Genomic DNA, 115,343 nt, shown 5'->3' with positions numbered 1-115,343 from the left:
ACACGATCTGCATCTTTTTGCTGGTTTGTGCCATTATGTCTCCCATGTTGTAATTCGAGAATAGTCGCCTGGCGCTAACCGGGCGACTATTCTACAAGTTACGTGCGATTATGTGGTGCCAATGTTAACGAGCGATGGTGGTATCGGACGTTAACGGAGCCTTGCCCAGCACCAGGATGTTCTCGGGCGTACCGCGAAGCTCGGTGTTGGTGGGAACCACGTTGTTCTTGTCCAGGATGGCGTTCTCAACACGGGCGCCGCTCTTGATGATGCAGCTCTGGTTGATGATCGAGTTGGTCACCGAGGCGCCTTCCTCGATCACAACGCCGCGCGACAGGATCGAGTTGCGCACGGTGCCCTTGATGATGCAGCCGGCCGAGATGATCGAGTTGCAGGCGTGGCTGCCGGTCGCGTAACGCGAAGGCGGCACGTCGTGGGCCTTGGTCAGGATCGGGCGCTCGGGGTCAAAGAGCCGATCGGCCACGGTCTGGTCGAGCAGGTCCATGCTGCGACGATACAGCGACTTCTCGCTAAACACGCCCACGACCTCGCCCTTGTACTTGTAGCTGCACACGTCGATGTTGCCAAAGTCGCCCTGGAGTGCCTCGAGCAGGTCCAGATAGTCGGCGGCCTGGTAGTGGTCGATGATCTCGAGCAGCGTCTCGCGGTTGACGATGCAGCAGTCCATAGAGGCGTTGTCGCCGTACGCGACGCCGGCGCTTACGCCCGTCAGGCGGCCGTTCTCGTTGATATCGAGCTTGGTCTCGTCTTCGACGTTGTGCGTGGCCTTGCAGTACACCACGGTCATCTGGGCACCGGATTTCTCGTGCGCCTCGATGATGGTGTTGAGGTCCATGTTAAAGATGACGTTGGTGCCCATCATCACAACATAGGGCTTGTCCGAGCGCTGGAACAGCGTCTTGTTGGAGATGATGTCGCGGAGCAAGAAGCGCATGCCGCCCTTGGTGGTGCCATACGCGTTGCCGGGCACCATGAACAGGCCGCCGTTCTTGCGGTCCAGGCCCCAGTCCTTGCCCGAGCCCACGTGGTCGATCAGCGAGCGGTAGTTGCCCGGCATGACAACGCCGACGGTCTTAATGCCGGCATTCATCATGTTGGACAGCGGAAAGTCGATCAGGCGGTAGCGGCCCAAAAACGGAACGGACGCGATGGGGCGATCCTTGAGCAGCACGCTGCCGTAGGTCGAAGAGTAGTTAGCGGTGATATAGCCGATGGCCTTGCGATTGATCATCGGATCATTCCCCCTTCCCGACAACGACGTCATTTCCAACGACGGCCGTATCCTTGGTGGTATCGACAGAGCCGAGCTTCACGCCCTCTTCGACCGTGGAGTTCTCGCCCAAAATAGCGCGGCAAATGTGCGCGCCGCTCTTAACGTGCGCACCCGGTAGCAGCACGGAGTCCTCGACCACGGCGCGCTCCTCGATAATGACATCGGTCGAAAGGATCGAGTGGCGAGCGGTGCCGTAGATCTTGCAGCCATTGGAGACCAGGCAGTCGTCCAGGCGACCGTCCGGGCCAATGTAGTGCGGCGGACGCGTGGTGATGTTGGACATGATGGGGAAGCTCTTGTCAAACAGATCGAACTCGGGGTTGTTGCCCAGCAGGTCCATCGAGGTCTCGTGGAAGCTGGCGATGGTGCCGACGTCCTTCCAAAAGCCGTGGAACTCGTAGCTGTACAGGCGCTTGTCCTCGCCGAGCAGCTTGGGGATGATGTCCTTGCCAAAGTCATGGCTCGAGCGCTGGTCCAGAGCGTCCTCCTCGAGCGCCTTGATCAGCACGTCGGCCGAGAAGATGTAGATGCCCATGGACGCGAGGTTCGAATCGGGCTTCTCGGGCTTTTCCGTGAACTTGGTGATGCGGCCGTCCTCGGGGTCGGTGGTCAGGATGCCAAAGCGGCTGGCCTCCTCCCACGGCACGGGCATAACGCTCACCGTGAGGTCGGCGTTGTTCTCAATGTGCGTCTTGAGCATCTTGCGGTAGTCCATGCGATACAGATGATCGCCCGAAAGAATCAGGACGTACTTGGGGTCGTTGGACTTGATGTAGTTGAGGTTCTGCGTGATGGCGTCGGCCGTGCCCGCATACCATGCGCCACCGGTTTGCGTCTCGTACGGCGGCAGGATCGACACGCCACCGTCGCGGCTGTCCAGATCCCACGCCTCGCCAGAGCCCACGTAGGCATGCAGCAGGTAGGGACGATACTGCGTCAGAACGCCCACCGTGTCGATGCCCGAATTGGAGCAGTTGGACAGCGAAAAGTCGATAATGCGGAACTTGCCACCAAAGCTAACCGCCGGTTTAGCGATCTTTTGGGTGAGTGCCCCCAATCGGCTTCCCTGTCCTCCTGCGAGGAGCATCGCGATGCATTCTTTCTTACTCATCGAATTCTCCTTCTGTCATCGATGTTCCTAAACCCATTAGCGACGGGCGCGGCGCTCGGTCGCGCCCGTCGAGTAATGCCGTGCGGCAAAGGGAACTCGCGGCCTTTAAGCGTGCCAGATCTCGTCGCGGTACTCGCGAATGGTGCGGTCGCTCGAGAACCAGCCGCTCGAGGCGGTGTTGAGCAGCGCCTTGCGGTTCCAGGTCTCCTGGTCGCCATAGCTGCCCGTGAGCTTCTCCCATGCATCCACGTAGCTGCGGAAGTCTGCCATGACCAGGTCGGGGTCGTTGTTGTTCATAAGCTCGTTGTAGATGCTCTCAAAGTTGCCCGAAAGGCCGGCAAACGTGTTGTCCTTGAGCTCATCCATCACGCGGCCCAGACGTTCGCGATCATTGTTGAGCGTATCCCACGCAAAGTAGCTGTTCGATGCCCAGAGCTGCTCGACCTCGGGAGCGGTCAGGCCAAAGATCGCCTCGTTCTCGCGGCCGGCCAAATCGGCGATTTCGATGTTGGCGCCGTCGAGGGTGCCCAGCGTAATGGCGCCGTTCATCATGAGCTTCATGTTGGACGTGCCCGAGGCCTCCTTGCCAGCTGTGGAAATCTGCTCCGAAATCTCGGCGGCAGGGTAGATGAGCTGTGCGTTGCTCACGCGGAAGTTGGGGATAAAGCAGACCTTCATGACCTCGTTGACGCGCGGGTCGTTGTTGATGACCTCGGCCACCGAGTTGATCAGGCGGATGGTCTCCTTGGCAAAGGTGTAGCTCGAGGCAGCCTTGCCGCTAAAGATAAAGGTCGTCGGTGTCACGTGGAAGTTGGGATTGGCGATGCGACGGTTGTAGATGTCCATCACCTTCATGATGTTCATGAGCTGGCGCTTGTAGGCATGGAAACGCTTTACCTGAACATCGAAGACGGTGTTGGGGTCAATAACCAGACCGGTCTCTGCCTTAACGTAGGCGGCAAGACGCTCCTTATTGGTGCGCTTGGAGGCACCCACGGCCTTCAGGAACTCGGTGTCGTTCTGAAAACCTTTAAGTTTCTCAAGCTCAAAGGCGTCCTTCAGCCAGCCGTCGCCAATGGCCTCGGTCACGAGCTTGGCGTAGGTGGGGTTGGCCTCGGCAAAGAAGCGACGGTGCGAGATGCCGTTGGTCTTGTTGTTGAACTTCTCGGGCGTTAAGGCATAGAAGTCCTTGAGCACATTGTTCTTGATGATATCGGAGTGAATCTTGGCCACGCCGTTGACGCTGTGGCTGCAGATCACGGACAGGTTGGCCATGCGAACCTCGCCGTCCCATAGGATGGCTGTCTGGCGCAGACGCTCCTGCCAGCCCTCCTGCGTAGTATCGAACGACTCATGCCAACGACGGCTGATCTCGTCGATGATCTGGTACACACGGGGGAGGAGCTTGGAGAACGTGCCGATGGGCCACTTCTCCAGGGCCTCGGGCAGGATGGTGTGGTTGGTGTAGCTCACGACCTGCGTCACGATGTTCCAGGCGTCATCCCACTCGAGCTTCTTTTCGTCGATGAGGATGCGCATGAGCTCGGGGCCGCACATGGCGGGGTGCGTATCGTTGGTGTGGATGGCCACAAACTGCGGCAGCAGCTCCCAGTTCGCGCCGTGTTCCTTCTCAAAGGTGTCGAGCAGGCTATAGATACCGGCCGAGACAAACAGGTATTCCTGCTTCAGACGCAGCAGACGGCCGTGCTCGCCGGCGTCGTTGGGGTAGAGGATGGCGCTGATAGCCTCGGCCTCGGCGCGCTCGGCGTCGGCCAGGGCGTAGTCGCCGCGGTTGAAGGCCTCAAGGTCAAAGTGCTCCTCGACCGGCTCAGCGGCCCAGACGCGCAGCTTGTTGACGGTCTCGCCGGCATAGCCCACCACGGGGATGTCATAAGGGACGGCCAGGATGTCCTGCGTGTCCACGGTTCGATAGAACGTGCGGCCGTTCTCCTCAAAGCCCTCGACGCGGCCACCAAACTTAATGGTCACGGCCTTGTCCTGACGACGGACCTCCCAGGGATAGCCGTTGGTGAGCCACTCGTCGGTGGTTTCGACCTGGCTGCCGTTGACGATCTCCTGTTTAAACAGGCCGTAGCGGTAGCGCATGCCGTTGCCGTAGCCGGCAATGCCCTCGGCTGCCATGGAATCCAGGAAGCATGCGGCCAGACGACCCAGGCCACCGTTGCCCAGCGCCGGATCGGGCTCCTGGCTCTCGATGACGGACAGGTCAAGGCCCATATCGTCGAGCGCCTCGGCGACCATGTCGCGCACGCCAAAGTTGAGCAGGTAGTTGTCAAGCAGGCGGCCGATCAAAAACTCGATCGAGAAGTAGTACACGCGCTTCTTGCCCTCGGCTGCCGCACGGGCGTCGCTCTTGGTGGCAACGGTGCGGGCCTTCTCGGCCACGAGCTTGGCCAGGGCGTTAAAGCGATCCAGGTCGCTGGCGGCCTCGACGTTCTTGCCGCTAATGCTCATGACGGCATCGCGATAGAGCTCGGTAAACTCCTGCTTGTTGTCGAAGATCTTATTCATACGTTCCTTCCCCCCGGGGATGTTTCTCCCGGAACGGCTGTGACTTGTATCCTACGCCCCGCTGGGGCGGGAAATTACAGTGGTAACGCCTTTGTTACGCATCCTTAGGTGACGACTTAACAGAAGCAGACTTGGCTTTGGTGGCGGCCTTTTTGGCAGCCGGCTTCTTGGTCGCGGTAGCCTTGGCAGCGGGCTTTGCGGCGGCCTTAGCCTTGGCCTTGGTCGTCGTAGCCTTTGCCTTAGCCGGAGCCTTCTTAGCGGCCGCTGGCTTGGGCTTTACCGAGGACGCACGCTTGCGGGTCGCCTTCTTGGGCTCCTCGACCACGGGCGGCTTATAGCTGCTGGGGCCGCGACGCTTAAGCACCACGCCTGCCAGGCTGGGCACCTTAATCTCGATGGAGTCCATCTGCCCGTTCCAGGGATAGGGCTCGCTCGAGCAGGTGTAGGGCTCCTCGCCAGCATAGCCGCTGCCGCCAAACTCGGGACGGTCGGAGTCAAAGATGACCTCCCAGTCGCCCTCACGCGGCACGCCCACACGGAAGCTCTCGTAGGCCGCCGGGTCAAAGTTGATCAGGATCACGAGGTCGTCATCGACGTCCTCGCCCTGACGCACAAAGCTCACGATGGACTGCTTGGAGTTGTCCGCGTCGATCCAGGTAAAGCCGTCGTCATTGTAGCCGCGCTCGTACAGGGCGGGCTCGGCGGTATACAGGTGGTTGAGCGCCTTAATGAACGCCTGATGGTGTGCATGGGTCTCATACTGCTCGGTCAAGAACCACTGAATAGATTCGTAGTAGCGCCACTCGATAAACTGGCCGATCTCGTTGCCCATAAAGTTGAGCTTGGCACCGGGGTGCGTCATCTGGTAGAAGGCGAGCGTGCGCAGGCCGGCAAACTGGCGCCACCAGTCACCCGGCATGCGGCCGATGAGCGAGCACTTGCCGTGCACGACCTCGTCGTGGCTCAGCGGGCAGATAAAGTTCTCGGTAAAGGCGTACATGATGGAGAACGTGAGCAAGCCATGGTTGCCGGGGCGCCACGGAAAATCGGTCTGCATGTAGTGCAGGGTGTCGTTCATCCAGCCCATGTCCCACTTGTAGTGGAAGCCCAGGCCGCCGTCCTGCGGCGGATAGGTCACAAGCGGCCACGCGGTGGACTCCTCGGCCATCATCATCACGTCGGGGTAGTGCGCCTCAACAGCGCAGTTGACCTGACGGATAAACGCGCTGGCGTCCAGGTCCTCCTCGGTACCGTACTTGTTGAACTTCTTTTGGCCAGGATCGTCAATGCCAAAGTTGAGGTACAGCATGCTGGACACGCCGTCCATGCGAATGCCGTCCACATGGAAGTTCTCGATCCAGTACAGCACGTTGGAGACCAAGAAGGAGCGGACCTCGCCGCGGGCGAAGTCAAACTTGTGCGTGCCCCAGTTGGGGTGAATCTCGTGCTCAAACAGCATGTGGCCGTTAAAGGTGGCAAGGCCGTGGGAGTCGGCGCAAAAACCGCCGGGTACCCAGTCCATAATCACGCCGATGCCCGCCTCGTGGCATGCATCGATAAAGTGCATGAGCTGCTGCGGGTTGCCGTAGCGTGACGTGGCGGCAAAGTAGCCGGTCGTCTGGTAGCCCCAGGAGCCATCGAAGGGGTGCTCCATAAGCGGCATGACCTCGATATGCGTGTAGCCCATATCGCGCACGTAGTCCACGAGCTCCACCGACAGGTCGTCGTAAGTGTAAAACTCGCCGCGCTGCGCAGGGAAGGGGTCCATGGGACCGGGGTAGTTGCCGTACTCGTCCGGCTCGCCCTGTGGCTCGTCTCCGTGGCGCTTCCACGAGCCAATATGCACCTCGTAGATGTTGAGCGGCTGCGACATGTGGTTGTGGCCGGCGCGGCGCTTGAGCCACGCGGCGTCGTTCCACTGGTAGCCATCGAGGGTCCACAGCACGCTCGCCGTTCCCGGAGGGCACTCGGCCTTAAAGGCGTACGGATCGGCCTTGTAGAGCTTTTCGCCCTCGTTGGTCTCGATGAGGTATTTATAGAGCTGGCCCTGCTCGGCGCCAGGAATAAAGCCTTCCCAGATAGCGCTCGTGTGTACGGGCACCAGCGGGTTGGCTTGTTCGTCCCAATTGTTAAATTCACCGATAACGTGGACGCTCTTAACGTCGGGCGCCCAAACGCAAAAACGCCAGCCGCGCGTGCGCTGCTGCGTGTCGGGATGCGCGCCCATCTTTTCCCAGCTGCGCTCCCACATTCCAATGCCAAACAGATAGACATCGTCCTTGGTGAGCTCCGGTGCGTGCGGGGCGGCTTTACGGGTAGCGGGCTTTTTGGTTGCTGGCTTTAGCTTTGTATCGCTCACGTTTGATCCCATCATGACGCGGCAGCGTGTTGCCTTGGTGACTAGATGCGAAAGGTCCAAGGCTGCACGAATCGAAGGGACGGCGATAGCTCTATGATTCGTCCCACCTCACGTGCTCGGTGGAACTTTCGGCAAAAACCACAATAACACCTGTCCGTTAGTTTTATGGACGAAAGTGGATTTACGGTGGCGTTTAATCGGTGAGCGCCATGTTTATGCCACTGACAGAATTGCGATGGTAAAACTCTTGACAGTTTTACCAATTAGGGTTTCAAAATTTTTAGATTTACGTTTGGTAAAACGTTTTTAGCAGGTTGTTTACCATTTGACATTGAAAGGTTTGCGAATGAACCACACAGCCGCCTCTAATGTTGCTTTTATTTTTGATTGCGACGGCACACTGGTAAATAGCACCCCCGTTTGGGGCTATGCGCAGCCCGAACTATTGCGGCGTTACGGCATTGATGTAACGGTTGACGATTTTGCCCAGTTTGAGCATTTGTCGCTCGAGGACGAGTGCCAGGCCTACCACGACACGTGGGGCATTGGCGAAAATGGCGAGGAGCTGTATCGCGAGCTGAGCGACATCCTGATCGATGGCTACTCCAAGGTGCCGCCGCGCGAGGGGCTCCTGGCATTTTTGGAGCAGGCGAAATTGGCCGGCATTGCTATGTGCGTGGCCACGTCCACGCCGGCCGAGCTGGTGCAGTCCGCACTCGTGGGTGCGGGGCTCGACGCCTACATGGAGCTTATTACCACGACGGGCGAGGCGGGGCGTTCCAAGCAATTCTCCGACGTGTACGAGCTGGCGCTGCGCCGCCTTGAGGAGCGCCACGGGCACCAGTTTGAGCGCGCGTGGGTGTTTGAGGACGCCGTCTTTGGCCTTAAGAGCTCTGGCACTGCAGGCTTTAAGCGCGTGGGCATTTATGACCAGCACGGCCGTATGGAGCGCGACGAGGTTCGCGATAACTGCGATATCTTTATCGATAGCTATGAGGACCTGGATCTGGCCCGTGTGCTTGCGTTTAAGGGCTAGGCGAGGGCCGTGGCTTGCAAAGTATTAGTTGTTTGCGGCTCGCCGGTGCTGGCGAGCGCGGATCTGTTGCGTCGACTGGCGGGGGAGTGCGACCACGTTGTCGCCGTGGACCGCGGGCTCGACGCGCTGCTGGGCTCGGGACTAGGTTGCGACGTGTATGTAGGAGATGCCGACACGGTGAGCGACACCGGTCGCGCGTTGGTCGATGCCGCCGAGGCCTTTGAGGTAGAGCGCCACGACCCCTACAAGGACTATACCGATCTGGCGTTGGCACTCGATTCGGTCCGCCGTCGCTGGCCGGGTGCCGAGGTGGTTGCGACCTGTGCCACCGGCGGTCGCCCGGACATGGCGCTTTCCGTAACTGGGCTGCTTGCAGGCTACGAGGATGCCCCCATTTGGATTGCCGAGGACAAGGTGATTGCCCGCATCCTTCACGCAGGCGAGACCTGGATCATCGAGGATGCCGAGGGCAAAACCTTCTCCATCATCGCCATAGCCCCTGGGACAGTAGTAAGCGAACACGGCCTAGAGTGGGAACTGGATCACAGCCCTCTAGGCCTGTTAGCTGACACGGGCATCTCTAATGTCGTAAGGAAAACGGCCAAGATTCAAGTCCACCAAGGCATCGCAATCGGTTTTTTATACCGTGAGGGTTTTATCGGGACGGTGGGTTAATTGACTGATTTTGCCGAAGTCAAAATCAGTCAATTCAGCCCCGTCCCAGGAAAACCCGTAAGAAAAAGTTTCAACAAAAATCTCTTGCATCAAGCAAAACATTCCCCTATAGTATCTCCTCGTCACGGGGGCGTAGCTCAGCTGGGAGAGCGCTTGACTGGCAGTCAAGAGGTCAGGGGTTCGATCCCCCTCGTCTCCACCATCGTGAATGCAAAGGCCTTCGGAAAACCGGAGGCTTTTTTTCTTATAAAGAGGCTCAATTGGTTGACTGTGTTCGCGGCGGGCGTTTCGGCGCGAGTCTATAAAAAGGTTTAATCATTTCAATAAATGGTGGTGTGGTCCAGCGGGATTTACGAGTACGAGCATCCCAAGATCTTCGACACCTATTACGAGAAGGTCTTGCCGTATGAAAATTGGTTTAGCTGCTGGTTTTGACGACGAGTGTAGGAACAGGTCGTTGTGCTGCAAGTATGCCGTAAACACGGATTGCTCCGGAGCGGTTTGGCATACGATTTTACAATCGAAGCCAAAAAGTTCTTGGTAATCCTCGCGTTGCTATGTTAGTATCTCTTTTGCCGAAAGGCGACGGGCGATTGGCTCAGGGGTAGAGCATATCCTTCACACGGATGGGGTCACAAGTTCGAATCTTGTATCGCCCACCATCAAAAGCACAGGTCAGAGGTGATAAGCCTCTGGCCTTTTTCTTTTTGACACAGAGAGTGTGATCAAAAAAGTTTCTTCAAAATTGTTCTTGCACCCTTGGAGGAGTTCCCGTATAGTACTTCTTTGCACGGGGGCGTAGCTCAGCTGGGAGAGCGCTTGACTGGCAGTCAAGAGGTCAGGGGTTCGATTCCCCTCGTCTCCACCCGAGCATTGAATGAGGCTCCAACGCAAGTTGGGGCCTTTTTTCATATAGGCACACAAGGTCAAAGGCAGGACCATGATCCTTCCGATCGAAAAGATCGTGCGTTGAATGACCATTGCGCGCATGGTAGTATTTCACGTCGTGGTGCAACGACACGCTAAATGGAACTTCTCCATTGCCTTTGCAACCACTAATATAAAGGGCTCTTGGCGCAACGGTTAGCGCAGGGGACTCATAATCCCTGGGTTCTGGGTTCGAATCCCGGAGGGCCCACCAGGTTTTTCAACAGGTCAGGCAATTTGTCTGGCCTGTTTCTTTTTCATGGCAACATTTTCTTGCAAGTAGCTTGTTTGCCCACTTCCAAACGCCTTGGGTCGCGTTCATGGCGGGAGGTCCCCGGGGGCGACCGGGCTGGAGCCGGAAAGGCGGGCTGCGGCAGCACCGCACGCCTTAGGGCGCGCCCCGCGGGCATGGCCAGGCATCGCGGACCCTCGATCCTGTGCGGGTCCGCGCCCCCGCGCCGCGACGGCGAAAGTTTTTCTAAAATTGTCCTTGCATCGCCGTCCGAGTTCCCGTATAGTACTTCTTCGCACGGGGGCGTAGCTCAGCTGGGAGAGCGCTTGACTGGCAGTCAAGAGGTCAGGGGTTCGATCCCCCTCGTCTCCACCCGAGCATTGAATGAGGCTCCAACGCAAGTTGGGGCCTTTTTTCATATAGGCACACAAGGTCAAAGGCGGCACCATGATCCTCCTGGTCGACAAGATCGAAAAAAGCTTCGGCGCGCGCGTCCTCTTTAGCGGCGCGTCCTTTCAGATCAACCCCGGCGAGCGCTTTGCGCTCGTGGGACCCAACGGCGCCGGCAAAACCACCATGCTCAAAATCATCATGGGTATCGACAGCCCCGACGCCGGCCAGGTCCAGTACTCCAAGGACTGTCAGGTGGGCTACCTCGAGCAGGAAACCAACCTGGAGCACAAGGACACGACCATCCTCGCCGAGGTCATGGCCGCCGCCAAGGAAATCCGCCGCATGGGTGAGCGCGCCAACGAGCTGCAAGCCCAGATCACCGAGCTCTCTGAGCAGGGCAAGGACGTCGACGCGCTCCTTAACGAGTACGGCCAGGTCCAGGACCGCTTTGAGCACTTGGGCGGCTACGAGCTCGAAAGCAATGCCCGCAAGATCCTGTCCGGTCTGGGCTTTAAGGTCACCGACTTTGAGCGCCCGTGTTCCGAGTTCTCGGGCGGCTGGCAGATGCGCATCGCGCTGGCTAAGCTCTTCCTGCGCCATCCCGACCTGCTGCTTCTGGACGAGCCCACCAACCACCTGGACCTCGAAAGCGTCCAGTGGTTGCGCGGCTTTATCGCCAACTACGACGGCGCCGTGCTCATCGTCAGCCACGACCGCGCCTTTATGGACGCCTGCGTCGACCACGTCGCCGCGCTCGAGAACCGCCGCGTGACCACCTACACCGGCAATTACAGCAGCTACCTCAAGCAGCGCGAGGACAACCTGGAGCAGATGCGCGCCAAGCGTGCCGCCCAGGAGCGCGACATCGCCCACATGCAGGTTTTCGTCGACAAGTTCCGCTACAAGCCCACCAAGGCCGCCCAGGCGCAGGAGCGCATCCGCAAGATCGAGCAGATCAAAAAGGAGCTCGTCATCCTGCCCGAGGGCCACAAGCACATCGACTTTAAGTTCCCCGATCCGCCGCGCTCCGGCGACATGGTCGTGGGCCTGGAGGGCGTGTCCAAGTCCTACGGCAACAAGCACATCTATAGCGATATCGACCTTAAGCTCTATCGCGGCGAGCATGTGGCGCTCGTCGGCCCTAACGGCGCCGGCAAGTCCACCCTCATGAAGATCATCGCCGGCCTGGAGCCGCCCACTACCGGCACGCGCGAACTAGGTACCAACGTGGGCGTGGCCTATTACGCCCAACACGCGCTCGAAGGCATGACCGAGTCCAACACCGTCCTGCAAGAAATCGACACCGTTACGCCCAAGTGGACCGTGCCGCAGCAGCGCAGCCTACTGGGCGCCTTCCTGTTTAGCGACAACGATTCTATCGAAAAGCAGGTTCGCGTTCTTTCCGGCGGCGAAAAGGCGCGTCTGGCCCTGGCTAAGATGCTCGTGGCCCCTGAGGCGCTTCTGTGCCTGGACGAGCCCACCAACCACTTGGACATCGACTCGGTGGACATGCTCGAGAACGCCCTGCAAAACTTCCCCGGCACCATTGTTCTGATCAGTCACGACGAGCACCTGGTGCGAGCCGTGGCCAACCGCGTGATCGATATCCGCGATGGCAATGTCACGGTCTATGACGGCGACTACGACTACTACCTCTACAAGCGCGAGGACCTCGCAGCCCGCGCCGCCGCCGAGGCTGCAGGGGAGAGCACACCTTCCGCGGCCAAGCCCACCAAAGCCAGCGCCGCCCAGGCCGATACCCCCGCAGCAGCGCCTAAGCCGGCCGAGGGCAAAAAGACCAAGGAGCAAAAGCGCGCCGAGGCCCAGGCCCGCGCTGCGCTCAACAAAAAGCTCAAGGGCGTGCGCAACCAGCTCAAGAAGATCGAGGCCGAGCTCGACAAAAAGCGTGCCCGCTATGACGAGCTTATGGAATTGATGGCGAGCGAAGAGCTTTATGCCGATCAGGATAAGTTCAACGCCGCGCTGGGGGAATATAACGGCCTTAAGCAAGAGCTGCCCAAGCTCGAGGACGAATGGCTCGAGCTTTCCACCCAGATCGAAGAGGAGACTGCGCGTGAACTCTCGTAAGGCCGCTGCCGTGGCGATGAGCATCATCGCCATCGCGTGCCGCATCTGCGGCATCTTTATGAGCGCGATGACTGTGCTGCTGTGCTTTAGCGGCCTCACCGCCAAGCTGCAGATTGTGGGCTTTGTCGTTGAGCTTTCGCGCGCGCTGCCGAGCGCTATCGCGGGCTACGGCGTCATCACATCGCCCTTTGGCGGTGTGTTCCGCCTGGATTACGCCATCGTTGCCGTCATCCTGTTTGTGGCCGACCACCTGCTTACGCGCGCCTCGCGCCGCGTCCGCTAAGGGATCGTTATGTCCAGCAGCTACTTCATGAACCTACTTGCCAGCGCCGTCGCCGTCATCGTGGGCATCGTGATCCACGAGAGCGCACACGCCGCCGCAGCCTGGGCGCTTGGCGACAAGACGGCCCGTTCGCGCGGCCGCGTCTCGCTCAACCCGCTCAACCACATCGATCCGTTTGGCACCGTCCTTCTGCCGCTGCTCATGCTCGCCGCCGGCGGCCCGGTGTTTGCCTTTGCCAAGCCGGTGCCCGTGTACCTCAACAACCTTAAGCATCCCAAGCGCGACGAGTTCTTGGTGAGCGCGGCAGGCCCCGCCTCGAACATCGCGCTGGCGTGCCTTGCCGCGGCCCTCATGCACGCAGCATATGGCAACCTCTACACCAGCATGTCCTTTGCCGTAGCGTCCCAAATCATGAACTTCGGCGCTACGTTTATCGTGGTCAACCTGTCGCTCGCGTTCTTTAACCTCATCCCGATCCCGCCGCTCGACGGCTCGTCGATCATCGTGCCGTTTCTCAAAGGCAAGGCACTCGCCAACTACTACCAACTTCAGCAATACGCCATGCCCATACTCATCATTGTGCTGTATCTGCTGCCCATGTGGACCGGCATCGACGTGATCGGACGATATTTCGACGTTACCGTGTATCCGCTCGCTGGGCAGCTGCTTAACTTCGCAATCGCCGGCATCTAGGGTAAACTTACAGGTCGACCGTGCAAAACGGTCGCAACATGCACCCAAACCGCGCCGCGAAGGCGCCGTCAAAGGAGGTCGAAGATGTCGTATCGCGTGTCGACGCAGGTCTACAGCGGACCGTTCGACCTGCTGCTGCAGTTGGTAACCCGCCAAAAAGTTGATATCGGCGCCATCTCTATCAGCGAGGTGGCCGAGCAGTACCTTGCCGAGGTCGATCGTATTGAGGCGCTGGACCTGGACGTGGCGAGCGACTTTTTACTGGTCGCGGCAACCCTTTTGGACATCAAGGCCGCCTCGCTGGTGCCCCAGGAGGCCCCGCACAAAGCCGACGACGATGACGAGATTGACGAAGACCTCGAGGAACTCAGCGCACTCGACGGCGACGCTCTGCGCGAGGTCCTGATCCAGCGCCTGATCGCCTACAAGCAGTTTAAGGGCGCGGCGGCGGCCCTTGGCGCGCGCATGCAGGCCGAAAGCCGCATGCATCCGCGCGTGGCCGGCCCCGACCCCGAGTTTTTGGGCCTCATGCCCGACTACCTGGCCGGCATTACCCTGCGCGGCCTCGCCGTCATCTGCGCCGACCTGGACGGCAAGCGCCAGACCTTCCTGCTGGAGGCCGAGCACGTGGCGCCGCATCGCGTGCCGCTCGACCTGACGGTGGCCTCGGTCGACCGCTTCACCATGGCGCACCAAACTTGCACCTTCCGCGAGCTGCTGGACGGCGACGCCACCACCGAGCAGCTCGTCGTCACCTTCCTGGCCATGCTGGAGCTCGCCAAGCGAGGCTCGCTCACCCTGAGCCAGGACGAGATCTTTGGAACCATCCGCATCAACCGCGTCGAGGGCGCCGAGGCATACGTGCCCGGCGAGGGCCCCGAGCTCACCGAATAGGAGCGGCTACCATGTCAACCCTTTCCACGCTAGAGGCAAACAGCCTCAAAGGCGCCCTCGAGGCGCTGTTGCTGGTTTCGAGCGATCCGGTGAGCGCGCCCGCGCTGGCAGATGCGCTGGATATCGCCCCGGGCGAGTGTGCGTCGCTTTTGGCCGAGCTCAAAGTTGAGTACGAGGAGGCCAATCGCGGCTTTCAGCTGCGCGAGGTCGCCGGCGGCTGGCGCCTGTTCACGCACCCCGCCTACCACGACGTGGTCGAAGCTTATGTGCTGAGCTGGGATACGCAAAAACTGTCGCAGGCGGCACTCGAAACCCTGGCCGTCATCGCCTACCACCAGCCCGTCACGCGCGAGGTGGTCAAGGGCATCCGCGGCGTCAACTCCGACGGCGTCATCGCGTCGCTCGTTGACAAGGGTCTGGTGCGCGAGCTCGGCCGCGACCCCCAGCGCGGTCAGGCCATTATTTACGGCACGACCAACGCCTTTTTGGAGAAGTTTGGTCTGCGCTCCACCCGCGACCTTCCCGATCTGGAGCAGTTTGCCCCCGACGAGCAGTCGCGTCAATTTATCCGCGAGCGCCTGAGCGGCCGCAGCATTCAGTCTACGCTCGAGGAGCAGGCCGAGGACCTAGACGAAGAGCGCGAGCTGCTGGATACCGATGTTGAGGATGTCGAGGCAGTCGGCGGCGAGGAAACACTTGCCACCGACGACGCTGCGGAGGATACGCATGACGAGGACTAGCGAAGCAGGGGAGACGCGTACCGCTGTTGCCACGGGCGCGCCCGCGATCGACCCCCAGCCCGTCTACCCACACACCATGCGCCTGCAGCGCTTTTTGGCGCGCGCGGGTGTTGCGAGCCGCCGCGGCTCGGAGGACCTGATGACCGCCGGCCGCGTGACCGTCAACGGCCAGGTCGCGACCGAACTGGGCACCAAGGTCGATGTGGACCGCGACCATATCGAGGTCGACGGCATGCCCGTCAAGCTCAACCAGGGCGCCGTGTACCTGATGCTCTACAAGCCGACCGGCTATCTCACCACCATGAGCGATCCGCAGGAGCGCCCCTGCGTGGCCGACCTGGTCCCGCGCGACCGTTTTCCGGGGCTCTTCCCGGTGGGTCGCCTGGACCGCGACACCACGGGCCTTTTGCTCTTTACCACCGACGGCGACCTGTCGCAGGACCTGCTGCACCCCAGCAAGCACGTCTACAAGACCTACCAGGCGCTCGTGGACGGCCACCTGACCGATCGCGACTTGGAACCGCTGCGCCGCGGCATCGAGCTCGACGACGGCCTGTGCCAGCCGGCAATCTGCCGCGTCATTACTGCGCGCGAGGCCGAGGCGGTGGCCCCGCAGGGTGTGAAGCCCGGCACCACCGCCGTGGAGGTCATCATCCGCGAAGGCCGCAAGAACCAGGTCAAGCGCATGCTGAGCAAAATCCACCACCCGGTGATCCGCCTGCACCGCTGCAACTTTGCCGGCCTGGAGCTCAAGGACGTGGCCAAGGGCTCGTGGCGCGAGCTCACCGACCGCGAGGTGCAGATCCTCAAGGCCGGCGGCATCCCGCCCAAGCAGGCCGGCGCCAAGCGCTCCGCCGCGCCGGCGGCCAACCCCGCGACCCGCACGCGCCACCACGGCAGCCACGGCTCCGCGCCCAAGCGCAACACCTACCGCGAGCGCTACACGGGCTAGCCAGTCCGCCAGCAAGCAGCGCCCGCGTCCCATACCAGCACGTCAACCACCGAAAGGAAGCATTGCATGATCGTCGCCATCGACGGCCCCGCCGGATCCGGCAAGTCCACCATCGCCAAGGAGATCGCCCGCCAGCTGGGCTTTAACAAGCTCGACACGGGTGCCATGTATCGCGCCGTCACCTTCGCCGCGCTCGACCGCGGCATCGATCTGGACGACGAGGCAGCCATCGACGCGCTCGCCGAGCAGATCGAGATCCGCTTTACCAACGGCACCGGCGAGGACACGCGCCTGACCATCGACGGCCAGGACGCTTCGGTTGCCATTCGCACCCCGCAGGTGGACGCCAACGTCTCCAAGGTCTCGGCCTACCCGGGCGTACGCGCGGCCATGCTCATCCATCAGCGTCGCGCCGCCGAGGACCGCGACATCGTGGCCGAGGGTCGCGACATCGGCACCGTCGTGTTCCCCAACGCGCAGGTCAAGGTCTTTCTGACCGCCGACCCGCGCGAGCGCGCCCGTCGCCGCGTGCTGCAGCGCCACCAAAACGATGCCCAGCCGCTCACCAAAGAGCAGCTCGAGGCCGAGGTCGACGAGACCCTCGACGCCCTCAAGCAGCGCGACAAGCTCGACAGCAGCCGTGAGGTCGCGCCGCTCGTGCCCGCCGAGGACGCCGTGCATGTCGACTCCACCGCACATACCATCGACGAGGTCGTCTCGATAATCGAGGACCTCATCAACCAAAGGAGGTAGCTCATGCGCCTGTTTAAGCAGACGCCCGAGGATTACTACAACGCGCCTTATGCCGAGTTCCCCGTGCTCATCCGCGGCACCGTCTTCGTGGTCATGGGCATCCTGTGGGTCTTCTCCAAGCTCATGTGGCGCTGGAAGGTAGAGGACGCCGACCTGCTGTTTGAGCGCCAGGAAGGCCGCGGCAGCGTGGTCATCTGCAACCACACCTCGATGGCCGAGCTCCTGGCTGTAGAGACGGCGCTATTCTTTGGCGGCCGCCGCATTCGCCCCATCTTTAAGTCCGAGTTTGCCAAGAGCAAGATCGTGCGCTGGGCCTTTAGCCGCGTGGGCGGCATCCCCGTCGAGCGCGGCACCGCCGACATGAAGTGCCTGCGTGCCGCCCAGCATGCACTGCAGCGCGGCGAGGACGTCCTGATCTTCCCCGAGGGCACGCGCATCCGCTCGCGCGAGATTAAGCCCGAGGTCCATGGTGGTTTTGCGCTCATTGCCCAGATGGGCAAGGCGCCCGTCAACCCGCTCGCCATCTGCGGCTGGTCCGATATCACGCCTGCAGGCAAAAAGCTCATGCGCCCCAAAAAGTGCTGGATCCGTGCCGGCAAGGCCATCTCGCTATCCGATGCACCGGCCGAGCTCAAGCGCAAGGAGCGCCTGGCATGGTTTGAGTCCGAGGCCATGAGCCGCGTCTACGCCATGCGCGACGACCTGTGCGCCGAGCACCCCGGCAGGTTCTAGCCATGGGCGAGAACGTCATGAATACCGCCGCGACCGCCGCTGAGGAGGTCGTCCCCACCATCGAAATCGCAGCGCATGCCGGTACCTGCTACGGCGTACAGCGCGCGCTCGACATGGCACTGGCCGCCGCGCCGCAGGCAGGGGAGAGCGCTCAGGTCCACACGCTGGGTCCGCTCATCCATAACCCCATCGTGGTGCGCGAGCTTGCCGAAGCAGGCGTCGGTCTGGCCGACACCCTGGACGACGCCGCATCGGGCACCGTGGTCATTCGCGCGCACGGCGTGGTGCCGCAGGTCATCGAGGCTGCTCGCGAGCGCGGCCTTACCGTGGTCGATGCCACCTGCCCCTACGTCAAGAAGGTCCATGTGGCGGCCGAGCGCCTGGTGCGCGAGGGCTACCGTGTGATCGTCGTGGGCGAGCCGGGCCACCCCGAGGTCGAGGGCATCCTGGGCCACGCCGGCGATGACGCGCAGGTCGTGAGTTGCGCCGCCGATGCGGACGCGCTGCCGCTCAAGGGCAAGGTGGGCCTGGTTGTGCAGACCACCCAAACCGCGCAGAACCTGGCCGAGGTCGTGGCCTCCATCACTCCGCGTGTGCAGGAACTACGCGTGATCAACACCATCTGTGCTGCCACGAGCGAGCGCCAGCAGGCGGCCGCAACCCTTGCCAACCGCTGTGATTGCATGGTCGTCGTGGGCGGCAAAAATTCGGGCAATACGCGCCGCCTGGCACAGATTTGTGCCGATGTCTGCGAGCATACCCATCACATCGAGGAAGCCTCCGAGCTCGAGGCCGCATGGTTTGCCAACGCGCGCCACATCGGCATCACCGCCGGAGCCTCAACTCCGCAAGAACACATCGAACGCACCGTTGCGCGCATCAAGGAGCTTTGTCGCTAATCATGGACCAGACCGTACCCGCATACGCCGCCGAGGTGGCCGATTACGGGCGCAGCCGCGACCCCGAGCCGGGTGAGGGTGCGCTCGTAAAGAACGTGCGTCCCGAATCGCCCGCATGGGATGTGGGTATCGAGCCGGGCATGCGCGTACTCACGGTCAACGGCGAGCAGCTGACCGACATGATCGTGTGGCTCTGGGAGGCCGACGAGGACACCGTCGACCTAGAGGTTCTCGACCCGCGCGACGGCACCGTCACCCCCGTCGAGCTCGATCGCTTTCCCGGCGAGGACTGGGGCCTTGAGTTCGACGGCCCTATCTTTGACGGCATGCGTACCTGTGTGAACGCCTGCGTGTTCTGCTTTATGACCATGCTGCCCAAGGGCGGCCGCTCCACGCTGTATATTCGCGATGACGACTACCGCCTGAGCTTTTTGCAGGGCAACTTTGTCACGCTCACGAACCTTTCCGACGAGGACGTGCAAAACGTTATCGACCGCAACATGAGTCCCATGAACGTGTCGGTCCATGCCGTAAGCCCCGACGTCCGCCGCCGCATGATGGGCCGCAACGCCCAGCGCGGCATGGACGTGCTCGAGACCATCATGGCCGCCGGCATCGAGATTCATGCGCAGATTGTGCTGTGCCCCGGCATGAACGACGGCGAGGAGCTGCAAAAGACCCTACGCTTTTGCGAGGAACACGAGCAGATCACGAGCCTGGGCATCGTGCCGCTCGGTTTTACCAAGCACCAGAGGCGCTTTACCTGGTCATACAGCGACAAGCCCGAGCTCGCGCGCGAGACCATTGCCATGATCCGTCCCTTCCAGGATCGTGCCTACAAGCGCTTTGGCCGCCACACCTTCCAGATGAGCGACGAGTTCTATCTGGACGCCGGCATCGAGCCACCCCAGGCCGATTTTTACGACGGCTACCCGCAGTATTACGACGGCATCGGTATGATTCGCTCGTATCTGGACGAGACTGACGATGTGCTCACCGCCGATGCCGAGCGTCTGCGCCGCGTTCGCGAGGCAATCGCCGCCCGTGGCCAGCGCCTCCTGTGCCTCTCCGGCACCAGCGCGCGCGACACCGTGGCGCGCTTTGTGGAGTCGCCACGGGGCCTTGCCGGCACCGTCACGGCTATCGAAAACCGTTACTTTGGCGGCAACGTGGACGTCACCGGCCTCATCGTCGCCTGCGACATTCTGGAGCAGCTGCCGCAGGACCTCTCGGGGGTTATGCTCTTTGTGCCTAAGCTCATGTTCAACGCTGACGGCATGACGCTTGACGAGTATCATCGTGACGATTTACTCGCAAGCCTTGAAGCTCGCGGCGCCGAGGTTCATGTGGTATCGACCATGCCGCATGAGCTGCTCGATACCCTGGAGCATATCCTTGGCATTGTGCCCGCAGACTCTACTAATTCCGCTGACCCAACCCATTAAAGGAGTGCAGATGAAACCTATCGTCGCCGTCGTCGGACGCCCCAACGTGGGCAAGTCCACGCTCGTTAACCGCCTGGCCCAGACCTCGGACGCCATCGTCCATGAGTCCCGCGGCGTAACGCGCGACCGCTCCTACCACACGGCCGATTGGAACGGCCGCGAGTTCACCATCGTCGACACGGGTGGCATCGAGCCGCTCAAGAGCGATGACGTCTTTGCCACGTCCATCCGCGACCAGGCCCTCGCCGCCGCCGAGGAAGCCGCCGTCATCCTATTTGTGGTCGACGGCCGCACCGGCGTCACCGAGGAGGACGAGTCGGTCGCCCGCATGCTCAAGCGCTGCGACAAGCCGGTCTTTCTGCTGGTGAACAAGCTCGACAACCCCGATCGCGAAAACGACAGCATCTGGGAGTTTTATTCGCTCGGCATCGGCGAGCCAACGCCGCTATCGGCCCTGCACGGCCACGGCACGGGCGACCTGCTCGACGACATCGTTGCCCTGTTGCCCGAGGAGGAGGACGAGGTCGCCGACGAGTTCCCCGACGCGCTGAACGTCGCCATCATCGGCCGCCCCAATGCCGGTAAGTCCTCGTTGTTCAACCGCATCCTGGGTGCCGACCGCTCTATCGTGTCCAACATTGCTGGCACGACGCGCGACGCCATCGACACCGTCGTGGAGCGCAACGGCAAGCACTACCGCATGGTCGACACCGCGGGCATTCGCAAGAAGAGCACCGTGTACGAGAACATCGAGTACTACTCCATGGTCCGCGGCCTGCGCGCCATCGACCGTGCCGACGTGGCACTGCTCGTCGTCGACGCCTCCGTGGGCGTTACCGAGCAGGACCAGAAGGTCATGGGTCTTGCCATCGAACGCGGCTGCGCCATCGTCGTTCTGCTCAACAAGTGGGATCTGCTCGACGACGACCGCAAGCGCGAGGCCTGCATGGAGACCGTCGACCGCCGTCTGGGCGTCATGGCTCCCTGGGCCCAGTACCTGCGCATCTCGGCCCTGACTGGCCGTAGCGTCGAGAAGATCTGGGCGATGGTCGACGCCGCCGAGAAGACGCGCTCGCAAAAGATCACCACCTCGCGCCTCAACACCTTCCTCACCGACCTGCGCGAGTTTGGCCACACCGTGGTGGACGGCAAGCGTCGCCTGCGCATGCACTACGTGACCCAGACGGGCGTCAACCCGCCGACGTTTACGTTCTTCGTCAACCACAGCGACCTGGTCAACGACACCTACCAGCGCTACGTGGAGAACCGTATGCGCTCGACCTTCGACTTTTCCGGCACGCCCATTCGACTCTTCTTTAGGAAGAAGGAGCAAAAGGATGCATAATCCGATTCTGCTGACCGCCATCTGCGCCGTGGTCTCGTTCTTTATCGGAGCGATTCCGTTTGGCCTGATCCTGGGCCGCGTGTTCAACCACACGGATATTCGCAAGGCGGGCTCCGGCAACATCGGCACCACCAACGCCCTGCGCGTAGCCGGCCCCAAGGTCGCCGCGCTCACGCTGCTGCTCGACTGCTTGAAGGGCGCCATCTGCGTCCTTATCGCGCGTCCGCTCATCGCGAGCGTGGGCTATGGCTTCCCGGCGAGCATCATTGCTCCCGGTGCCGCCGGCGACTGGATGCTCGGCGTCATTTGCCTGGCTGCCGTGTGGGGCCACATCTTCTCGCCCTACCTCAACTTCCACGGCGGCAAGGGCATTGCCGTGGGGCTGGGCGTCATACTCGCCTGGTACTGGCCCATCGGACTTTCGCTGCTGGGCATGTTTATCGTGGCCGTCGCCATCACCAAGTATGTGTCGGTGGGCTCTCTTGCCGCGGCCATCGGTCTTCCCATCGCCGCCTGCGCGGTCTTTCCGTACAGCAGCCTGGGCCTCAAGTTTTGCATGGCGATGATCGGCATCACCGTGGTGTGGGCTCATCGCGCGAACATCAAAAAGCTCATGACGGGCAAGGAGTCCAAGCTCTCGTTTACCAAGCGCGTCACCGAGCCCGACGATAAGTAGGAGAGAGTCATGAATGTTGCGCTGATTGGCTCCGGCTCCTGGGGAACCGCCGTCGCCGGCCTTGCCGCCGCGCGAGCCGAGCGCGTGACCATGTGGGCCCACAGCGAGCAGACGGCCGCCGGCATTAACGGCGAGCACCGCAACCCGCGCTATCTGGTGGACTATGTGCTGCCCGGCAACGTCGTCGCCGCCACGGACCTGTCGCGGGCGCTCGGCGGTGCCGACGCCATCATCTTTGCCGTGCCTTCGACGCACCTGCGCGACGTGTGCCATCGGGCAGCGCCCTTTATCGATACCGAAACTCCGGTCCTGTGCCTTACCAAGGGCATTGAGCCCGAGTCCGGCATGCTCATGAGCGAGGTCATCGCCAGCGAGATCGGCAACGAGGCACGTGTGGCGGCGCTCTCGGGCCCCAACCATGCCGAGGAGATATGCCGCGGCGGACTTTCCGCCGCCGTCATCGCCAGCAAAGACTCGCAGGTAGGGGAGACCTTTAAGGACCTGCTCCTATCCACGGCCTTCCGCATCTACCTGTCGCAGGACATGACCGGCGTCGAGGTTTGCGGCGCCATGAAAAACGTCATCGCCATCGTGTGCGGCATCTCCGCCGGTACCGGTGCGGGCGACAACACGCTCGCCCTTATCATGACGCGCGGCCTGGCAGAGATCAGCCGACTGGTGCACGCCCGCGGCGGCCAGGCCATGACCTGCATGGGTCTTGCCGGCATGGGTGACCTTATTGCCACCTGCACCTCCGAGCATTCGCGCAACCGCACCTTCGGCTACGAGTTTGCCCACGGCGTATCGCTCGATGAGTACCAGGCGCGCACGCATATGGTGGTCGAGGGCGCCGTCGCCGCCCGCAGCGTGAGCGAGCTCGCCCGTTCGCTGGGCGTAGACATTCCGCTCACCTTTGCCGTGGAGCAAACGCTCTACAACGGTGTTACTTTGGATAGGGCGCTCGAGATCCTTACCGACCGCGTCCCCTCTCAAGAGTTCTACGGACTCACCGACTAGCGCAGAAAGGCTACTACCATGGGTTCCATCAAAATCGCTCCGTCCGTCCTTTCGGCTGACATGGCCAACCTCAAGGGCGAGCTCGACAAGATCGCCGGCGCCGACTATGTGCACTTCGACGTCATGGACGGTCACTTTACCGGCAACCTCACCTTTGGCGTCGAAATCCTCAAGGCCGTCAAGCGCTCCACCAAGGTGCCGGTCGACGCGCACCTGATGGTGTCGAACCCCGACGAGACCGTCGATTGGTATGCCGACGCCGGCGCCGATATGATCACCGTGCACTATGAGGCCTCCACGCACCTGCACCGCACGCTCACGCATCTGCAGCAGCGCGGCGTCAAGGCCGGCGTGGTGCTCAACCCCGCCACGCCCGTCTGCGTGCTCGAGAGCATCATCGAGGTCGTCGACATGGTGCTGCTCATGAGCGTGAACCCCGGCTTTGGCGGCCAGAGCTTTATCCCGGGCACGCTGCATAAGCTCCACGAGCTCAAGGCCATGTGCGAGCGCCACGGCGTGTCGCCCATGATCGAGGTCGACGGCGGCATCTCTTCCAAAAACATCGCCGAGGTCGTCAAGGCCGGTGCCGATGTCCTGGTAGCCGGCTCCGCCGTATTTAAGTCCGAAGATCCCGCCGCCGAGGTTGCGCTGCTGCAGAAGCTGGGCAACGAGGCCGCACAGGAGGCATAAACCCTTATGACCGCAGGTCAAAACCGCATACCCGTGAATCTTGACTATGCCGCCTCGACGCCCATGCGCGCCGAGGCGCTCCTTGCGCAGCGCGAGTACGACGAAAGCGAGCTTGCAGGCGTCAACCCCAACTCGCTGCACTCGCTCGGCCGCAAGGCTGCCGCACGTCTGGAGGTTGCACGCCGCGAGATCGCCCGCAGCTTTGGCGCGCGCGTTCGCCCGTCCGAGATTGTCCTAACCAACGGCGGTACCGAGGCCAACCAGCTGGCGCTCCTCGGACTTGCCGAGGGTGCTCGTCAGCGCGATCGTAAGCGCGAGCGCGTGATCGTGTCTGCGATCGAGCACGATTCGATTCTGGACAACCTGCCGCTGCTGCGAGCCGCCGGCTTTACCGTCGACCTGGTGCAGCCCTGCCGTGCGGGCTACATCGAGCCTGCCGAGCTGAGCGACTTGTTGGGCGACGACGTCGCGCTCGTGAGCATCATGGCCGCCAACAACGAGACCGGTGTGGTACAGCCCATCCGCGAGCTTGCCGCGGCTGCGCACGCCGCGGGTGCCCTGTTCCACACCGATGCCATCCAGGGCTATCTGCATATTCCGCTCGATGTGACCGAGCTGGGCGTCGATGCTATGACCGTTGCAGCACACAAGATTGGCGGCCCCGTAGCCTCCGGCGCGTTATACCTAAAAAGCCGCACGCCGCTGCGCCCCCGCATCTTTGGCGGAGGACAGGAAGCCGGACGTCGTGCCGGCACGCAGGACCTGCGCACGCAGCTGGCCTTTGCCGCTGCCGCCTCGTCTCTGGCGCCCCATGTGGCTCAGGAACGCGAGAAGCTGCAAGCCCTTTCCGACACGCTCTACGCCACGCTCACGGCCCATCCGCGCATTCACGCCACCATGGGCGACTACACGCAGGCCGATCGTCTGCCCGGCATGGTATCGATCTATATTGACGGCATGGACTCCGAGGAGCTCATCATCAAGCTTGACGCCGCTGGTTTTGAGGTTTCGGCCGGATCGGCTTGCTCGAGCGGCAGCATGGACCCGAGCCACGTGCTGAGCGCCATGGGCATTGGTCGCGAGCAGGCGCTGGGCGCACTGCGCATCTCCTTCGATGACCGCGTGAATCCGAGCGATCTGGACGACTTTGCCCAGACGCTGCTCTCGATCGTAGGTGCCGCATGATCGTCGCCGAGCTCGAGCGTGCCCTGCTGGCACGCTATCCCAAGACGGACGCCGAGCCCTGGGACCACGTAGGCTTATCCGTTGGCGACCCTGACGGCGAGATCCGCGGCGTTGCCTGCGCGCTTGACGCTACCAGGGACAACGTGCAGCGCGCCTTGGAAGCCGGAGCCAACGTGTTGCTCACGCATCATCCCGTCTACATCAAGGCGCCCGAGTCGTTTTGCCCGCCCAGCGCAACGCGCCCCCAGTGCAGCGCGGCGCTCTACGAGGCGGCCCGCTGCGGGGTGAGCATCATCTCGCTCCACACCAACCTGGACCGCTCGCACGAGGCGCGTGCCTGTCTATGCAAGCTGCTGAACGCCGTACCCGATAGCTCGCTGGAGCACGTGGACGACCCCGAGTCGACCGGCCTGGGCGCACTTGCAACACTCAACGACCCGTGCACGCTGCGCGATCTTGCCGCCTGTGCTGCCACGGCCTTTGGCAGCGACCCACGCGTATGGGGCGATGCCGAGCGCCCGTGCCGCTCCGTCGCCATTCTGGGCGGCTCCCTCGGCGACTTTGGCGAGCTTGCCATCGCCGCCGGTGCGGATGTCATCGTGACGGGCGAGGCAGGCTATCACGTGGCGCAAGATCTTGCCTTACGCGGGCTGAGCGTGATCTTGCTCGGCCACGATCGCTCCGAGGAGCCGTTCGTGGATATCTTGATGAACTCTGCGGTTGACGCCGGGGTCGACCCCCGTCATGCGATTAAAATACTGAACCCTTGCCAATGGTGGACTGTGACAAAAGGAGAGAACTTATGAGCGCCGGCGCTACGCTACTCAAGCTGCAACAGATCGATTTGGAGCTCGCCCGCAACAAGAGCGAACTTGCCAATATGCCGGAGCTCAAGGAGCTCGCCTCAAAGCGCAAAACCTATGTAAAGCTTAAGTCCGAAATGACCAAGCTCTATGCTCAGCGCAAGGACCTCGACATTGAGCTGGACGATCTCAACACCACCGAAATCCAGACCAGCAACGCCATCGAGGCCGCCAAGAAACGCCACGTCGACGGCTCTGACTACCGCGAGGTCCAGGATCTGGAAAACGAGCTCGCCACCCTGGCCAAGCGCCTGGACAAGATTGAGCACACCCGCAAGGACGTCGTTGTCGCCCACAAGGAGGCGCTCGACCGCGAGGCTCGCGCGCAGGCCATCATCGCCAAATTCGAGGAGGGCGTAAAGGCCGACACCAAGGCTGCCCGTGCCAAGGCCGCCGACCTGCAGACTCAGATTGATGCCGCCACCAAGGAGCGCACCGCGCTCGCCGCCACGCTGCCGACCGACGTGCTCACCGACTACGAGCATCTGCTCAAGCAGTTCCGTGGCCTGGCCGTCGAGACCATCAAGGGCAACATCCCCACGGTCTGCCACACCGCGCTGCAGGCCTCGTCCATGAGCGACCTCAACCACGACGGTAGTGAGATTACGCACTGCCCGTACTGCCACCGCCTGCTCGTGCTCCCCAACAAGGAAGCCTAGCAATGACGACGGCACCCGACAATTCAATGCAACTTGAGGGAAAAACGATCCTGCTGGGCATTACCGGCGGGATCGCCGCCTATAAGACGTGCAATATCGTGCGCCTGCTGCAAAAGCGCGGCGCCCGCGTCAAGGTCGTTATGAGCGAGCATGCCACGGAGTTTGTGGGTCCGCTCACCTTTCGCGCGCTCACGGGCGAGCCGGTCGCTGTGGATCTGTTCGACGACCCCTCCGACCCCATCCACCATATCTCGCTGGCGCAGGAGCCCGACTTGGTGGTCGTGGCACCCGCCACGGCCAATATCATCGCCAAGATGGCCAACGGCATCGCCGATGACCTCATCTCCACTACGCTGCTTGCCACGCCGCGTCCTATCGTGGTCGCGCCGGCCATGAACAATGGCATGTGGAAGGCGCCGGCCACGCAGGCCAACATGACCACGCTGCGCGAGCGCGGTGTCCACGTTGTGGGTCCGGGTAGCGGCTACCTTGCCTGCGGCGATGTGGACACGGGACGCATGAGCGAGCCCGAGGACATCGTCGAGGCCGTCTGCAAGCTGCTCGACCCCGCTCCTCAGGACCTTGTGGGCAAGCGCATCGTGATCACCGCCGGCCCCACGTACGAGCCGATCGACCCCGTGCGCTTCATTGGCAACCGTTCATCGGGCAAGATGGGCATCGCCCTGGCGGGGGAGGCCGCGCGCCGCGGTGCCGCCGTCACGCTCGTGCTGGGGCCGACATCGCTCGACGTTCCCCGCGGTGTAGAGTGCGTGCGCGTGCAGACCGCCGCAGAGATGCTGCAGGCTGCGCTGAGCGCCTTCCAGACGGCCGACGCGGCCATTTGTGCCGCCGCCGTCGCCGACTACACGCCTGCTGCCCCGGCGGACCATAAACTCAAAAAGGCCAACGAGCGCCTGGATCGAATTGAGCTCGTCGAGACCGTTGACATCCTGGCCGAGCTCTCACGCCAAAAGGGCGATCGCCGTGTGATCGGCTTTGCGGCCGAGACCGATAACGTCGTGGAGTACGCGCAGCGCAAACTCGTGCGCAAGGGTTGCGATGCCATTATCGCCAACGATGTCTCGCGCGCCGATTCGGGCTTTGGAACCGATACCAACAAGGCCTGGATAGTGAGTACAGCGGGCACGCAAGAACTTCCCGTACTAACAAAACCCCAGCTCGCAGATACAATTTTAGACTTGCTTCAAAATTTGTAAAAAAGTTCTTGCACAAGGACAAAGTTTCGGGTTACTATACTCCCTGTTGCGAGCGAGAGCAGAGCAACAAACATAAGCTTCGGGACGTGGCGCAGCTTGGTAGCGCACTTGACTGGGGGTCAAGGGGTCGCTGGTTCGAATCCAGTCGTCCCGACCAGAAGTTCGCAGGTCAGGCACCTAGTGCCTGGCCTTTTTTTATCAGGAATCATCAGGGAATCACCGGAGAATCACCGGCTGTTTTTTAGCCAATAAAGACACGCCCTTCTACCTGCACTTTTGTAGAATCTCGGTTTTAATGGATCCCCCCTTCACTTTCTTTCCATATTTGTTGAATTCACTGATTCGTTTTGATTCCACATTTGTAGTCTATCTAGCCTAAATTTTTCTACATACGCGAAAATCACCTACCTGTGCCTAGCTACTGCGGCTACGACATCCAAGCCAACTGTCCCGCCCTGCTTCACTAATTCCCCGCACGTTCGCACGGAACCCCGACACCGCCCAAGGGCCGCGATACTTTTTCGATTTCTTTCGGCAGCGAGAGGAAGGCTTCCGTGCCTGCCGAAACAAGGCACTGCGCTCCAAAAAGCTAACGCCGCGGGTATTAAGCCGACACCGCTACGGTGCCACCGGCCATCGCTGCGGGCACCTGCGGCGTAATCGCCCCAGAGTCCGCCATCTGGGCCGCCATGCCGGCGAAGTCCTAGGCGACGGCGTGAGCGTGCGGCTCAGGGCGGCGTTCGCGCCGTCATTCTCGTGCGACCTCAAGAGAGTGCGTCGGCGCGGGCTCGACTAGGGCGAGCTCGCCACCGTCATCGACTTCATCGTCGAGAACGCCCCGAAGCGCTGGAGGAACTTCATAGACGCCGCATGCGCACGCTCAAGGGCGCATTGAGGGGCAGGGCTGAGGGCTTTAGGATTGGGGCTTGGGACTAGAAGGGGGCTCGGAAGTCGCGGGTCAGGATTCGAACATCGACCCACGCGCTTGGCGATTCTTACCAGTTCAGACGGCTTGCAGGCTATTCGCGCTGCGGGAGAGACTCGCACCACTGCAGCAATGCGCTCAACATAGCGGGCTTGTCTTGCACGAACTGTTCACGCCTCACACCGCGGCGCGGCTCAAAGCGAATGACGTAACCCCTGTTGTCCAGGTACACGTCATAGCTTTCGGGGGCGCCGGGCAGGTTCAGCGCTACATGGCGCGTGCTGCGAATGCGTTGCGGCGCCTCCGTAAGAGACTCGTTGGGCAGCTGACCGCCGCATATCTCTTCTAGTGCGCGGAAGCGGCGTCCGAAGCTCAGGTAACCGTGGCAACCGCTGTCTGCATGCCCGGCACAGCAGAACTGCGTTTTATAACCCTTATCGTTCAGTATGCGCACATGGGGCTGCAGCTCGTGGTCGATCGCTACCAGGTGATCAGGGCGCTTGCCGCATTCGCATTCGCTCAAGGGCTTAAAGCACTTCGGGCACACGAACAGCATGCACTTCATGGTTTGCTCGGACGTGAGCTCTGTGATGCCCAGGGCTGCGATTTCTGCCGCAGGGGCTTCGGGCTGCACGCAGGGGCATCCGCTTGCACGCAGAATGGCGTCGATGCACGCCACGGTGGCGCGCTCCATTTCCAGAGCGATGGCTTCGTCGCGCATTGCGCCAAACGCCTCGATGTCTTTCGTAACTGCAGAAAGCGGGGTTCGCTGAGAGATGTACACGAATGCGTCCTCTTCCCTCGCAGTGGGTTCGCCCTCAATCTTCACCGTAACGCCGGCTTTTGCATAGGTGCCGTACTGCACGCCGTTCGCTTTGTCCAGCGCCTGGACCTCACCCCGCGTGAGACCATGCCACAGCACGCCTTCCACAAACGACTCATCCTTGCGCGTGATGGTGGGACGGCCCTTCGCGTCGCACGCCAGCGTGTAGCCATAGAGCTTCGCCTTGACTGCATAAACGTGGTGGCCGCTCTCAAGTTTTTTAGCAATGCGGTCATGGCTGATGTCAAAGCCATATGCGAAGTACGGGGTTTCCGCAAACTCGCGGGTGTCGGCGGAGTGTTCGCGCGCGCTGAACACCGGGACAGAGGGACGATTAAAGTTGTGCACGTCAAACTCAGGCAGGCTGTTGCACCAGCCGAGCAGGGTGCGCAGCAGGGCCTTGCGCTGCTTTTCGAACTCATCCAGCGTAAGGGAGTAACTAAGGTCTGCCTGCAGCGCAGGGTCGCTGCTGCGCACTGCGCGGAACCCTTCGGGGACGTCAATCTTGTAACCGAACTCGCCTGGAATCTTGATTGCCAAGTAGATGCGGTGAGACCCGCAGAAGGTGGCCTCACTCGCTTCCATCACCTGGTAGCGCTTAGAGCGCAGGATGCGTCCATGCTGCTGAAGGCCACGGGGGAAACGGCGTGCGTAGTAACCGGTGTAACGGCATGTGCAATCGGCGATCTGGTGACCTTCACCGCACACGAAGTCGGCGTATTCGCGTGCAGCGGGGAGGTCGATCTTGGCTGCGCCATACGCCGCCGACTCTTCTTGCGCGCGCAAGCGGTCCAGGCTGTCGGCGCGCATGTCGGACATCTGCGCCAAGGTTGCCTCATCAAGCTGCATCACGCGGCCGGCTTCGACCACGCGGTCGATGTAATCGTACTTTTCGGTGTACCTGCGCAGCGGGGTGCGCTCAGAGATGTAGACCATCGCCTCAAGGGTTGCGGGAACCACATCGCCTTCGCGCCCAACGGTCACCGTTTCCTTGCGGTAACAACCAGATGCAATGCCTTCGTAGCGGTCGAGAGACGCCACGTGAGAGCTATCGAGCGCCCACAGCGCGCCTTGCACATGCGACCCCTCGCGCTTGGTGATGGTGAGGTATCCGGCGGTATCGAACGCCAGTTCATAGCCGTTCAGGGTCGCTTTGCCCAGCAGCACCGCGCCGGGGCAGCGGGTTTCAACTTGATGGATATCAAGGTTGCTACCGTACGCGAAGTTGATGATCGAGGGTGCAGTCTCGGGGTGACGGGCTGAGGCGTTGTTGCGCTTCTCGTTGTACTTCATGGTTCACGCCTTTCGGTGTTGTGATGGGCTTCGGTCGCTCGAGCTGATTGCAGCATACAGTCTGAAGCCGAAAAGGCGTGAAAACCTGAGATTGTCATTTTAAGAAATAGAACGAAAAGGACGGCCATGCACGAAATCGCGCAGGCAGAAAGCGCTGTTCGAGGCGCATCCTGCGAAAGGATACCCGTTCAGAAGGGTTGTTGCCAGTTTTTATCGATTCGATTTTTTACGAGCGCACGAAGAGGTTGCGTTTAGAAAAACGCAAGGGCGGCTGTTTCGCCTGTAAGCAAACATGAAATCGGCCGCAGCGGTACCGCCTGGGAGGGCGGACGAGGGACTTGGCCGCAACCTAATCCCCGGGTGCGGCTGCTACGCTAAATACTTGAGAATCGTCGACCGCCCAGTATCTGCCATCCAAAAGTTTAAACACGATATAGCTGCCGTCTTTGCTTATTTCGGCGGCGTTTACGCATTTCTGAAGATCGGCGTGGCGCGCGTAGCGGCCGACGAGCACATCTCCATTTACAAGCCCGACTTCAAGATTGAGACCCATCTTCTCATACATAACGATACGATCCGAATCGTCCACGCCCTTGCTTGAGTCGAAGTCGGGCCTTAGCCCAGCGAGGCGAACCCCTCGCTTATCCAACGCTTTGTCGATTCCGCCCTTGGCGTAGTCGCTCAGCTGGTAATAGATTCTGCGCGCGAGATCATCGGCCAAGACGCGCTCTGGGTCCCCGCCTGACCGTTCCGCTCGAAACTCGCCTAATGCCGACAGCATCAGGTACACCTCATGCAATCGCAGCGGCAGAAAGATCGGGTGGGCCGTCGACTTCAGGCCGCCGCGGCTTGTCGGCTCGGCCTTGATGTAGGAGTCGCCAAAACGCACGCCGTCTGCCAGGGCGCTCAGGCGCTTTTGCACCGCCGTGCGCGAGCAGCCCAGGTACGCGGCGATCGCTTGCTGGGTCATTCCCTTATGCGCCGCTTTGAGCAGCATGAGATTTGCCTCGTCCGTGCCTATGAACGACTTGTCCAGGTTGTAGTGGCGCTTTTTTGGGGCGCCGCCGATCTCGTTGCCCTTTTCGAACAGCTCGTGCACGCTCAGGAACAATTCATGGCGGCCGTTGCTTTGGGGGCCTTCCTCTGAGTTGGCATAATCTGCCAGCGCCTTGCAAAACAAGCGATAGTTTTCGTCAGTGACGAAAGTGGGCCACTGCATGTTGTGAAAGCGTGTGCCTTCACGTGTGTCGGCGAATTTCGAATACGCAGACTCAGGATCGCAACCGACCCTTTCCGCAATTTCCGCAACTCTCATGCCAATCCCTTCCGCAACCCAATCACACGCACGAAAAATCTATCAAGCCAGAAGATTGATGTGGCAAAAAAGAAGAAGAGGCATTACACCCCTCCTTCTGGACAGCCTGCACCCCGGTTCCCTGCCTGCCAGTTCGCCCCCCGAAACCCTCGGGGCGCTGTGGGGTCGAACCCCTCCGCATGGAAAATTCTATCGCGGCCATGCCCGCTATGCGTGTCACGCACACCACGCCAAACGTCAGGTTTACCAGCCGGGACTGAGCCCTCTTTCGAGAGCAGGGTTATATTAGCATCTACAAACTCGAAAAACCCTGCCGCATTTGAGGAGTACCAAGAAAACGGTCTACACCTTGAATATCAACCTCATCCGAACACCTCCCGCATTCACACGAACATGTACGGATGAATGCGGGAATCCGATACCCTGAGGGCCGGATCGGCCGGCCCACTAGGCACGAGCGGGACACGGTCCAGAGGATGCCGGAGCGCAGGGTCCCGTGCAGGGAGATCGCGGGGGAGCCGGGCAGGTCGCCCTAGACGGTGAGCGCCGAGGTGCCGTCGCGCCCACCCATGAAAAGAGGGTTTCTTTGCGGGCGCCGCATCCGCACGCCCCCGCAAAGAAACCCTCGCACTCGCATCTCTACCTGCGAACCCGCACGCGCCCTCGCGCACGCGCCGCGGCAGCTGCTAGTCGCGGTAGAACGAGCCCATGTAGCGGATGTACTCGTCCTCGGTGTGGTTGGCCTTCCAGTCGTGGACGGAGTCCTTGTTGCGCTGGCCGGCGATGACGGAGAGCTCCTTACCCAGCTTCTCAAAGGCCTCGTCGACGCACTCCTCGGGGGTGAGGGCGATCTTCATGACGGCCTCGCCCTGCGGGCCGCCGGGGAGGTTGGACAGCAGGCTGGGGGTTAGGGTGGTGCCGAGGGTGATGACCTCGACGTCGACACCGGTGCCCTCGCACTCGCAGGCCACGGCCTCGGTCATCTTGAGGATGAAGGCCTTGCCCGCGCCGTACTGGCCGTTCCAGGGGCTGGAGCTGATGCCGGTCATCGACGAGACGTTGATCACGGCGCCGCGGTCCTGGGCGGCAAAGATCCGCATGTAGTGGTGGAAGCACTTGAGGAAGGTCACGACGTTGACGTTGATCATGGCCTCGTGCTTCTCCCAGGGAGTGTCCTGGATCTTGCCGAAGCTGTGCAGGCAGGCCACGTAGCTCATGAAGCCCATGTCCAGGCCCTCGGTCGCGGCGAAGACGGTCTCGGCAGCGTCGGTCTGGCTAAAGTCGGCGCGCACGACCTTGGTCTCCACGCCGTAGGTCTCACGGATCTCGCCGGCGAGCACGTTCAGCTTCTCCTCGCGACGGCCGACCATGACGACATTCATGCCGCCGGCGGCGATCTTCTCGCAGAACGCCTTGCCGACGCCCTCGGTCGCGCCCAGGATCAGGCCCCACTCACCGTACTTTTCCCTCAGGTTCATACTGCATCCTCTCTCTCGATGCCCATGCGGGCACCTCTCCTTTAGCGTGCGGCCGCTCAGCCGCATACGGTGCGCCATTATGCGCTGAACAAGAGGGGAGTGCGTTCACGACTTTGCGAACGAGCCCGAAACAACGATGAACGGTGTCGGTCTATCACCACAATGAAACCCTTGCAGTATCAAGAGGGGAGGTGCTGGCGGGTGGAACCAAAAGGTGAACGCCGCCCTGGCGTGAGCGGCGTTCGATGTGGTTTTACCCACCTTGGTAGCTATTCACCAGGAGGGCATTGCGACCTCCGGTCGCCTTTGCTGTATCCCCTTGTGTGCCCATGTACAAAGGGATGCACCGCTATTCTGCGCCGGTGCTCGACGTCACCGCTTCGGTAGGCTCGGCAAATACGTTTCTCGCAATGTTCATGGTCGGCGTGATGCTCGATGTGCACATCGATACCGAAGACCTGGGACCTCATGCGCCTCATCGACTACGTTGCGGCGCGCGGCGCGTGGAGTCTGCGCGAACTCGGCTGCGTCGGCTTTTCCGGCGGTGCCATGCAGACGCTCTGTCTCGCTGCGCTCGACGAGCGCGTGCGCTGGGCGCTCATCAGCGGCTACCTCTACGGCGTGCGCGACGCGCTGCTCACCCTCAACAATAACTGTAGCTGCAACTACCAACATAGCCCTCGCGGCTACTTCCTGTGAGAGTTTTTTGTTAAAGCAACGGCGCGAGAGTCCTCGTGGCACCCAGCAGCGTCCTCCACATGTCTGGACTCTCTATGCTCGCGCTGGATAGACATCGCCAGAACGGGTATAGTATCGAGAGTTTTGTCGTTTACCAGCGGGGGAGTCCTGTGGGCATCAAAAAGAAGATCAAAAAGGAGCTTATCGGCACCTCCGATTACCCGTCGAATAAGATTTTCACGATCTCCAATTTCATTACCTTCACGCGCCTGGTCCTCACGCTGGTCTTCCTGTACCTGTTTGTGACGGACAACAACCGTGTCGTCGCCATTGTCATCTATGCCATCGCGGCCTCCACCGACTGGATGGACGGTCAGATTGCCCGCATGACTAAAACGGTCTCGTGGCTCGGCAAGGTTATGGATCCCATCTGCGACCGTGCGCTGCTATTTACAGGCGTTTTAGGTCTCGTGGTTCGCGGCGAGCTTCCCATCTGGGTCTGCGTGCTCATCATCGGTCGCGATATCTACCTGGGCATCGGCACGCTCATCGTGCGCCACTACCACCGCCGCCCCATCGACGTAGTGTTTCCCGGCAAGATTGCCACGGCGCTGCTCATGACCGGCTTCTCACTCATGCTGCTGGGCTTTCCCACCGTGGACGGCTGGCATCTGCTGCCCGCCACGTTCACGGCCTTCCCAGGCCTCAACGGCAGCTCGGTACCGCTCGGCATCTTTTTTGTGTATGGCGGCGTCATCTTTTCCATGCTCACCGCTGTCATCTACTCCATTAAGGGTGGAGCGGCCATTAAACAGGCTGTTGCGCATCCAGAGGACGAAGACGTCGACTTTCTTAACCCCGAAATCGAAGACTAAGCCATTGGGGTATTATTACGTACAGTTCATTCTTTGCGACATGTCCGCGTTAAGTTAGGGGTTGTCATGGATAACATGGTTAACAATATGCCTCAAAACGATAAGACTGCCGACGCAACCTGCGTCTTCCGTGTGCCTTCGAGCGACGTTACCGTTCCCGATCTTATGGCGAACGTTCGCATCACTGCCCCCGTTCTGTCTATTGTCAAGGGGCCGCAGACCGGTGCTGCCTTTGAACTCGAGGATGATGTGACCACCATTGGCCGCGATCCGGCAAACGGCATTTTCCTCAATGACATGACCGTATCGCGTAGCCACGCACGCATTATTCGCGAGGGTCTGGCTGCTCGCATCGAGGACTTAGGCTCGCTCAACGGCACGTGGGTTGACGGCGCTATCGTCAATGCCGCCCCGCTGCACGACGGATCTTCCGTCCAGATCGGTACGTTTACGCTCATCTACCACGAGAGCACGCCGGAGCGCATCGAAACCGGTGAGTAGGGCATGGCCGAACGCAACTATCTGAGTATCGGCCAGGTCGTCAATTTACTTCGAGGCGCATACCCCGATCTTTCGAACTCAAAAATTAGATTTCTAGAAGATGAGGGGCTCATTACCCCTCATCGTACGCCTAAGGGGTATCGCCAATACTCCAAGGAGGACGTTGACCGTCTAGAGGTCATTCTGCACCTGCAGAAGACGCGCTACATGCCGCTCAACGTGATCAAGCAGCGTCTGGAAAACGCTACAGATCTCTCCACGCTTGCCTACGAGGTGGGTCTGCTGTCCGATGTTCCGCTCAAGACGGAACCAAAGGAAACCAAGCAGAAACTGCACCCCATCGAGACCATTCCGGATATGTTGGGCGTCGAGATCTCGTTTATTCGCTCCTTGGCCGAAAACGACCTTATTCGCATTATCAAGAGTCCGCAGAACCGCGAGCTCGTCGACGGGCGCGATTTTCCGATTATCCGCTACTGTTCTGAACTGTCACGCTTTCATATCGAGCCGCGAAACCTTCGTCAGTACGTATCATCCGCCAACCGCGAGTCTTCGATGTTCGAGCAAGTGCTCGTGAGTATGCTTGGCATGGACACCTCCGATGACGAACGCGATGCCAAGCTCGAACGCGCGTTTAAGAAGTTACATGACCTCACCGAGGGCGTGCATACTGCGCTGCTCAAGAACCGCGTATTTGAGTCACTCAACGCCGTAGTCGAGGACGCCGATATCGATGCCCTCGATGAGGAGATCGCACGCTCCGAATCAACCAAGGCCAAAAGCGAAGAGGCATCTGCCTCCGCGGTCCCCGTGCGCGAGGAATCCCTCGTGCAGCCGCTTAAGGTTGTCGCCCCCTCGCACACCGGCACCGCCAGCCCGGACAAATAAACGCTTCTACAAACCAGCCTCCCATGAAAGGTCACGCCATGTACGACTTCGAATCTCACATCGTCGACATCCCCGACTATCCCGAGCCCGGAGTCGTCTTTAAGGACATCACGCCGCTCTTTAGCAATCCCGAAGCGCTTAAAGCCATGGTCGACGCGCTAGCGGAGCATTTCTCCGGCATGGGCATCACTAAGGTTGTAGGACCCGAGGCTCGCGGCTTTATGGTAGGCGTGCCTGTTGCCGTGGCACTCGGCGCCGGCTTTGTTCCTGCACGTAAACCGGGAAAACTGCCACGTAAGACCGTTAGCCAGGAATACGAGCTCGAATATGGAACCGATTCGATTGAGATTCACGTCGATGCCATCAGCTCTAAAGATACCGTGTTGATTCTGGACGACTTGGTCGCGACGGGCGGAACCGTCGAGGCAACAGGTAAACTGGTGCGAGATATGGGCGCAAAGCTCGTAGGTTATGGTTGTATCCTTGAGCTTGCGTTTCTTAATCCGCGCAAGAAGCTCACGCCTTCTAACGAGGACGTTGAGCTCTTTAGCCTGGTAACGGTGGACTAGCCGCTACCCTTAGATACCGGAAAGGAAGCTACATGCGCACAGCAAACACGCACAAAAACATGGCACGCTGCGCTGCTACGGCAACCCTCGCTTGTGTTTTGGGCTTGGGCCTCGCGGCTCCTGCCTATGCCGATACCGCGTCCGATCTTGCCGCCGCTCGTACCAAACTCGAGCAGATCGGTACGCAAACCCAGCAAATTCATAAAGAACTCTCCGCTCAGACGCAGGAGCTTGATCAGACTGCAGGCGAGATCACGCAAAAGCAGCAAGAGATTGCCGAGGGTCAGGCAAAGCTTTCGAGCTACGTTGCCGGTGAGTACAAGACCGGCGGTCTGAGTCTCCTTCAGGTTCTGACGGGCGTCGACGATCTGGGCGATATACTCAACCGTTTGTTCTACTACGGCAAGGTTTCCGACAAGCAGGCCCAGACCATTCAGGAGGTCAAGGACCTTAAGCAGCAGCTCACCGATAAGCAGGCCGAGCAGGAGAAGAACGTCGCCGCGACGCAGAAGAAGGTCGACGAACTCAACGCCCAGCAGGCTGAGGCCCAGAGTGTCGTGAACTCCCTGGATTCACAGCTGCAGGCCGAGCTTGCTGCCGAGGCCGAGGCGAACGCCGCGCTGCAGGCTGGCATAAATGCCAGCACTGCCGAAAAGGCCACGGTGAGCAACGACACCGCCGGTACGACCGAGAACACCAACAATGGTGGCGGTACGACCAACAACGGCGGCGGCAACACGCCTGCGCCCGCGCCCGCTCCTGCTCCCACGCCGCAACCCTCGACGCCCGCCCCGGCACCGGCCCCTTCCGCGCCGAGCCAGTCCGTTGACGGCGGCAGCGTTGTCTCTCGCGCTTATAGCAAGCTTGGTTGCGCTTATTCCTGGGGCGGCATTGGCCCGAACAGCTTTGACTGCTCCGGCTTTGTAAGCTACTGCCTCACCGGCCGCTACTGCCGCCTGGGCACTACCGGCACCTTCATGGGTTGGCCCCGTGTTTCTGATCCTCAGCCGGGCGACGTCGTGGTTAACTCTTACCACACCGGCATCTACATTGGTAACGGCCAGATGATCCATGCTTCCGACTACAGCACGGGCGTTATCATCAGCTCCGTTGCCGCTGGCATGAACAACAATTATATTTTCGTTCGCTATTAAGTGTTTTTAACTCAGCTAACGAAAGTGGACCTCGTATCCTTTGGGAGCGAGGTCCATTGTTTTATCTCGACCGCCTATTTTGTGTGTAAACTACAATCTAGTTTTGAATACTAGATATGCGCAGCATCTATCCAAAAGATAGCTATAATTGTTGAGAACAACTAGAAAGGACCCTCAATGAGCTGGGCACTCATCTCAGATTCGAGCTGCAATCTTCGCGATTGGCAACCAACCGCACCTCATACCACCTTTGCATTTGCACCCCTTAAGATCCGAGTGGGGGAGCGTGAATTTGTCGACGATCTCTCGCTCGATGTTCACGAGCTTAATGTTGCCATTCAATCGGAATCCAGCGCATCATCGAGCTCCTGCCCAAGCGTAGGGGAGTGGGCTGAGCTCTTTAAGCTCGCCGACAAGACGATCTGCATGCCCATCTCCGAGGGCGTCTCGGGAAGCTACAATGCCGCGGCCACCGCGCGTGACATGGTGCTTGCCGAAGAGCCCAATCGTAAGATTCACCTGGTTAATTCGCGCGCAGCAGGCGGCAAGATGGACCTGATCTTCTTACTGTTTGATCGCTATCTTGCAAGTAAACCGGATGCCTCCTTTGAGGAAGCCTGCGCCTACTTCGATAGCTTGGAGCAGAACAGCAAGATCCTCTTTAGTTTATGCAATTACGAAAACCTTGCGAAGGCCGGACGTATCCCAAAGGCGGCCGGTGTTATTGCCAACAAGCTCAACATCCGCATTTTGGGCACGGCGAGCGATGCGGGCGAAATTGAACTCGTTGGGCATACGCGTGGCGAAAAGAAGATGCTCAACAAGATTGTCGACACCATGGAGGCCGAGGGTTTCATGGGCGGCGAGGTCATCATCGATCACGTTGAGAACGAAGCTGGAGCCCAGGCGCTTGCCGACCGCATTGTGGAGCACTGGCCAGGCTCCAAGACTATCATCATGCCCTGCAACGGCCTAGATTCCTATTACGCCGAGATGCATGGTCTCATCATCGGCTACGGTATGGGCATGGCTTCGGGCCGATAAAGCCCAACCAAGCAAAAACGCGAACGGGACAAAGTGACTGATGGCTCTTTATCCCGCCCGCGTTATACGTCGCCTAGCTATTAAACCCATTGAACTTGAGGTAGCTCATCAGGTACGCCTTCGATACAAAAGACGATACCGCACTGCGTACGAGCAGCGATTCGCGCGTAACCTGATGTGCGGTATCGGGCACGGGAGTCTGCTCAAGGGAAAAAGCCGCACGAATCGATGCCTCAAGTTGATCGACTACATAATCGAAAGCCGTCGGAGCGTCGTAGCTCAAGCGCTGAATATTAAAGAGCGCCTGAACCGCAGCGATGGGCAGCACCTGTTTAAAGATACAAATGGCAATGAGACGCGCAATCTGCTCACGGCCATACTGCTTTTTAACCGGAGCAGGAACGAGGCCGACCTTTACGTAGTTATTGATCATCGAAGGCGTGATAACGGGCTGCCCTACGCAAATCGAAAGCGGCTCCATCCACAGTGCAACATATTCAATAACCTGATCGCGATAGAGCGTTACGTTGGGCAGCTGGTCATAGCGTGGCAGGCTCAACGTATTGAGTTTACCCACCATATCGGACTGAATAAATGCATCCGGCAGCACCGTCGGCTGAATATCCTCCGGCTTAATGCTGACCGATGTATCGGACATCGGGATAACATGTTTGACGTGGTTCATAAGAGACCTCCGTTCGTTTTCTATATTGTATTCTAGATTATCTAGTTTTGCATACCACATAGCCGCTAAATAAAAGTGGTTGGACAGCACATTGACGCACCGTCCAACCACTTTGCAAAAAGATAGCAACCTGACATAAGATATATTATCGTACTTATCCTCGTAAGAAGGCGTATGCGCTGGTTGCCGCTATGGCTCCGTCCGAAACGGCGGTCACAACCTGGCGTAAACGCTTGGAACGGATATCGCCGGCAGCAAACAAGCCCGGCGTGCACGTGGCCATCGAATCGTCGGTAACGATACCGCCGTCAGGCGCCAGATCCACCAGATGCTGTACAAGCTCGGTATGGGGCTGTGTTCCGGCAAAGACAAAGATGCCAAACGAACCTGGATCGAAGGACTCGGAATAGGTATCACCGGTGGCGTTGTCCTTAAACGTGATAGTTGTAGGCATGGCCTCGCCCGATAGCTCCACAATACTAGTTTGGTACCTAACAGAAATATTATCTTTAGCGAGCACCTTTTGAACCACGCCATCGGGAGCACGGAACTGATCGCGGCGCAAGACGATGGTCACGCTGCTGGCAATTTCTGATAAGAACAGGGCTTCCTCGCAGGCAGCATTACCGCCGCCAATGACAAAGACCTGTTTGCCACGAAAGAACATGCCGTCGCACGTCGCACAATACGAAACGCCGCGACCGCGATACGTATCCTCGCCAACAAAACCAGCAGAGAGCGGCGTGGCGCCCATGCAAGCGATAACACTCGAGGCCAGCGTATCGCCCGTATCGTGATGCACCGTAAACAGCGCCGCATCCGCATCGTAATCGATACCCGTCACCATGCTCCATACGACCTGCGCACCCAGGCCCTCTGCATGTTGCTGAAAACGCTCGCCGAGTTCGGCGCCGCTCAAGAGCGGAATGCCCGGATAGTTTTCGACCTCATTGGTTGTGGCGATCTGTCCTCCCGACATACCTTGCTCGATCACGGTCGTCGTTAGGTTGGATCGCGCAGCATAAATGGCTGCAGCATAGCCCGCTGGGCCGCCGCCGATAATCGCAACATCGATCGGCTGATTGGTAGTCATGGAGTGTCCTCTCATCGAAACATTGGCGTTCTTTGCGCTCATACCCAAATTTAGGAGAACATGACAGTCATGCACTACAATGATTCTTTGCGAAACAACGATGAAGGGGAGTTATCGATGGATCAAACGCAGATGGGCAATGACGCTCCCCTGCCCACGCAAAGCGCCCCCCAATCGGAGCAATTGATGCCGTCACCCGCACAAAAGCCCTTAGTGACCATTGTCCACGCATCGGTTGGTTCGGGACACAAAGCGGCAGCCAATGCTATCGCACAAGCATTCGAGCTTATACGCGGCACCAAGGGCATACCGCAGGATGTCGAGATTGAGGTCTTGGATATCCTCGATTTTGGACGCATAAAATTCGACGGCAACAAAACGGCCGCATCGTTTACCGGCGCCACGCGCCCAATTTATGACTTGACCTGGCGATATACCCTTACCGGACACCTGCTTTGGGGCGGCGGCACGGCGTGGTCGCGCATTATGTTTCCCGCATTTAACGAATACGTTCGCACTCGTAGGCCTATTGCCGTGGTCGCCACACATATCACGGCAGCCAACGTTGCGGTTGGTGCGCGCGTCATTACGGGCATCGATTATCCCGTCATTTGCGTGCCGACCGATTACGAAGTCGAGGGCTGGTGGCCCCATAAGGACACTGACTTATTCTGCGTGGCAAACGAGTTTATGGCCGAGACGCTCCGCCCACGTAAGGTTCCCGAGGCAAAGATACGCATTACGGGCATCCCTATTCGCGCTGGATTTGACACGGATTACAATCGTGAGGAAGAACTCGAGAAGTTCAATCTCCCTACCGACAAGACCATTGTGCTGGTAATGGCCGGCGCCAGTTTGCCTCAACCGTACGTTCGCTTTCGCGCGGCGATGGACCACACCCTCCCCTTCCTCCGTAGCTTCGAGGATATGCACTTTGTCTTTTTGCCGGGCAAGGACACGGAATACGCCACGCGCCTGAAAACGCTCTTCGAAGCCATGAAACTCGAAAACGTCACGGTCCTTGACTATGTCGATGACATGGCAGCGCTCATGCACGGCTGCGATCTGGCAATTCTCAAATCGGGCGGACTCACTGTTACCGAATGCCTGTGTGCACACCTGCCGATGATTCTGTTGGGCAAGTCCTATGGCCAGGAAAAGGCCAACACCACCATGCTCACCGACTTGGGCGCCAGCATGCATGTCACCACCGCACGCGAGCTCATTGTGACGCTGCGCCATCTCCACGATCATCCCGAGTCGCTCAAGGCACTGCTCATCAATGGCGAAGTGCTACGTCGTCCACACGCGGCCGAGGACATCGCCATCGCAACCATGGAACTTACAGGCAAGCCCCAAAAGCGCAAACGAGCCTTCTGCCGCTTCTACTGGGGCGGAAAACCCGCGCATATCCGCTAGGGTCTTAATGTCCGCTTACCCGTGGGAGGCCCCTATATATCATCCCGTGCTCAAACATTCTCGCTTCGCTGCGAAACTGCGCGCGGGACGATATATAGGGGCCTCCCACGGGTAAGCTGCGTTTACGTATTAGCAGCTATACCAGATTCCCCACCATTAGAATCTGCAAAGGCAAAACCGGAAAAATCAAATGTAGTAAGCCAATGCGACAAAGGGACTGTTCCTTTGTCGCATTGGCTTACTAGAATGTAAATAATTTTCAAGCGAGTAGCCGCCCGCCCGCCTCTCACACATATCGTTCCACGCGCAGTTTCGCAGCGAGCGAAGCGATGCGAGAATGTTTGAGCATGGAGTGATATGTGTGAGAGGCGGGCGGGAGGGATACGAGCGCCCCCGCGAGAATGTTTGAGCATGGGATGATATATAGGGGCCACCCACGGGTGAGCGGACATTACAATACGCCGCTAGAACCGAAACCGCCGGCTCCTCGGTCGGTTTCGTCTAGTTCGTCTACCTCCACGAGATTGACCGTGGGAACTTCTTGGATGACGAGTTGAGCGATTCGGTCACCCTTGTTAATCTGGATTTCATTGGAAGGATCCAGGTTGATAAGGATGACTTTAAGTTCTCCTCGGTAGTGGGCGTCGATGAGGCCAGGAGTGTTGACTATAGACAGACCCTGCTTAATAGCCAAGCCACTGCGAGGCTGAACGAAGCCAGCGTATCCATCGGGCAGCGCGATCGCAAGGCCAGTAGAGACCAAGCGTCGCTCGAAGGGCTTAAGGGTACAGTCCTCATTGGCACGGAGGTCCAAACCGGCATCTGTGGGATGGGCGTATTTGGGAAGCTCGATCGTAGGGTCGAGACGCTTAATGTTGACTGTAATGTTGGACATAAAATCACCTTAGCTTGTCGAGCTCTTGCAAAAACTCATCGATGTCTTTGAAATCGCGATAGACCGAGGCAAAGCGAATGTAGGCCACCTTGTCGATCTTGGCCAGGCGCTTAAGCACCATGTCGCCCAGGTCGTGGGACGTAACGGCCGTCAGTGTACGGGAACGCAGCTCCACCTCGATGTCATCGATGAGCTCATTGAGCTTTTTCGTGTCGATGTCGCGCTTAATCGTAGCGCGCATTAAGCCGACCAGCAGCTTATTGCGATCGAACCGCTGCCTTGACCCGTCAGATTTGATGACCTCGATGGGGTCTTCGCATCGCTCGAATGTTGTGAAGCGATAGTTGCACGAACAACATTCACGACGGCGTTTAATGGTGTTATTAGACTCCTGCATACGGGAATCGACAACACGGGTATGTGCATTGCCGCATCTGGGACAGCGCATGGTACCTCCTCCAAAACGATAACAAGGGTACCATGTGCCGGAGTTTAAATCTTACGAACGCGCAGGAACTTTAAGAACGTCACCCGCAACGAGTGACCCATGCTCCAGATGATTGACACTGCGAATCATGTCAGAAGTCTCCTGGGTAGAAAGACCGTCGACGGAATGCTCCTGAGCAAGCGACCACAGGGAATCGCCAGACTGAACACGGACGGTCTCATAGGTAACGTTAGATACCGACTCGGCATATGCGGCGTGACGAGCGCTGAAGATCGAGGTAGCAAGTACAAAGAAGAGCGTGAGCGCAACGGCCAGGGCGACAATCGTCGAGGCCTTCAGAGCAACGGGGGCCGAAGTCGTGGCGACGCACTGGCTTCGGACGGACTTGCCAGGCAGTGTTTGAAAACCAGATCGGCCGCCTTTGACAACCGTGAAAGCCGGCGCCGCAGGCGTCTCGAGCTTAAGGGCGAGGTTTCCCTGGACCATATCCGTTGCATTCATCATGTTCTCCTCTCGCGTTTTTGACGAGAACTGTTTTATCAAGCCGCGAGGACAAAAAAGTCTAGCGCGGGAACGAGTGTTCGGTTATTATTATCTTCGAACAGTTGTTCCTGTCAAGCAAACATAGAACATTTGTTTGGGTTAGGTAGAGAGGAATCCCTGATGGCTCGCAAAATTACCAAGCGACAGCAGCAGATTTACGACTTCATCAAGGAGTATCAGCAGGAAAAGGGCTATCCGCCCAGCGTGCGTGAGATGGCTTCGGCTGTGGGTCTTTCCTCCCCTAGCACCGTACATGCACATCTCTCCGCACTGGAAGCACGCGGCCTGCTCAAACGTGACGCCACCAAGCCTCGTGCCCTAGAGCTCTTTGACGAGGACGGAGCCTCCGTCTCCATCTCAAAGTCCGATGAGCCCACGGCACCCCGCGGAACCGTATCGCTACCCCTCGTGGGCCGTGTCGCCGCAGGGATCCCCATCCTTGCCGAGCAGAATATCGAGGACACCTTTACCATCCCGACCGACATCGCAACGGACCAGGGGTCTTTTATCCTCGAGGTCCACGGCAATTCGATGATTAACGTCGGTATCCTTAACGGCGACTATATCATCGTTCGCGAACAGAAGAGCGCCATGAATGGCGAGATCGTTGTGGCCATGATCGATGGCTCCGCAACGGTCAAAACGTTCTACAAGGAGCAGGGACGAGTTCGCTTGCAGCCCGAAAACGACACCATGGAGCCCATCTATGCGACAAATCCGACGATCTTGGGCAAGGTTGTTGGATTGATGCGCCGGTTCTCGTAATGCAAAACCGCATCACGGTCTTTGATACCATTCGCGGATTTACCATGCTGTCGATGGCAGGATTTCATGCTTGCTACGATCTTGCCTATCTTTATGGTTGGGATATGCCCTGGTTTACTCAGACCATCTTCCAAGACATCTGGCGTGCCAGCATCAGTTGGGTATTTTTGTTTATTGCCGGCTGGATGTGCACCCTCTCGCGCAACAACATCAAGCGTGCCGTCAAATATGCCGCTGCCGCTTTTGTCGTATGGGTCGCGACGACGCTCGTCTCAGTCGATGACTCGGTGAACTTCGGCATCATGTTCTGCATGGCGGCCTGCACCGCCATTGTCGCGCTCGCGCGTCCGGTGATCGTTAAAGTGCCGTCGGTATGGGGTATAGCAATTTGCCTCACACTTTTTACCCTTACCTCGAGTATTCCTAAAACGGTTTATCCTATCCCCTATTTAGCTTGGCTGGGTTTCCCAAGCCCAGACTTTGTCTCTGGTGATTACTATCCAGTCATACCATTCTTATTTATGTACCTTGCAGGCTTCTTTGCCGCCCACACGACTCAGGAAGCAAACTATGAGGCGCCGGGATGGGCCTATGCGAATCCCATCCCGGCGCTCGCAAGTCTCGGGCGCCATGCGCTGCCGTTCTACCTGCTTCATCAACCGGTTATCTTGGGTGTACTGGAGCTGATTTACTCTGTTCGATAACGCTCGAGACGCGGTGCGATACGGGCTGGAAGCTTTGCCACAATACGAACGCCGTCCTCGAGGTATTCCTCGTGCAGAAGGGTTCCCTGTTCGTGCACAAGCGTGATTAACGCGCCCTCTCGATACGGGATATCGGCCGAGAGCAACACGTCCGTAGCGGCCGCTTCACGAGCGATGCGGTCGACTAAGTCATCAAGGCCCTCACCCGTCTGAGCCGAGAACAATACCGCCTCGGGATAGCGCCGGCGAAAGCTCAAGCGGTCGACGCTATCGAGCAGATCGATTTTATTGAACACGGTAAGCGTCAGGCGCTCACCGGCACCAATCTCGTCAAGGACACGATCAACCGCCTCAAGCTGGCGCTCGTAATCCTCATCGGAAGCATCCACAACTTTAAGAACCAAATCGGCGCCGAGCACCTCGGAAAGCGTAGATTTAAACGCGTCGACCAGGCCATGGGGCAGCTTTTGAATAAAGCCAACGGTATCAGTGATCGTCATGCCACGGCCACCGGGTAAACGATACGAACGCGTCGTAGGATCGAGCGTGGCAAACAGCTTATCCTGCGAAAGTACCGTGGATCCCGTCAATCGATTAAGCAACGTCGACTTACCGGCATTGGTGTAGCCAGCCAACGCTACGCGAAACGCCGGCGATTCAATACGGCTTTTCGATTGCACATCACGACGTTGTTCAACCTGTTTCAATTCGCGTCGAAGAGCTGCGATCTTATCGCGAATCAGGCGACGGTCGACCTCGAGCTGGCTTTCGCCCTGGCCAAAACGCGATCCAATGCCGCCACGCGTCTGTTCCTTAGCAAGGTGGCTCCACATACCTCGCAGACGGGGCAGCAGATACTGCAACTGAGCCAGCTGCACCTGTAAGCGACCCTCACGCGTCTGAGCATGCAGGCCAAAGATATCCAAAATCAACGCCGTACGGTCAATAATCTTAACCGGTTCGCCCACGGCTTTCTCAAGATAGGACTGCTGTGAAGGAGTCAAGTCGTCGTCGAAGATTACAACATCCGCATCCATACGATGCACCAAACCGCATAGCTCCTCGACCTTACCGGAGCCGATAAACGATTTGGGATAAGGTTTAACCAGACGCTGAGACAAGCGTGCCACGCATTGGGCTCCAGCAGTGTGAGCCAAGCGCTCGAGCTCGTCGAGCGAACGGTCGAGCGGCCAGGCGTTATCGCGCCACTCAACACCAACCAAGACGGCACGCTCAGGTTCAGGCGCCGTGGGAACCAAGGGAAAACGTGCCATTAGGCAGCCTCGATACGACGGTAGATATCATCGACGACCTCATCGATCGTAAACTCATCCATATCGAACCACACGATGCGATCGTCACGCTTAAACCAGGAAAGTTGGCGCTTGGCATAGCGACGTGAGCGCATCTTGATAAGCTCGCGGGCCTCATCCATGGTAATAGCGCCTCGCAAGGCATCAATAATCTCTTTGTAACCGATTGCCTGCATCGACGTGAGTGCATCACCCAGGCCCTGGTCCATAAGGCCACGGACCTCATCAACCAGACCCTGCTCAAACATAAGGTCGACACGCAGGTTAATGCGCTCATAGAGCACTTCACGGCTACGCGTCAGACCAAACCACATGGCATGATAGCGCTCATGCGGAACGCTGAATTTCGACTTCTGCTGGGCATACGACACACCGTCATCGTGCATCTCGAGCGCACGGATCACGCGGCGCACGTTATGAGGATGAATCACGGCAGCAGATTCCGGATCACGCTCGGCAAGCAGGGCATGCAAAGCTTTCTCGCCAATACGCTCGGCAAGCTCCTGATAACCCGTGCGACGTTCGTCCTCGAGCTCTCCCGAAGGAAAGTCCATATCATCGAGTGCAGCCTTAAGATACAAGCCCGTGCCGCCGCAAAAGACCGGAAGCCGTTGCTCACCAAGCAAACGCTCGATATGCGCCCGGGCATCAGACTGATAGAGCGCAGCAGAATACGCGACGCCCGGGTCCACGATATCGACAAGGCGCAGGGGCACCGAGCACTCCTCGGGCATCATCTTGGCCGTACCGATATCCATACCGCGATAGATTTGCATCGCGTCACACGATAACACTTCAGACGACAGACGAGCAGCCAGGCGGTCGGCAACATCACTCTTGCCGACCGCCGTCGGACCGACGATCGCTACGGCAGAAAGGTTTGTGCCGGGGGAAACCATTAGCGAGGCTCACCCACAACGGAGCCAGACAGATACCACGTCTTGGCGACATCCACATCGACGTCGACGATTTTGCCGATAAGCTGATCGATACTATAGCCAGCAGGAATCGGCGCATGCACTGTCTGGTTCTTAGGACTTTTACCAAGAAGAACAGCGTCGTTTTTCTTGCTCGTGCCCTCAATAAGCGCAGGCACCACGGTGTGAAGCTCGCCCTGGTTATACTCGTATGCCGTCGTCTCGATAACCTTGACCAGACGGTTAAAGCGCTCAAGGATAACCTCATGCGGGGTGGGATCATAGATCTCAGCTGCCGGGGTACCGGCGCGCTTGGAGTAAATAAACGTGTAGGCCTGGGCATAGCGAACCGTCTCGGCAAGCGAGAGCGTCTGCTCAAAGTCTTCCTCGGTCTCGCCCGGGAAGCCCACGATGATGTCGGTCGAAAGCGCAATATCGGGCATACGGTTACGAATGCGATCGACCAGGCCCAGATAATCCTCGCGCGTGTACCGACGATTCATCTCTTTAAGGATACGCGTGGAACCCGACTGAACGGCTAGGTGAAGCTGCGGCATAACGGCAGGTGTCTCGGCCATAGCATCGATGGTCTCGGGAAGCAAATCCTTGGGGTGCGAAGAAGTAAAGAAGATACGCTCGACGCCCGTATCACCCACGGCGCGCAGCAGGTCGGCAAAGCGCGGCTTGCCAAAGAGATCGCGACCGTAGGAGTTTACGTTTTGTCCCAGCAGCGTAATCTCGCGCACACCCTGACGCACCAGACCCGTCACCTCGTCGACAATCTCCTCGAAGGGACGGCTCTTCTCGCGACCACGAACGTACGGCACGATGCAATACGTGCAGAAGTTGTTGCAGCCCGTCATGATGGGCACCCATGCATGATACTGCGTCTCGCGATGCCACGGCATACTCATGGCGTCCGTATCTTCATGCTCATTCGTGCGGATATGGCGCTTGCCATCCATAAACGCCTCGGCGATAAGCTCCGCCACGTGCGCAATCGAATGCGTACCAAAAATAACGTTGACGTTATCGACGTTGGTGAGCAGGCCCTCGCCATCGCGCTGAGCGATGCAACCACCCACGGCGACCACACGCTTGCCCGAAGGAGAAGGAGGAAGACTCTTGCAGGAATTGCACTGACCGTACAGGCGCGTATCGGCAGCCTCGCGCACACAGCACGTCATGAATACGACAATATCGGCATGCTCCGGATCGAGCGCCATAAGACAGCCATAGGAATCGAGCAAACCGCTCACGCGCTCGGAGTCGTGCTGATTCATCTGGCAGCCGAACGTGCGGATAAAATAGGTTTTACCGGCAAGAATATCGCGTACGAAACGCTGGTCCATGAGCTTACATCCTAACGATGATATCGACGGGGCACAAAGGTGCTACAAATGTGCGAAAACTCGCTTACGCAACAGGCTTAACGTCGTCCATGACGACATTGTCCATAGCAGCCCGATTAATCTGGTGAACGTAGATAGAGAGACGGATTGCCGTGCGAGACTCCCCGTTAATGAGGATGTCAGAAAACACCGGCGCACAAGAGACATCAAAGCCAGTCGGAATCAAAAAACCTCGCGCAATGGCAACGGCCTTTATGGCCTGGTTGACGGCGCCGGCACCGACGCACTGAATGTTGACGGGAACGCCATCTTTGACCATACCGGCAATGGCGCCGGCAACGGACGCGGGCGATGATTTGCTTGATACCTTCAGGCAATCCATGAAGAAACTCCTGCGTTTAAAAGTACGTTTTAACTGCAATAACTGTATCGTACCGAGCGGACTCGGTAAAGATGCTACTCCTCTTTGGCAAGATCGAACGTCACGGTGATGCGATCACGTGAAACGCGAATCTTAGGGTCGCCGCACAGATTGAGGTAATACCGGGCGGCAAGGTCATTGAAGTCGCGCTCAACAGCACGCGAAAACTGTGCCATGTCATCCTTGGCAATGCGGAGGCCTCGACGGTCTTTGGCAAGATCGACTGGAGCCGGCAATTGCGAGGTGGAATCGCGCTCGCGCAGCAGGCGCGCACACACACCGCGAACGGGCTTAATCTGTCCTGACAGAATACGGTGGGCAGTACGCTCGGACATCTCGAGACCCAGCCCGGAGCAAATCCGGATAAAATCCTCGGCATCCGAAGCGAGACCTAAACGATCGATAACCGGAAGCTCACACTCGTCATCGATAAAGAGCAGGCGTGACGTATCGAGACGACTGGAAGCCTGGGCGTACAGGGTCGCCGCGATCTCGGACGGAGAGCCCAGATACACGTCGCAGTCGCGCAGCTCCTCAAGGGCAAACTCGCAGGCTGCGCGAATGATGTTGTGAGGACCGCGAGCGCATACATAGCGGCCGTCTTCGTCTTTAACCGCCTGAGGCCAGCTCGACTGGTCGGCGCGCTCAGCCAAGCGATCGGTGTCAACGCACACCTTAAACGCTGAGCCCAAATCGACGCCCGATGTAACAACGCGTGCCTCATCGGTGTTCTGCTTGATAGAGAACAGCGCCATACCACGACCGTGAACACCCCAACGGTCCATCTTCATGCTCTCGAGCTTGGAGGTGACACGGGCATCAAAGATACGCTCCTGCATATCCTGCGGCACACCCGAACCGTTATCCAGGAAGAGGAGGGTACGAACACCCTCCTCCTTGGTCGTGGCTAGATAGACCTTATCGGCTCCGGCATCGCGAGCATTACGCAGCATCTCGATGACAATGTCCTCTACATGCTGAATGTCATGCTTGGCCTGACGGCGCTCGGCCTCCGAAACGCGGAGGCGGACATACCCCTCGCCAAGGTTTTCCTCGACGCGAAGGTTGCCCTCCCCCGACATCGACGCGATAAATGAGATGAGCTCGTTCGCGTCGTTCATGTTATTTAGCGATATCGACGGCACGGCTCTCGCGAATCACGACAACGCGCACCTGACCGGGATACTCCATCTCTTCCTCGATCTGATGAGCGATATCGTGCGCAAGCACCGTGGACTGGGCATCGGAAATCTTGTCCGGCTGAACCATGACATGAACCTCGCGACCGGCCTGCATAGCATAGGTACGCTCGACGCCGTCATGAGAGTTGGCGATCTCCTCGAGCTTCTCAAGGCGCTTAATGTAGCTCTCGGCCGACTCGCGACGGGCGCCGGGACGAGAAGCGGAAACAGCATCGGCAGCCTGGACCAGAACGTCGAGCACCGTGTTGGGGTCGACATCGGCATGATGGGCCTCGATTGCGTGGACGATAACGGGCTTCTCGCCATAACGGCGGGCAAGCTCGGCGCCAATCACAGCATGCGGACCCTCAACGTCGTGGTCGATGGCCTTGCCCAGGTCATGCAGAAGACCCGCGCGCTTGGCGGTCACAACATCCAGACCAAGCTCGGAGGCCATGATGCCGCACAGGTCGGAGACCTCAAGCGAGTGCTGTAGCACGTTCTGACCAAACGAGGTGCGGTAGCGCAGAGCGCCCAGGGTTTTGACGATCTCGGGATGCAGGTCGTGGATTCCGGTATCGAAGGCGGCCTGCTCGCCGGCTTCGAGCACACGCTGCTGAACCAAGTCAGCGGCCTTGTGGTACATCTCCTCGATGCGGGCGGGGTGAATACGACCGTCGGCAATGAGGTTCTCGAGCGCCACGCGGGCGGTCTCACGACGGACCGGATCAAAGCTCGAAAGCACGACAGTCTCGGGGGTGTCGTCGATCACAAGGTTGACGCCGGAAACCTGCTCGAAAGTACGGATGTTACGACCCTCGCGACCGATGATGCGTCCCTTAAGGTCATCGGAGGGAATATGAACGGACGTGACGGTGACCTCGGCGGTATGGTCGGCAGCGCAGCGCTGGATCGCCAGGGAGAGAATCTCCTGAGCGGTCTTGTGGCACTCGGCACGGACCTGTTGCTCGGACTCACGGATGATGGTGGCCGCCTCATGGGTAACCTCGCCGCGGACCTTATCGAGCAGCTCCTTGTGAGCATCCTCGCGCGTAAGGTCGGCAATACGCTCGAGCTCGGAGGTCTGCTTGGCGCAAAGCTCCTCAAGTTCGCGAGAGCGCTTCTCGACCTGACCGGCCTGGCTGGACAGCTGATGCTCGCGCTTATCGAGCGCATCGTTGCGTCGGTCGAGCGATTCCTCGCGCTGCATCACGCGATTTTCGAGCGCGCGAATCTCGCTCTTACGCTGCTTGTCCTCGGCCTCGGCGGCCTGTTTGTTCTTGATGATCTCTTCCTTAGCTTCGAGCAGAGCCTCTTTTTTGAGGGTCTCGGCCTGACGCTTAGCATCACCGATCAGGGACTCTGCCTGCGCGTGTGCCGACTGAATCTTTTCTTCGGCCTCGTGAAGACTACCCTGCTTGGCGGTGCGCATGTAGGCAATGGCGACGATGGCACCCAAAACAATGCCAACGAGCGCTGCAATGATAGGCGGCATGCTCACTCCTTTTTATGGAATCGTTACACAACAAAGCGAACCGTCCATACGAACGGCTCGCGACATTTGAGTAATATGGGCGCAGCTTATGCGGGTCGGATACAGATAAACATATAAACAAACTCATCGCAGATGAGCACATATCACAATGCAAATGACAGTAATTATCCTACGTTGAACCGCAACAACTGTCAAATTAACGCACCCAGCACGGCGCCTATCGAGCGGTGAACGGCAGGGGCGTAACGTGCGCATGCTTAAACGTCGCATTTCTCGCTTAAGGCATCAAGGCGCGCCTTAACGGCATCCGCGGCAATGTGATAGGAAAAGCCCTTGCCCATCAAAAATCTGACGAGCTTTTCGAATGCACGTGCCTCGGGAACGCGACGCTTAGCGAGCAAAGCCGATGCGCGAGCCAAGTCGTCATCCTCGGCAAAATAAGCCTCGGGATACCCTGGAATCTCATCAAGTGCAACATGGCGACGCTTGAGTTCAGTCTCGATTTTGCGCTGTCCCCAACCACGACGCTTACGCTCCTCGATAAAGAACGAGCAAAAGCGGTTCTCATCTAAAAAACGATACTCGATGGCACGATTGACGGCAAAGTCGATCGCGGGCTGACGAAAGCCATAGCGCGCCAACTTATCGCGCACCTCGCCCGTAGCATGATCACGACGCGAAAGCATCTCGGTCACCATGGTGAGCGCACATTTGCATTCGATAAGCTGTACCGCCTCGCGAAAGTCATCCCAGTCGCAGGGAAGATCGAGACGGTTCTGAACGTACACACGTGCCACACGCACGGGAATCCAAATGGACCGTTCAAAACCGCCCTCCAGATCGCAATCGATATGTGCACAGGGCTTTTTAGACGCATAACCGCTCGAGAACGAGGAGGCCGTCTTCTTATCCGGAAAAACGACCCTAGCCTCGGTCACCGTATACGACATGTCGGCATCCGTTACTCGTCGTCATCGTCGAGCATCGCGGAGCCATCGATGGCATACAGCTCGTCAAACTCCTCGGGGGCGGGCTGATCGGTCAACTCAACCTCGGAGGGGGCATCATCGTCATACTCAAGACCGCAGGCAAGGCGAACCTTGTGCTCGATCTCGTCGGCGCAATCGGGATGCTCGCGCAGGAACGTCTTAGCGGCCTCGCGACCGTTGCCGAGTTTGTCCTCACCATAGGCAAACCAAGACCCCATCTTTTTGCATATGCCGCACTCGACAGCCATATCCAGAATCGAGCCCTCTTTAGAAATGCCGGTGCCATACATGATGTCAAATTCGGCCGAGCGGAACGGAGCAGCCACCTTGTTTTTAACGACCTTGGCACGTACGCGATTGCCGATAACCTCGTCCTTGAGCTTGATGGTATCGATTTTGCGAATATCGATACGCACGGAAGAGAAGAACTTGAGTGCGCGGCCGCCTGTGGTGGTCTCGGGGTTGCCGAACATGACGCCGATCTTCTCGCGCAATTGGTTAATGAAGATGCAGGTTGTGTTGGACTTGGCAAGCGAGCCGGCGAGCTTGCGGAGCGCCTGACTCATCAAGCGAGCCTGCAGACCCACCGTCGTGTCACCGATCTCGCCCTCGATTTCGGCTCGTGGAGTCAAAGCGGCAACAGAGTCGACGACGATGGCGTCGATGGCACCGGAACGCACAAGCATGTCAACGATCTCGAGCGCCTGTTCGCCCGTATCGGGCTGGGAAATCAGCACCTCGTCGATATCGACGCCGATGCGCGCGGCGTAGGTGGGATCAAGCGCATGCTCAGCGTCGATAAAAGCCACGACACCGCCCATGGCCTGCGCCTCTGCAAGAATCTCGAGCGAAAGCGTTGTCTTACCGGAGGACTCGGGGCCATAAATCTCAACGATACGGCCGCGCGGCACGCCGCCGATACCCAAGGCGGCGTCGAGCGCCAGAGAGCCCGTCGGAATAGCCTCGACCTCGAGCTCGGGACCGCCGTCGCCATACCTCATAATAGAACCCTGGCCGAACTTCTTCTCGATCTCGGCCTTGGTAGTGGCGATCATCTCGTCGCGCTCTTTACCCGTCGTGCGCGTATGAACGGTACGTACGGGACCTGAATTCTTGGCCATGAATAGCCCTCCTCTTAACAACCTGAATCGATGATAAACGAACGGCTGTTCGTGGTCAACCGTTCAGGTTCATCATATGCACCCGTCCATTCCAAAACCCGACCAAACGCCGACCAAACGCCGACCAAACGCTTGACCATGCCAATCGCAAATACGAGTGCTCGTACAAATTAAAGACATGCGCCAGCGCAAGCGCATTCCTTGCCAAAGGTCCCTATCTCCACAATTAAGGGGCCCTAAGGCCCCTTAAAACACGTCTATTCCATGGAATTGAGCACGCGGACAATGCGTTCCAAAGCCTCAGCGACCGCATAGGCACGGACGCACGACCGATCACCCTCGTAGTGACAGCGCGCAGACTCAACGACCGTCGCTCCCCCATCGGCCGCGCGATACGCCCAGCCGATATAGAACGTGCCGGCGGGGTCTTGATCGGTACCGCCGCCGGGCCCAGCGTAGCCCGTTGCGCTCACGGCGACATCGCTCTGATAGAGGTCCAGCGAGCCCGCGGCCATCTCACGCGCCGTCTGATGCGACACGGCGCTAAACCGATCGAGTGTTTCCTGCTCGACGCCGAGCACGCGATGTTTGATCTCATCGCAGTAGGTCACCGCACCGCCACGAAGCACCGCCGAGGCACCCGGGATATCGGCAATCGTCGAGGCGATCATGCCCGCCGTCAGCGACTCCGCCGTCGACACCGTCACGCCACGGGCACTCGCGCGCTCGACAATATCGCGCGCCAGCTCCTCGTTGTTTGCGGCGATCTGCAAATAAGACTCCGTCATACCCACCAGGACCTAGACCGAAAAGACGATCTTACGGCAGTTCCAGAAGTACTGGGCACCCGAGATAATGGTCAAAATGACAGCGATGACGTACAGGAAGCGCGACACCGAATAGACACCGAGCAGCAGCGACGCCGGACACAGCTGAAGACCGGCCATCGCAAAGACGCACAGATAGCCACAGATGGAGACCATCGTGGTCGCCGTCTTGTACTTGCCGAGCTTATCGGCGGCAACGACCACACCGGCAGCACTCGCGACCATGCGAAGTGCGCTCACCAACAGCTCGCGGAACAGGATAATGAACACGGACCACACGGTCACCGCGCCAAAATCCAAGAACAGCAGCAAGGCCGAGAACACCAGCAACTTGTCGGCGATGGGGTCCAAGAACTTGCCGAAATCGGTGATCTCGTTGCGTGAGCGCGCCAGATAGCCGTCGACCTTATCGGTGCACGACAGGATCACATACAGAATGAAGGCAGCGGCGGCGAGCGGGCCGTCGAAGGTGCTCCAGTCCGTACCGGCAACGCTCGCGTGAGACAGGGCCGAGACGATCATGAACACCGGAATGAAGACGATGCGAACGCACGTCACGATGTTGGCGGGCGTCCAAACGCTCGTCAGTTCCTTATTGCTCTCGTTTGCCACGACGCTCTCCTACTCCACAACATGGCCGATAAGCTCATAGCAGAAGCTATCGGTAAACTCGACGGTCAAAATATCGCCCACGGACGCCTCGCTGGCGTCCAGATGCACCGCGCCATCGGAATCGGGCGCCTGGAACCAGGCATGACCGATCAGCTCGGCGCCGTCCTCGGTCTCCTCGATACCGTCGACGATTACTTGGGCGCGCTCGCCCACATGGGCTGCTGTGGCGGCAAAACCCAGCGACTCGGCCAGATCCATGGCCTCCTGGGCGCGCTCGAGCTTGACCTCCTCATCGACCTGGCCCTCCATATTGGCGGCCAGGCTGCCCTCCTCCCGCGAGTAGGCAAAGACGCTCGTATAGTCAAAGCCGACGGTGTCCATAAAGTCGATAAGATCACGGAACTCGTCGTCGGTCTCGGTCGGAAAGCCGACCATGGCCGTGGAGCGAATCACGATGCCGGGGATACGATCACGAAGATCGCGGAACAGTTCCTCGAGCTCCTGACGCGAACCGGAGCGACGCATGGCCTTGAGGATGCGCGCGTCGCAGTGCTGCACGGGGATATCGATATAGGGCAATACCTCGGGCGTATCGCGAATCGTCTCGATAAGCTCGTCGGTCATGCCCTCGGGCTGCAGATAGAGCACACGAACCCAGACGTTGTGCGGGCGTACAGCCTCGGCGACGGCGCGCAGCAGCTGCGCCAGATTGCGCGGTGAGGCCTCAGCGGCGTCCTCATCGGCAAAGTCGGTGCCCCAAATGCCCGTGTCCTGGCCGATCAGCACGATCTCGCGCACACCGCCGGCAACCAGGTCGCGCACCTCGGAGATAATGCTTTCGGCATTGCGCGAATGATAGCGACCGCGAATGTAGGGAATCATGCAGAAGCTGCAAAAACGATTGCAGCCATCGGAGATCTTGACGTAGGCGACAGCGCCCTCGACGGTACGCTTGACCTGCGGGATAAAGGCAGCGATTTCACGCTCCACACCAAGAACGCCATCGATGACAGAGACGATACCGTCTTCCTCATCGGCCTTCACAAACGCCGCGACCTCGGGCAGTTCGTCGGGCAGGTCGTCGCCGTAACGAGACGGCACGCAACCGCACATGACAATGGGGCAGGAGCGAACGCCGTCCTGCACCTCGTTAGCGAGCTCGAGCGTGGTCTCGATGCTCTCAGACGTCGCCGAGGTAAGAAACGAGCACGTATTGACAATGGCGATATCGGCATCCTGAGGATCGAATGCCTCCTCGTAGCCCGCAGCGGCCAGCAGCGAACGCATGCGGTCGGTATCGACCTCGTTCTTGGCGCAGCCAAGCGTGATATAGAGTACGGAACCCAACGGAGTATCCATGTTGGAGAGCGGTCCTTTCGAGTAAATTAGCGGTAGTTGGTAAACTGCAGCGGCTGGCCGTAGTCCTGGTCGCGCAGGAACTGAATCACCGTCTGTAAAGCGTCCTTAGAAGCCGAGGAAACGCGCAGCTTATCGGCCTCGATGGTCACCTTGACCTTAAGCTTTTGATCCTTGATGTCTTTATTGATCTTCTTTGCGGTCGTCTGGTCGATGCCCTCGACGATATGACCGAGCACGCGCACGGTACCGCCCGAAGCCGCCTGCGGGGCGTCCCAAGAGACAGCCTTGAGGTCGATACCGCGCTTGATGAGCTTGGAGCTCAAAACATCGATGATCTGCTTGGAGACAAAATCGGCCGGAGCGTTAATCGTAAAGAGCTTGTCGCCCTTCGAAAGCTCGATGGTGGCGCCGGAGTCTTTAAGGTCATAGCGCTGGGAAATCTCGCGGGCGGTCTGCTGGAAGGCGTTATCGACCTCCTGCATGTTAACCTCGGACACAACGTCAAAGCTGGAATCTTTAGCCATGGTTCTTCCTTTCGGTACGGGGAGCCTTAGTAGCTGTCGTACGAATAGTCATCTGAATCGTTCGCTGTCTGGCCGTCGGATGCCGTGTCGGTGCCGACGGTAGACTGGACATCGGTGCCGTCGGCATTATCGGTACCGCCGGCATTATCGCCGTTCGCGGAGTCAGCGGTCTCCTTCTTGGGAACGGTAATGGTCACGCGCGCCACACCCGATGTCTTGGTGTCATAGCGAACCTTTTCACCATTCTTGGTGACCGTGACATCGGAGGGCTTGGACGTGGTGATCTCAATCGAGGACTCGGGCGTGTACTCCTGCTCAAAAGGACCGGTCGCTTGAGCGCCATAGACCGATTTACCGTCGACCTTGACCTCGATCCAGGCGGTCTTGCCCTTGGCAACAGAGACCTTGACCTTGGTGACCTCGTCCTCTTCCTTTTCCACCGTCGCCTTGGCGGCATCGGAACCGGCCGCATCCGTCGCCTCGTCGGCGTCTTCATCCTGGTCAGTGGATTCGGTCTTCTTGGAAGATTTCTTAGTCGTCGTCTTGGTAGCCACGGGTGTCTCGGGCGTCGACTCGGGTGCAGCAGAGCCGCAACCACGCAGGAGTACCACGATGAGCAAAATCAACAGCAGCACCACGGCACCGATGCCGACGTAAATAATGCGCGGATCGATCGTGTTGTATTGAGAGGCGCGCCCAACGCCGCGTCCGCGATTGGAGCTACCACGACCATTACCCTGCGGTATGCGGCCGCGACCGCTATCGGGACGACCACGATAGCTACTCTGGCGCTGCGAACCCCGCTGGCCCGGACGCGGCGCAAGCTCGCCACGGCCCTGATAGCCGCGCTGACCAGAGCGAGGCGCCGAAGAGCGCTGCCCATAGGGCTGGGATTGCGAACGGAGGCGCGGCGTCACCTGCGTGGTATCGGCGTCAGAATAGCCATCGCGGGAACGCCCGGCGGATACTCCGCGATAGCTACGACCGGAGTATCCGCCGTCGCCGTAACCGGCGCGAGGATCGCGACTCAACCCGCGAGCGGCGGGAAGCGCACGGTCATCTGGCAGGGGCGTACTGCGAAAACGATCTCGCTGAGAACGAATTTCCTCGCTGGAGCCCGTCTCGGTGATATAGCCCGCTTGCGGAGGGCGCTGGCCGTACCGTGTCGTACGACCACCCTGAACCATCAAAAAACGACCGTTATCGACCGAAGAACGCGAGTTAACGTAGCCGGCAGCATCCTGAAAACGACCGCCCTGCTGCGAGGTATCGCGTTCATATGCCATGAGGTCGTCAAAATAAGCGTTGACGACCTCGCGCGGGTTAAGCCCCAAAAAGCGAGCGTAGCTCGATATCATGCCCTGCGCATAGCCACGCGGGGGCATCGATGCAAAGTTACCAGTCTCGAAAAACTCGATGATCTGCGGCCTGATTTTGATGGTGTTGGCGACCTGCTGGATGGAAAGGCCCATCCGGCGACGCTGCTCGAGCAGCATGTCACCAAAGCGTGCAGCCATCAGAATCCTCCAAACTCACGATCTTCACGTACCATCTCGGCGTCGACAGACTCCAGCGCGGCAAGCCCTTCGTCATCCAGCAGGACCTCGCGCGGCTTGGAACCGTCGGGCGGGCCGACAACGCCCTTTTCTTCCAGCATGTCCATAATACGCCCGGCGCGCGCATAGCCAACCTTGAGGCGGCGTTGCAGGCCAGATGTGGAGCCCAGCTGCGATTCCACCACAATATGGGCGGCCTCCCAGATAAGCGGGTCGTCATCCTGCGGCTCGGCAACGCCCGTGCGGACAATACCGCCGCCACCAGCCATGGACATGGAAGCAGGCGCCACGGCAGACAGAATCTCCTCGTGGTAGTCGGGCTCGCTTTGCGACTTAACGAACTCGACGATCTCGTTGATCTCGTCATCGGAGACAAAACAGCCCTGGATACGGCGGGGCTTACCCCAGTCGACCTTGGAGAACAGCATGTCGCCCAAACCGGTGAGCTTTTCGGCGCCCATCTGGTCGATAATGACGCGGGAATCGATGCCTGTGGCCACGTTAAAGGCGATACGATTGGTGATGTTGGCCTTAATGAGGCCCGTCACCACGTTGGAGCTGGGGCGCTGCGTAGCCACGATAAGGTGAATACCGGCGGCACGGCCCAGCTGGGCGATACGAACGATCGAGGCCTCGACATCCTTGCCGGCAACCATCATCAGGTCCGATAGCTCGTCGATGATAATGACCAGATAGGGCATCTTTTGCGGCGGGTTATCGTAGTGTTCGAACTCGCCGGCGGCCTGCTTTTCGTTATACGTCGAGATCTTGCGAACGTTGAGGCGCTCGAACACCTTCAGGCGACGCTCCATCTCGGAAACAGCCCATTGCAAGGCACTCGCAGCCTGCTTGGGTTCGGTCACCACGGGCACATAGAGATGGGGCAGGCCGTTATAGCCGGCAAGCTCAACGCGCTTGGGATCGACCATGATCAAGCGAACGTCCTCGGGAAGCGCGCGCATGAGCAGGGTCGTGATGATGGAGTTGATCATGACCGACTTACCGGAACCGGTGGTACCGGCAATAAGCAGGTGGGGCATCTTGGCGAGGTCGGCGACGACGGGCGTGCCCTCGGCATCGCGGCCGATGGCCAGCTCGAGCGGACCGCCCTTCACATAGGGAAGCACGTCGCCCAGGTTAACGTTCTGGCGCTTGCGATTGGGAATCTCGATACCCACAAGCGAGGTACCGGGGATCGGCGCAAAGATACGCACCGACTGGGCGGCAAGCGAAAGCGCGATATCGTCCTCGAGGCTCGAAATCTTGCTCACGCGCTCGCCCTCGCCGGGCTGCAGCTTAAAGGTCGTCACCGTGGGACCGGCAATCCAGCCGACGACGCGAGCGCTACGGCCAAACTCCAGCAACGTGGACTGCAGCGACTCGGCAGTCTGCTCCAACTCCTTGTCAGAAGACGCGGCGGACGCCGACTGCGGGTTGGCGTGCAGGATTTCGAGCGGCGGGAGTTTGAGGCCATCCTCTTGCTCGCCCTCGACATCGGCAGCAGTGCCGTCAGCTCCCCCATCGCCGGCTGCAACAGGAGCAGCGGAAGCCGTTGGGGTGGAGGCGTCGGCAACCTTGGGATGCTTCAGGAAATCGGGGATCTGCGGGGCAGCAGACACGGGGTTCACGGCAAACGGCGGCTCGGACTCGTCGACCTTGTCCGGGTCGTCTTCCATCGAAAGCTGTCCGGTGACCTGTCCTCGCCTGTCTTGGCGACGCGGCAGCAAAGTTGTCTTGGCGGTCTCGAGCGGACACTCGTCATCCTCGTCATCGCCCGCGGTGAGTTCGATTTCGCTATCGGACCAAGACGGGTCGGGCTCACTCGTGTTGAGCTTGGGCGCGGACTTGCCATGCTTGGCATGGCGGCGTGGCAGCAGCGTAGTCTTGGCGCGCTCGGCCTCCACGGCCTCGGACACGTCGACAAACGGATCATCGTCCTCGTCGTCATCGTCCAAAACAGGGTCCGCATCATTGCCCATCACCGTGGTCACGGCCATATCGGAGCCCTTCTGACGAAGAATGCTCAGGTGCGGACGGGCGATGCCGGGAACCGACAGGGCCTCTTCGTCGCCCCACGGGCTCGCATTGACATCGGCACGACGGCGCTCGGCGAAATCGGCAGCGCGATCGCGCGCAGAACGCAAAACGCCACCCACCGAAAATCCGATGATGACAAAGCCAACGACGGCCAAACCCAACAGGACCACCATCGCGATAGGTTTACCCAGGGCATTCTGCAGCGCACTCGCAATAAACGCACCGATGTAGCCACCCGAGGCGGACAGGTTTTGCGGCACAAACATGAGGTCGCACGAATCGCTCGTGCCCGGCACCATCAACGAAAGAATGGAGACGGCGGCGATAAAGACAACGGCGCCACCCGCGACCGAGCGAATGTTGAGCGGCGAGTCCTCACCCAAAAAGAGCGTGGCGGCAAGCAGTAAAATGACAATCGGCAGCACGTAGGCGCCCAGGCCAAAGCCAAGATGGTAGAAACCGGCAACCACTGCCGTCACGGGTGCCGTTGCCGGAGAAATCACGGCAATGAAAGACGCAATCGCCAAAACGGCAATGACCACGCCGGCGATATCGCGGTTGGCCGAAGGCTCGACCAGGGGCTCAACATCGTCGAACTCGGACTCGTGGCCCTTATTGGCACGAAGATGGGAACCGGCACCCTTAGCAGATGCCGGTTGGTTGTTGGCTTTACTGCCTTTGGCGTTTTGTGCAGATCCGCGCGCCAAACTAAACCTCCATGACGACCGGGATGATCATCGGACGGGTGCGCGTACGGCTCCAAATGAAGTTGGAGAGCGAATCGCGCACGGCCTTGCGAATGGCATCGGAGCCGCTGCTCGTAAAGCTAAACTTGCCCTTCTCGATCGTCTTCATGATGGATGCGGAGGCATCCTCAGAGAACTGGTCGTCGATGGCAAAGGAGACGCCGCGGCCCGAGAACTCGATGGCCTCGATCTTCTTGTGCTTGAGCGAGACGATGGCGACGGCTGTGACCATACCGTCATTGGCGAGCTTCTGACGATCGCGAAGGACGATGGGGTCGGTATCACCGATGCGCAGGCCATCGACATAAACGACGCCGGACTCGACGGGCGTGCCGCGCTTGACAATACCACCGCGCATCTCGAGCGTGTCGCCGTTATCGAGGATAAAGATGTGATCATCCTTAATACCCATCTTACGGGCAAGCTGGGCATGGGCACGCAGGTGCACGGCCTCGCCGTGAACCGGCATAAAATAGGTGGGCTTGGCCATGGCCATCAGGAGCTTGAGCTCCTCCTGGCTGCCGTGACCCGAGACGTGAACGAGGGCGCGATTCTTGTCCCACACGTCGCAGCCAAGCTTGGCCAGGCTGTTGACGACCTGCTGGACGGCCTTCTCGTTGCCGGGAACAGGGGTGGCCGAGAGGATGACGGTATCGCCCTCGTGGATGGAGAGCGTCTTGTGCTCGCCGTTGGCCATGCGGGACAGCGCCGACAGCGGCTCGCCCTGAGAGCCGGTGCACATGACGACGATCTTGTCGTCAGGCAGGTTATCGATATCGAAGGCATCGATGATATCGGCATCGTCGATGTTGAGGTAGCCCAGCTCGCGCGCCACGCGGGTGTTGGTGAGCATGGAACGTCCGGTCACGACGACCTTGCGGCCGCACTTGCGGGCGGCGTCGCAGATCTGCTGCAGGCGATGGATATGGCTCGAGAACGACGCGACGAACACGCGGCCCGGGGCATTCTTAATGGCGTGCAGCAAGTTGGGGCCGACTTCGGCCTCGGACTTGGTAAAGCCCGGAACCGTGGCGTTGGTGGAGTCGGAAAGCAACAGGTCGATGCCCTGTTTGGCAAAGCGACTGATGGCGGCATAATCGGGCGTGACGCCATCGATGGGCGTCTGGTCGAGCTTAAAGTCGCCCGTGTGCATAACGGTGCCCTGGTTGGTGCGAATGAATACGCCCAAAGCGCCCGGAATTGAGTGCGTCATAGAGAAGAAGTCGAGCGAAATGCCACCAAGATTGACATGGCTACCGCCCTTGACCTCGCGGAACTTGGGCGCGCGGATGCGGAACTCGGAAAGTTTGCCCTCGATAAAACCAAGCGTCAGCTTGCTCGAGAAGATGGGCACCTTGTTGTTGAGGTCCTGCAGCAGGTACGGAAGCGAACCGGTATGGTCCTCGTGGCCGTGGGTGACGATGATGCCGCGGAGCTTCTCCTCGTTCTCCAGAACATAGGTGTAGTCGGGAAGCACCAAATCGATACCGGGCTGGGAGTCGTCGGGGAACATAAGGCCGGCGTCGACGAGCACCATGTCGTCGCCGCACTCGAAGACCGTCATATTCTTGCCGATGCCGTCAAGGCCTCCGAGCGGAATGATCTTCAAGGGAGATGATTTTTTAGCTGCCATAGGTTCGTGCGGTTTCCTTTCTTCGAAACGGGTCTGGAACAACCGACGGGGCGCTTCTGGCAAACCGACCGCCGGGAACGTACAAACATGCATCACGGAGTCGATGCAGTAACCGCATTATGATACCCATTTGCCCACCAACAGACCACCCATGCATCAAAGCCCCATCCAAACCGGTCTATCCCGCCGGTTTCCCGTGGGGCGGGCACTGATGAAGTTTCCTGCTCTACAGTCCTGCGCAAGACGGAAAGCACATTAAGTGCTTTCCTTTGCGTGCGGAACTCGCGACAAACTTAACCCGCCCCGGCCCCCGATGGCCCCAGACCTGCCAAAAAGGGACAGGTTTATTTTGGTCGGTTTTATCTGGGGTAATGCCGCACATGCGATTATCTAAAGATCTGAATTCAGATAACTGAATAGACTATCTGACGAAATCGAAACCCGCACCAACCAGCCCTTTTGCTATTCCCGGCGGGGGCCGCGGGTAAAGTTTATCGCGAGTTCCGCACGAGCCGGAGAGCACTTAATGGCTCTCCGTGCGAGCAGGACTGTAGAGCAGGAAACTTTACCCGCGGACCCCGCCGGGAATAGCAAAAGGGCGACCCCTGTCCGGAGTCGCCCTTGTTGAGCTGCTTATGTGTAGCTGTTACTCGGCGTCGTGGTGACGGCGGGGCTTGCGGCCTCCGTTGTCACCGGGACGGCGCGGACGGTCGCTGCGCTCGGAGCGCTCGCGACGCGGACGCTCACGGCGCTGGAAGTGCTCACCGTCGCCCTCGGAGGCACCCTCGGCACGAGCCGGAGCCTCGGGCTTATCCAGACGATCGAGCGAGATCTTGCCGCGATCGTCGACCTCGATGACGACGACCTTAACCTCGTCGCCCACATTGAGGACATCCTCGACCTTCTCCACGCGACCCTTGGCGACGCGGGAGATGTGCAGCAGGCCGTCCTTACCGGGCAGCAGGTTGACAAAGGCGCCAAAGGGCTGGATGGAGACCACGCGACCGGTGTACTCCTCGCCCGGCTCGGGAACCTTGATGATGAGCTTAATGCGCTCGACAGCCTGGTCGACGGACTCGCCGGTGCCACCGACAAAGACAGTGCCGTCCTCCTGGATGTCGACCAAAGCACCGGTCTCGTCTTGGATGCCGCGGATGACCTTACCGCCGGAACCGATGACGTCGCGGATCTTGTCGGTCGGAACCTGGATGGAGACGATGCGCGGGGCGGTGCTGCGCGTGGTGTGGCGCGGCTCGGGGATCACATCGAGCATCTTCTGCAGGATGAAGGCGCGACCCTCCTTGGCCTGCTGCAGGGCGCGGGCCAGGATGTCGAAGGTAAGGCCGGTGGCCTTGTTGTCCATCTGCAGAGCGGTAATGCCCTCGGTGGTGCCGGTGACCTTAAAGTCCATATCGCCCAGGAAGTCCTCGAGACCCTGGATGTCGGACAGGACCACGGTCTTGCCCTCCTCCTGGATCAGGCCCATGGCGATACCGGAGACCGGGCGCTTAATGGGAACGCCGCCGTCCATAAGGGCGAGCGTGGAGCCGCAGGTCGAAGCCATCGAAGAGGAGCCGTTGGACTCCATGACCTCGGATACCACGCGGATGGCGTAGGGGAACTCGTTCTCGTCGGGGAGCACCGGAAGCAGGGCGCGCTCGGCCAGGTTGCCGTGGCCGATCTCGCGGCGCTTGGGGCTACCCATGCGGCCGGTCTCGCCGGTGCAGAACGGCGGGAAGTTGTAGTGGTGCATGTAGCGCTTGCCCTCGGAGGGCTCGATGGTATCCAGACGCTGGCCCTCGTTGAGCATGCCGAGCGACAGGACGGAGAGCACCTGGGTCTGGCCGCGCTGGAACAGGCCGGAGCCGTGAACGAGCGGCAGGTAGTTGTCCTTCACCATAATGGGGCGGATCTCATCGGCGGCACGGCCGTCGACGCGCTCACCGGTCTCGACGACCATGGTGCGCATGGCCTTCTTCTCGAGCTTCTTGAGTGCCACGGGGATCTCGCGCTCCCAAGCGGCCTGCTCCTCCTCGGTGAACTCGGCACGGATGGACTCCTTCAGAGCCTCGACCTTGCCGATACGGGAGAGCTTGTCGGCGTCGCGAAGGGCGGCTGCCATCTCGTCGTAGTGGGCGAAGATGCGCTCCTGGACCTCCTCGACGGGCTGGTCGAGCGGGTACTCCTTCTTAACGATAGCGCCGTTGACCTGCTCCCACTCGGCAACGAACTCGTCCTGAGCCTGGCAGAAGGCAGCGAGGGCCTCCTGGCCAAACTTCATAGCGGCGAGCATATCGTCCTCGGAGATCTCATCGGCGCCGGCCTCGACCATCGAGATGAAGTCGGCAGAGCCGCCCAGCTCCAGATCCAGATCGGAGTTCTCGCGCTCCTCATAGGTGGGGTTGACGATAAACTCGCCGGTCTCCACGTTGCGGCCGATGCGCACGCACGCAAGCGGGCCCTCGAAGGGCACGCCGCCGAGCGTCATGGCCAGGGAGGCACCCATGACGTTGATGACGTCGAAGGGGTTGACCTGGTCGGCGACGAGCGAGGTGGCGACGATGTGCACCTCGTTGCGGAAGCCGTCCGGGAAGCTCGGGCGAATGGGACGGTCAATCATGCGGGCCGTGAGCGTGGCCTTCTCGCTGGGACGGCCCTCGCGCTTGAGGTAGCCACCCGGGATGCGGCCGGCAGCGTACATCTTCTCGTTGAAGTCGACGGTCAGCGGAAAGAAGTCGTAGTTCTTGCGCTCCTTGGAGACGACCACGGTGTCGAGCATCGTGGTGTCGCCCTGCTTGACCAGACAGGCGCCGGTGGCCTGCTTGGCAAGCTCGCCCGACTCAAAGGTGTAGGTCTTGCCGTACAGCTCAAAGGTCTTGGATACGAGTGTCATTGTTCTCCTTTACCCCGCAGGCCCCTTGCCTGCGGGCTTCTCATGTGACGCGGGCCCCCTGCCCCCGCCACGCTTCAGAGCGTGATTGTTCACGCCCTTACACAAAAAGAGCGCCCCGCTGCGCAGGACGCTCTTAGCATGTACAAATCCTTACTGGATATTGTCGCGGATGCCCAGAGCCTTGATGAGCTCACGATACTCGACGACGTCGTTCTTCTTGATGTAGGAGAGAAGACGACGACGGCGACCGACGAGCATGAGCAGACCACGACGGGTGTGGAAGTCCTTCTGGTGGGACTTCATGTGCTCGGTCAGCTCCTTGATGCGCTCGGTCAGGATGGCGACCTGAACCTTGGGGTTGCCGGTGTCGACCGGGGTGTTACCGAACTGGGCAGTCAGCTCCGCCTTGCGCTCTTTGGAAACAGTCATTGTTTCACCTTTCGTTTCGCGTCGCCCGCGGGCGACTCTATTCGCCTCGGACTGGGAAGCCGCCGGTGGAGCGAGCATCCAAGGTCGAGGTACCAACAGGTCGGTATGTTACCACAAGCGGACCGCGTCTGCCCATCATCACCGACCCAACATGAATTCCATCGCGCGAAGACGCTGATCGGCGTGCGTCGCAGCCCAAACATGCGAAAGCCCCAGCAAAAAGGCGGCAGTATGGGGATCGACCCTCTCGGCCATGAGCGCATCGAAGGTCATTGACATGAGGGCGCGCAGCCATGCGACCTCGCCGGTCGACACCAGCTCGGCACCCGGAACGCTCGACGCGCACGACCCGCACATGAGCCCGCCCGCCTGGGGCGAAAAATACGACAGCATAGGGTCTCCGCACAGTACGCAGGCCGAAAAATCGGGTCGATAGCCAACGTGCGACAACAGCTTAAAGACATATGCCGCCACAAGCAGGTCCATATGTGCCGTGTCGAGCCTGCTGCCCACCAGGGCAAGTGCTCGCTGCGTAATGGCAAAGGTAAACGGGTCCTCGGCGTCCTCGAACGAGCACACGCGCGCGACCTCGGCGATCGCGCTTGCGGCGCAGGTCGTCTCGTAATCGGGCGCGGCGCCGAGCGGCGCCTCCATAAGCTCGGCCTGGGAAACCACGTCGAGTGACCGTCCGTGCGCGAGCAGCATATCGACGGTACAGAACAGCTCGCAGCGCGCCGCCAGGCGCCCGCCGGGTTTGCGCGCGCCCTTTGCCACGGCACGGACCTGCCGACCCCGCTCATCAAGCATCGTCAAGATCAGATCGGTCTCCTTGAGCTTGGTCTTATCGAGGACGAGTACCTTTGTGCGATATGTCCGTGAGCCTGCCATGAGCGCCGCGCGCCCTTAGTCCTCGGCGTTGTAGCCAAAACGGCGAATCTGGGCCTCGTCGTCACGCCATCCGGCCTTTACCTTCACGTCCAGCTCCAAAAAGACCTGCGTGCCAAAGATGCGCTCAAGATCGCGACGGGCGTCGATGCCGATATGCTTGATCATCTCGCCGCCCTTACCGATGATGATGCCCTTTTGGCCCTCGCGCTCGACGTAAATGGTGGCATGCACGCGCAGCACCTTCTTGGTCTGCTCGAGCGCATCGCAGATTACGCCAACGGAGTGCGGAATCTCATCACGGGTGCGGCGCAAGACCTTCTCGCGCACAAACTCGGCAACGAGCGTCTCGTCGGAAGCGTCGGTACCCATGTCCTCGGGGAACCAACGCGGGCCCTCGGGCAAAAAGTGCGCAACGGTCTCGATGAAGGCATCGACGTTGAAGTTCTTGACCGACGACGTCACGATCTCATCGTCATATTCCATGAGCTCGTGGGCGGCCTTAAGCTGCTCCATGACCTGTGCGGGATCGGCCTCATCGGCCTTGGTGAGCACCAGAACCTTCTTGGAACGGGCGCATCTGACGCGCTCGGCAACCCAGGCGTCTCCCCTGCCGATCGGTTTGGTGGCATCAATCAAAAACGCGACGACATCGACATCGTTTAGCTCGAACAACGCGCTCTTGTTGAGCTCGGACCCCAGACCGTCCTTGGGCTTGTGGATACCCGGGGTATCGACAAAAACCAGCTGGTAGCCAGGGCGATTGACGACGGCGCGCATGCGACGGCGGGTCGTCTGGGCCACCGGCGAGGTGATGGCGACCTTTTTGCCATAGCAGGCGTTGAGCAGCGTGGACTTACCGGCGTTGGGGCGGCCGACCAGGGCCACGAAGCCGCTGCGGAAACCGGGCTCAACGTCGCAAAAGCCCGCGAGGTTGTCGTCCTCGTCGCACAGGGCGTCGAGCTCCTCGTCACTCATGCCCTCAAACGGGTCGAACTCCTCGACCTCGCAAGCCTCAGTCGCTTCGGCATCCACAGCATCCAGGGACTCGTCGTCCAGCATTTCATCGATAGGCTGCATATTGTCGGACATGAAGATCCCTTTCTAAATAAAGCCGAGCGCGTGGGCAAATACCAACAAGCCCACAATCGCGGCGGTGATGGAAAGAACGTATACGGAGGCGGCGGCGATATCCTTTGCACGCTTTGCCAGCGGATGGAACTCCTGGGTCGCCAAATCGACAATCGCCTCCATGGCGGTGTTGCACAGCTCGCCGTGAATCACCAGGCCGCAGCAAATGATAATCGTAGCCCACTCGGCAATGTCGAGCCCCACGATGCAGCCGGCAATGACAGTGCACACACCCGCCACGAGCATGACCTTAATGTTGCGCTCGGTCTTGACGGCGGTAACGAAGCCCTCCATGGCGTAGGAGAACGACTTTAAAAAGGACGGATGGTCCTTGTTCGATCCGGGAATCATAGACGGCTCCTAGTCGTGGGCATGGTTGGTGATGGGGCCGACGTGAACCAGCTTGGGGTCCTCGCCGCGCTCGAGCGCCAAATCGCGCAGGATGGCGTCCTCGCGGGCCTCCATGACCTCGGCCTCGTCGTCCACGATATGATCGTAGCCCAGTAAATGCAACATGCCATGCACGAGCATCAGGCGGCACTCATCGGCAGGACTATTGCCAAAGCCGGGAGCCTGACGGGCAATGACCTGCGGGGCCAAGATGATATCGCCGAGCTCGAGCGTCTCGTCGGCTGGGACATCCTCGTCAAAGGCCGAGTCGCATTCGAACGAGAGGACATCGGTGGTAAGGTCGATACCGCGCCACTCGTGGTTGAGCTCGTGCATCTCATCCTCATCGACATACGAAAGGGAAATCTCGACTTTTCGCTCAACGCCCTCGGCAGCAAGCACGACCTCGCAGATGTGCTCTACCTCCTGCGCGTCAAGCAGCGTATCGAGCTCGGCATCGTTGCTGATCAATACACTCAACGGGACTCCTTTCGGTCGCGCACGCGTTTCTCGCGCACGCCATCATAAGCATCATATGCCTCGACGATTCGCCCCACCAAGGCGTGACGCACCACGTCGGCACGCTCGAGGTGCGAAAACGCGACATCGTCGACACGACCCAAAATCTGCTCAACGTCGGCAAGACCGCCGCGACGACCTACCAAGTCACGCTGGCTCAGGTCACCGGTAATCACAAACTTGGAGTTAAAGCCTAAGCGCGTCAGGAACATCTTCATCTGCTCGGGCGTGGTATTTTGAGCCTCGTCGAGCACCACGAAGGCATCGCTCAGCGTACGACCGCGCATGTAGGCAAGCGGGGCGATCTCGATCACGCCACGCTCCATAAGCTCATCGGTGCGCTCGCGATCCATCATGTCAAAAAGGGCGTCGTAGAGCGGACGCATGTAGGGATCGATCTTTTCCTCGAGGGTACCGGGCAAAAAGCCCAAGTTCTCCCCCGCCTCGACAACCGGACGTGTCAAGATCAGACGGCCCACCTCGTGACGCTTGAGAGCGGCAACGGCAAGCGCCATGGCCAGATAGGTCTTACCGGTACCGGCAGGACCCAAGCCAAACGTGATGGTATGCGAGCGGATGGCATCCACATAGCGCTTTTGACCGAGCGTCTTGGGGCGAATGGCACGACCGCGATACGAAAGCAGCACATCATCGCGAAGCGACGTAGCCCCGTACTCACCGTCGCGCAAGACGGCCAGGCAGCGAGAGACATCGTCGACAGACAGCGTCCGTCCGGCGGCAGCCTCGCGAAAAGCATGCTCGAAAAAGCGCGCCACGAGCTCGACCTCGTCCGGGTCACCGCACACGGCGATACGGTCGCCACGGGCGACTACGTGGGCGCGAACCAAGCTCTCGAGCGCACGAAGGACGCCGTCGCCGGCACCCAAAACGCGCGAGGGATCAATTCCATCGGGAACGGTAAGTCTAATCTTCGAGGCTTCCATGAACCTCCCTGCGTGCATGGACCAAGCCGGAATCATCGACTCCGATGATAGCAACATCGAGCAGGCACGGGGCTGTGAGTCCGCAGGTATCGTCAAGACGGGCATGATGGAACGAACCGAGCGTCAGGTTGTCGCCATACTCGAGCACGGCACGCTCGACGGTGCCCACGCGACGGCGGGCGTCGGCAATGGCAAGTTCCTGCGCCGCGGCTCGCATACGACGGCTGCGCTCAGCCATAACCTCGGGCGGCACCTGGTCGGGCATGTCGGCAGCAAGGGTACCGGGACGCTTGCTATAGCGAAAGACATGCATGCGCGAAAAGCCCACGCGACGGCACAGCGCCAGCGACTCCTCAAATTCCGCGTCCGTCTCGCCGGGAAAACCGACGATGACGTCGCACGAAAGGGACGCCTGAGGCAAGTTGGCGCGGATCATACGCACCGTCTCCTCAAATGCCTCGGCGCTATAGGGACGGCCCATGCGATGCAGGGTCGCCGTGCAGCCAGACTGCACGGGCAGGTGCAAAAACGGGGCGATGCGCTGCGGATAGCGCGCCATGACCTTAAGCAGGGGCTCGGAGATATCCATGGGCTCGACCGAGGAAATGCGCACATGCGGAATAGACGTACGCTCCATAATTGCCTCGAGCAGCTCATCGATCTCGACGTGTTCGTCAGTCGCACTCTTGCCATCGTAGGCGCCCAGGTTCACGCCCGTCAGCACCACCTCGGGCACGCCGGCCTCCTGAGCCTCACGAACTTGTTCGAGCACAGACTCGACCGGCACGGAGCGCTCGGGGCCGCGGGCCTTCCACACAATGCAATAGGTGCAACGATGGTTGCAGCCGTCCTGGATCTTCACACCCAGACGCGAGCGACCGAGCGCGTCGACCACATCGCCGTCGCTACAGGCGGCCACACTATCGGACTCAACGCCCAGCACCTCGCAGACGCGTTCGGCGACATCGATCTTAGACGGCTCCGCGATCACGCGGTCCGAAAGCTCCAGAAGCTCCTCGGGGTGCAAATTGACAACGCACCCGGTCACGACCACATAGGGCTCTTTTGGATGAGCCAGCGCATGGCGGACGGCCTTACGGGTCTTGGCCTCGGCCTCGCCCGTAACGGCACAGGTGTTAATGACGATCAGCTCCGCATCCTGAGGCTCCACCATTGCAAAACCCAGGCGCATAAGATCGGCAGTGATACGGTCGGACTCAACCCGGTTGACACGGCAGCCGAGGTTGACAACAGAGATATGAGGTGCGAGCACGCGGGCTCCTTAATCGAGGATGTCGTCGAGAGCGCTCTTAATGCGATCGGTCACCGATTTCTTGCCGGAAGCGACATCGTCGCCCGACTCGGCGGCGAAGGCCTCGAGCAGCTCGCGCTGCTTGGCGGAAAGGTTCGTGGGGACGAGCACGCGCAGCTGAACGATCAAGCGTCCACGCGAGCCGCCACCGCCGATACGGGGCATACCGTAGTTGTTGACACTCACGGTGTCGCCGTACTGCGTACCGGCGGGGACGCACACCTTGACGACCTCGTCGGGCAAAATGCCCTCAACCTTAATCTCGCAGCCGAGCGCAGCCTGCGCAATCGAGATATCGCTCACGAGGTACAGGTCGTCGCCGTTGCGTTTAAAACGCTCGTGATCGGCGACGCGCACGTTGACGATCAGGTCGCCGGAGGGCTCACCACGAAGGCCTGCCTCGCCAAAGCCGCTCACGCGCAGCTGACGACCGGTCGAGACGCCGGCGGGGATATCGATGTCGATCTTTTCATGCGAAGGCGTGCGGCCCTGACCGTCGCAGGTCTCGCAGGGATGGTCGATGACCGTGCCTTCGCCATGGCAGTCGGGGCAGGGCGAAGAGGACTGAACCTGACCCAGGAACGAGCGCTGGACCGTCGTGACATAGCCCGTGCCGTGGCAACGGCTGCACTGCTTTTCGGCCGCGCCCTCGGCCCTACCGGTGCCATTGCAATCCTCGCAGGGGGCAAGGCGGTCATAGCTGATCGTCTTTTTGCAACCGAGCGCCGCCTCCTCAAGGGTAACCGAAAGGGAGATGGCCATATCGCGGCCGCGACGACGCTCGCGGCGATTTCGGGCGCCACCGCCGGCACCGCCGCCAAAGAACGACGAAAAGAGGTCATCCATGCCCATGCCGCCAAAAATATCGTTAATGTCGACATAGCCGGAGCCACCGGGGCCGTCGGGCGAACCGTAGCGATCGTAGTTTGCACGCTTCTGCTCGTCGGAAAGAACGGAATATGCCTCGTTGAGCTCTTTGAACTTGGCCTCGGCATCGGGGTCGTCCGAAACGTCCGGGTGTACGGTACGGGCCTTCTTTAGAAACGCGCGCTTAATCGTCCGCGCGTCGGCATCCTTGTCGACGCCAAGTACCTCGTAGTAATCCCTATTTTCCGACACGACCGAATCCTTCCGACTTTCATTATTGTCACAGTGCGTCCTATACCCAAGCTGGGCCGACCGCAAACAAAGGGTTTAATGTTATTGCATTGCGTAGGGCGAAAGCATGGCACGTTGCGAGCAACTCGCAAACCAAACCGACACGAGAGCAAACATAAATCCGTTGGCAAAACCGTTGGCAAACTGCATCGCGCCGCGCTTCCACCACAGCAGGCTGCGGTGAAGCACGCCGTCCGAGAGCACCATGAACAAGCCCATGGCAAACGGAACAAAGCACATCATGGCAAAGGCTGAGAACACGCCCGAGATGGCCGACAGCACCAAAAAAGGCGCCACGATGCCCATCAGGTAAAAACCGGTACGAGCCTTGCCCTCCAGGCGTTCGGCCTCGACATGGGCGCGCCCGACCAAATCGCCGCCCGAGGCACCGTTGGTGCCGGCGTGACCCATGCCGTCAATATGGATCTCGTCGCCATCATGCGTGCCGGCGGGAAACTCAATCGTCTGCTCGGAGGTCACACGGGTCCGCCCGCTGCCACCGCAATCGGGGCAGGGGTCGGCGACGACCTTACCGGAACCGCCGCACTCGGGGCAGACCGACTGGAACGTGCCGGCACCAAACAGGAAGGACAGGTCGACGTCGATGTGGCCGCGACCGCCGCAGCTCGGACAGGTATGTGCATGCTCGGAGGAGACAGAGCCCGAGCCTCCGCAATGACCACAGGTATCGAAGCGCGTATAGCGGACGGTCTTGCGGGCACCACCCTTGGCCTCCTTGGCGTCGAGCTTAATATCGACGACCACGTTGGCGCCGTTCTCGGGATTATAGGCAGCCTGGCTGCGACGCTGCTGGCCCCAGGCGCCACCAAAGGGAAAGCCGCCCTCAAAGGGATTGCCATAGCCTGCGCTGCCGGCGTAGCCGCCGCCATAGGGCGAAGCAGAAGGAGCGCCGGCGAAGGGATTGCCCGAGCGCATGGCATCATAGCGCGCACGCTTCTGCTCGTCCGAAAGCACGGCATAGGCCTCGGAAACCTCTTTAAACTTTTCCTCGGCATCCGGCTCTTTGTTGACGTCCGGATGGAGCTTGCGGGCCTTTTGCTGAAAGGCCTTCTGGATATCACGCGAGGTGGCGTCCTTGGAGACACCCAAGATCTCGTAGTAATCTTTTTCGTTCATCGTCGCCATGCGCGGCAACCTCCTGCTCACAGCAGCGTATATATTGCGGTAATTCTACCCGAGCGGCCTAAGCTAGACCCCAAAACAGCTCGAACAGCATATTTCCATCGAGCCAGCCCAAGCGGGTGGGCGCTAAACGGGCACGGGCGCGACCTGCTACAACATCTTTTGAGGTAATGCGCCCCGCACGCCCCTCGACATCAATGGGCACCCAGGTGGCAAGGCCCAACTCGAGCGCACGGTCACAGGACGCCGCCAGCTCGTCTGCAGGAATCACGCTTGCCGAGCGAACCAACAGGTCGGGCCCAATGCCACGCGTCATGCGGCAGGCAAGCATCAAATCCTCCGCCGCCGCCTCGCGCTGCGACAGATACTCGGCATCAAACGTCGTCGCGGCATCGTCGCGTTGTACCAGGCGCACGCGATACGCATCGCCGCGAGCGGGCACGTCGGGATAAAGCCCGGCCAAGCGATCGAAATCCTCGGCGTCGAGCATACCAGCGGCAGAGCGACCCAGGCCCAGATAGCCCCGTCCGGTCCAATAGGCGATGTTATGCGAGCACTCATGATCATCGAGTGCATAGCTTGCCACCTCATACGGGTGATAGCCGGCCGCGCCCAGACGCTCGCGCGCCGCTTCCATGCACGCAGCCTGAAAATCCTCGTCGGGCTCGAGCGACTCGTCGTAACACGCCATGCGGTAGAGCGGCGTGCCTTGCTCGAGCGTGAGGGGGTACACCGACACATGTTGCGGCGCCGCTGCCAACACGCCATCGAGCGTGCGCTTCCAACTCGCTGCGGTCTGCCCGGGAAGGCCGCACATAAGGTCGCACGACACATCGAGTCCAACATCCTTAACCGTCGTGATAGCAGCGAGCGCCCGATCGGCATCGTGAATGCGGCCGATGGCGGTAAGCTCGGCATTATCGAGCGTTTGCACACCCAGAGAGACGCGTGTGACACCAACCTTGGCAAGCGCAGCGGCAAGCTCGGCGGTCAGCGACTCAGGATTAGCCTCGCAGGTAAACTCAACGGGCTTGCACCACATGCAAATACGCCGGGCAAGCTCCACCAGACGCTCTCCCGCCAGCGACGGTGTGCCGCCGCCAACATAGACGGTGCGGACCTGTGCTAACGCCCCGGTGTCTCCAAAGACATCAAGGCGCGCATACAGCTGCTCAAAATAGGCATCGAGCGCAGCGCTCAGGTCGCACGGAGCAAAACTGCGTGAGTCAAAGTCGCAGTACCGACACTTTTGAGCGCAAAACGGCACATGCACGTACAGCGCGGTAACGGCCACCGTTAGGCCTCCAGCGGATGGGCGGGCACCGACTCGCCAGCGGCAAGTGCGGCCTCGCAGGCCACCACATCGCGCTCGATATCATCGACCAATGCCATGAACTCCTCATATGTGGAGCAACGCACCACCTGGGCGCGCCAGGCGGCAGCATGGGGCATGCCCTTTAGATACCAGCTTGCATACGTACGGGCACGCGACATGAGCGGCAGAAGCTCATGCGTCAGCGTGAGATGCTCGCGCAGGGCGTCCAGGCGCTCGACAGAGCTGCGCACCGGCACCGGTACGCCATTGAGCGCAAGGGCGCGAGCATCACCAAAGACCCAGGGATTACCGTAGATACCGCGTGCGATAAACACCGCGCTGGCACCCGAGTTGCGCAGATGCTCCGCGGCATCCTCGGCCGAGAACACGTCGCCCGAACCGATAACGGGAATCTCGACGGCATCGGCCACCTCATCGACGACCGACCAATCGGCCTGACCCGCATAGAGCTGCGTGGCACAGCGACCATGCACCGCCACAGCAGCGGCGCCCGCCCCCTCGAGCATCTGGGCAAACGTCGCGGCATTGCGATCTTCGGCATAAAAGCCTTTGCGGATCTTAACGGTCACGGGCACGTGCGCCGCGCCCACCGCCGCCTCGACGATCTTCTCGGCCAGCTCGGGCGTGCGCATGAGCGCCGAGCCCTCGCCTTTGGTGACGACCTTGCGAGCCGGGCAGGCCATGTTGATATCGATCAGCGACAGGCGATCGCCCACACGCTCCTCGACGGCAGCGACGGCGCTCGCAAATTGATCGGGCTTGGAGCCAAAGAGCTGCACGCAGATCTGCCGCTCCTCGTCTGCCGGCAGCACCAGGCGCCACGTCTTATTGCTGGCATAGGCAAGGCCCGCCACGCTCACCATCTCGCTATAGGCAAGATTGGCACCGCGGCGGCGGCACATGATGCGACAGGCGGGATCGGTCACGCCGGCCATGGGAGCCATAAGGAACGGCTGCTCGGCATAGGCACCCAGCAGCCGCGTACTGTATTCAGAAAGCGCCATGGAACTACTCGTCCACCTTGAGGATCGCCATAAAGGCCTCTTGCGGGACCTCGACCGAACCGATGGCCTTCATGCGCTTCTTGCCCTCTTTCTGCTTCTCGAGCAGCTTGCGCTTACGCGAGATATCGCCGCCATAGCACTTGGCCAAAACGTCCTTGCGGCGCGCCTTGACGGTCGAGCGGGCAATGATCTTGTTGCCGATGGCACCCTGAATGGGCACCTCGAACAGCTGGCGCGGAATAATTTCCTTAAGCTTGTCGCACAACCCGCGGGCCAGGCCATAGGCCTTGTCCTTGTGCACGATAAACGAAAGCGCGTCCACCTCGTCGCCCGAAAGCAGGATATCGAGCTTGACGAGCTCGGAGGGACGATACTCGTTGAACTCATAATCGAGCGACGCATAGCCCTTGGTGCGGCTCTTGAGCTGGTCAAAGAAGTCCAGGATGAGTTCGGCGAGCGGCATGTCGAAGCGCATCTCGACCGATTTGCTCGTGAGGTGGATCATGTCGGTCGTAATGCCGCGGTGCTCGATAGCGAGCTGCATGACGGCTCCCGTATACTCGGGCGGGCAGATAATCTTGGCCTTGAGGTAGGGCTCCTCAATGCGCTCGATGCGCGTAGCCTCGGGCAGATCCTGCGGGCTGCGGACATCAATCATCTCGCCGTCGGTCTTGTAGACGTGGTAGTCCACCGAAGGGCTCGTGGCGATGAGGTCCAGGTTGAACTCGCGCTCCAGACGCTCCTTGACGACCTCCATATGCAGCAGGCCCAAGAAGCCAACGCGGAAGCCAAAGCCGAGCGCCACCGAGGTCTCGGGCTCCCACACCAACGAAGGGTCGTTGACATGCAGCTTATCGAGAGCGTCACGCAGGTTCTCGTAATCCTTGTTGTCGATCGGGAACAAGCCCGTATAGACCATGGGCTTGGCCTCACGGTAACCGGGAAGCGGCTCAGGGCAGGGATTCGACGCCCACGTGAGGGTATCGCCCACGCGAACGGCCTCAGGGTCCTTCAGGCCCGTGACCACGTAGCCCACCTCACCGACCGTCAGCGCGTCGACCGGAGTCTCGGCGGGACGCTTGACGCCCACGCCATCGACCAAAAAGTCGCCCTCGGCCTGCATCATGCGCAGGGTATCGCCCTTCTTGATGGAGCCGTCAAAGACGCGGACCGTGGCGACGACGCCGCGGTACTCGTCAAAATACGAATCCAGGATGAGCGCCTTGAGCGGAGCCGTCGCATCGCCCTTGGGCGGTGAGATCAAAAAGACGATGGACTCAAGCAGATCATGGATACCCTCGCCGGTCTTGCCCGATACGCATACGGCATCGTCGGCAGGAATCGCAAGGTCATCCTCGATCTCGGTCTTAACCTCGTCGGGGTGTGCCGACGGCAGGTCGATCTTGTTGATAGCGGGCACGATATCCAGGTTGGCGTTCATGGCGAGCGTCGCGTTGGAGACGGTCTGCGCCTCGACGCCCTGCGTGGCGTCGACGACGAGCACCGCACCCTCGCAAGCGGCAAGCGAACGCGAGACCTCATAGGTAAAGTCCACGTGGCCCGGCGTATCAATCAGGTTGAACTGATACGTCTCGCCATCGTCGGCGTCATAGGAAACGCGAACGGCATTGGACTTGATCGTGATGCCGCGCTCGCGCTCGATATCCATGGTGTCGAGCAGCTGCGATTCCATGTCGCGCTCGTCGACGGTATGGGTGAGCTCGAGGATCCGGTCACTGATCGTGGACTTGCCATGGTCGATGTGCGCAACGATCGAGAAGTTGCGGATGTGGGAAATGTCAATTGAAGTATTCATGCGGACTATCTTACCCGAGCGGTACAAAAAATGGAGCCTGTTCCATAAAACAGGCTCCATTTATGCGCGTAATCTGTGTGGTGTGAAATTTACAACTTAGGCGTTGATGCTGTTCACGAGCTTGGCAAGACCGGACTTGCGGTTGGAAGCCTGGTTCTTGTGGATAACATGCTTGGCGGCAGCCATGTCGAGGCGCTTGGTGACGGTCTTGAGGGCAGCCTGGGCCTTCTCGGCGTCGCCCTCGGCGACGGCGGACTGGACATGCTTGGTCAGCGTCTTGAGCTCGGACTTGACAGCCTTGTTACGCATGCGAGCTGCCTCATTGGTGCGGATACGCTTCTTCTGAGACTTGATGTTTGCCACTTCTGGAGTTCCTTTCGAGTTCCTTGCAAAAAATGTATGACACCTCTGAGACACGGTGAGGTCATGCAAGCGCCTACTATAGCACGCTCCCCCTCAAAGGGATAGAACGAATTTGTCAAATAGACAGGTATCATCACGATTTTCTCAAGATGTTCGTAATCCAGAGCAAAAGCGCGTTCTGAGAATCGGCCGAACCCTTAAGAGCGAGCTCCACATCGACCGCGCCCTCGAGCGCCGCGACGAGCTCCGCCATCGAAAAGCGGCGTGCCCAGGTCAGGTGATTCTTAACCTGCCAGGGTTGAAGCTTGAGCGTCGCGGCAAGCTCGCGACCCTGCCCACGCGCATCGAGCGCCTTGGCGACGATAAGCTCGCGAATGCGTCCGCACAGCAGCGTGTAGGTCCACACATAGCTCTTGGCGGGTAGCAGCCCAAAAAGCTCAAGCGAGCGGCGCATATCACGAGCCGAGACCGCGTTGAGAAAATCCCAGGGCTGAACTTCGGCCGTGCGCACGATCCAGCGTTCCACATCGGCAAGCTCAATTTGCGGCGCATCGACCATCTGGGCAAGCTTGGCCAAGTCGTTATCGAGCATGCGAGTGTTTTCACCCGAACGCGAGACGAGTTCCTCGGCGGCCGCCGTCGAGATCGACTTGCCGTGCTGCGTCGCCATCTGCTGCACGCGGCGCGGTAGCTCCCAGCGCTTGGTGCCGGAGCAATCGATCACGGCCTTCTTGTCGATCTTGGCGATCGCCTTATACAGGCGCGTGTTCTTGGCAAGCGAGTCGGCGATGATGAGACAGACCGTTGTGGGGCTTGGACTCGCTAAATACTCGACAAGCGGCTCCGAGACCGCCTTGGCAAGCTTTGAGCAGCCGTCAAGGATTACCAAGCGAAACTCGCTGCCCATGGGAAAAGTGTTGAGCGATCCGATAATGGACTCGATATCGGGGTCCTTGGTCATGTCGCGCTCGTCGAGGTTGAACTCGACCATACCCGACTTTTCCAGACGCGCTTTCATACGCGAGACGGCGTGGTCGCGCTTGACTCCGTCGGTACCGACGATCAGATATGCCGGCAGCAGACCGGTTTCAGACATCGCGCTCCCCTCCCGCAGGCTCTCCTGTTCGTACCGTGCCATTCTATCCCACGGGTTGGTCCCGCGCCAACGGCAGCATCACGGTCGCTGACATCGCATGGCAAAACCGGCCGCAGTCGGCGAGACGGTAATGTCGCCTCTCTCGATAGTGCATGCGAACGCGCCGCCCGCATCGCCAACGGCATCGATGCAGGCATCGGATGGATGGCCGTAGCGGTTGCCCTCGCCCGCGCTCGCAATAGAGAGCTCGGGCTTAAGGGTTTCCAGCAGGTCTGTATCGACGGAAACTTTTGAGCCGTGATGCCCCAGCTTGAGCACATCGATATCACCCACCTCCTGTACAAACTCGCACTCCTGATCGAGCTCGGCATCACCGGTGAGGAGCATACGCAGGCTTTTGCCTTCCTGAGCATAGGAGAGCAGCAAGACAAGCGAGTCCTCATTGCCCTCACCGTCAACCGTATCAAACGGCCACATCACACGAGCCCGAAATGCGCCGATATCGACTGTGTCTCCGCGAGCCACCTGCCGATACGTGACGCCTGGGCGATTCAGAACCTCAGCAGGCGCGCTGCCCAGCGCATCCGCCGCAACCGCAATGCTTCCAACCGAAAACCGATCGAGTACGTCGGGAAGACCGCCCCAATGGTCTTCATCCCAATGCGTCACGAAGACGGCGTCGATATGGTGGACGTTATTGCGAACCAACGCCGACACCACGCGCGCGTCGAGCCCACAGTCGACGAGCGCCACGGCGCCACCCTGACGAACCAGAATCGCATCGGCCTGGCCAACATCAAGGACTGTCACCGAAGGCGGCGCACATCGATCCCAATAGACATACGGAACGCCCGCCGCAAGCATCAAACACAGCAGCCCCACTGCCATGGGCCGCGCGCTGGGGCGTGGCCACAAGACCAAGAGGACCACCAGCGAAAAAGGAACCACGTATACCAAGGGCGTATCGGGCGGCACGCTTACGGATGCGCCCGGAACGGCAGCAAAGAGCTGCTCAAAGAACAGGGCACAGCGAGCGATAGCCATGGGCACCACAAGCGCCCCGTGACGCAAGAGCGGCACAAGCGAGCAAGGCACCAGCACAACCGAAGATGCGAGCAGAACGCTTATCACCGGACCGATCACGGCATTTGCAAGCGGGGCAATGAGCGAAAACATCCCAAATGCGGGAATGGTTACGGGAAGTGTCGCGAGCTGCGAGCACAGCGTGACGGACAAAATACTGGCAACCCCCGATGGCACGCTCAGCTCGCCCAAGGCGTAGGTAGCGTAGGGGCAAAAACAAAGGATGGCAAAAACACTGGCGCACGATAGCTGAAAACCCATCTCGAACAATACTGTCGGCCGCAGCAACATAAAGATTGTCATGGTCAAAAATAGAGCCGAAAGGCCATGCCGACGACGTCCGGCGCCGTTGACGACAAGCGTCACCGCCACCATACAGCACGCGCGCACGGCCGAGGGCGAAGCGCCCGTAAAGACGGCATAGGCAGCGAGGGCCAGCACCAACAGCCCTCTCTGCAGCCCACGAGAGAGGCGAGTCTTTTGCAGGGCGCTCTCAATCACAAACCCAACGATGGCAAGATGGCTGCCCGAGACGGCGATAAGATGTGCGGTGCCCGTTACCGAAAACAAATCGCCCGCCGGCTGAGCACGCAGCTCGGAGGAGCGTCCGCAGACAACGCCGGCAATGAGCGAGCGCGCCGGATCGATCTCGGGCACGATAGCGGCAAGGAGCTCGTTTCGCAGCCAGGGCAACGGCCCCGGAAAGCCCTCGTCAACCGATACCAACCGGATGACCTTAACTTTTCGAAGCTCGCCCCGAAGCACGCGTGAGCGCCCATACGCATCATTCTCAAAACGCGAAATTCGACCGACAGCATGCACATGCGAACCGGCACCGAGCTCACGATCACACGACAGCCGTATCTCGCCCAAGCGCTTTCCACCCGCATATGAATCACAGGTATAGGAGTACGTCCCGTCATTGATGGATGGGTCACCCTGTACAACAAACTCGAGACTGCTCGCAGCTCGATTATCCAGTGCCGTCGAAGCACGCAGCGCCCCTATCGCCCAACCCGCGGACACGACCGCTCCCGCCAGGAGGCCGAGGGCCGCGGCATACAGCCATCGCCTCCACCGCACAAGACGCATACAAAACCGAGCCAATACGATGCACGCGGCAGCCGCAACGGGAATGGCCATAAGCAATGTGACGGGCGCTGCCCGCTCTCCCAGCAGCAAATCGGCTGCCACGTTAAGCACCAGGCCGCAGCTCGCACACAAGCCAGAACAAAGGGCCATCGTCCACGGCATCAGGGGCCGCGGCGGCATCACATGCTCGCACTCGGACACACTCATACGCAGATGCAATCTTTAATTTTGGCGAGCTTTTTCTCACCGATCCCCGATACGCGCATGAGGTCATCGACCGAGGCAAAGGCCCCGTTTTGAGTCCGCTCATCGATAATCGACTGGGCCGTAGAAGGCCCGATGCCCGAAAGCGTCTGCAGTTCCGCCGCACTTGCCGTATTGATATTCACAAGCCCCGACGAAGACCCCGCACCAGCAGTCATGGTAGCACCGCTATCGGCCCCGCCGACCGCCGCAGCCGCTTGTTGCTCCCCCACCATCGGAACATAGATCTTTTGACCATCTGTGATCTTGGACGCACGATTAAGCCCTGTCACATCCGCCTCAGCCGTGAGCCCTCCGGCGGCATCGATCGCTTGGGACACCCGCGCTCCGTCTTTGAGCCGGTACACGCCAGGCCTCGCAACGGCGCCATCGACATCGACGTACACCTCAGCAGCAGAAGAACTCTTGGCAGACGACTCATCGGCATCATCAGGTAACCCATCCCCGGCCCCGCGCACACCCGAGGCGCCCGCCTCATCACCACGCTCAAACGACACGCCGCTGGAGCGGCTACCAAAACTTGCCATCGCCAAGCCGCTCGCGGCGGCAATGACAATCAGAATCGCCACGACCATCGCCTTATGGCCGAGCAGCTTTTCTGCCCAGCGGTCCATCCGTTTAACCCGTTCGTGTTGCTCGCGTTGCGCCATAGCAAACACCTCCCAACACCATCGTGTCAGGAAACGAGCGCCGTAGCCTCCGCACGCCCACACCGGTTATCGAAGTCAAACCAAAAGCTGACCAAAACCTTGCAGGATAGTGTCCATTTATTCAGATACACGTCGACAAATGAACTGTTTATCACCTAATGCCCAGATAGAAATAGACCGACGATGCAAATGCACCGCCGGTCTATACACAACATTATTCGTGATCTTGGTAAATCTCACGTGGAGCAAGCTGAGGATGTTTACGTTTTAAGGTCTTAGGGGCCTTGTACGTGTTGCTCTCGAAGTCGATGTACTCGGTCTGTTTGAGCAAGCGCTCAATCATCTCCTCGTGATCGAACAGCTCCCACGCCTCATGCACGGCATCGAGTTTTGCGTGCGTCTCGGGGCGGCGCGGCATAAAGAGCGTGCAGCAATCGGGAGCAGCCTCGGTCGAGATATCGAAGGTACCGATTTCCTCGGCACGCGCGATGATCTCCTGCTTGTCCGAACCGATCAGCGGGCGGAACACGGGGATCTTGACGGCCTCGTTGACGGCCATAATGTTCTCGAGCGTCTGGGAGGCAACCTGACCGAGCGATTCACCGGTCACGATAGCCTTGGCGCCCTCGATATGCGCAATGCGCTCGGCAACCGAATACATAATGCGGCGATACATGATCACGCGCAGGTTGCTGGGGCAGGCCACGGAAATCTCACGCTGGCAATCGCCAAACGGCACCACGTACAGGCGGCCGATCTGGACGCCCGGCGCAAGCGCACGGATAATGTCCTGCACCAAATACTCGCTCGTATCGGGTGTCTGCGGACGACCGGAGAAATGTACCGGCACGCACACCGCGCCGCGACGCGCGAGCATCCAGGTCGCCACCGGAGAATCGATGCCCGACGACAGAAGCGTCACAACCTTGCCGGCGGAACCCACCGGCAGACCGCCCACGCCGCGCTCGGAGCGCGCATACACGTAAACGCTACCCTGGACCACCAGTACGTGCACCATGGCGTCGGGGTCGTGCATCTGGACCTTTTTATCGGGGAAGGCCTCGCACAGTACCTCGCCAACCTGACGATTGATATCAATCGAGGTGAGCTCGTAGTCGGTGTTAGAGCGTTTGGCATGCACCTTAAACGAATCAAAAGGACCAAACTCGCGCAGCGCCTTCGCGGCGGCGGCGCAGTACTCCTGCGGGTCGCGGTTGGTGTGATATGCCAGGGACACGCGGGCAACGCCGGGGACGGTGCGAATGACACGCGCCGCCTCGTCGGCCTGATGCTCGTTAAAGGTCACGAGGATATAACCGGAAATTCGAGACACGGCATTCACGGAAAAGGCGGCCAAGGCCGCCTTGATGTTATCCATGAGGATATGCTCAAAATGTGCACGGTTCTTGCCCTTCAGTCCAACCTCGTGATAGTGGACCAGGCAGACGCGAGCTGCCATTTAGGCTTCAGCAACCTTGTGGCCGAGCGCCTTCTTGTAACGAGCCTCGTCGTAGGAGATATCGCCGTCGACAATCTCGTCCATAGCCATCGAGATGGTATCGGCGCCGGAGAGGCCAATGGTAATGTCATCGACATCCTGAACGGCAAGCACGCGGTTGTGCTGGCCACGCAGCATGCTGTTAATGTCGCAGGCGCGCTTGGAGGCAAGCGAGGCGAGCAGGAAGCGGTTGTGATCGGTCTTCTCCAGAAGATCGTCAATACAAGGCTTTACAACGGACACGGACCTCAGATCCTTTCATGCATATCGAGAACGCGAACGAGCTCATCGGTCGCGCGGTCGAGATCGTCATTCACCACGACGTCGTCGTAGCGGTCGGCAAGGGCAAGTTCATCGGCGGCGTTTGCCATACGCAGCTCGATCGTCTCGGGCGTCTCGGTACCGCGACCGACCAGACGATCGCGTAACACCTCAAGCGAAGGAGGCTTGATAAAGATCAACACGGCCTCGGGGAAACGCTCCTTGACCTGCAGGGCACCCTGGACATCAATCTCCAAGATCAGAGACGAGCCAGAGGCGAGCTTGGATGCGACCTCGCTCACCAACGTGCCGTAGCAGTTACCGTGGACCTCGGCCCACTCAACAAACTCACCGTTTGCCACGCGGCGGTCGAACTCCTCGCGCGTCAGGAAAAAGTAGTTGACGCCGTCGACCTCACCTTTACGTGGCGCTCGCGTGGTAGCCGAAACCGTCAGGCCCAGGTTCGAGCGGCGCTCGCGCACACGAGTGACGAGCGTGCCCTTGCCTGCACCTGACGGTCCAGAAATCACAAAGAGCTTTGAATCCTGAGCGCTCACTTATTTGGTCAGCTGCTCGAGGAGCTGCTCGCGCTGACGGACGCCGAGGCCCTGGACGCGACGGGTAGCGGAGATGCCGAGCTCCTCCATGATCTTGGCGGCCTTGGCCTTGCCATAACCGGGCAGAGACTCAATGAGGGTGGAAACCTTCATGCGGGAAGCGATGGGGTCATCGGAGTTGAGCACGGACTCGAGAGACTTCTCGCCCTTCTTGATCTGCTCGCGAAGCTCAGCGCGGGCGTGACGTGCGGCGGCAGCCTTCTCAAGAGCCTGCTTACGCTGCTCGTCGGTAAGCTGAGGGAGTGCCATTCGAACCTCCAAATAGTTGGGTTATATCTGATGCAATAATTGGCATTTTAGCACGTCAAACGCACTAAATGCCCAATCGACGGCTCCATAGGTTAGACGATACCTGCGAAAAGTGCAATATACGGAGGTCAAAGTTGAGCCCCTGACCTGTGATTCCACACAAAGGATGGGAAAGTTTTCGCAGGCACAAGGGCTAATTTGTGCTAATAAGACGCAAAAGTGGTGACTTGAGGGAATCTTTTACGCGACGTTTTCGACCAGCTCGGCGACGATGGCGTCAAAGGCCGCAACCGGATCGTCGGAGCCGGTAATAGGACGGCCCACCACGATGTGGCTCGCACCGCGCTCGATAGCCTGGGAAGGTGTCGCCACACGGGATTGATCGCCCAGGGCGGCACCCACCGGACGCACACCCGGAGTCACGATCAGCGCGTCGGGGCCGAGCAGCTCACGCATGTCGTGAGCCTCCATCGGCGAGCACACGATACCGTCGATGCCGTTGGCCTGAGCGAGCTTTGCCAGGCGAGCGGCCTCCTCGGCCACGGGCGACTCGACGCCGATCTCCGCCAGCGCATCCTGATTCATGCTCGTAAGTACGGTGATGGCGACGAGCTTGGCGCGGTCCTCGCGCGCCTCCTCGGCACCCTCGCGGCAGGCAGCGAGCATGGCGCCCGAACCCAAGCCGTGGACCGAGAGCAGGTCGGCACCGGCAAGCGAGGCCGAGCGAGCGGCACCGCGCACCTGATGCGGAATGTCATGGAACTTGAGGTCGAGGAAGACCTTAAAGCCCAAATCCTTGAACGTCTTGACGATCTCGGGACCCTCGGCGTAATAGAGCGTCATGCCCACCTTGAGCCAGACGGCATGGCCCGAAAGCTCATGGGCGAGCTCGAGTGCGCGCTCACGGTCGCAGTCGAGGGCGACGATAACACGGTCGCAGGCATCGGTCTCTAGCATTCGAACGCACCTACCAGCTCGTTGATGTCCTTTACGCCCTGGGACTCCGCCCAGGCCTCGAGCTCGTGCGCGATCTTAAGCGAAGCACACGGGTCGACGAAGTTGGCCATGCCGACCGACACGCAGGTGGCGCCGGCCAGGATAAACTCGGCCGCATCCTCGCCGGTCATGACACCGCCGACACCGTTGATGGGGATATCGACGGCCTGGGCGACCTCCCAGACCATGCGCACGGCGATGTGGTGGCACAGCGGGCCCGAAAGGCCGCCCTTGGGCTTGGCCACACGGGACTTGCGGGTGTGCACGTCAATGGCCATGCCCTGGATGGAGTTGATGACCGAAAGGCCGTCGGCGCCGGCAGCCTCGAGGGCGCGGGCGATCTCGGCGACGTTGACCGGAGCCATCTTAACGAACAGCGGCTTATCGGTCACCTTGCGGCAGGCAGCCATAACGGAAGAGGCGCCCTCGGGCGTGGAGCCCATGGCGGCACCGCCGGCGGCAATGTTGGGGCAGCTCACGTTGATCTCATATCCGGCAGCCCAGGGGCACAGCTCGACATACATCTCGAGCGCGCGCACGAACTCATCAACGGAGTGACCGGCAACCTGGCAGATGACCTGGCAACCGTCCTTGGAGAGCTGCTCGAGCCACGGACCGGACTCGCGGGCGAAAGCGGCCACACCGGGGTTCTGCAGGCCCACGGAGTTGATCATGCCGCCGGGGATCTCGGCCATGCGGGGTGCAGGATTGCCGGGCCAGGGCTCGGCAGCGCAACCCTTGGTGGTGATGGCACCCAGCTGGGAGACATCAAAGAAGTTCTGGAACTGCCAACCGTAGCCAAAGGTACCGGCTGCGGTGTTGATGGGGTTCTGCATCTTGACGCCGCCGAAATCGACGGACATGTTCACGGTACCCACTAGAAGACCACCACCTTGGAAGCATCAAACACGGGGCCGCACATGCAGGCGCCCTTCATACCGTCGACCGTCTCGACATTGCAGGTGTTGCAGGCGCCAAAGCCGCAGCTCATCATGCGCTCGAGCGACACCTCGCAGTACGCGCCGGCCTCGGCGGCAGCGGCGGCGACTTTCTTCATCATAACGGCGGGACCACAGCTGGCGACGTAGTCGTAACCGCCCTTGCCGAGCAGCTCAGCGGCAGGGTCGGTGCATAAGCCGTGCGTACCCAACGAGCCGTCGTCGGTGCACACGTTGACCGTGGCCCCCAGCGCGCGGAACTCATCGACGCCCACGACCTTGGACGCGGTGCCAAAACCCAGGCACACGTCAACGGCCACGCCCTGCTCGGCAAGCATGCCAGCGAGGCACAGCACGGGCGGAACACCGATGCCACCCGCCACGAGCAGCGCCTTCCTGGTGCCCTCGGGTACCAGCCAGCCGCGGCCGCCAGGGCCCAACAGGTTGGACTTGGAGCCGGGGCCCATCTGCGACAGACGACGGGTGTCGTCGCCCACGACGGCGTACCACAGCTCGACGGTACCGGCCTCGGCGTCAGAGCGATAGAAGCTCAAGGGCACGCGAAGCAGCGAAGAGGCATCGCCGGGCACGGCGATGTTCACAAACTGACCGGGCTTGAGCGCACTTGCAAGCTTGGGGGCCGAAATAACGAGCGAGAAGATGCCGTCGGCGATCTCCTGGTTCGAGACGACCTCGAAGTCGTGCATGCGTGCAGTGGAAGGTGTGGGCATAGACGCTCCAATCCCCCATGCAGTTGCATGGACCAAACGAACAGAAAGCGCGGCACCGCAAGGGCACCGCGCGCAAAAGCGATAAGGCTATGCTAGCAGATGCAGCCGTCGGCAAGCGTCTGTTTACCGCCGACAAACACATCGGTGGCACGACCGGTGAGCGTGCGGCCGGCAAAACCGGAGTTCTCGGCGCGCGACTCGTAACCGTCCTCGCCGACCGTCCAGGTGACAGACGCGTCGAAGACGGTCAGGTCGGCAACAGAGCCCGCCTTGACCTGAACCTGATCAAGGCCCAGGATCTCACGCGGCTTAATAGCCATGAGCTCGACCATGCGGCCCATACCCATCTTGCCCGTGTTGACCAGCTCGGTGAGCACGAGCGACAGCGAGGTCTCGAGGCCGATCATGCCAAAGGGCGCGAGCTCGAACTCACGGGCTTTCTCCCACGGCGTGTGGGGAGCGTGATCGGTGACGATGACGTCGACGGTGCCGTCGATGACGCCCTGGCGGATGGCCTCGGCATCCTCGTCGGTACGCAGCGGCGGGTTAACCTTGAGCGAGGTGTTGTAGGTCTCGTCCAGGTCGTTCTCGGTCAGGAACATGTGATGCGGGGTGGCCTCGCAGGTAACCTGAACGCCAGCGGCCTTGCCGGCACGCACGAGTTCCAGGCCATGGGCGGTGGAGATGTGCTGGATGTGCAGCTTGGCACCGGTCAGTTTGGCGATCTCGATGTCGCGGGCGATCTGGAGCTCCTCGCCGGCAGCCGGCCAGCCCTCGAGGGCCAGACGAGTCGAAACCTTGCCCTCGTTGATCTGGCCGTGGCCGACCAGGTCCTCGTCCTGGCAATGGCTCATGAAGACCTTGCCGAACATCTTGCCGTAGTCCATGCAGCGACGGAGCATGCCTGCACCCTGCACACCGCGACCGTCGTCGGTGAAGGCGACGGCGCCGTGGGCGACCATATCGCCCATCTCGGACATAGCCTCGCCCTTAAGACCGCGGGTCATGGCGCCAGAAGGATAGACGCGGCAGTGGCCGACCTCGGCAGCGCGGGACTTAATGAACTCAACAACGGTACCGTTATCGGTAACGGGGTCGGTGTTGGGCATGGCGCACACGCCAGTGAAGCCGCCCTTGGCAGCTGCGCGGGTGCCGCTCTCGATGTCCTCTTTGACCTCGTAGCCGGGCTCGCGCAGGTGGACGTGCATGTCCACCAGGCCAGGGACAAGGTACTTACCGGAAAGGTCGCGGACCTCGGCTCCCTCGGCGGCGAGGTTCTCGCCGACCTCGGCGATCTTGTCGCCGTCGATCAGGACGTCAACGACCCCGTCAAGCTCGACGGACGGATCGACGACGTGGGCATTCTTAAGAAGCAAGGCCATTATCGGCACCTCCAAGCAGCAGATACAGGATAGCCATACGCACGCAGATACCGGCGTAGACCTGCTCCAGGATGACGGAGCGTTGCGGGTGGTCGGCCATATAGGAGTCGAACTCGACGCCGCGGTTGATGGGGCCCGGGTGGCAAATGATCGCGTCGGGCTTCATGAGCTTCTCACGGTCCTTGGTCAGGCCGAAGAGCTTGTGGTACTCGCGAATGGTCGGGAACGGGGCACCCTCGAGGCGCTCCTGCTGTACGCGCAGCATGTAGACGACGTCCAGCTCGGGCAGGACGGAATCGAGGTCGCTCGTCACGTGGTCACAGCCCAGAACCTCGGGCGCCGGCGGCAGCAGCGTGCCGGGGGCGACGGCGTAGGTCTCGCAGCCCATGATCTTCAACGCGGGAATCAGCGAGCCACAAACGCGGGAGTGGGCGATGTCGCCGACGACGGCGACTTTCAGACCGTGGAAGTCACCCTTGTGCTCCCAGATGGTGTACAAGTCGAGCAGAGCCTGCGTGGGGTGATTGTGCTTACCGTCACCGGCGCAGATAACACTCGCGGGCGAATTCTGCGTGACGATGTAGGGAGCACCGGCATGTTTGTCGCGCACGACGATGCAGTCGATCTTGTAGGCGTTGAGCGTCTCGACGGTATCGACGAGGCTCTCGCCCTTGACCGTGGAGGTCGAGGAGCCGCCAAAGTTGAGGCTGTCGGCCGAAAGACGCTTCTCGGCAAGCTCGAAGGAGCTGCGGGTACGCGTCGAGGGCTCGTTGAACATATTGACGATGGTCTTGCCCTTGAGCGTGGGGACCTTCTTGATGGCACGCTCGTTGACCTCGGAGAACGCCTTGGCGGTCTCGAGGATGAGCTTGATGTCCTCTTCGGAGTACTCGGTAATGTCGATCAGGTGCTTATGATTGAACGCCACGGTACTACTCACCTCCCAGCGGCGCGGAGCCCACGTGGGAACCCGGCGCGACGTCGTTGATCTCGACAGCGGTACGGCCGTCGACTTCCTTCATATATAGGTGCACGTTCTCCTCGTGCGACGAGGGAACGTTCTTGCCGACAAAGTCCGGCGAGATAGGGAGCTCACGGTGACCGCGGTCAACGAGAACTGCCAGCTCGATGCGGCTCGGACGGCCCAGGTCCATAACGGCGTCCAGAGCGGCGCGGATGGTGCGGCCCGTGTACAGGATGTCGTCCACCAAAACGACGCGCTTGCCGTCGACGCTGAAGGGAATGTTGGTAGCGTGGATCGCGGGAGCGAAGTTAGTCGCATAGTCATCGCGATAGAAGCTGATGTCCAGGCTGCCGAGCGGAACGTCAACACCCTCGATCTCCTTGATCGCCTCGGCGAGCTTCTTTGCCAGAAGGTCGCCGCGCGTGACGATGCCGACCAGAGCGAGGTCTTCACAGCCCTCGTTGCGCTCGAGAATCTCGTGCGCGATGCGGGTCATCGCTCGGTTGACGGCGGTCTCGTCCATGATGACCGCCTTGGGGGAAGTCGTGCCCATCGATCTCCTTCCTCACATGTCTTGACTGCTGATACAGTCAAAAAAATAGATGCCCGACCGCTCAAAGCGGACCAGACACCCACAGGAAGGACTGCTCTATGGCAGCAATATAAATCCATGTGGGTATCTCGTACCCCTTTAATGGTCAAGGGATAGTGTAGCCAACCCCGAGCTTAATTGCGAGCATTAATACGGAGCAATCCGCAAACGGACTCAACGCTCCATAAACCTATATATATTTGCGGGACAAGCTTGAAAACGTCGATGCGAGCTGGCATAATCCCCTCTGCTACACGCAAATCGGATCTACGTCCAGGGCCGTAGCGTGGGCACTATCGCCATAAGAGAAATATCTCTGTGTAGATTACGCACAGGGAGCTGCTTCTGTGCTATAGTTCAGGCTTGTTTGTTAACGCGACATGTTCGTTTGTCGCCCAAGGAGGGTCAGTTATGTCCAAAGTTTGCGAAGTTTGCGGTAAGCACCCCGTTGCCGGTCGCTCCATCAGCCACTCTCACCGCGTCACCAACCGTAAGTTCCGCCCCAACATCCAGCGTGTCTACGTCGTCGTCGATGGTCACCGTCGCAAGATGAACGTTTGCTCCACCTGCCTTAAGTCTGGCAAGGTTGCGCGCTCCTAAATAAGGTCTTACCAACAAGTACCTCGGACTCTCCGGGTCAAAGACCTCGCGTTCACATAGAACTTACCAAAGGCGTCCTCTCTTGTGGAGGGCGCCTTTTTGCACTCATTGGGGACAGACTTACATGGGTGTTTTCACTCATTGGGGACAGACATGATGCGTGTCTGCGGCGCCCCGACTAGCTCCGGCCCCTGCCTCACGCAGCTTCCTTCCAGCCTGCAGTGGCCTTGGTCACACTTGTAGCGCCGATACCGGTGATACGGGCAATTTGCTTGACCGTGAGATGTGCCTGCCTGAGCCTCAGCAGGCAGGCATCGCGTTCGGGGCGTGGCAGGGCCTTAAGCAGCGTAGGATCTATGCTCGGCAGGACTTCGCGCGCAACGGAAAGGGCCTCCTCATCGGGGATCCGACGGCGTGGAAGAACCTCCACCGACCAAGTGCGCCCGGCAGCTTCCTTGAGATGCTCGCAATAGCAACGGGAGCCTCCGACAATATCGAGCATAGGGGCCGCATCACAAATGTCAAAGGGATCGTAGCCCAGCTGATAGGCCTTGAAGCTTGACCATCGGTACGCCTCGAGTGAGTCGAGCGCACCTTTCACGGGATTGAGATGGATATAATCGAGCAACTGTACCGCCATAACAGGTCCAGAACAGCGAAATGGCAAAACGATGTCTGTCCCAAATGAGTGAAAGCACTCATATAAGTCTGTCCCCAATGAGCGGGCCGATGCCAGGCTGATATTTTAATTAAAACGCTTCAGCTTGTTGAAGCGTTTTAGTGTGCCTTTTACGGGAATCTTACCGTTCGCCGAATAATTTCTTGCTATCATGCAACACGTAGGGTAAATCTCCGATCGCAAGGAGACACAAATGGTGAAAAAGTCACCGGAAAACACTACTCCCGCAATTGTGGACAACGTAGAGGCGCTTGAGGCTAAACTCGCTCAGATGCGAGAGGCCCAGGCGCTTTTTGCTACGTACACGCAGGAGCAGGTCGACAAGATCTTCTACGAGGCCGCCATGGCCGCCAACAAGGCTCGTATCCCGTTGGCGAAGATGGCCATCGAGGAGACCGGTCGCGGCGTTCTTGAGGACAAGGTCATCAAGAACCACTACGCCGCAGAGTACATCTACAACGCTTACAAGAACACCAAGACCTGTGGTGTCATTGAGCGCGACGAGGCCTACGGCATCACCAAGATCGCTGAGCCCATCGGCATCGTGGGCGCCGTCATCCCGACGACCAACCCCACCTCCACCGCGATCTTCAAGACGCTGATCAGCCTGAAGACCCGCAACGCCATCATCATCTCCCCGCACCCGGCTGCCGCCAAGTGCACCATCGCCGCCGCCAAGCTCGTGCTTGACGCCGCCGTCAAGGCCGGCGCCCCCGAGGGCATCATCGGCTGGGTCGATGTCCCCTCCATCGAGCTGACCAACATGGTCATGCGCGATGTCGACATCATCCTCGCCACCGGTGGCCCGGGCATGGTCAAGGCCGCCTACTCCTCGGGCAAGCCCGCCCTGGGCGTTGGCGCCGGTAACACCCCGGTCGTCATCGACGACACCGCCGACGTGCTGCTCGCCGTCAACTCCATCATCCACTCCAAGACCTTCGACAACGGCATGATCTGCGCTTCCGAGCAGTCCGTGACCGTCATCGACACCATCTATGACCAGGTTAAGGCCGAATTCCAGAAGCGCGGCTGCTACTTCGTCAAGCAGGGTGCCGAGATGGAGGCCCTGCGCGGCGCCATGTTCAAGAACGGCGCTCTCGATCACCGCATCCCCGGCATGGCTGCCGCCAAGATCGCCGAACTCGCCGGTATCGAGGTTCCCGCCAAGACCAAGATCCTGATCGCCGAGGTCACCTCCACCGACCCCGCCAAGGAGGAGTTCTCCCACGAGAAGCTCTCCCCTGTCCTGGCCATGTATCACGCCAAGGACTTCCAGGAGGCCGTCGACAAGGCCGAGCACATGGTACTCGCCGGTGGCCCGGGCCACACCGCCTCTCTGTACGTGCATCCCGCCCAGGCCGATAAGATCAGCCTGTTCGAGCATGTCATGAAGGCCTGCCGTATCGTCATCAACACCCCGTCCTCGCACGGCGGCATCGGTGACCTGTACAACTTTGGCATGAAGCCGTCTCTGACCCTGGGCTGCGGCTCCTGGGGCGGCAACTCCGTCTCCGAGAACGTTGGGGTGAAGCACTTGATCAACGTTAAGACTGTGGCCGAGCGCCGTGAGAACATGCTGTGGTTCCGCGCTCCCGAGAAGGTCTACTTCAAGAAGGGTTCCACGCCCGTCGCTCTCGACGAGCTGGGCAGCGTCATGGGCAAGAAGCGCGCCTTTATCGTCACCGACCAGTTCCTCTTCAAGAATGGCAACACCCGCGCCATCGAGGCCAAGCTCGACGAGATGGGCATCGCCCACGACTGCTTCTACGACGTCGAGCCCGATCCGTCGCTGCAGTGCGCACGTCGCGGCGCCAAGCAGATGGCTCTCTTTGAGCCGGACGTCATCATCGCCGTCGGCGGTGGCTCCGCTATGGACGCCGGCAAGATCATGTGGATGATGTACGAGCACCCCGAGTGCAAGTTTGAGGACATGGCCATGGACTTCATGGACATCCGCAAGCGTATCTTCACCTTCCCCGAGATGGGCAAGAAGGCCTACTTCGTCGCCGTCCCGACCTCTTCGGGCACCGGTTCCGAGTGCACGCCGTTCGCCATCATCACCGACAAGGAGACCGGCATCAAGTGGCCGCTCGCTGACTACGCGCTGCTCCCCAACATGGCTATCGTTGACGCCGACAACTGCATGACCGCCCCGCGCGGCCTGACCGCCGCCTCCGGCATCGACGTCATGACCCACGCCATCGAGTCCTATGTCTCCATCATGGCCTCCGACTACACCAAGGGCCTCTCCGAGCGCGCTGCCAAGCTCGTCTTCGAGAACCTGCCCTCCAGCTTCGAAAACGGCGCCAAGGACCCGCATGCCCGCGAGGAGATGCACAACGCCTCCTGCATGGCCGGTATGGCCTTCGCCAACGCCTTCCTGGGCCTCAACCACTCCATGGCCCACAAGCTCGGTGCCTTCCATCACCTGCCCCACGGCATCGCCAACGCCATCATCCTGACTCGCGTCATGCGCTACAACGCCGCCGAGGCCCCCGTCAAGATGGGCACGTTCTCCCAGTATCCTTACCCCAACGCGCTGCACAACTACGCCGAGATGGCCAAGTACTGCGGTATCGAGGGCAAGGACGACAAGGAGGTCTTCGAGAACTTCATCACGAAGCTCGAGGAGCTCAAGGACTTCATCGGTGTCAAGAAGACCATCGCCGACTACGGTGTTGACGAGCAGTACTTCCTCGACACCCTCGACGAGATGACCGAGCAGGCATTCAACGACCAGTGCACCGGCGCTAACCCGCGCTACCCGCTCATGAGCGAGATCAAGGAGCTCTACCTGGACGCCTACTATGGCCGCGAGCCCCAGGACTACGCCGTCTGCTAGTTTTTAGCACGGTTATTTCGGCGGGGGTGTACGGGCGCACGCACGCCCCCGCCGCTGCTTCTATCGCATCGTTGAAAGGATGCAATCATGCTGCTCCCCGAATCCAAGACCGAGCTCGTCCGTCGCGGCAACAAAGTCGTTTACGACCTGGGCGACAAGATCGTCAAGGTCTTTAACGAGACCAAGCCCGTCTCCGACGTGTTCAACGAGGCTTTGAATCTTGCCCGCATCAATGAGTGCGGCATCCGCAGCCCCAAGGCTCTCGAGGTTTCTCAGCTCGAGAACGCCAACGGCTGGGCGCTCGTGACCGAGAAGGTTCCGGGCACCACCCTTGCCGAGAAGATGACTGCCGAGCCCCAGCGCTTTGGTGAGTACCTCGAGATGTTCGTCGACCTCCAGATCGAGATCCACGGCTACACCTCCCCGCTGCTCAACCGTCAGCGCGACAAGTTCGCCCGCATGATCGACAGCCTCGATCAGCTCAATGCCACCACGCGCTACAACCTTCAGGAGCGTCTGGACGGCATGACCAAGGAGTTCAAGGTCTGCCACGGCGACTTCAACCCCTCCAACGTCATCGTTGGCGACGACGGCCAGCTGTACGTCTGCGACTGGGCACACGCCACCCAGGGCTCCCCTGCTGCCGACGTTGCCACCACCTACCTGCTCTTTGCCCTCAACAGCAAGGACCAGGCCGAGGCCTACCTGGAGCTCTACTGCGATCGCGCCGACATGCCCATGCAGGTCGTGCGTCAGTGGACGAGCATCGTCGCCGCTTCCGAGCTCGCTCGTAAGCGCAACGTGAACGATGAGTTCCTGAAGAACTGGATCGACGTCGTCGATTATCAGTAATATCTGAGCGATTTATTTCGCATCGGAGGCACAAAGGAAAACCCCGCAGCTCGCATGGGCTGCGGGGTTTTCCTTTTAGCAACAAATGTCCCTTAGACGCAAAAGCGGCCCTGCATCTCTACCTCGAGAGACGCAGGGCCGCTTAACAAGTGCACTAAACGCAGCGGGCTCGATTAACGGCGTGCTGCTTTCACAAGCTCAGCCACCTTGGCGACAACCTCATCGATCGCCACATCCTCGCGCTCGCCCGTGGCGCGATCCTTGAGCTCGACGGTGCCGTTCTTAAGGCCGCGTTTGCCGAGCACCACCTGATAAGGGAAGCCCATAAGGTCGTTGTCGGCAAACTTAAAGCCGGGACGCTCGTCACGGTCGTCAACGACAACCTCGATACCCTCGGCGCACAGACCCTCGACGATTTGATCGCAAACAGAAGCGCACTCCTCCTTCTTGGGGTCGAGCGGAATCACCGCAACCTCGTACGGGGCAACGGAGACCGGCCAAACGATACCATGCTCGTCGTTGTGCTGCTCCACGACGGCAGCGAGCGAACGGGAAACGCCCACGCCGTAGCAACCCATGATAAGCGGCTTCTCCTTGCCGTCCTCGTCCATAAAGGTGGCACCCATGGCTTCGGAGTACTTGGTGCCCAGCTGGAAGACCTGGGAAACTTCGATGCCGCGAGCAGCGGAGAGCGGCTTGCCGCAGTGCGGGCAAGGGTCGCCGGCAACGACGGTCACCAGGTCGGCCCACTCGTCGACGGTAAAGTCGCGCTCGGGGCAGGCACCGGTAAAGTGATAGTCGACTTCGTTGGCACCGCAGGCCCACTGCTTGGACTCGCGCAGGCTCTCGTCGCAGACCAGACGAATGCCCTCGGGCAGGTTAACCGGTCCTATAAAGCCCTTATGCAGACCGTAGGTCTGGAGCTCCTCGTCGGTCATCATGCGATAGCCCTTGCCAAAGACATGCTCGGCCTTGCAGTCGTTGAGCTCATGATCGCCCGGAACGATGGCCACAACCGGCTTGCCCTCGGCGTCGATGAGAGCCAGCGACTTGCGCGTACCGTTCTCGGGGAAGCCGAAGAACTTGGCGACGGCCTCGATGGTGCCCATACCCGGAGTCTCGACCTTGACGAGTGTGCCGTCGCCGGGGCCCTCGGTCACAACGACCTTGGTGCTTGCCGCCTCGTCATCGGCAGCAAAGCCACAATCGTCGCAGTAGACCAGCGAAGCCTCGCCGGCCTCTGCCAGCGCCATGAACTCGACGGAGGTATCGCCACCGATCTCGCCGGAATCGGCGACGACGGGCAGGGCCTTAATGTAGCAGCGCTCGCAGATATTGGCGTAGGCCTGCTTCATCTTGTCGTACTCCTCCTGCAGGCTCTCCTGCGTGGCAGAAAAGCTGTAGGCGTCTTTCATGATGAACTCGCGACCGCGCATCAGGCCAAAGCGGGGACGGAACTCGTCGCGGAACTTGTCCTGGATGTGATAGAGATTCACCGGCAGTTGCTTGTATGAACGCAGCTCGTTGCGCACCAGGGCAGTCACGGTCTCCTCGTGCGTAGGGCCGAGCACGAACTCGCGGCCGTGGCGGTCATCAAAGCGCACGAGCTCCTTGCCATAGGCATCGATACGGCCGGACTCACGCCACAGCTCGGCATCGACCATGATGGGCATCATGAGCTCCTGGGCGCCGGCGGCGTCCATCTCGTCGCGCACGATGTTCTCAATCTTGCGAATCGAGCGCCACGCGAGCGGCAGATAGGAATAGAGACCGGCGGCCTCCTTGCGGATCATACCGGCACGGAGCAGCAGGCGATGGCTCGCAAGCTCAGCGTCGGCCGGATCCTCTTTGAGCGTCGGAGCATACAGCTTAGACATATACATTGCTCGGGTCATTTATTTCTCCTCAATAAGCTTGTCGACCTCGGCCATAAGCGCGTCGACAATTTGGTCCTCCGCTACTTTACCAATGATCTGGCCGTGCGAAAAGAGCAGGCCCTGACCACGTCCGCAAGCAACGCCCAGGTCGGCATCAGAAGCCTCACCGGGGCCATTGACGGCACATCCCATGACGGCAATCGAAAGCGGCGCGGCATAGTTCTTAAGCCGCTCGGTTACTTCCTCGGCGATTGCGATCAGGTTAACCTGACAGCGGGCGCACGTGGGGCACGAGACAATCTCGGGGCCGCGGCGACGAAGGCCCAGCGACTGCAAAATTCCCCAGGCGACCGGCGGCTCCTCAACCGGATCGGCCGTGAGCGAAACGCGCATGGTGTCACCGATTCCCTCGGACAGCAGGATTCCAAGGCCCACCGAGCTCTTGATGGTGCCCTGCAGCTTGGTACCCGCCTCGGTTACGCCCAGGTGGAGCGGAACGTGGGGAATCTCACGCGACAGGGCACGATAGGTGTCGAGCGTCGTTTGCACACTATGGGCCTTGGCCGAAAGCACAATGTTCGTAAAGCCGCGGTCTTCAAAATGCTTGACGAAACGTTCGCTCGACATCACGAGCTTTTCGGGCTGCGTGAGGTCGTCGCGCTCAGCGATATCCTGCTCAAGCGAACCAGCATTGACGCCGATACGAATCGCACAGCCCGCGGCACCCGCAGCATCGATCACCGCGTCAACCTTGGCCCAATCGCCGATATTGCCGGGATTGATGCGCAGCTTGGCAGCACCGGCCTCAACGGCACCAATGGCGAGCTTATGGTTAAAGTGGATATCGGCAACGATCGGCACCGGAGACTCGGCACAGATGGTGCGGAAACCCTCAAGTGCGGCCTCGGTGGGCACGCTCACGCGCACGATATCGCAGCCAGCCTGCGCCAACGCGCACACTTGCGCAAGCGTTGCCTGGGCATCAGCGGTATCAGTGCAGGTCATAGATTGGACCACCACCGGCGCGCCTCCACCGATCTGCACGCCGCCCACATGCACGGGGCGCGTCAACTCGTGAGGCAAAGGATGGGATAAAGACAATCCAAACACTCCCCTACAGAATAAATCGAAGGATGTCGGAACGAAGCATATAGACAAACAGCAGCGCAAAGAGCGCGATGCCCACATAGCTCACAATCGTCTGGACCTTGAGCGGAAGCTCGCGGCCCGCAATCTTTTGAATGATCTCGATGACCAACTTGCCGCCATCGAGTGGCGGGATGGGCAGCAGGTTCATAAAGCCAAGCGAGAACGAAATGAGGGCGGCAAACGAAAGGAACGTGGCAGGGCCGGCAGCAGCAGCTTGTGAGGACATAACGCTAATACCCACGATCGAAGAGGACTGATCGAGAATCTCCATCGTATGCTGAGGCTGGAGCAGGCGCATCACGCCCTGCGCTGTCTGCACGACATAGGAGAACGACAGGCGAGCCGACGTGATAGAGTCTAAACGGACCACCTGCGTAGAGACATACACACCTAGGCGTTCGTCCTCTTTGAGCGCAACCGTGGTCGAATGCTTCTTGCCGTCACGCTCGTACTCAATGGCGATATCGTCCTTACCGGCAGCCTTGCCAATGGCATCGTAAACGTCCATCCAGGTAGAGCACGATACTCCGTCGACCGAAAGAATCGCGTCGCCATCCTCGATTCCCGCCGCGGAGGCAATCGAGCCTTCGTCAACCTGGCCGATCACATTGGTGTCCACCGGCACCGTGACACCCGCGATGGAATAGATGCTCATAAGGAGCAAAAAGCCCGTCAGGATATTGACGATAATGCCCGCAAGCAGCATAAAGGCACGCTTGACAAAGCCCTGACCCAAATAGGTGTGCGAGCGCTCGCGTGCAAGGAATTCGGCCTCGCCGCACGGCAGTTCCCATACATCGCCCTCGGCAGTCGCGTGCTCGCGATCGAACCGACGGCCGTCAAAGGTGGTATAACCCGCCGCATCACGCGGCAGGGTCTGGTACTTGGTGGGATAGTAACCAGGCGAAGGCTTTTCTCCTTCTTCATACCAAGGAGCTATGGAGCCCCAACCCAGCAGCAAAGCACAGGCCTCGAGCACATCCTCCTCGGACAGCTCAAGCTCGACGGCAAGATCGGCCACCGTCACACGGCCGTGGCGATAGATGGCGGCAAGCACGCGATCGGCACACGAGACATCGGTCGGATCCATGCCACAGATGGCAGCATACCCACCCAGCAACAGCGGGGTCACGCCAAACTTGGTGCCGATGCGACGCGACGTATGATGGATATCAAAGCGACACGGCAGGCCCAAAAAGAACTCAGTCACCCGGACGCCGCAAGCACGCGCCGCCAAAAAGTGGCCGCCCTCGTGCAAAAACACGAGGACGGAAAGCATCAGCAGGCCCCAAAAGACCGATGAGAGAACGCTCAGAACAGTTTCCATAAAACGAAAAAGCAATCCTTATGGGTTAAGAACGGGTTGCGGCGAGCACTTGCGCGGCCTTTTCACGCGCCCACGCATCGATACCGCGAAGCTGTTCAAACGAATCGACCGTCTGCGCATCATGCGCATCCATACAGGATTCCACGATGCGATCGATATCGGTAAAACTGCAGCCATCATGCAGGAAGGCATCGACGGCGACCTCGTTGGCGGCATTGAGCACGCACGGCATGGTGCCGCCCGTCTTGCCCGCACGCTCGGCCAGCGCCAGGCAGCGGAACGTATCCATGTCGGCCGCATCAAAGGTAAGCTGACCCAACTCGCGGAAATCGATGCGCGGAGCCGGAGTATCCCAGCGCTCGGGATACGAGAAGGCAAACTGGATGGGAATGCGCATGTCAGATGCCCCGAGATGCGCCATCACGGAGCCGTCGGCAAACTCGACCATCGAATGGATCTTTGACTGGCGCTGAACGACCACGTTGATAAAGTCGAGGTCGCAACCGAACAAGTGCATCGCCTCGATACGCTCCAGGCCCTTGTTCATGAGGGTAGCCGAGTCAATCGTGATCTTGGCACCCATAGCCCACGTAGGGTGCGCCAGGGCATCGGCGCGCGTCACACGGTCGAGTTCCTCGCGCGAACGGCCAAAGAACGGACCGCCCGAACAGGTAAGCCAAATACAATGGGCCTCGCGCGGATTCTCACCCAGATAGCATTGGTAAATTGCAGAGTGCTCGGAATCGACCGGGATAAGCTGACCGGGCTGAGCCAACGGCATCAGCAGGTCACCGCCAACAACGAGCGACTCCTTATTGGCAAGGGCAAGGCGCTTATTCGAAATCAAGGCAGCATGGCTTGCCTCGAGACCGGCGGCGCCCACAATAGCGACAAGCACGCAGTCAACATCGTCGCGACGCGCGAGCTCGCAAACCGCTTGCGCACCAACGCCGAGCTCCGTTCCCTCGGGCAACTCCTGCAGCACGGCGTCATCGCCATGAGCGACATCGGCCACGGCAACCGCCGGAACCGAGAACTCGCGGGCAGCGGCAACGAGCTCGGAGGTGCTGGAATGAACGGAAAGCGCCGTCACCTGCAGACGATCGGCATGCTGACGGCAAACATCGAGCGCCTGGGTGCCGATAGAGCCCGTACAGCCCAGGATGGCAACACGGAGACGTCCATCGGAGCCATAGGTCGTCTGGAAGGACATTACAGCACGCCTCCGATCATCAGCATCAGCTGCGCGGTGATGCAGCCGAAGATAAGCGAGTCGCTACGATCGAGCATGCCGCCGTGGCCCGGGATAAGGTTACCGGAATCCTTGACGCCCACACCGCGCTTGATGCGCGACTCGATAAGGTCGCCGATAACGCCCAGGATGGACACAACCACGCCACAAAGCAGAGCATAGGGCAAGCTCAGCTTATAGAGATGCGTCACCCACAAAATGAGCCAGATGAGAACCGAGCCCAGAATGCCGCCGACAAAGCCCTCCCAGCTCTTTTTGGGAGAGATCTTGGGGACCATCTTGTGTTTGCCGATACGACTGCCCACGATGTAGGCAAACGAATCGGAGACCCAAAGGGACGCGCAAACACCCACTGAAAGCAGGGCGCCGGCAAAACCGGGCACGGCATCGCGCAGCAGCACAATAGCCGACAGCATAAAGCCTGTGTAGATGGGACCCATGAGCGTCACGGCCACATCAGAGATGCGGGTACGCGGCGACCAAACATACCAAATGCCCACCGCGAGCATCAGTGCAAAAAGCAGGGCGTTCAGCAAAAGCGAATCGCCAAGCGCCGATAACGGAAAGAGCACGGCGGCAATAATGCCCAGGTGCTCGTTGGCGACCTTGCCATCGAGCCTCGTCATACGGAAAAACTCAAAGCAGCAAAGCCCGCTCATGACAGAGACAAAAATAGCGGTGGGCACGATACCCAAAACCAGGCACAGGATAAAGACGACGGCATAGACGATACCGGCGGCGGCACGGGTAATAAAGCCCGCAAGCCACGAACCGGTGCCGCTCTTCGCTGCAGGCGCTCCCGCAGTGGCAGCTTTGCGCGCAGGCGTCTTGGGAGCAGATGCCTTGGGACGATCGGACACGATTAAGCCTCCTCGGTCTTGCTCAGTCCACCAAACCTACGGTCACGGCCCTGATAGGCCAAAATGGCGTCAACAAGGCCCCAACGATCAAAGTCAGGCCAATAGGTATCGGTGACATAGAACTCGGAATAAGCCACCTGCCACAGCAGATAGTTCGAAAGGCGAAGCTCACCAGAGGTGCGAATGACCAGCTCGGGATCGGGAAGACCGGCGGTGTACAGGTGCGAAGCAACCATATCATCGTCGATAGCAGCAGGGTCGATCTTGCCGGCGGCGGCATCGAGCGCAAGCTGACGGGCGGCGCGGGTAATCTCGGCACGAGCGCCGTAGTTGACGGCAAGCGCCAGCGTCATACCGGTGTGATCAGCGCACTCGGCAAGACCGCATTCAAAAACGTCGCGGGTCTTCTTGGGCAGCGCGGAAATATCACCCAAAAAGACAACACGGACGTTTTCGCGCTTCAGAAGCGGCAGCTCATCGATAAACGTCTTGGCAAACAGATGCATCAAGACGTTAACCTCATGCTGCGGGCGGTTCCAGTTTTCGGTTGAAAACGCATAGGCGGAAAGCACGTCGACGCCCAGACGCACGCAGGCGGTAATGATCTCACGAAGGGAGACGATACCCGCCTTGTGACCCTCGGTACGGGCAAGACCTCGCGCCGTAGCCCAGCGACCGTTGCCGTCCATGATGCACGAGATATGGCGCGGAATGTTATTGAGGTCAAGGTCGGAAAAACCGACGCCCGCAGGGGCGTCGGCAAAGTACTCGACCAGTTTGTTCTCGTCGTATTGCACCTTAGATCTCCATGACCTCGGCTTCTTTTTCCTTCAGAAGCTCCTCGACCTTGGCGACATACTCGTCGGTATGCTTCTGCACCTTGGCCTGCTCACGGCGGACGTCGTCCTCGGTGAGCTCCTCATCGCGCTCGAGCTTGTTGTTAAAGTCGCGACGGATGTTACGGATAGACACCTTGGCCTGCTCGGCGTACTCGCGGCACTCCTTGACGAGCTCGCGACGGCGCTCCTCGGTGGGAGCCGGGAACGGAAGACGAACAACGGTGCCATCGGAGTTGGGGGTAATACCCAGATCGGAAGCGCCGATGGCCTTGACGATGGCGTTGATAAGCGCCTTATCCCACGGCTCGATGAGCAGCATGTGGGCCTCGGGGGTCTTTACGGCGGCAACCTGCGTGACCGGCGTGGGAACACCGTAATAATCGACGGTGATGTCGGACAGAATGTTAGCGTTGGCTCGGCCGGTACGGACCTTGGAGAAGTTATGCTTGAGGGACTCGAGCGACTTGTCCATGTGGGCGGTGATGTTCTCTGCCATGCTTAATCCTCCTGATAGACGAGCGTGCCGACGGGCTCACCCGAAAGCGCGCGCTTGACGTTGTCCTCGCCATCGATGTTGAGGACCAAAATGGGCATACGGTTATCCTGGCACAGGGCCGTAGCCGTGGAATCCATAACCTGCAGGCCGCGGACGAGCACCTCGTGATAGGTGATCTTGTCAAAGCGGACAGCATCGGCGCACTTGACGGGATCCTTGTCGTAGATACCGTCGACCTTGGTGGCCTTAATCAGAATCTCCGCACCGATCTCGCAGGCGCGAAGGGCCGCGGCGGTGTCAGTCGTAAAGTACGGATTGCCCGAGCCGGCTGCGAAGATAACGACATTGCCCTTGGAGAGGTGATTGATGGCGCGACGACGAATATAGGGCTCGCAAATCTCGTTCATCTGGATGGCACTCATAACGCGGCAAGGAACATCGTTATGCTCGAAGGCATCCTGCAGGGCGAGCGCGTTCATAACGGTTGCAAGCATGCCCATGTAATCGGCCTGAGCACGCTCCATACCGCCGGCAGCTCCAGCCATGCCGCGGAAAATATTGCCGCCGCCGACAACGATGCCGACCTCATGGCCAACGGCGAGCAGCTCCTTGACCTGCTTGGCAAGATGGTCGGTAATCTTGGGGTCGATGCCATAGTGGCCATCGCCCATCAGTGCTTCGCCGGAAAGCTTCAGAAGCACGCGTTTATATCGGATGTCGGACAAAGCGATCCTCCTTTAATTTGACTCTCAATATGATATCAAAGGCTCTGCTTGGAGCCATGAAAAAGCAGGCTGTGAGTAAAACCCACAGCCTGCTCATTACCAGCTACAAGAGCTTATTTACTCGCCACGGACCAGACGGTCGAAGGCAACGACGGTAATGGTATCGCCGAGCTCCTTGGAGACCTGCTCAGCGTACTTCTTGATGGTGAGGGAGCTGTCCTTGATGAACTCCTGCTCGGTGAGCACGGACTGCTTGTAGAACTTCTCCAGACGGCCAACAGCCATCTTCTCCTGGATGGCCTCGGGCTTGCCGGACTCGGCAGCCTGAGCCATGTAAATCTGCTTCTCATGCTCGACGGTCTCGGCCGGAACCTGATCGCGGGTAGCGCAGATCGGAGCGACAGCGGCAACCTGAAGGGCAACGTCGTGGGCAAAGGTCTTGAAGGACTCAGCCTGAGCGGTCTCAGCCTTCTCGAAAGCAAACTCGACGAGGACGCCGATCTTACCACCCATATGGATGTAAGAAGCGAGAGCGCCGTTCTCGACCTTGCGGGCGGCGAAGCGAGAGATCTTCATGTTCTCGCCCATGATGTGAATCATCTCGGTGAGCTCGGAGGAAACGGTCTCCTCGCCCATCGGCTTCTCGAGCAGAGCGTCGACATCGGCCGGCTCGGTGGTGGCGACAACCTCGGCGACCTTGGAAGCAAAGCCGGTAAACTTGGCGTTGGAGCCGACGAAGTCGGTCTCGCAGGAGAGCTCGAGCAGAGCGCCGGTCTTGCCATCCTCGGAGACGAACGCGGCGACAGCGCCCTCGTTGGTCTCGCGGCCAGCCTTCTTGGCAGCCTTAGCGAGGCCGTTCTTACGCAGAACGTCAACAGCGGCGTCCATGTCACCGTCAGCCTCGACGAGAGCCTTCTTGCACTCCATCATCGGGGAGTCGGTCATCTCGCGGAGCTGCTTGACCATAGCGGCGGTAATCTGGGCCATTGTGGTTCCTTTCAAAGAGATGAAAAAGACTTAATTAGGACTGATTTACTCGGCCTTGGGCTCAGCGGCCATCTCGGCCTCGGAGATCTGCTCCTTGCCGGAGCCAGCGAGGCAAGCGTCGGCCATGAGCTCGCACATAAGGGTGACAGCGGAGATGGCGTCATCGTTGCAGGGGATGCCGTACTCGACCTCGTCGGGATCGGAGTTGGTATCGATCAGAGCGACGACAGGGATGTTCAGGCGCTGGGCCTCCTTGATGGCGTTCTCCTCGCGCTTGGTATCGATGACGAAGAGAGCCTGGGGCAGACCCTTCATGTCGCGGGCGCCACCGAGGTTGGTCTGGAGCTTAGCGAGCTCCTTACCCAGAACAGCCTGCTCCTTCTTGGGAAGAACAGCCATGCGGCCGTCCTCGACCATGGCCTCGAGCTCCTCCATGCGGTTGATGCGGGAGCGGATGGTGACGAAGTTGGTCAGCATGCCGCCGAGCCAACGCTGGTTGATGTAAGGCATGTTGGCGCGCTCAGCGGCGTTCTTGACGGCCTCCTGAGCCTGCTTCTTGGTGCCGACGAACAGCACGTTGCCACCCTTGGCAACGTTCTTGACGAAGGTGTAAGCCTGGTCGGCGTCAAGAATGGTCTGCTTGAGGTCGAGGATGTAGATGCCGTTGCGCTCACCGAAGATGAACGGCTTCATCTTGGGGTTCCAGCGACGGGTCTGGTGACCGAAGTGGCAGCCGGCCTCGAGCAGGGTGCGGATATTAATCTTGGTAGCCATGTTAAACCTCCTGTGGTTTGCCTCCGCGCGGGGTCATCCTCCAAAACCAACCCGGACATGTGCTACCAAAGCCCGGGCACCACGGTATGAAGTAGCCGCGCGTGCGTGATAAAAACCTGTTGCCGTGAAGCAACCTGATGAATGATAGCAGGATTAGATCTTTCTGCCAACCCGAAATCAAAACCACACACACGGAAGCGCGATCGATTGGATAGAACCCATCTCCTGCCTTATTCGCCGCGCGGAAGAGCTTGGGTAACGGCGCGTTTGAGCCGATCGGGCGTGAGATGCGTATAAATCTGCGTGGTGGACAAGCTTGCATGCCCCAGCAACTCCTGGACAGAGCGCAAGTCCGCTCCGCCCTCGAGCAAATCGGTCGCAAAAGTATGGCGCATCGCATGCGGGGCGATATCGGAAGGGATACCCGCAAGCGTCGCCAACATGTGAAACCGTCGCCTAAGCATGGCGGCGCTCATACGGTTGCCGCGTGCCGAGATAAACAGCGGATGCACACCGTTCGTACCGTCGCCACGCTTTGCCTGAGCAAGAAGCTCCGGTCTTCCTTCCTCAATATAGCGGCGGGTCGCATCGAGAGCACGCCGATACAGGGGCACGATACGCTCCTTGCTCCCCTTACCCCAAAGCCGCAGCGTTCGCTCGGACCAAGCAATGGACTCAACATTGAGTGCCGCAAGCTCAGAGATGCGAGCCCCAGATGCATAGAGCAATTCGAGCATCGCCGCATCACGCAGTCCCGCAGGCGTTGAAACGTCTGGCGCCTCAAGCAGTGCCTTAACCTGCTGGGTGGTCAGCACTCCGGGCAAATCGCGTGGAAGCTTGGGAGAGGCAATCGCAGAGACAGCGTCTCCATCGATAAGACCCTCGGCAGCCATCCATCGATAGAACGAACGAATGGCAGACAGGTGCGCCGCATTCGTCCTGGGCGCCACCTGCTCGCGCGACAGCTCCGCCAGATACATGCGAACGGTACGTACGTCCGCCGTACGTGCATCGATATCCCCACGCTCGCACCAAGCGGCAAAACGCTCCAGACGAGAGCCGTAGGCGATAACAGTGTTAGAAGAAAGCCCCTCGACGCGTGCAATATAGGCTATGAACGAGTCGACGGCACCGCACAGGTCAAAGGCTATGGCCGGTCGCCCCCAAACAGGTCGGAGCGCGATTCCAGATAGGAATCCAAGGCCTTAAGGGCGCGATCCGCATAGGCCTGATAGCGCTCACGTTTGCTGCGGCGTTTACCGTCCTCGAGGGGAGGCACCAGGCCAAAATTAACATGCATGGGCTGATATCCGACCGTAGCAGGATCGGTCGCATAGCCCACGAGCGCGCCGAGAGCGCCCACGCGCGGCAGCTCGACAGGAGCAACCTCGATAGCCTCGGCATAGGTATTGAGCGCAGCGAGGAGACCCGTCGCGACCGCTTCCATGTAACCCTCCGTACCGGTAATCTGTCCGGCAAGGCGCACGCCCGTGCCGGGCACGGCGAAGGTCCCATCGAGCACATGGGGAGCATCGACAAAGGTATTGCGATGCATGACGCCATAGCGGAAGAACTCGGCATTCTCCAGACCGGGAACCATATGAAAAACGCGCTTCTGCTCGCCGAAGGTCAGGTTGGTCTGAAAACCAACCAGGTTATAGGCGGTTTTCTCCTTGTTCTCGGCGCGCAGTTGAATCGCCGCCCAGGGACGGCGACCGGTGCGCGGGTCGGTGAGCCCGACGGGCTTCATAGCGCCAAAGCGGATGGCATCCTTGCCCGTGCGCGCAACCTCCTCGGCTGGCTGACAGGCCTGGAAGAGGTCCCCGCCCTCAAAGTCCTTGAGCACCACGCGATCGGCCGTGGTAAGCGCCTCGATAAAGGCCTCGTACTCCTCCTTGTTGAGCGGGGCATTGAGATAGTCGCCACTCCCCTGCTCCTCGTAGCGCGACTGCGAGAACAGCACATCCATATCGAGCGTCGAGGCATCGACAATCGGGGCCGCGGCGTCAAAGAACGCTAGGGAATCACCACCGACGAGCTTCATGACCTCCCCGCTCAACGCCGGTGAGCACAAGGGACCCGCGGCGATAACCACATGGCCCTCGGGAATCTGGGTGACCTCGCCGTGAACGACCTCGATATTGGAGCGGGCGTCAACCTCGGCCTCGACGAGCTCGGAGAATTTAACACGGTCGACCGCCAAGGCGCCACCAGCGGGAACGGCAGCGCGATGAGCGCAGTCGAGCAGCACCGAACCCATACGCTCGAGTTCGGCCTTCAACAGGCCGGCGGCGGAATCGGGTCGGGTCGACTTAAACGAATTGGAGCAGACGAGCTCCGCCAAGTGATCGGTATGGTGGGCAGGAGAGGTCACCAGCGGCCGCATCTCGCACAGCTTTACGGCAAACCCGCGATCTGCCAGCTGAATCGCGCATTCCGATCCCGCCAGACCGCCACCGATAACCGTCACTTGATCAAACAGCATCTGCAAACACCTTTCTAATTGACACGCTTTCCATTGTGACCGAAGGGCGTCTGAGCGTGAAGCGCAAACTTTGAGGGCGCATACCTTCCATCCATCATGCGCTCGATGAGTCCCTCGAGCTCGAGTGAGCCCAGGAGTTTGAGCACGCCGACGGCATCGAGGGAGACGAGCGCGGCAATGTCATCGACCTTGAGCGGCGAGGCAATGAGCGCGTGCATCACGGCCTGCTGCGTGGGGTCCAGATCGGCGATACCGGGCGCATCGGGACGCGAATAGCGCAGGGTGCCGTAAATTCGCGAGATGGCCATCTCAATAGACTCCTCGTCAACAATGCAGCAGGCCCCGTTGGCGATGAGGTAGTTGGTCCCACGCGACTCTGGTGACAAAATGGAGCCCGGTACCGCGAGCAGTTCGCGCCCCAGGTCCATGGCGGCCTCCGCTGTCGAGAACGTGCCCGAGGGCATGCCGGCCTCCGACACGAAGAGCGCCTGCGAAAGCGCGGCAATCACCCGGTTACGCCGCGGAAAGGCAAACTTGCGTGGCCCCATACCCCAAGGCGAGATGGACACGACCGCGCCGCCCGTATCGATCGTGCGCGCGATGAGCCCTGCACTCGAGCGCGGGTAAACCACGTCGGCGCCCGTACCCAACACCACGACGTGCCTGCCACCAGCGTTGACCGCAGCCCAACCCGAGGCCTGGTCGCAGCCGACCGCACCGCCCGAGACCACCGTCACCCCCGCCTCGACCGCAACTTTCGCGGCCAGCTCTGCCACGGCAAGGCCGTACGGCGAGGCCTTACGAGCGCCGATGATTGAGAGCGCGGGCGTCGACAGTGCGGCGGGGTCGCCACGCACATAAAGCGTCTGGGGTACATCGGAGAGCTCCAAAACGGTAGCTGGATACAACGCATCACCGGGATGCAGCTCAAAAGTCTCCTTGGGCATTACTGGTCCCTCCTCCCCTGGTACATCGCCGCCTCGAGCACGTGGTCTTGGGTTACCCGCTCACTTTCGGCAACATCGGCGATCGTGCGCGCGATACGCACCAAGCGCACGATGCCGCGCCCTGTGAGATGTGTGCGCCTCGACAGGCCGAGCACGCACTTTTCCGCTGCCCCATCGAGCGCAAAGGTCGACACGACGCCGTCGATGGAACGTGACTCATCGTCCTCGGCCTCGGCATCTGCATCGTCCAAACGGGACTCGCGCCAGGCACGAAATGCCCGACCCCGCACAACATAGTCACGTAGTTCAGCTGACGACATACCCTCGGCACCCTCGATAATTACCTGCGGATCGGGTCGGGTCACGTCAATCATAAGGTCAATACGATCGGCCAAGGGACCACGTAGCTTAGACCGATAGCGCTCAACCATCGAAGCCGAGCAGCGGCACGGTACCTCGCGATCGCCCAAAAAGCCGCAGGGACAGGGATTGCTCGCGGCAAGCAGCTGGAACCTCGAGGGAAACGTGAAAGCCCCATCGACGCGTACGATCTTGACGTAGCCGCGCTCTATGGGCTGACGGAGTGTCTGCAGCACGCTGTTGGGAAACTCGGCAAGCTCGTCTAAAAAGAGCACGCCGCCGTGCGCTAGGCTAATCTCGCCCGGGTGCACCGGCCGTCCGCCGCCAATAAGGCCCGCAGTCGAAATGCTGTGGTGGGGGCTACGGAACGGCCGGTGTCCCGCCAGCAAACCATCGATGTTCTCGCCCAAGACCGAATGGATGCACAGCGCCTCTTGCTGATCCTCGAGAGAAAGCTCGGGCAAGATACCCGTCATGCGGCGTGCGAGCATGGTCTTGCCCGAACCCGGCGAGCCAATCATAAGCAGGCCGAGCTCCCCCGCCGCCGCGAGCGCAATGCCGCGCTTGGCAACCTCCTGCCCCAGCACATCGGCATAATCAAGTTCTGGCTCAAACGACGCCTCGACACCCTCGGAATCCAGATAATGCCGAGCCGCCTCGCCCATACCGCGGGCGAGCTGAGACAGATGGTCGATAAAGCCACAGTCCACACCGGCAAGCGGTACATGTTGATCCGACCTTCCTGCGATAAAGGACAGGCCCATATCACGCGCCAACAACTGAAACGCAACCTCGCCTTTTACGGGCAGCACGCTACCATCCAGCCCGAGCTCACCGGCAATAAGGCAATGGTCTAGATGGTCGCGGGGAATCTGCCCATCGGCCGCCAGTACCGCAATGGCAATCGGCAGGTCAAAACCACTGCCCGTTTTACGGATGTCGCCCGGAGCCAAGTTGACGGTAATGCCCGCCCGTGGAATCTCAAATCCTGCCGAGCGCATTGCGCAGCGTATGCGGCCACGCGACTCCATCACCTCCATACTTGGAATGCCAAGCATTTGGATACCCGGAATACCGCCGGCAAGCGAGACCTCGACCGTGACGGGAATCGCCTCGACGCCACGAATGCATGCAGCGTGGACGGCAAAGGTGTCAAACGCCATCACGATACCTGCCAATCGAATGCGTTGTATTGATGCTCAATCTCCGCAATATGACCGCCGCGGATAGTAACGCCCACCGCGTCGAAGCGAATCGCCTTAAGAGGATAGTGATCCATAAGGTAACAACTCGCGATACGGCGGTAGCGACGCTGCTTCTGGGCGTCCACCGCCTCCTCGGGAAAGACCCGCGTGTTGCAATCTAGGGCGACGCGCCTTGTCTTGATCTCAGCCATCACCACGACATCATCAAGTTCATCAAGCAGTACCAGATCGGCCTCGCCCTCGGGACACCGGTAGCCCTGTTCCAAGAGGGCATAACCGCGCTCACGAAAGTAATCGATTGCAATAAGCTCGCCCAGCATGCCCAGTTCTCGAGGACTGAGGCCCTTAATGAACCCAGGCGTAATCGACGCGCAATCAATCTCCCCGTTCTCCCAAAGCTCTTTGAGCTGTTGCGTCTTGCTCTTTGCACTTGCGGCGCACATGGGGTCTCCTTTCCCGCGCACGATATTGACCCGATCATGAGGCCGCCTTTCTTGCGGGTAAGTACCAAAAGAAAACCAAAGTCCAACAAAAAACAAACAAAAAAGGGACCGCATGCAACAATTGCGTTGCATGCGGTCCCCACCAGCTGGTTTATAAAATCCCAGAAGTCCCTGTCTCCATATTTGCCTTAAAAAAGACGCTCCGTCTGCAAAAAATTTCCGCAGAAGCTCACACGATGCAACGGAGAAAGGCCATGTTTACGAATAGCCTCAATGTGCTCGGGGCTCGCATAGCCCTTTGACTCAGCAAGATGATATTCGGGATACTCGGCATCGTACTCGACCATCATCTCGTCACGCGTGACCTTGGCCATAATGGAAGCAGCGGCGATGCAGGCGATTTTGGCATCTCCCTTGATCACATCGCGCTCGTTAGGGACGGCGCCCAAAGGGTTGCCGTCCATAAGCACGCAATCGGGCTCGAGCCCCGTATCGGCCACCGCACCCGCGACGGCAGCGCGGATGGCGCGGGCCATGCCCATCTCATCAATGTCCGCAGGCGCGATATGGCAAAAACCAATGGCCGTAGCCACCTCGGCAATCTGCACCGAGAGCAGCTCACGACGGGCAGGCGTGAGCTTTTTGGAATCGTTAATGCCCCAAACGCGCGGCTCCATGGGAAGGCAGACAGCGCAGACCGTCAACGGGCCGGCGACAGAGCCGCGCCCCACCTCGTCAACACCAACGACCACGCCATCGCCGCCGAGCTCATGCATCAGCTCGTACATGCCGTTGACGCGCTCGCGCTCGGAAAGTTCCTTGGCATGGCGCTTAAGTGCGCGTTCGCAAGCCTTGATCACCTGCTGGCGCGGATCCTCGCGATAGTGCTCCACGAGGGCGGGAATCTCCTCGAACGTGGCACCCGCCAGCTCACCGGCAACCTGCGATGCCGAAATCGAGCTCGTCATATTGGCCATACCAGGCCCTCCTTGCATGGAAATCAGATAAAAAGAAGGGCCACCCGAAGGTGACCCTTGTGTCCAAACGAGTGGACAGACGCTGCGATCTTCTTAGCGCTTCTCGGGGATGCGAGCAGCCTTGCCCACCTTGTCGCGGAGGTAGTACAGCTTGGCGCGACGGACGCGACCATGACGGACGACCTCGAGCTTGGCGATCTTGGGGCTGTGAAGCGGGAAGGTACGCTCAACACCGACACCGAAGGAAATCTTGCGGACGGTGAAGGTCTCACGGGCACCGGCGCCGGCCATGCGGATAACGTCACCCTGGAAAACCTGGATGCGCTCGCGGTCGCCTTCCTTAATGCGGTAGTGAACCTTGACGTTGTCGGCAACGCGGACCTGCGGGATGTCCTCGCGGATCTGCTGACGCTCGATTGCGCGGATGTAATCCATGTGCAATTCCTTACTCTTCTAGAGGTGCCGTACCACCTTGGCCGGCACGTAGTTGAACAAACGTATTCGAGTATACACGCGCGGGTTTCTGCTGCAAGAACAATTTTTTTCGCAGACAAAAAGACAAAACCCGCACATGATAACCGCCCGCCTCACAAATGAGACGGGCGGCATGAAGGGGGCTACGCTAGGGGTCTATACACTAAACGCTAGGCGGAACGCTTGGCATCGAGCTTGGCCTGGGCGGCAGCCAGTCGTGCGAGGGGCACGCGATAGGGCGAGCAGGACACGTAGTCCACATCGGCCACGTTGAACAGGCCCTTGATGGACTTGGGGTCGCCACCGTGCTCGCCGCACACGCCAAAGTGCATATCGGGGTTGGCGGCGCGACCCTTCTCGACTGCCATACGCACCAGCTCGAGCACCGCCGCGTCGATGGTCTCGAAGGGATTATCCTTCAGGATCTTCTTGTGCATGTACAGCGGGATGAACTTGGCCTCGGCGTCGTCGCGCGAGAAGCCGAAGGTTGTCTGGGTGAGGTCGTTGGTGCCAAAGCAGAAGAAGTCGGCATGGTGGGCGATCTCGTCAGCGACCATGCAGGCGCGCGGCAGCTCGAGCATCGTGCCCACGGGAATATTGAGCTCGACGCCCTCCTCGGCGGATACCTCGGCGATCACGCGCTCGATGACCTCGCGGGTCTGGACATGCTCGGCTGTGATGGAAACGAGCGGGACCATGATCTCGGGGCGCGGGTCGACGCCCTCCTTGATAAGGCGGGCAGCAGCCGTGGCGACGGCGCGAACCTGCATGAGCGGCAGATCGCCAAAGACAACGGACAGGCGCACACCGCGCAAGCCGAGCATCGGGTTGGACTCAACCATGCCGTCGATTCGACGCAGGCGGGCACGCAGGGTGGCAAGCTCTTCCTCGCCGGCGCCGGCGGCTTCCTTCTTGGTGATGGCGACCTCGAGCTCGCGAGGATTATCCAGGAACTCATGCAGCGGCGGATCGAGCAGGCGAACGACCACATCGCGACCGGACATGGTCTTAAACATCGCCAGAAAGTCCTCGGTCTGAACCTTGAGCAGGTCGGCCAGGGCCTGCTGCTTCACGGCCTCGTCGTCGGACAGGATAAAGCTCTGGATAATGTTCTTGCGGTCGCCCAGGAACATGTGCTCGGTGCGGCACAGGCCGATGGCCTCGGCGCCAAACTCGAGTGCGAGCGCGGCATCCTCGGGGTTGTCGGCGTTGACGCGCACGTGGTTGGCGTGACCGTCGGTCTCGTCCAGGCGGATCTCGTCTGCCCAGGACAGAATGGTGTCCAGATCGCCGGTGAGCTCGGCGGAGACCAGATCGACGGCGCCGTCTACGACGATACCCTGGGTGCCGTCGATGGAGATGATGTCGCCCTCGTGAAGCACACGGTCGCTGCCCTCGATGCGCACGATCTTCTCGGTGGCGTCAATATGGAAGCGCTCAACGCCGCAGACGCAGGGCGTACCCATACCGCGGGCGATAACGGCGGCATGGCTCGTCTTGCCGCCGTGGCTGGTAAGGATGCCCTCGGCAGCGACCATGCCCTTCAAGTCGTCGGGGTTGGTCTCCCAGCGGACCAGAATGACCTTATG

General features: G+C 59.9%; 107 protein-coding genes and 6 tRNA genes (2 of these 113 cut by a window edge). 39 read left to right on the top strand and 74 right to left on the bottom strand.

Annotation, left to right across the window (positions count from 1 at the left end; translation table 11 throughout):
- The 5 genes from glgA to glgB all read right to left on the bottom strand — a co-directional run.
- Positions 1–34 carry the beginning of a glycogen synthase GlgA gene (gene glgA / locus ACTQXO_RS00830; protein ID WP_441030890.1) on the bottom strand. 2,303 nt of this gene lie to the left of the window's left edge, so 34 of the gene's 2,337 nt are visible here — the first part of the coding sequence; the start codon lies at positions 32–34; its stop codon lies beyond the left edge, outside the window.
- A gap of 90 nt (positions 35–124) precedes the next feature.
- Positions 125–1,252 carry a glucose-1-phosphate adenylyltransferase subunit GlgD gene (glgD, locus tag ACTQXO_RS00825; RefSeq protein WP_441030892.1) on the bottom strand — a complete coding sequence of 376 codons (1,128 nt, stop codon included), beginning with the start codon at positions 1,250–1,252 and terminating at the stop codon, positions 125–127.
- Positions 1,253–1,256: 4 nt separating this feature from the next.
- A complete protein-coding gene (locus ACTQXO_RS00820) occupies positions 1,257–2,405 on the bottom strand; it encodes a glucose-1-phosphate adenylyltransferase (protein WP_427717391.1) in 1,149 nt (382 codons plus the stop codon).
- 105 nt (positions 2,406–2,510) lie between these two features.
- Positions 2,511–4,937 (bottom strand): glycogen/starch/alpha-glucan phosphorylase, encoded by a 2,427-nt coding sequence (locus ACTQXO_RS00815; RefSeq protein ID WP_441030896.1) that lies wholly within the window; start codon positions 4,935–4,937, stop codon positions 2,511–2,513.
- Between the two features lie 94 nt (positions 4,938–5,031).
- Complete coding sequence (glgB, locus tag ACTQXO_RS00810) at positions 5,032–7,311, bottom strand: 1,4-alpha-glucan branching protein GlgB (protein ID WP_441031236.1); 2,280 nt, start codon at positions 7,309–7,311, stop codon at positions 5,032–5,034.
- Positions 7,312–7,642: 331 nt separating this feature from the next.
- Between glgB and ACTQXO_RS00805 the strand changes: the two genes are divergently transcribed.
- The 26 genes from ACTQXO_RS00805 (at position 7,643) to ACTQXO_RS00680 (ending at position 27,847) form a co-directional block, all read left to right on the top strand.
- The gene (locus tag ACTQXO_RS00805) at positions 7,643–8,332 is read left to right on the top strand and encodes an HAD family hydrolase (protein WP_441030898.1); all 690 of its coding nucleotides are present in this window, start codon (positions 7,643–7,645) and stop codon (positions 8,330–8,332) included.
- A gap of 9 nt (positions 8,333–8,341) precedes the next feature.
- Entirely contained in the window at positions 8,342–9,007 is a 666-nt protein-coding gene (locus ACTQXO_RS00800; protein ID WP_441030901.1) for a thiamine diphosphokinase, read from the top strand.
- Between the two features lie 126 nt (positions 9,008–9,133).
- A tRNA-Ala gene (locus ACTQXO_RS00795) sits at positions 9,134–9,209 on the top strand.
- 385 nt (positions 9,210–9,594) lie between these two features.
- Positions 9,595–9,669 (top strand) — tRNA-Val (locus ACTQXO_RS00790).
- A 130-nt stretch (positions 9,670–9,799) separates the two neighbouring features.
- Positions 9,800–9,872: transfer RNA gene (locus ACTQXO_RS00785), tRNA-Ala, on the top strand.
- A gap of 200 nt (positions 9,873–10,072) precedes the next feature.
- Positions 10,073–10,148, top strand: a tRNA-Ile gene (locus tag ACTQXO_RS00780).
- Between the two features lie 317 nt (positions 10,149–10,465).
- Positions 10,466–10,538 (top strand) — tRNA-Ala (locus ACTQXO_RS00775).
- Positions 10,539–10,613: 75 nt separating this feature from the next.
- Positions 10,614–12,647 (top strand): ABC-F family ATP-binding cassette domain-containing protein, encoded by a 2,034-nt coding sequence (locus ACTQXO_RS00770; RefSeq protein WP_441030904.1) that lies wholly within the window; start codon positions 10,614–10,616, stop codon positions 12,645–12,647.
- The gene (locus ACTQXO_RS00765) at positions 12,634–12,930 is read left to right on the top strand and encodes a hypothetical protein (protein WP_441030907.1); all 297 of its coding nucleotides are present in this window, start codon (positions 12,634–12,636) and stop codon (positions 12,928–12,930) included. The genes ACTQXO_RS00770 and ACTQXO_RS00765 overlap by 14 nt, the downstream gene beginning before the upstream one ends.
- A gap of 9 nt (positions 12,931–12,939) precedes the next feature.
- The gene (locus tag ACTQXO_RS00760; protein ID WP_441030910.1) at positions 12,940–13,623 is read left to right on the top strand and encodes a site-2 protease family protein; all 684 of its coding nucleotides are present in this window, start codon (positions 12,940–12,942) and stop codon (positions 13,621–13,623) included.
- Positions 13,624–13,707: 84 nt separating this feature from the next.
- Entirely contained in the window at positions 13,708–14,517 is an 810-nt protein-coding gene (locus ACTQXO_RS00755) for a segregation and condensation protein A (protein ID WP_441030913.1), read from the top strand.
- Positions 14,518–14,528: 11 nt separating this feature from the next.
- A complete protein-coding gene (scpB, locus tag ACTQXO_RS00750) occupies positions 14,529–15,257 on the top strand; it encodes an SMC-Scp complex subunit ScpB (RefSeq protein WP_441030916.1) in 729 nt (242 codons plus the stop codon).
- Positions 15,244–16,209 (top strand): pseudouridine synthase, encoded by a 966-nt coding sequence (locus tag ACTQXO_RS00745; RefSeq protein ID WP_441030919.1) that lies wholly within the window; start codon positions 15,244–15,246, stop codon positions 16,207–16,209. The genes scpB and ACTQXO_RS00745 overlap by 14 nt, the downstream gene beginning before the upstream one ends.
- A 66-nt stretch (positions 16,210–16,275) precedes the next feature.
- On the top strand, positions 16,276–16,962 hold the full coding sequence (cmk, locus tag ACTQXO_RS00740; protein ID WP_441030922.1) for a (d)CMP kinase: 687 nt from the start codon (positions 16,276–16,278) through the stop codon (positions 16,960–16,962).
- Positions 16,963–16,965: 3 nt separating this feature from the next.
- The gene (locus tag ACTQXO_RS00735; RefSeq protein WP_427795887.1) at positions 16,966–17,694 is read left to right on the top strand and encodes a lysophospholipid acyltransferase family protein; all 729 of its coding nucleotides are present in this window, start codon (positions 16,966–16,968) and stop codon (positions 17,692–17,694) included.
- Between the two features lie 2 nt (positions 17,695–17,696).
- Entirely contained in the window at positions 17,697–18,593 is an 897-nt protein-coding gene (locus ACTQXO_RS00730) for a 4-hydroxy-3-methylbut-2-enyl diphosphate reductase (RefSeq protein ID WP_441545364.1), read from the top strand.
- Positions 18,594–18,595: 2 nt separating this feature from the next.
- Positions 18,596–20,038, top strand: coding sequence for a DUF512 domain-containing protein (locus ACTQXO_RS00725; protein ID WP_441030928.1), 1,443 nt, complete (start codon positions 18,596–18,598; stop codon positions 20,036–20,038).
- Positions 20,039–20,048: 10 nt separating this feature from the next.
- Positions 20,049–21,383, top strand: coding sequence for a ribosome biogenesis GTPase Der (gene der, locus ACTQXO_RS00720; protein WP_427748050.1), 1,335 nt, complete (start codon positions 20,049–20,051; stop codon positions 21,381–21,383).
- On the top strand, positions 21,376–22,059 hold the full coding sequence (gene plsY / locus ACTQXO_RS00715; protein ID WP_441030932.1) for a glycerol-3-phosphate 1-O-acyltransferase PlsY: 684 nt from the start codon (positions 21,376–21,378) through the stop codon (positions 22,057–22,059). The genes der and plsY overlap by 8 nt, the downstream gene beginning before the upstream one ends.
- Before the next feature lie 9 nt (positions 22,060–22,068).
- Positions 22,069–23,076, top strand: a complete 1,008-nt coding sequence (locus ACTQXO_RS00710; RefSeq protein WP_441030935.1) for an NAD(P)H-dependent glycerol-3-phosphate dehydrogenase — start codon at positions 22,069–22,071, stop codon at positions 23,074–23,076.
- 18 nt (positions 23,077–23,094) lie between these two features.
- Positions 23,095–23,766: a ribulose-phosphate 3-epimerase gene (rpe, locus tag ACTQXO_RS00705; protein WP_441030938.1), complete on the top strand. Its 672-nt coding sequence runs from the start codon at positions 23,095–23,097 to the stop codon at positions 23,764–23,766.
- A 6-nt stretch (positions 23,767–23,772) separates the two neighbouring features.
- On the top strand, positions 23,773–24,951 hold the full coding sequence (locus ACTQXO_RS00700) for a cysteine desulfurase family protein (RefSeq protein WP_441030941.1): 1,179 nt from the start codon (positions 23,773–23,775) through the stop codon (positions 24,949–24,951).
- Entirely contained in the window at positions 24,948–25,757 is an 810-nt protein-coding gene (locus tag ACTQXO_RS00695; RefSeq protein WP_441030944.1) for a Nif3-like dinuclear metal center hexameric protein, read from the top strand. The genes ACTQXO_RS00700 and ACTQXO_RS00695 overlap by 4 nt, the downstream gene beginning before the upstream one ends.
- A complete protein-coding gene (locus ACTQXO_RS00690) occupies positions 25,754–26,473 on the top strand; it encodes a zinc ribbon domain-containing protein (RefSeq protein WP_441030947.1) in 720 nt (239 codons plus the stop codon). The genes ACTQXO_RS00695 and ACTQXO_RS00690 overlap by 4 nt, the downstream gene beginning before the upstream one ends.
- A gap of 2 nt (positions 26,474–26,475) precedes the next feature.
- Positions 26,476–27,690, top strand: a complete 1,215-nt coding sequence (coaBC, locus tag ACTQXO_RS00685; RefSeq protein ID WP_441030950.1) for a bifunctional phosphopantothenoylcysteine decarboxylase/phosphopantothenate--cysteine ligase CoaBC — start codon at positions 26,476–26,478, stop codon at positions 27,688–27,690.
- Positions 27,691–27,770: 80 nt separating this feature from the next.
- Positions 27,771–27,847, top strand: a tRNA-Pro gene (locus ACTQXO_RS00680).
- A gap of 862 nt (positions 27,848–28,709) precedes the next feature.
- Here ACTQXO_RS00680 and ACTQXO_RS00675 read toward each other — a convergent pair.
- From ACTQXO_RS00675 to ACTQXO_RS00665, 3 genes are all read right to left on the bottom strand, one after another.
- Positions 28,710–30,731: a gamma-glutamylcyclotransferase family protein gene (locus ACTQXO_RS00675; RefSeq protein ID WP_441545363.1), complete on the bottom strand. Its 2,022-nt coding sequence runs from the start codon at positions 30,729–30,731 to the stop codon at positions 28,710–28,712.
- A gap of 349 nt (positions 30,732–31,080) precedes the next feature.
- The gene (locus ACTQXO_RS00670) at positions 31,081–32,046 is read right to left on the bottom strand and encodes a helix-turn-helix domain-containing protein (RefSeq protein WP_441030956.1); all 966 of its coding nucleotides are present in this window, start codon (positions 32,044–32,046) and stop codon (positions 31,081–31,083) included.
- 686 nt (positions 32,047–32,732) lie between these two features.
- Complete coding sequence (locus ACTQXO_RS00665) at positions 32,733–33,524, bottom strand: 7beta-hydroxysteroid dehydrogenase (RefSeq protein ID WP_441030959.1); 792 nt, start codon at positions 33,522–33,524, stop codon at positions 32,733–32,735.
- 435 nt (positions 33,525–33,959) lie between these two features.
- Here ACTQXO_RS00665 and ACTQXO_RS00660 point away from each other — a divergent pair, with 435 nt between their 5' ends.
- The 7 genes from ACTQXO_RS00660 (at position 33,960) to ACTQXO_RS00630 (ending at position 39,233) form a co-directional block, all read left to right on the top strand.
- The gene (locus ACTQXO_RS00660) at positions 33,960–34,223 is read left to right on the top strand and encodes a hypothetical protein (protein ID WP_441038634.1); all 264 of its coding nucleotides are present in this window, start codon (positions 33,960–33,962) and stop codon (positions 34,221–34,223) included.
- 149 nt (positions 34,224–34,372) lie between these two features.
- Positions 34,373–35,077, top strand: coding sequence for a CDP-alcohol phosphatidyltransferase family protein (locus ACTQXO_RS00655; RefSeq protein ID WP_441031238.1), 705 nt, complete (start codon positions 34,373–34,375; stop codon positions 35,075–35,077).
- Between the two features lie 66 nt (positions 35,078–35,143).
- On the top strand, positions 35,144–35,578 hold the full coding sequence (locus ACTQXO_RS00650) for an FHA domain-containing protein (RefSeq protein WP_195838557.1): 435 nt from the start codon (positions 35,144–35,146) through the stop codon (positions 35,576–35,578).
- Positions 35,579–35,581: 3 nt separating this feature from the next.
- On the top strand, positions 35,582–36,466 hold the full coding sequence (gene ftsR, locus ACTQXO_RS00645) for a transcriptional regulator FtsR (RefSeq protein ID WP_441030966.1): 885 nt from the start codon (positions 35,582–35,584) through the stop codon (positions 36,464–36,466).
- Between the two features lie 38 nt (positions 36,467–36,504).
- A complete protein-coding gene (locus ACTQXO_RS00640; protein ID WP_195838556.1) occupies positions 36,505–37,035 on the top strand; it encodes an adenine phosphoribosyltransferase in 531 nt (176 codons plus the stop codon).
- A 32-nt stretch (positions 37,036–37,067) separates the two neighbouring features.
- Positions 37,068–38,189 carry a coiled-coil domain-containing protein gene (locus tag ACTQXO_RS00635; protein WP_441030970.1) on the top strand — a complete coding sequence of 374 codons (1,122 nt, stop codon included), beginning with the start codon at positions 37,068–37,070 and terminating at the stop codon, positions 38,187–38,189.
- Between the two features lie 177 nt (positions 38,190–38,366).
- Positions 38,367–39,233 (top strand): DegV family protein, encoded by an 867-nt coding sequence (locus ACTQXO_RS00630; protein WP_441030973.1) that lies wholly within the window; start codon positions 38,367–38,369, stop codon positions 39,231–39,233.
- A gap of 73 nt (positions 39,234–39,306) precedes the next feature.
- On the opposite strand, the gene ACTQXO_RS00625 is transcribed toward ACTQXO_RS00630, so the two are convergent.
- Positions 39,307–39,918, bottom strand: a complete 612-nt coding sequence (locus ACTQXO_RS00625; RefSeq protein ID WP_441030976.1) for a DUF1836 domain-containing protein — start codon at positions 39,916–39,918, stop codon at positions 39,307–39,309.
- A gap of 154 nt (positions 39,919–40,072) precedes the next feature.
- Positions 40,073–41,011 (bottom strand): NAD(P)/FAD-dependent oxidoreductase, encoded by a 939-nt coding sequence (locus ACTQXO_RS00620; RefSeq protein ID WP_441030979.1) that lies wholly within the window; start codon positions 41,009–41,011, stop codon positions 40,073–40,075.
- A 186-nt stretch (positions 41,012–41,197) separates the two neighbouring features.
- Here ACTQXO_RS00620 and ACTQXO_RS00615 point away from each other — a divergent pair, with 186 nt between their 5' ends.
- The gene (locus ACTQXO_RS00615; protein ID WP_441030982.1) at positions 41,198–42,430 is read left to right on the top strand and encodes an MGDG synthase family glycosyltransferase; all 1,233 of its coding nucleotides are present in this window, start codon (positions 41,198–41,200) and stop codon (positions 42,428–42,430) included.
- 451 nt (positions 42,431–42,881) lie between these two features.
- Here ACTQXO_RS00615 and dut read toward each other — a convergent pair whose 3' ends face one another.
- The 3 genes from dut to ACTQXO_RS00600 are packed head-to-tail and all read right to left on the bottom strand — an operon-like array spanning position 42,882 to position 44,274.
- Positions 42,882–43,325 carry a dUTP diphosphatase gene (gene dut / locus ACTQXO_RS00610; RefSeq protein WP_154516364.1) on the bottom strand — a complete coding sequence of 148 codons (444 nt, stop codon included), beginning with the start codon at positions 43,323–43,325 and terminating at the stop codon, positions 42,882–42,884.
- A gap of 4 nt (positions 43,326–43,329) precedes the next feature.
- Entirely contained in the window at positions 43,330–43,773 is a 444-nt protein-coding gene (nrdR, locus tag ACTQXO_RS00605) for a transcriptional regulator NrdR (RefSeq protein WP_427717459.1), read from the bottom strand.
- A gap of 51 nt (positions 43,774–43,824) precedes the next feature.
- On the bottom strand, positions 43,825–44,274 hold the full coding sequence (locus tag ACTQXO_RS00600) for a LysM peptidoglycan-binding domain-containing protein (RefSeq protein WP_441030986.1): 450 nt from the start codon (positions 44,272–44,274) through the stop codon (positions 43,825–43,827).
- A 162-nt stretch (positions 44,275–44,436) separates the two neighbouring features.
- Here ACTQXO_RS00600 and lexA point away from each other — a divergent pair, with 162 nt between their 5' ends.
- The gene (lexA, locus tag ACTQXO_RS00595) at positions 44,437–45,081 is read left to right on the top strand and encodes a transcriptional repressor LexA (RefSeq protein WP_441030989.1); all 645 of its coding nucleotides are present in this window, start codon (positions 44,437–44,439) and stop codon (positions 45,079–45,081) included.
- On the top strand, positions 45,081–45,785 hold the full coding sequence (locus tag ACTQXO_RS00590; RefSeq protein WP_441030992.1) for a heparan-alpha-glucosaminide N-acetyltransferase: 705 nt from the start codon (positions 45,081–45,083) through the stop codon (positions 45,783–45,785). Before lexA ends, ACTQXO_RS00590 begins: the two co-directional genes overlap by 1 nt.
- Here the strand turns inward: ACTQXO_RS00590 and hflX are convergent.
- From hflX to pyrR, 42 genes are all read right to left on the bottom strand, one after another.
- Positions 45,770–47,059, bottom strand: a complete 1,290-nt coding sequence (gene hflX / locus ACTQXO_RS00585; protein ID WP_427748031.1) for a GTPase HflX — start codon at positions 47,057–47,059, stop codon at positions 45,770–45,772. The genes ACTQXO_RS00590 and hflX overlap by 16 nt on opposite strands.
- Positions 47,059–47,997, bottom strand: a complete 939-nt coding sequence (gene miaA, locus ACTQXO_RS00580) for a tRNA (adenosine(37)-N6)-dimethylallyltransferase MiaA (RefSeq protein ID WP_441030998.1) — start codon at positions 47,995–47,997, stop codon at positions 47,059–47,061. Before miaA ends, hflX begins: the two co-directional genes overlap by 1 nt.
- Complete coding sequence (miaB, locus tag ACTQXO_RS00575; RefSeq protein WP_441031001.1) at positions 47,997–49,367, bottom strand: tRNA (N6-isopentenyl adenosine(37)-C2)-methylthiotransferase MiaB; 1,371 nt, start codon at positions 49,365–49,367, stop codon at positions 47,997–47,999. Before miaB ends, miaA begins: the two co-directional genes overlap by 1 nt.
- A gap of 64 nt (positions 49,368–49,431) precedes the next feature.
- Positions 49,432–49,749, bottom strand: coding sequence for a stage V sporulation protein S (locus ACTQXO_RS00570; protein ID WP_118079896.1), 318 nt, complete (start codon positions 49,747–49,749; stop codon positions 49,432–49,434).
- A 74-nt stretch (positions 49,750–49,823) separates the two neighbouring features.
- Positions 49,824–50,909: an ATP-binding protein gene (locus tag ACTQXO_RS00565; protein WP_427795683.1), complete on the bottom strand. Its 1,086-nt coding sequence runs from the start codon at positions 50,907–50,909 to the stop codon at positions 49,824–49,826.
- Position 50,910: 1 nt separating this feature from the next.
- Positions 50,911–52,464 carry a ribonuclease Y gene (gene rny, locus ACTQXO_RS00560; protein ID WP_154516337.1) on the bottom strand — a complete coding sequence of 518 codons (1,554 nt, stop codon included), beginning with the start codon at positions 52,462–52,464 and terminating at the stop codon, positions 50,911–50,913.
- A 257-nt stretch (positions 52,465–52,721) separates the two neighbouring features.
- The gene (locus ACTQXO_RS00555) at positions 52,722–53,414 is read right to left on the bottom strand and encodes a regulatory protein RecX (protein ID WP_441031006.1); all 693 of its coding nucleotides are present in this window, start codon (positions 53,412–53,414) and stop codon (positions 52,722–52,724) included.
- An 11-nt stretch (positions 53,415–53,425) separates the two neighbouring features.
- On the bottom strand, positions 53,426–54,574 hold the full coding sequence (recA, locus tag ACTQXO_RS00550; protein WP_154516331.1) for a recombinase RecA: 1,149 nt from the start codon (positions 54,572–54,574) through the stop codon (positions 53,426–53,428).
- A 257-nt stretch (positions 54,575–54,831) separates the two neighbouring features.
- Complete coding sequence (locus tag ACTQXO_RS00545) at positions 54,832–55,347, bottom strand: CinA family protein (protein ID WP_441545362.1); 516 nt, start codon at positions 55,345–55,347, stop codon at positions 54,832–54,834.
- 27 nt (positions 55,348–55,374) lie between these two features.
- Positions 55,375–55,923 (bottom strand): CDP-diacylglycerol--glycerol-3-phosphate 3-phosphatidyltransferase, encoded by a 549-nt coding sequence (pgsA, locus tag ACTQXO_RS00540; RefSeq protein ID WP_441031240.1) that lies wholly within the window; start codon positions 55,921–55,923, stop codon positions 55,375–55,377.
- A gap of 99 nt (positions 55,924–56,022) precedes the next feature.
- On the bottom strand, positions 56,023–57,372 hold the full coding sequence (gene rimO, locus ACTQXO_RS00535; protein WP_441031013.1) for a 30S ribosomal protein S12 methylthiotransferase RimO: 1,350 nt from the start codon (positions 57,370–57,372) through the stop codon (positions 56,023–56,025).
- Positions 57,373–57,398: 26 nt separating this feature from the next.
- Complete coding sequence (locus tag ACTQXO_RS00530) at positions 57,399–57,896, bottom strand: YajQ family cyclic di-GMP-binding protein (RefSeq protein ID WP_427794768.1); 498 nt, start codon at positions 57,894–57,896, stop codon at positions 57,399–57,401.
- Positions 57,897–57,922: 26 nt separating this feature from the next.
- Positions 57,923–59,413, bottom strand: a complete 1,491-nt coding sequence (locus ACTQXO_RS00525) for a RodZ domain-containing protein (protein ID WP_441031018.1) — start codon at positions 59,411–59,413, stop codon at positions 57,923–57,925.
- Entirely contained in the window at positions 59,413–62,196 is a 2,784-nt protein-coding gene (locus ACTQXO_RS00520; protein WP_441031021.1) for a DNA translocase FtsK 4TM domain-containing protein, read from the bottom strand. The genes ACTQXO_RS00525 and ACTQXO_RS00520 overlap by 1 nt, the downstream gene beginning before the upstream one ends.
- A 1-nt stretch (position 62,197) precedes the next feature.
- On the bottom strand, positions 62,198–63,868 hold the full coding sequence (locus ACTQXO_RS00515) for a ribonuclease J (RefSeq protein WP_117654800.1): 1,671 nt from the start codon (positions 63,866–63,868) through the stop codon (positions 62,198–62,200).
- A 646-nt stretch (positions 63,869–64,514) separates the two neighbouring features.
- Entirely contained in the window at positions 64,515–66,761 is a 2,247-nt protein-coding gene (locus tag ACTQXO_RS00510; protein WP_441031024.1) for a polyribonucleotide nucleotidyltransferase, read from the bottom strand.
- A gap of 150 nt (positions 66,762–66,911) precedes the next feature.
- Positions 66,912–67,190, bottom strand: a complete 279-nt coding sequence (gene rpsO / locus ACTQXO_RS00505) for a 30S ribosomal protein S15 (protein WP_154516313.1) — start codon at positions 67,188–67,190, stop codon at positions 66,912–66,914.
- A gap of 138 nt (positions 67,191–67,328) precedes the next feature.
- Complete coding sequence (gene recO / locus ACTQXO_RS00500) at positions 67,329–68,078, bottom strand: DNA repair protein RecO (RefSeq protein WP_427794773.1); 750 nt, start codon at positions 68,076–68,078, stop codon at positions 67,329–67,331.
- Between the two features lie 15 nt (positions 68,079–68,093).
- Positions 68,094–69,167, bottom strand: coding sequence for a GTPase Era (era, locus tag ACTQXO_RS00495; RefSeq protein WP_441031029.1), 1,074 nt, complete (start codon positions 69,165–69,167; stop codon positions 68,094–68,096).
- A gap of 12 nt (positions 69,168–69,179) precedes the next feature.
- Complete coding sequence (locus tag ACTQXO_RS00490; protein ID WP_427726826.1) at positions 69,180–69,557, bottom strand: diacylglycerol kinase family protein; 378 nt, start codon at positions 69,555–69,557, stop codon at positions 69,180–69,182.
- A 9-nt stretch (positions 69,558–69,566) separates the two neighbouring features.
- Positions 69,567–70,076, bottom strand: coding sequence for an rRNA maturation RNase YbeY (ybeY, locus tag ACTQXO_RS00485; RefSeq protein WP_441545361.1), 510 nt, complete (start codon positions 70,074–70,076; stop codon positions 69,567–69,569).
- A complete protein-coding gene (locus ACTQXO_RS00480) occupies positions 70,073–71,059 on the bottom strand; it encodes a PhoH family protein (protein ID WP_441031035.1) in 987 nt (328 codons plus the stop codon). Before ACTQXO_RS00480 ends, ybeY begins: the two co-directional genes overlap by 4 nt.
- On the bottom strand, positions 71,040–72,332 hold the full coding sequence (locus ACTQXO_RS00475; protein ID WP_370450600.1) for a MiaB/RimO family radical SAM methylthiotransferase: 1,293 nt from the start codon (positions 72,330–72,332) through the stop codon (positions 71,040–71,042). Before ACTQXO_RS00475 ends, ACTQXO_RS00480 begins: the two co-directional genes overlap by 20 nt.
- 9 nt (positions 72,333–72,341) lie before the next feature.
- The gene (gene dnaJ, locus ACTQXO_RS00470; RefSeq protein ID WP_441031039.1) at positions 72,342–73,490 is read right to left on the bottom strand and encodes a molecular chaperone DnaJ; all 1,149 of its coding nucleotides are present in this window, start codon (positions 73,488–73,490) and stop codon (positions 72,342–72,344) included.
- 81 nt (positions 73,491–73,571) lie between these two features.
- On the bottom strand, positions 73,572–74,675 hold the full coding sequence (locus ACTQXO_RS00465) for a DnaJ domain-containing protein (RefSeq protein ID WP_427747934.1): 1,104 nt from the start codon (positions 74,673–74,675) through the stop codon (positions 73,572–73,574).
- A 58-nt stretch (positions 74,676–74,733) separates the two neighbouring features.
- Positions 74,734–75,966 carry a radical SAM family heme chaperone HemW gene (gene hemW, locus ACTQXO_RS00460; RefSeq protein WP_441031044.1) on the bottom strand — a complete coding sequence of 411 codons (1,233 nt, stop codon included), beginning with the start codon at positions 75,964–75,966 and terminating at the stop codon, positions 74,734–74,736.
- Positions 75,967–75,968: 2 nt separating this feature from the next.
- Positions 75,969–77,012, bottom strand: coding sequence for a tRNA dihydrouridine synthase DusB (gene dusB, locus ACTQXO_RS00455; protein ID WP_441031047.1), 1,044 nt, complete (start codon positions 77,010–77,012; stop codon positions 75,969–75,971).
- Positions 77,013–77,016: 4 nt separating this feature from the next.
- Positions 77,017–78,828: a translation elongation factor 4 gene (gene lepA / locus ACTQXO_RS00450; RefSeq protein WP_154516289.1), complete on the bottom strand. Its 1,812-nt coding sequence runs from the start codon at positions 78,826–78,828 to the stop codon at positions 77,017–77,019.
- 96 nt (positions 78,829–78,924) lie between these two features.
- The gene (gene rpsT, locus ACTQXO_RS00445) at positions 78,925–79,191 is read right to left on the bottom strand and encodes a 30S ribosomal protein S20 (RefSeq protein WP_022094714.1); all 267 of its coding nucleotides are present in this window, start codon (positions 79,189–79,191) and stop codon (positions 78,925–78,927) included.
- 133 nt (positions 79,192–79,324) lie between these two features.
- Positions 79,325–80,287: a DNA polymerase III subunit delta gene (holA, locus tag ACTQXO_RS00440; RefSeq protein ID WP_427747932.1), complete on the bottom strand. Its 963-nt coding sequence runs from the start codon at positions 80,285–80,287 to the stop codon at positions 79,325–79,327.
- Between the two features lie 78 nt (positions 80,288–80,365).
- Positions 80,366–82,396 carry a DNA internalization-related competence protein ComEC/Rec2 gene (locus ACTQXO_RS00435; protein WP_441545360.1) on the bottom strand — a complete coding sequence of 677 codons (2,031 nt, stop codon included), beginning with the start codon at positions 82,394–82,396 and terminating at the stop codon, positions 80,366–80,368.
- A gap of 269 nt (positions 82,397–82,665) precedes the next feature.
- A complete protein-coding gene (locus ACTQXO_RS00430) occupies positions 82,666–83,376 on the bottom strand; it encodes a helix-hairpin-helix domain-containing protein (RefSeq protein WP_441545359.1) in 711 nt (236 codons plus the stop codon).
- A 214-nt stretch (positions 83,377–83,590) separates the two neighbouring features.
- Positions 83,591–84,835, bottom strand: coding sequence for a tRNA uracil 4-sulfurtransferase ThiI (gene thiI / locus ACTQXO_RS00425; RefSeq protein ID WP_441545358.1), 1,245 nt, complete (start codon positions 84,833–84,835; stop codon positions 83,591–83,593).
- The gene (locus ACTQXO_RS00420; protein WP_370450597.1) at positions 84,836–85,117 is read right to left on the bottom strand and encodes a DNA-directed RNA polymerase subunit omega; all 282 of its coding nucleotides are present in this window, start codon (positions 85,115–85,117) and stop codon (positions 84,836–84,838) included.
- 5 nt (positions 85,118–85,122) lie between these two features.
- Positions 85,123–85,692 carry a guanylate kinase gene (gene gmk / locus ACTQXO_RS00415; RefSeq protein WP_370450596.1) on the bottom strand — a complete coding sequence of 190 codons (570 nt, stop codon included), beginning with the start codon at positions 85,690–85,692 and terminating at the stop codon, positions 85,123–85,125.
- A complete protein-coding gene (gene mihF / locus ACTQXO_RS00410; protein WP_006236130.1) occupies positions 85,693–86,001 on the bottom strand; it encodes an integration host factor, actinobacterial type in 309 nt (102 codons plus the stop codon).
- Between the two features lie 240 nt (positions 86,002–86,241).
- Positions 86,242–86,958, bottom strand: a complete 717-nt coding sequence (pyrF, locus tag ACTQXO_RS00405) for an orotidine-5'-phosphate decarboxylase (protein WP_441545357.1) — start codon at positions 86,956–86,958, stop codon at positions 86,242–86,244.
- The gene (locus ACTQXO_RS00400; protein WP_427717595.1) at positions 86,952–87,860 is read right to left on the bottom strand and encodes a dihydroorotate dehydrogenase; all 909 of its coding nucleotides are present in this window, start codon (positions 87,858–87,860) and stop codon (positions 86,952–86,954) included. Before ACTQXO_RS00400 ends, pyrF begins: the two co-directional genes overlap by 7 nt.
- Positions 87,861–87,874: 14 nt before the next feature.
- Positions 87,875–88,642 carry a dihydroorotate dehydrogenase electron transfer subunit gene (locus ACTQXO_RS00395; protein WP_154516544.1) on the bottom strand — a complete coding sequence of 256 codons (768 nt, stop codon included), beginning with the start codon at positions 88,640–88,642 and terminating at the stop codon, positions 87,875–87,877.
- A 116-nt stretch (positions 88,643–88,758) separates the two neighbouring features.
- Entirely contained in the window at positions 88,759–90,048 is a 1,290-nt protein-coding gene (locus ACTQXO_RS00390; RefSeq protein WP_427717534.1) for a dihydroorotase, read from the bottom strand.
- Positions 90,032–90,976 carry an aspartate carbamoyltransferase catalytic subunit gene (locus tag ACTQXO_RS00385; RefSeq protein ID WP_035138537.1) on the bottom strand — a complete coding sequence of 315 codons (945 nt, stop codon included), beginning with the start codon at positions 90,974–90,976 and terminating at the stop codon, positions 90,032–90,034. The genes ACTQXO_RS00390 and ACTQXO_RS00385 overlap by 17 nt, the downstream gene beginning before the upstream one ends.
- Positions 90,977–90,980: 4 nt before the next feature.
- Positions 90,981–91,565, bottom strand: a complete 585-nt coding sequence (gene pyrR / locus ACTQXO_RS00380) for a bifunctional pyr operon transcriptional regulator/uracil phosphoribosyltransferase PyrR (protein WP_138374176.1) — start codon at positions 91,563–91,565, stop codon at positions 90,981–90,983.
- A gap of 450 nt (positions 91,566–92,015) precedes the next feature.
- On the opposite strand from pyrR, the gene rpmB reads away from it, so the two are divergent.
- Entirely contained in the window at positions 92,016–92,204 is a 189-nt protein-coding gene (rpmB, locus tag ACTQXO_RS00375; protein ID WP_022094725.1) for a 50S ribosomal protein L28, read from the top strand.
- 196 nt (positions 92,205–92,400) lie between these two features.
- Here rpmB and ACTQXO_RS00370 read toward each other — a convergent pair whose 3' ends face one another.
- Positions 92,401–92,844 (bottom strand): hypothetical protein, encoded by a 444-nt coding sequence (locus tag ACTQXO_RS00370; protein ID WP_441545356.1) that lies wholly within the window; start codon positions 92,842–92,844, stop codon positions 92,401–92,403.
- A 232-nt stretch (positions 92,845–93,076) separates the two neighbouring features.
- Here ACTQXO_RS00370 and adhE point away from each other — a divergent pair, with 232 nt between their 5' ends.
- Positions 93,077–95,725, top strand: coding sequence for a bifunctional acetaldehyde-CoA/alcohol dehydrogenase (adhE, locus tag ACTQXO_RS00365; RefSeq protein ID WP_441545355.1), 2,649 nt, complete (start codon positions 93,077–93,079; stop codon positions 95,723–95,725).
- Positions 95,726–95,812: 87 nt separating this feature from the next.
- A complete protein-coding gene (locus ACTQXO_RS00360; RefSeq protein ID WP_154516259.1) occupies positions 95,813–96,577 on the top strand; it encodes an aminoglycoside phosphotransferase family protein in 765 nt (254 codons plus the stop codon).
- A 173-nt stretch (positions 96,578–96,750) separates the two neighbouring features.
- On the opposite strand, the gene ACTQXO_RS00355 is transcribed toward ACTQXO_RS00360, so the two are convergent.
- The 18 genes from ACTQXO_RS00355 to ppdK form a co-directional block, all read right to left on the bottom strand.
- A complete protein-coding gene (locus ACTQXO_RS00355) occupies positions 96,751–98,460 on the bottom strand; it encodes a proline--tRNA ligase (RefSeq protein WP_441545369.1) in 1,710 nt (569 codons plus the stop codon).
- A gap of 12 nt (positions 98,461–98,472) precedes the next feature.
- Positions 98,473–99,555: a flavodoxin-dependent (E)-4-hydroxy-3-methylbut-2-enyl-diphosphate synthase gene (gene ispG / locus ACTQXO_RS00350; protein WP_441537010.1), complete on the bottom strand. Its 1,083-nt coding sequence runs from the start codon at positions 99,553–99,555 to the stop codon at positions 98,473–98,475.
- Between the two features lie 13 nt (positions 99,556–99,568).
- Complete coding sequence (locus ACTQXO_RS00345; RefSeq protein WP_441545354.1) at positions 99,569–100,930, bottom strand: M50 family metallopeptidase; 1,362 nt, start codon at positions 100,928–100,930, stop codon at positions 99,569–99,571.
- Between the two features lie 25 nt (positions 100,931–100,955).
- Positions 100,956–102,143, bottom strand: a complete 1,188-nt coding sequence (dxr, locus tag ACTQXO_RS00340; RefSeq protein ID WP_441545353.1) for a 1-deoxy-D-xylulose-5-phosphate reductoisomerase — start codon at positions 102,141–102,143, stop codon at positions 100,956–100,958.
- Positions 102,143–103,042, bottom strand: coding sequence for a phosphatidate cytidylyltransferase (locus ACTQXO_RS00335; protein WP_370450594.1), 900 nt, complete (start codon positions 103,040–103,042; stop codon positions 102,143–102,145). Before ACTQXO_RS00335 ends, dxr begins: the two co-directional genes overlap by 1 nt.
- A 2-nt stretch (positions 103,043–103,044) precedes the next feature.
- Positions 103,045–103,839: an isoprenyl transferase gene (locus ACTQXO_RS00330; RefSeq protein WP_441041581.1), complete on the bottom strand. Its 795-nt coding sequence runs from the start codon at positions 103,837–103,839 to the stop codon at positions 103,045–103,047.
- Position 103,840: 1 nt separating this feature from the next.
- Entirely contained in the window at positions 103,841–104,377 is a 537-nt protein-coding gene (gene frr / locus ACTQXO_RS00325; protein ID WP_006236112.1) for a ribosome recycling factor, read from the bottom strand.
- A 2-nt stretch (positions 104,378–104,379) separates the two neighbouring features.
- On the bottom strand, positions 104,380–105,102 hold the full coding sequence (gene pyrH / locus ACTQXO_RS00320; RefSeq protein ID WP_154516255.1) for a UMP kinase: 723 nt from the start codon (positions 105,100–105,102) through the stop codon (positions 104,380–104,382).
- A 117-nt stretch (positions 105,103–105,219) separates the two neighbouring features.
- Positions 105,220–106,089, bottom strand: coding sequence for a translation elongation factor Ts (gene tsf / locus ACTQXO_RS00315; protein ID WP_409064982.1), 870 nt, complete (start codon positions 106,087–106,089; stop codon positions 105,220–105,222).
- Between the two features lie 45 nt (positions 106,090–106,134).
- Positions 106,135–106,863 carry a 30S ribosomal protein S2 gene (gene rpsB, locus ACTQXO_RS00310; RefSeq protein WP_441015511.1) on the bottom strand — a complete coding sequence of 243 codons (729 nt, stop codon included), beginning with the start codon at positions 106,861–106,863 and terminating at the stop codon, positions 106,135–106,137.
- A 230-nt stretch (positions 106,864–107,093) separates the two neighbouring features.
- Positions 107,094–108,002 carry a tyrosine recombinase gene (locus tag ACTQXO_RS00305; RefSeq protein ID WP_441038642.1) on the bottom strand — a complete coding sequence of 303 codons (909 nt, stop codon included), beginning with the start codon at positions 108,000–108,002 and terminating at the stop codon, positions 107,094–107,096.
- An 8-nt stretch (positions 108,003–108,010) separates the two neighbouring features.
- On the bottom strand, positions 108,011–109,348 hold the full coding sequence (gene trmFO / locus ACTQXO_RS00300) for a methylenetetrahydrofolate--tRNA-(uracil(54)-C(5))-methyltransferase (FADH(2)-oxidizing) TrmFO (protein ID WP_441031089.1): 1,338 nt from the start codon (positions 109,346–109,348) through the stop codon (positions 108,011–108,013).
- 14 nt (positions 109,349–109,362) lie between these two features.
- Entirely contained in the window at positions 109,363–110,295 is a 933-nt protein-coding gene (locus ACTQXO_RS00295; RefSeq protein WP_427717562.1) for a DNA-processing protein DprA, read from the bottom strand.
- Complete coding sequence (locus ACTQXO_RS00290; RefSeq protein ID WP_427717565.1) at positions 110,295–111,818, bottom strand: YifB family Mg chelatase-like AAA ATPase; 1,524 nt, start codon at positions 111,816–111,818, stop codon at positions 110,295–110,297. The genes ACTQXO_RS00295 and ACTQXO_RS00290 overlap by 1 nt, the downstream gene beginning before the upstream one ends.
- A complete protein-coding gene (locus ACTQXO_RS00285) occupies positions 111,818–112,303 on the bottom strand; it encodes a YraN family protein (protein WP_441031093.1) in 486 nt (161 codons plus the stop codon). The genes ACTQXO_RS00290 and ACTQXO_RS00285 overlap by 1 nt, the downstream gene beginning before the upstream one ends.
- A gap of 188 nt (positions 112,304–112,491) precedes the next feature.
- Positions 112,492–113,280, bottom strand: coding sequence for a ribonuclease HII (locus ACTQXO_RS00280; RefSeq protein WP_441031096.1), 789 nt, complete (start codon positions 113,278–113,280; stop codon positions 112,492–112,494).
- A gap of 93 nt (positions 113,281–113,373) precedes the next feature.
- Positions 113,374–113,715: a 50S ribosomal protein L19 gene (gene rplS / locus ACTQXO_RS00275; protein WP_117583231.1), complete on the bottom strand. Its 342-nt coding sequence runs from the start codon at positions 113,713–113,715 to the stop codon at positions 113,374–113,376.
- A gap of 209 nt (positions 113,716–113,924) precedes the next feature.
- Positions 113,925–115,343, bottom strand: the 3' portion of a protein-coding gene (gene ppdK, locus ACTQXO_RS00270; RefSeq protein WP_441031100.1) for a pyruvate, phosphate dikinase. Its footprint extends 1,332 nt past the window's final position; only the last 1,419 of its 2,751 coding nucleotides appear in the window; the start codon falls outside the window, past its right edge; it ends in the stop codon at positions 113,925–113,927.

Origin of the sequence: Collinsella sp. LCP19S3_D5 (assembly GCF_052121415.1) — a bacterium.
Taxonomy (GTDB): domain Bacteria; phylum Actinomycetota; class Coriobacteriia; order Coriobacteriales; family Coriobacteriaceae; genus Collinsella.
Note: the sequence above shows the minus strand (reverse complement) of the source record. Positions and strands in the feature narration are given on the sequence as shown.

What these genes read in the sequence shown, in the direction of transcription:
- glgD (WP_441030892.1), bottom strand. Translation starts at nt 1,252, where the DNA reads ATGATCAATCGCAAGGCCATCGGCTATATCACCGCTAACTACTCTTCG.
- ACTQXO_RS00820 (WP_427717391.1), bottom strand. Translation starts at nt 2,405, where the DNA reads ATGAGTAAGAAAGAATGCATCGCGATGCTCCTCGCAGGAGGACAGGGA.
- ACTQXO_RS00815 (WP_441030896.1), bottom strand. Translation starts at nt 4,937, where the DNA reads ATGAATAAGATCTTCGACAACAAGCAGGAGTTTACCGAGCTCTATCGC.
- glgB (WP_441031236.1), bottom strand. Translation starts at nt 7,311, where the DNA reads ATGATGGGATCAAACGTGAGCGATACAAAGCTAAAGCCAGCAACCAAA.
- ACTQXO_RS00805 (WP_441030898.1), top strand. Translation starts at nt 7,643, where the DNA reads ATGAACCACACAGCCGCCTCTAATGTTGCTTTTATTTTTGATTGCGAC.
- ACTQXO_RS00770 (WP_441030904.1), top strand. Translation starts at nt 10,614, where the DNA reads ATGATCCTCCTGGTCGACAAGATCGAAAAAAGCTTCGGCGCGCGCGTC.
- ACTQXO_RS00760 (WP_441030910.1), top strand. Translation starts at nt 12,940, where the DNA reads ATGTCCAGCAGCTACTTCATGAACCTACTTGCCAGCGCCGTCGCCGTC.
- ACTQXO_RS00755 (WP_441030913.1), top strand. Translation starts at nt 13,708, where the DNA reads ATGTCGTATCGCGTGTCGACGCAGGTCTACAGCGGACCGTTCGACCTG.
- scpB (WP_441030916.1), top strand. Translation starts at nt 14,529, where the DNA reads ATGTCAACCCTTTCCACGCTAGAGGCAAACAGCCTCAAAGGCGCCCTC.
- ACTQXO_RS00745 (WP_441030919.1), top strand. Translation starts at nt 15,244, where the DNA reads ATGACGAGGACTAGCGAAGCAGGGGAGACGCGTACCGCTGTTGCCACG.
- cmk (WP_441030922.1), top strand. Translation starts at nt 16,276, where the DNA reads ATGATCGTCGCCATCGACGGCCCCGCCGGATCCGGCAAGTCCACCATC.
- ACTQXO_RS00735 (WP_427795887.1), top strand. Translation starts at nt 16,966, where the DNA reads ATGCGCCTGTTTAAGCAGACGCCCGAGGATTACTACAACGCGCCTTAT.
- ACTQXO_RS00730 (WP_441545364.1), top strand. Translation starts at nt 17,697, where the DNA reads ATGGGCGAGAACGTCATGAATACCGCCGCGACCGCCGCTGAGGAGGTC.
- ACTQXO_RS00725 (WP_441030928.1), top strand. Translation starts at nt 18,596, where the DNA reads ATGGACCAGACCGTACCCGCATACGCCGCCGAGGTGGCCGATTACGGG.
- der (WP_427748050.1), top strand. Translation starts at nt 20,049, where the DNA reads ATGAAACCTATCGTCGCCGTCGTCGGACGCCCCAACGTGGGCAAGTCC.
- plsY (WP_441030932.1), top strand. Translation starts at nt 21,376, where the DNA reads ATGCATAATCCGATTCTGCTGACCGCCATCTGCGCCGTGGTCTCGTTC.
- ACTQXO_RS00710 (WP_441030935.1), top strand. Translation starts at nt 22,069, where the DNA reads ATGAATGTTGCGCTGATTGGCTCCGGCTCCTGGGGAACCGCCGTCGCC.
- rpe (WP_441030938.1), top strand. Translation starts at nt 23,095, where the DNA reads ATGGGTTCCATCAAAATCGCTCCGTCCGTCCTTTCGGCTGACATGGCC.
- ACTQXO_RS00700 (WP_441030941.1), top strand. Translation starts at nt 23,773, where the DNA reads ATGACCGCAGGTCAAAACCGCATACCCGTGAATCTTGACTATGCCGCC.
- ACTQXO_RS00695 (WP_441030944.1), top strand. Translation starts at nt 24,948, where the DNA reads ATGATCGTCGCCGAGCTCGAGCGTGCCCTGCTGGCACGCTATCCCAAG.
- ACTQXO_RS00690 (WP_441030947.1), top strand. Translation starts at nt 25,754, where the DNA reads ATGAGCGCCGGCGCTACGCTACTCAAGCTGCAACAGATCGATTTGGAG.
- coaBC (WP_441030950.1), top strand. Translation starts at nt 26,476, where the DNA reads ATGACGACGGCACCCGACAATTCAATGCAACTTGAGGGAAAAACGATC.
- ACTQXO_RS00675 (WP_441545363.1), bottom strand. Translation starts at nt 30,731, where the DNA reads ATGAAGTACAACGAGAAGCGCAACAACGCCTCAGCCCGTCACCCCGAG.
- ACTQXO_RS00670 (WP_441030956.1), bottom strand. Translation starts at nt 32,046, where the DNA reads ATGAGAGTTGCGGAAATTGCGGAAAGGGTCGGTTGCGATCCTGAGTCT.
- ACTQXO_RS00665 (WP_441030959.1), bottom strand. Translation starts at nt 33,524, where the DNA reads ATGAACCTGAGGGAAAAGTACGGTGAGTGGGGCCTGATCCTGGGCGCG.
- ACTQXO_RS00660 (WP_441038634.1), top strand. Translation starts at nt 33,960, where the DNA reads ATGTGCACATCGATACCGAAGACCTGGGACCTCATGCGCCTCATCGAC.
- ACTQXO_RS00650 (WP_195838557.1), top strand. Translation starts at nt 35,144, where the DNA reads ATGGATAACATGGTTAACAATATGCCTCAAAACGATAAGACTGCCGAC.
- ftsR (WP_441030966.1), top strand. Translation starts at nt 35,582, where the DNA reads ATGGCCGAACGCAACTATCTGAGTATCGGCCAGGTCGTCAATTTACTT.
- ACTQXO_RS00640 (WP_195838556.1), top strand. Translation starts at nt 36,505, where the DNA reads ATGTACGACTTCGAATCTCACATCGTCGACATCCCCGACTATCCCGAG.
- ACTQXO_RS00635 (WP_441030970.1), top strand. Translation starts at nt 37,068, where the DNA reads ATGCGCACAGCAAACACGCACAAAAACATGGCACGCTGCGCTGCTACG.
- ACTQXO_RS00630 (WP_441030973.1), top strand. Translation starts at nt 38,367, where the DNA reads ATGAGCTGGGCACTCATCTCAGATTCGAGCTGCAATCTTCGCGATTGG.
- ACTQXO_RS00625 (WP_441030976.1), bottom strand. Translation starts at nt 39,918, where the DNA reads ATGAACCACGTCAAACATGTTATCCCGATGTCCGATACATCGGTCAGC.
- ACTQXO_RS00620 (WP_441030979.1), bottom strand. Translation starts at nt 41,011, where the DNA reads ATGACTACCAATCAGCCGATCGATGTTGCGATTATCGGCGGCGGCCCA.
- ACTQXO_RS00615 (WP_441030982.1), top strand. Translation starts at nt 41,198, where the DNA reads ATGCCGTCACCCGCACAAAAGCCCTTAGTGACCATTGTCCACGCATCG.
- dut (WP_154516364.1), bottom strand. Translation starts at nt 43,325, where the DNA reads ATGTCCAACATTACAGTCAACATTAAGCGTCTCGACCCTACGATCGAG.
- nrdR (WP_427717459.1), bottom strand. Translation starts at nt 43,773, where the DNA reads ATGCGCTGTCCCAGATGCGGCAATGCACATACCCGTGTTGTCGATTCC.
- ACTQXO_RS00600 (WP_441030986.1), bottom strand. Translation starts at nt 44,274, where the DNA reads ATGAATGCAACGGATATGGTCCAGGGAAACCTCGCCCTTAAGCTCGAG.
- lexA (WP_441030989.1), top strand. Translation starts at nt 44,437, where the DNA reads ATGGCTCGCAAAATTACCAAGCGACAGCAGCAGATTTACGACTTCATC.
- ACTQXO_RS00590 (WP_441030992.1), top strand. Translation starts at nt 45,081, where the DNA reads ATGCAAAACCGCATCACGGTCTTTGATACCATTCGCGGATTTACCATG.
- hflX (WP_427748031.1), bottom strand. Translation starts at nt 47,059, where the DNA reads ATGGCACGTTTTCCCTTGGTTCCCACGGCGCCTGAACCTGAGCGTGCC.
- miaA (WP_441030998.1), bottom strand. Translation starts at nt 47,997, where the DNA reads ATGGTTTCCCCCGGCACAAACCTTTCTGCCGTAGCGATCGTCGGTCCG.
- miaB (WP_441031001.1), bottom strand. Translation starts at nt 49,367, where the DNA reads ATGGACCAGCGTTTCGTACGCGATATTCTTGCCGGTAAAACCTATTTT.
- ACTQXO_RS00570 (WP_118079896.1), bottom strand. Translation starts at nt 49,749, where the DNA reads ATGGATTGCCTGAAGGTATCAAGCAAATCATCGCCCGCGTCCGTTGCC.
- ACTQXO_RS00565 (WP_427795683.1), bottom strand. Translation starts at nt 50,909, where the DNA reads ATGAACGACGCGAACGAGCTCATCTCATTTATCGCGTCGATGTCGGGG.
- rny (WP_154516337.1), bottom strand. Translation starts at nt 52,464, where the DNA reads ATGCCGCCTATCATTGCAGCGCTCGTTGGCATTGTTTTGGGTGCCATC.
- ACTQXO_RS00555 (WP_441031006.1), bottom strand. Translation starts at nt 53,414, where the DNA reads ATGTCGTATACGGTGACCGAGGCTAGGGTCGTTTTTCCGGATAAGAAG.
- recA (WP_154516331.1), bottom strand. Translation starts at nt 54,574, where the DNA reads ATGGCCAAGAATTCAGGTCCCGTACGTACCGTTCATACGCGCACGACG.
- pgsA (WP_441031240.1), bottom strand. Translation starts at nt 55,923, where the DNA reads ATGATCGTCTCGGCCCTGTCTCACGCGAGCGTTGCCGGTACGGACTGG.
- rimO (WP_441031013.1), bottom strand. Translation starts at nt 57,372, where the DNA reads ATGGATACTCCGTTGGGTTCCGTACTCTATATCACGCTTGGCTGCGCC.
- ACTQXO_RS00530 (WP_427794768.1), bottom strand. Translation starts at nt 57,896, where the DNA reads ATGGCTAAAGATTCCAGCTTTGACGTTGTGTCCGAGGTTAACATGCAG.
- ACTQXO_RS00525 (WP_441031018.1), bottom strand. Translation starts at nt 59,413, where the DNA reads ATGGCTGCACGCTTTGGTGACATGCTGCTCGAGCAGCGTCGCCGGATG.
- ACTQXO_RS00515 (WP_117654800.1), bottom strand. Translation starts at nt 63,868, where the DNA reads ATGGCAGCTAAAAAATCATCTCCCTTGAAGATCATTCCGCTCGGAGGC.
- ACTQXO_RS00510 (WP_441031024.1), bottom strand. Translation starts at nt 66,761, where the DNA reads ATGACACTCGTATCCAAGACCTTTGAGCTGTACGGCAAGACCTACACC.
- rpsO (WP_154516313.1), bottom strand. Translation starts at nt 67,190, where the DNA reads ATGACTGTTTCCAAAGAGCGCAAGGCGGAGCTGACTGCCCAGTTCGGT.
- recO (WP_427794773.1), bottom strand. Translation starts at nt 68,078, where the DNA reads ATGGCAGGCTCACGGACATATCGCACAAAGGTACTCGTCCTCGATAAG.
- era (WP_441031029.1), bottom strand. Translation starts at nt 69,167, where the DNA reads ATGTCCGACAATATGCAGCCTATCGATGAAATGCTGGACGACGAGTCC.
- ACTQXO_RS00490 (WP_427726826.1), bottom strand. Translation starts at nt 69,557, where the DNA reads ATGATTCCCGGATCGAACAAGGACCATCCGTCCTTTTTAAAGTCGTTC.
- ACTQXO_RS00480 (WP_441031035.1), bottom strand. Translation starts at nt 71,059, where the DNA reads ATGGAAGCCTCGAAGATTAGACTTACCGTTCCCGATGGAATTGATCCC.
- ACTQXO_RS00465 (WP_427747934.1), bottom strand. Translation starts at nt 74,675, where the DNA reads ATGGCGACGATGAACGAAAAAGATTACTACGAGATCTTGGGTGTCTCC.
- dusB (WP_441031047.1), bottom strand. Translation starts at nt 77,012, where the DNA reads ATGGCGCTTTCTGAATACAGTACGCGGCTGCTGGGTGCCTATGCCGAG.
- lepA (WP_154516289.1), bottom strand. Translation starts at nt 78,828, where the DNA reads ATGAATACTTCAATTGACATTTCCCACATCCGCAACTTCTCGATCGTT.
- holA (WP_427747932.1), bottom strand. Translation starts at nt 80,287, where the DNA reads ATGTCTGAAACCGGTCTGCTGCCGGCATATCTGATCGTCGGTACCGAC.
- ACTQXO_RS00430 (WP_441545359.1), bottom strand. Translation starts at nt 83,376, where the DNA reads ATGGCGCAACGCGAGCAACACGAACGGGTTAAACGGATGGACCGCTGG.
- thiI (WP_441545358.1), bottom strand. Translation starts at nt 84,835, where the DNA reads ATGGCAGCTCGCGTCTGCCTGGTCCACTATCACGAGGTTGGACTGAAG.
- mihF (WP_006236130.1), bottom strand. Translation starts at nt 86,001, where the DNA reads ATGGCACTCCCTCAGCTTACCGACGAGCAGCGTAAGCAGGCTCTTGAG.
- pyrF (WP_441545357.1), bottom strand. Translation starts at nt 86,958, where the DNA reads ATGCTAGAGACCGATGCCTGCGACCGTGTTATCGTCGCCCTCGACTGC.
- ACTQXO_RS00400 (WP_427717595.1), bottom strand. Translation starts at nt 87,860, where the DNA reads ATGTCCGTCGATTTCGGCGGCGTCAAGATGCAGAACCCCATCAACACC.
- ACTQXO_RS00395 (WP_154516544.1), bottom strand. Translation starts at nt 88,642, where the DNA reads ATGCACGACTTCGAGGTCGTCTCGAACCAGGAGATCGCCGACGGCATC.
- ACTQXO_RS00390 (WP_427717534.1), bottom strand. Translation starts at nt 90,048, where the DNA reads ATGGCCTTGCTTCTTAAGAATGCCCACGTCGTCGATCCGTCCGTCGAG.
- pyrR (WP_138374176.1), bottom strand. Translation starts at nt 91,565, where the DNA reads ATGGGCACGACTTCCCCCAAGGCGGTCATCATGGACGAGACCGCCGTC.
- rpmB (WP_022094725.1), top strand. Translation starts at nt 92,016, where the DNA reads ATGTCCAAAGTTTGCGAAGTTTGCGGTAAGCACCCCGTTGCCGGTCGC.
- ACTQXO_RS00370 (WP_441545356.1), bottom strand. Translation starts at nt 92,844, where the DNA reads ATGGCGGTACAGTTGCTCGATTATATCCATCTCAATCCCGTGAAAGGT.
- adhE (WP_441545355.1), top strand. Translation starts at nt 93,077, where the DNA reads ATGGTGAAAAAGTCACCGGAAAACACTACTCCCGCAATTGTGGACAAC.
- ACTQXO_RS00360 (WP_154516259.1), top strand. Translation starts at nt 95,813, where the DNA reads ATGCTGCTCCCCGAATCCAAGACCGAGCTCGTCCGTCGCGGCAACAAA.
- ACTQXO_RS00355 (WP_441545369.1), bottom strand. Translation starts at nt 98,460, where the DNA reads ATGTATATGTCTAAGCTGTATGCTCCGACGCTCAAAGAGGATCCGGCC.
- ACTQXO_RS00345 (WP_441545354.1), bottom strand. Translation starts at nt 100,930, where the DNA reads ATGGAAACTGTTCTGAGCGTTCTCTCATCGGTCTTTTGGGGCCTGCTG.
- dxr (WP_441545353.1), bottom strand. Translation starts at nt 102,143, where the DNA reads ATGTCCTTCCAGACGACCTATGGCTCCGATGGACGTCTCCGTGTTGCC.
- frr (WP_006236112.1), bottom strand. Translation starts at nt 104,377, where the DNA reads ATGGCAGAGAACATCACCGCCCACATGGACAAGTCGCTCGAGTCCCTC.
- tsf (WP_409064982.1), bottom strand. Translation starts at nt 106,089, where the DNA reads ATGGCCCAGATTACCGCCGCTATGGTCAAGCAGCTCCGCGAGATGACC.
- rpsB (WP_441015511.1), bottom strand. Translation starts at nt 106,863, where the DNA reads ATGGCTACCAAGATTAATATCCGCACCCTGCTCGAGGCCGGCTGCCAC.
- trmFO (WP_441031089.1), bottom strand. Translation starts at nt 109,348, where the DNA reads ATGCTGTTTGATCAAGTGACGGTTATCGGTGGCGGTCTGGCGGGATCG.
- ACTQXO_RS00295 (WP_427717562.1), bottom strand. Translation starts at nt 110,295, where the DNA reads ATGCCCAAGGAGACTTTTGAGCTGCATCCCGGTGATGCGTTGTATCCA.
- ACTQXO_RS00290 (WP_427717565.1), bottom strand. Translation starts at nt 111,818, where the DNA reads ATGGCGTTTGACACCTTTGCCGTCCACGCTGCATGCATTCGTGGCGTC.
- ACTQXO_RS00285 (WP_441031093.1), bottom strand. Translation starts at nt 112,303, where the DNA reads ATGTGCGCCGCAAGTGCAAAGAGCAAGACGCAACAGCTCAAAGAGCTT.
- ACTQXO_RS00280 (WP_441031096.1), bottom strand. Translation starts at nt 113,280, where the DNA reads ATGGCCAATATGACGAGCTCGATTTCGGCATCGCAGGTTGCCGGTGAG.
- rplS (WP_117583231.1), bottom strand. Translation starts at nt 113,715, where the DNA reads ATGGATTACATCCGCGCAATCGAGCGTCAGCAGATCCGCGAGGACATC.